The 115,343-nt window shown below is 72.6% G+C and carries 90 protein-coding genes, 5 tRNA genes and 3 pseudogenes (1 of these 98 running past the window's edge); 60 read left to right on the forward strand and 38 right to left on the reverse strand.

Going from position 1 to position 115,343, the window contains the following annotated elements:
- Positions 1-253: 253 nt before the first annotated feature.
- The 3 genes and pseudogenes from ABT118_RS25900 to trpS all read right to left on the reverse strand — a co-directional run bounded on the left by ABT118_RS25900 (position 254) and on the right by trpS (position 3,057).
- The gene (locus tag ABT118_RS25900; RefSeq protein WP_350673468.1) at positions 254-1,015 is read right to left on the reverse strand and encodes a nucleoside/nucleotide kinase family protein; all 762 of its coding nucleotides are present in this window, start codon (positions 1,013-1,015) and stop codon (positions 254-256) included.
- A gap of 10 nt (positions 1,016-1,025) precedes the next feature.
- The gene (locus ABT118_RS25905) at positions 1,026-1,988 is read right to left on the reverse strand and encodes a S66 peptidase family protein (protein ID WP_350673471.1); all 963 of its coding nucleotides are present in this window, start codon (positions 1,986-1,988) and stop codon (positions 1,026-1,028) included.
- A gap of 62 nt (positions 1,989-2,050) precedes the next feature.
- Positions 2,051-3,057, reverse strand: a pseudogene (gene trpS / locus ABT118_RS25910) (tryptophan--tRNA ligase).
- A gap of 274 nt (positions 3,058-3,331) precedes the next feature.
- Here trpS and ABT118_RS25915 point away from each other — a divergent pair.
- A complete protein-coding gene (locus ABT118_RS25915; RefSeq protein WP_350673475.1) occupies positions 3,332-4,429 on the forward strand; it encodes an ABC transporter substrate-binding protein in 1,098 nt (365 codons plus the stop codon).
- A gap of 55 nt (positions 4,430-4,484) precedes the next feature.
- On the opposite strand, the gene ABT118_RS25920 is transcribed toward ABT118_RS25915, so the two are convergent.
- Positions 4,485-4,988 carry an NUDIX hydrolase gene (locus tag ABT118_RS25920; RefSeq protein ID WP_350673480.1) on the reverse strand — a complete coding sequence of 168 codons (504 nt, stop codon included), beginning with the start codon at positions 4,986-4,988 and terminating at the stop codon, positions 4,485-4,487.
- A 77-nt stretch (positions 4,989-5,065) separates the two neighbouring features.
- Between ABT118_RS25920 and ABT118_RS25925 the strand changes: the two genes are divergently transcribed.
- Complete coding sequence (locus tag ABT118_RS25925; RefSeq protein WP_350673893.1) at positions 5,066-5,938, forward strand: ATP-grasp domain-containing protein; 873 nt, start codon at positions 5,066-5,068, stop codon at positions 5,936-5,938.
- On the opposite strand, the gene ABT118_RS25930 is transcribed toward ABT118_RS25925, so the two are convergent.
- On the reverse strand, positions 5,925-7,130 hold the full coding sequence (locus tag ABT118_RS25930) for an MFS transporter (RefSeq protein ID WP_350673483.1): 1,206 nt from the start codon (positions 7,128-7,130) through the stop codon (positions 5,925-5,927). The genes ABT118_RS25925 and ABT118_RS25930 overlap by 14 nt on opposite strands.
- 257 nt (positions 7,131-7,387) lie before the next feature.
- On the opposite strand from ABT118_RS25930, the gene ABT118_RS25935 reads away from it, so the two are divergent.
- On the forward strand, positions 7,388-8,266 hold the full coding sequence (locus ABT118_RS25935) for an alpha/beta fold hydrolase (RefSeq protein WP_350673489.1): 879 nt from the start codon (positions 7,388-7,390) through the stop codon (positions 8,264-8,266).
- Positions 8,267-8,273: 7 nt separating this feature from the next.
- Here ABT118_RS25935 and ABT118_RS25940 read toward each other — a convergent pair whose 3' ends face one another.
- The 3 genes from ABT118_RS25940 to ABT118_RS25950 are packed head-to-tail and all read right to left on the reverse strand — an operon-like array spanning position 8,274 to position 9,968.
- On the reverse strand, positions 8,274-8,729 hold the full coding sequence (locus ABT118_RS25940; RefSeq protein WP_350673494.1) for a hypothetical protein: 456 nt from the start codon (positions 8,727-8,729) through the stop codon (positions 8,274-8,276).
- Positions 8,726-9,277 (reverse strand): RNA polymerase sigma factor, encoded by a 552-nt coding sequence (locus tag ABT118_RS25945; protein WP_350673498.1) that lies wholly within the window; start codon positions 9,275-9,277, stop codon positions 8,726-8,728. Before ABT118_RS25945 ends, ABT118_RS25940 begins: the two co-directional genes overlap by 4 nt.
- Before the next feature lie 28 nt (positions 9,278-9,305).
- Positions 9,306-9,968 (reverse strand): TetR/AcrR family transcriptional regulator, encoded by a 663-nt coding sequence (locus tag ABT118_RS25950; RefSeq protein WP_350673500.1) that lies wholly within the window; start codon positions 9,966-9,968, stop codon positions 9,306-9,308.
- Positions 9,969-10,046: 78 nt separating this feature from the next.
- On the opposite strand from ABT118_RS25950, the gene ABT118_RS25955 reads away from it, so the two are divergent.
- The 4 genes from ABT118_RS25955 (at position 10,047) to ABT118_RS25970 (ending at position 14,119) form a co-directional block, all read left to right on the forward strand.
- Positions 10,047-11,009, forward strand: a complete 963-nt coding sequence (locus tag ABT118_RS25955; RefSeq protein ID WP_350673503.1) for a hypothetical protein — start codon at positions 10,047-10,049, stop codon at positions 11,007-11,009.
- Complete coding sequence (locus tag ABT118_RS25960; protein ID WP_350673505.1) at positions 11,006-12,301, forward strand: methyltransferase family protein; 1,296 nt, start codon at positions 11,006-11,008, stop codon at positions 12,299-12,301. Before ABT118_RS25955 ends, ABT118_RS25960 begins: the two co-directional genes overlap by 4 nt.
- Positions 12,302-12,408: 107 nt before the next feature.
- Entirely contained in the window at positions 12,409-13,410 is a 1,002-nt protein-coding gene (locus ABT118_RS25965; RefSeq protein WP_350673509.1) for a GlxA family transcriptional regulator, read from the forward strand.
- 82 nt (positions 13,411-13,492) lie between these two features.
- On the forward strand, positions 13,493-14,119 hold the full coding sequence (locus ABT118_RS25970; RefSeq protein ID WP_350673512.1) for an isochorismatase family protein: 627 nt from the start codon (positions 13,493-13,495) through the stop codon (positions 14,117-14,119).
- Between the two features lie 48 nt (positions 14,120-14,167).
- Here ABT118_RS25970 and ABT118_RS25975 read toward each other — a convergent pair whose 3' ends face one another.
- The 4 genes from ABT118_RS25975 to ABT118_RS25990 form a co-directional block, all read right to left on the reverse strand.
- The gene (locus ABT118_RS25975; RefSeq protein ID WP_350673515.1) at positions 14,168-17,842 is read right to left on the reverse strand and encodes an ABC transporter ATP-binding protein; all 3,675 of its coding nucleotides are present in this window, start codon (positions 17,840-17,842) and stop codon (positions 14,168-14,170) included.
- A 226-nt stretch (positions 17,843-18,068) separates the two neighbouring features.
- Positions 18,069-19,790 carry a methyltransferase gene (locus ABT118_RS25980; RefSeq protein ID WP_350673519.1) on the reverse strand — a complete coding sequence of 574 codons (1,722 nt, stop codon included), beginning with the start codon at positions 19,788-19,790 and terminating at the stop codon, positions 18,069-18,071.
- 152 nt (positions 19,791-19,942) lie between these two features.
- On the reverse strand, positions 19,943-21,109 hold the full coding sequence (locus tag ABT118_RS25985) for a 4-hydroxybenzoate 3-monooxygenase (protein ID WP_350673521.1): 1,167 nt from the start codon (positions 21,107-21,109) through the stop codon (positions 19,943-19,945).
- A 147-nt stretch (positions 21,110-21,256) separates the two neighbouring features.
- Positions 21,257-21,946, reverse strand: a complete 690-nt coding sequence (locus ABT118_RS25990; RefSeq protein WP_350673523.1) for an SACE_7040 family transcriptional regulator — start codon at positions 21,944-21,946, stop codon at positions 21,257-21,259.
- Positions 21,947-22,089: 143 nt separating this feature from the next.
- On the opposite strand from ABT118_RS25990, the gene ABT118_RS25995 reads away from it, so the two are divergent.
- The 4 genes from ABT118_RS25995 to ABT118_RS26010 all read left to right on the forward strand — a co-directional run bounded on the left by ABT118_RS25995 (position 22,090) and on the right by ABT118_RS26010 (position 28,391).
- Positions 22,090-23,775: a carboxyl transferase domain-containing protein gene (locus ABT118_RS25995; RefSeq protein ID WP_350673527.1), complete on the forward strand. Its 1,686-nt coding sequence runs from the start codon at positions 22,090-22,092 to the stop codon at positions 23,773-23,775.
- A 147-nt stretch (positions 23,776-23,922) separates the two neighbouring features.
- Entirely contained in the window at positions 23,923-26,121 is a 2,199-nt protein-coding gene (locus tag ABT118_RS26000; RefSeq protein WP_350673531.1) for an acetyl/propionyl/methylcrotonyl-CoA carboxylase subunit alpha, read from the forward strand.
- Complete coding sequence (locus ABT118_RS26005; RefSeq protein ID WP_350673535.1) at positions 26,118-27,116, forward strand: hydroxymethylglutaryl-CoA lyase; 999 nt, start codon at positions 26,118-26,120, stop codon at positions 27,114-27,116. Before ABT118_RS26000 ends, ABT118_RS26005 begins: the two co-directional genes overlap by 4 nt.
- An 84-nt stretch (positions 27,117-27,200) precedes the next feature.
- Positions 27,201-28,391 (forward strand): acyl-CoA dehydrogenase family protein, encoded by a 1,191-nt coding sequence (locus ABT118_RS26010; protein ID WP_350673538.1) that lies wholly within the window; start codon positions 27,201-27,203, stop codon positions 28,389-28,391.
- A gap of 70 nt (positions 28,392-28,461) precedes the next feature.
- On the opposite strand, the gene ABT118_RS26015 is transcribed toward ABT118_RS26010, so the two are convergent.
- Together ABT118_RS26015 and ABT118_RS26020 are read right to left on the reverse strand one after the other, a co-directional pair.
- Positions 28,462-29,235, reverse strand: coding sequence for a bestrophin-like domain (locus tag ABT118_RS26015; RefSeq protein ID WP_350673540.1), 774 nt, complete (start codon positions 29,233-29,235; stop codon positions 28,462-28,464).
- Positions 29,236-31,099: 1,864 nt separating this feature from the next.
- A pseudogene (locus ABT118_RS26020) lies at positions 31,100-31,531 on the reverse strand (universal stress protein); the annotation flags it as partial.
- Between the two features lie 835 nt (positions 31,532-32,366).
- On the opposite strand from ABT118_RS26020, the gene ABT118_RS26025 reads away from it, so the two are divergent.
- Complete coding sequence (locus ABT118_RS26025; protein WP_350673544.1) at positions 32,367-33,206, forward strand: HAD family hydrolase; 840 nt, start codon at positions 32,367-32,369, stop codon at positions 33,204-33,206.
- On the opposite strand, the gene ABT118_RS26030 is transcribed toward ABT118_RS26025, so the two are convergent.
- A complete protein-coding gene (locus tag ABT118_RS26030; protein WP_350673548.1) occupies positions 33,187-33,978 on the reverse strand; it encodes a GNAT family N-acetyltransferase in 792 nt (263 codons plus the stop codon). The genes ABT118_RS26025 and ABT118_RS26030 overlap by 20 nt on opposite strands.
- 809 nt (positions 33,979-34,787) lie before the next feature.
- Between ABT118_RS26030 and ABT118_RS26035 the strand changes: the two genes are divergently transcribed.
- The 4 genes from ABT118_RS26035 (at position 34,788) to ABT118_RS26050 (ending at position 37,746) form a co-directional block, all read left to right on the forward strand.
- The gene (locus ABT118_RS26035) at positions 34,788-36,344 is read left to right on the forward strand and encodes a helix-turn-helix domain-containing protein (RefSeq protein ID WP_350673552.1); all 1,557 of its coding nucleotides are present in this window, start codon (positions 34,788-34,790) and stop codon (positions 36,342-36,344) included.
- A 4-nt stretch (positions 36,345-36,348) separates the two neighbouring features.
- Positions 36,349-36,951, forward strand: coding sequence for an oligoribonuclease (orn, locus tag ABT118_RS26040; protein ID WP_350673554.1), 603 nt, complete (start codon positions 36,349-36,351; stop codon positions 36,949-36,951).
- A 127-nt stretch (positions 36,952-37,078) separates the two neighbouring features.
- Positions 37,079-37,154, forward strand: a tRNA-His gene (locus ABT118_RS26045).
- A 145-nt stretch (positions 37,155-37,299) separates the two neighbouring features.
- Entirely contained in the window at positions 37,300-37,746 is a 447-nt protein-coding gene (locus tag ABT118_RS26050) for a DUF4442 domain-containing protein (RefSeq protein WP_350673557.1), read from the forward strand.
- Between the two features lie 123 nt (positions 37,747-37,869).
- Here ABT118_RS26050 and ABT118_RS26055 read toward each other — a convergent pair whose 3' ends face one another.
- Entirely contained in the window at positions 37,870-39,015 is a 1,146-nt protein-coding gene (locus ABT118_RS26055) for a LacI family DNA-binding transcriptional regulator (RefSeq protein ID WP_350673561.1), read from the reverse strand.
- A 343-nt stretch (positions 39,016-39,358) separates the two neighbouring features.
- On the opposite strand from ABT118_RS26055, the gene ABT118_RS26060 reads away from it, so the two are divergent.
- The 5 genes from ABT118_RS26060 to ABT118_RS26080 all read left to right on the forward strand — a co-directional run bounded on the left by ABT118_RS26060 (position 39,359) and on the right by ABT118_RS26080 (position 44,992).
- A complete protein-coding gene (locus ABT118_RS26060) occupies positions 39,359-40,675 on the forward strand; it encodes an ABC transporter substrate-binding protein (protein ID WP_350673566.1) in 1,317 nt (438 codons plus the stop codon).
- A 152-nt stretch (positions 40,676-40,827) separates the two neighbouring features.
- Positions 40,828-41,766: a carbohydrate ABC transporter permease gene (locus tag ABT118_RS26065; protein ID WP_350673570.1), complete on the forward strand. Its 939-nt coding sequence runs from the start codon at positions 40,828-40,830 to the stop codon at positions 41,764-41,766.
- 3 nt (positions 41,767-41,769) lie between these two features.
- The gene (locus tag ABT118_RS26070; RefSeq protein ID WP_350673582.1) at positions 41,770-42,684 is read left to right on the forward strand and encodes a carbohydrate ABC transporter permease; all 915 of its coding nucleotides are present in this window, start codon (positions 41,770-41,772) and stop codon (positions 42,682-42,684) included.
- A 42-nt stretch (positions 42,685-42,726) separates the two neighbouring features.
- Complete coding sequence (locus ABT118_RS26075) at positions 42,727-44,166, forward strand: GH1 family beta-glucosidase (RefSeq protein WP_350673587.1); 1,440 nt, start codon at positions 42,727-42,729, stop codon at positions 44,164-44,166.
- 67 nt (positions 44,167-44,233) lie between these two features.
- A complete protein-coding gene (locus ABT118_RS26080) occupies positions 44,234-44,992 on the forward strand; it encodes a hypothetical protein (protein WP_350673589.1) in 759 nt (252 codons plus the stop codon).
- Positions 44,993-45,048: 56 nt separating this feature from the next.
- On the opposite strand, the gene ABT118_RS26085 is transcribed toward ABT118_RS26080, so the two are convergent.
- Positions 45,049-45,972 (reverse strand): spermidine synthase, encoded by a 924-nt coding sequence (locus ABT118_RS26085; RefSeq protein WP_350673593.1) that lies wholly within the window; start codon positions 45,970-45,972, stop codon positions 45,049-45,051.
- Positions 45,973-46,056: 84 nt separating this feature from the next.
- Positions 46,057-46,542: a hypothetical protein gene (locus tag ABT118_RS26090; RefSeq protein ID WP_350673596.1), complete on the reverse strand. Its 486-nt coding sequence runs from the start codon at positions 46,540-46,542 to the stop codon at positions 46,057-46,059.
- Between the two features lie 329 nt (positions 46,543-46,871).
- Here ABT118_RS26090 and ABT118_RS26095 point away from each other — a divergent pair, with 329 nt between their 5' ends.
- Positions 46,872-48,236, forward strand: coding sequence for an NsdA family TPR-like regulatory protein (locus tag ABT118_RS26095; protein WP_350673599.1), 1,365 nt, complete (start codon positions 46,872-46,874; stop codon positions 48,234-48,236).
- A gap of 60 nt (positions 48,237-48,296) precedes the next feature.
- Here the strand turns inward: ABT118_RS26095 and ABT118_RS26100 are convergent, their stop codons facing one another.
- Positions 48,297-48,932, reverse strand: a complete 636-nt coding sequence (locus tag ABT118_RS26100) for a histidine phosphatase family protein (protein WP_350673602.1) — start codon at positions 48,930-48,932, stop codon at positions 48,297-48,299.
- 160 nt (positions 48,933-49,092) lie between these two features.
- On the opposite strand from ABT118_RS26100, the gene ABT118_RS26105 reads away from it, so the two are divergent.
- From ABT118_RS26105 to ABT118_RS26130, 6 genes are all read left to right on the forward strand, one after another.
- Positions 49,093-50,271: a hypothetical protein gene (locus tag ABT118_RS26105; protein WP_350673606.1), complete on the forward strand. Its 1,179-nt coding sequence runs from the start codon at positions 49,093-49,095 to the stop codon at positions 50,269-50,271.
- A complete protein-coding gene (locus ABT118_RS26110) occupies positions 50,268-51,854 on the forward strand; it encodes a hypothetical protein (protein ID WP_350673609.1) in 1,587 nt (528 codons plus the stop codon). The genes ABT118_RS26105 and ABT118_RS26110 overlap by 4 nt, the downstream gene beginning before the upstream one ends.
- Positions 51,855-51,862: 8 nt before the next feature.
- Positions 51,863-53,227: a DEAD/DEAH box helicase family protein gene (locus ABT118_RS26115; RefSeq protein ID WP_350673612.1), complete on the forward strand. Its 1,365-nt coding sequence runs from the start codon at positions 51,863-51,865 to the stop codon at positions 53,225-53,227.
- A 285-nt stretch (positions 53,228-53,512) separates the two neighbouring features.
- On the forward strand, positions 53,513-53,830 hold the full coding sequence (locus ABT118_RS26120) for a DUF8844 domain-containing protein (protein ID WP_350673896.1): 318 nt from the start codon (positions 53,513-53,515) through the stop codon (positions 53,828-53,830).
- A 147-nt stretch (positions 53,831-53,977) separates the two neighbouring features.
- The gene (locus ABT118_RS26125; RefSeq protein WP_350673615.1) at positions 53,978-54,493 is read left to right on the forward strand and encodes a bifunctional DNA primase/polymerase; all 516 of its coding nucleotides are present in this window, start codon (positions 53,978-53,980) and stop codon (positions 54,491-54,493) included.
- Positions 54,494-54,545: 52 nt separating this feature from the next.
- Positions 54,546-54,619 (forward strand) — tRNA-Lys (locus tag ABT118_RS26130).
- A 100-nt stretch (positions 54,620-54,719) separates the two neighbouring features.
- Here ABT118_RS26130 and pgi read toward each other — a convergent pair.
- Together pgi and ABT118_RS26140 are read right to left on the reverse strand one after the other, a co-directional pair.
- Positions 54,720-56,372 (reverse strand): glucose-6-phosphate isomerase, encoded by a 1,653-nt coding sequence (pgi, locus tag ABT118_RS26135; protein ID WP_350673618.1) that lies wholly within the window; start codon positions 56,370-56,372, stop codon positions 54,720-54,722.
- A gap of 201 nt (positions 56,373-56,573) precedes the next feature.
- Positions 56,574-58,157: a Na+/H+ antiporter gene (locus ABT118_RS26140; protein WP_350673621.1), complete on the reverse strand. Its 1,584-nt coding sequence runs from the start codon at positions 58,155-58,157 to the stop codon at positions 56,574-56,576.
- Between the two features lie 169 nt (positions 58,158-58,326).
- Between ABT118_RS26140 and ABT118_RS26145 the strand changes: the two genes are divergently transcribed.
- Together ABT118_RS26145 and ABT118_RS26150 are read left to right on the forward strand one after the other, a co-directional pair.
- The gene (locus ABT118_RS26145) at positions 58,327-59,244 is read left to right on the forward strand and encodes an NADP-dependent oxidoreductase (RefSeq protein WP_350673625.1); all 918 of its coding nucleotides are present in this window, start codon (positions 58,327-58,329) and stop codon (positions 59,242-59,244) included.
- A 47-nt stretch (positions 59,245-59,291) separates the two neighbouring features.
- A tRNA-Lys gene (locus tag ABT118_RS26150) sits at positions 59,292-59,365 on the forward strand.
- A 54-nt stretch (positions 59,366-59,419) separates the two neighbouring features.
- Here ABT118_RS26150 and ABT118_RS26155 read toward each other — a convergent pair.
- The gene (locus ABT118_RS26155; protein ID WP_350673629.1) at positions 59,420-61,096 is read right to left on the reverse strand and encodes a chitinase; all 1,677 of its coding nucleotides are present in this window, start codon (positions 61,094-61,096) and stop codon (positions 59,420-59,422) included.
- A gap of 201 nt (positions 61,097-61,297) precedes the next feature.
- On the opposite strand from ABT118_RS26155, the gene ABT118_RS26160 reads away from it, so the two are divergent.
- Positions 61,298-64,507 (forward strand): S41 family peptidase, encoded by a 3,210-nt coding sequence (locus tag ABT118_RS26160; protein WP_350673633.1) that lies wholly within the window; start codon positions 61,298-61,300, stop codon positions 64,505-64,507.
- A gap of 61 nt (positions 64,508-64,568) precedes the next feature.
- On the opposite strand, the gene ABT118_RS26165 is transcribed toward ABT118_RS26160, so the two are convergent.
- Entirely contained in the window at positions 64,569-64,766 is a 198-nt protein-coding gene (locus ABT118_RS26165; RefSeq protein ID WP_350673635.1) for a hypothetical protein, read from the reverse strand.
- A gap of 285 nt (positions 64,767-65,051) precedes the next feature.
- Here ABT118_RS26165 and adhE point away from each other — a divergent pair, with 285 nt between their 5' ends.
- From adhE to ABT118_RS26185, 4 genes are all read left to right on the forward strand, one after another.
- Complete coding sequence (gene adhE / locus ABT118_RS26170) at positions 65,052-67,691, forward strand: bifunctional acetaldehyde-CoA/alcohol dehydrogenase (RefSeq protein WP_350673640.1); 2,640 nt, start codon at positions 65,052-65,054, stop codon at positions 67,689-67,691.
- Between the two features lie 109 nt (positions 67,692-67,800).
- Entirely contained in the window at positions 67,801-70,068 is a 2,268-nt protein-coding gene (gene pflB / locus ABT118_RS26175) for a formate C-acetyltransferase (protein ID WP_350673643.1), read from the forward strand.
- An 82-nt stretch (positions 70,069-70,150) separates the two neighbouring features.
- Positions 70,151-71,002 carry a pyruvate formate-lyase-activating protein gene (pflA, locus tag ABT118_RS26180; protein WP_350673646.1) on the forward strand — a complete coding sequence of 284 codons (852 nt, stop codon included), beginning with the start codon at positions 70,151-70,153 and terminating at the stop codon, positions 71,000-71,002.
- Between the two features lie 28 nt (positions 71,003-71,030).
- The gene (locus ABT118_RS26185) at positions 71,031-71,828 is read left to right on the forward strand and encodes a phosphoribosyl-dephospho-CoA transferase MdcG domain-containing protein (RefSeq protein ID WP_350673649.1); all 798 of its coding nucleotides are present in this window, start codon (positions 71,031-71,033) and stop codon (positions 71,826-71,828) included.
- 8 nt (positions 71,829-71,836) lie between these two features.
- Here the strand turns inward: ABT118_RS26185 and ABT118_RS26190 are convergent, their stop codons facing one another.
- From ABT118_RS26190 to ABT118_RS26200, 3 genes are read right to left on the reverse strand one after another with little or no spacing between them, the layout of a single operon-like run.
- Positions 71,837-73,840, reverse strand: coding sequence for an ABC transporter ATP-binding protein (locus ABT118_RS26190; RefSeq protein WP_350673653.1), 2,004 nt, complete (start codon positions 73,838-73,840; stop codon positions 71,837-71,839).
- On the reverse strand, positions 73,837-74,730 hold the full coding sequence (locus ABT118_RS26195; RefSeq protein ID WP_350673657.1) for an ABC transporter permease: 894 nt from the start codon (positions 74,728-74,730) through the stop codon (positions 73,837-73,839). Before ABT118_RS26195 ends, ABT118_RS26190 begins: the two co-directional genes overlap by 4 nt.
- Entirely contained in the window at positions 74,730-75,713 is a 984-nt protein-coding gene (locus ABT118_RS26200) for an ABC transporter permease (RefSeq protein ID WP_350673899.1), read from the reverse strand. Before ABT118_RS26200 ends, ABT118_RS26195 begins: the two co-directional genes overlap by 1 nt.
- A 362-nt stretch (positions 75,714-76,075) precedes the next feature.
- Between ABT118_RS26200 and ABT118_RS26205 the strand changes: the two genes are divergently transcribed.
- From ABT118_RS26205 to ABT118_RS26220, 4 genes are all read left to right on the forward strand, one after another.
- Positions 76,076-77,776, forward strand: a complete 1,701-nt coding sequence (locus ABT118_RS26205; protein WP_350673661.1) for an ABC transporter family substrate-binding protein — start codon at positions 76,076-76,078, stop codon at positions 77,774-77,776.
- A 375-nt stretch (positions 77,777-78,151) separates the two neighbouring features.
- Positions 78,152-79,327, forward strand: coding sequence for a low temperature requirement protein A (locus ABT118_RS26210; RefSeq protein ID WP_350673664.1), 1,176 nt, complete (start codon positions 78,152-78,154; stop codon positions 79,325-79,327).
- A gap of 39 nt (positions 79,328-79,366) precedes the next feature.
- The gene (locus tag ABT118_RS26215) at positions 79,367-80,032 is read left to right on the forward strand and encodes a pentapeptide repeat-containing protein (protein ID WP_350673668.1); all 666 of its coding nucleotides are present in this window, start codon (positions 79,367-79,369) and stop codon (positions 80,030-80,032) included.
- 170 nt (positions 80,033-80,202) lie between these two features.
- On the forward strand, positions 80,203-82,266 hold the full coding sequence (locus tag ABT118_RS26220; RefSeq protein ID WP_350673673.1) for a phosphocholine-specific phospholipase C: 2,064 nt from the start codon (positions 80,203-80,205) through the stop codon (positions 82,264-82,266).
- A gap of 7 nt (positions 82,267-82,273) precedes the next feature.
- Here ABT118_RS26220 and ABT118_RS26225 read toward each other — a convergent pair whose 3' ends face one another.
- The gene (locus ABT118_RS26225) at positions 82,274-83,032 is read right to left on the reverse strand and encodes a sirohydrochlorin chelatase (protein ID WP_350673676.1); all 759 of its coding nucleotides are present in this window, start codon (positions 83,030-83,032) and stop codon (positions 82,274-82,276) included.
- 208 nt (positions 83,033-83,240) lie between these two features.
- On the opposite strand from ABT118_RS26225, the gene nirB reads away from it, so the two are divergent.
- The 3 genes from nirB (at position 83,241) to ABT118_RS26240 (ending at position 86,474) form a co-directional block, all read left to right on the forward strand.
- A complete protein-coding gene (nirB, locus tag ABT118_RS26230; RefSeq protein WP_350673679.1) occupies positions 83,241-85,739 on the forward strand; it encodes a nitrite reductase large subunit NirB in 2,499 nt (832 codons plus the stop codon).
- Positions 85,739-86,077: a nitrite reductase small subunit NirD gene (nirD, locus tag ABT118_RS26235; RefSeq protein WP_350673682.1), complete on the forward strand. Its 339-nt coding sequence runs from the start codon at positions 85,739-85,741 to the stop codon at positions 86,075-86,077. Before nirB ends, nirD begins: the two co-directional genes overlap by 1 nt.
- A 106-nt stretch (positions 86,078-86,183) precedes the next feature.
- Positions 86,184-86,474, forward strand: a complete 291-nt coding sequence (locus ABT118_RS26240) for a hypothetical protein (RefSeq protein ID WP_350673685.1) — start codon at positions 86,184-86,186, stop codon at positions 86,472-86,474.
- An 18-nt stretch (positions 86,475-86,492) separates the two neighbouring features.
- Here the strand turns inward: ABT118_RS26240 and ABT118_RS26245 are convergent, their stop codons facing one another.
- Positions 86,493-87,272 carry a formate/nitrite transporter family protein gene (locus ABT118_RS26245; RefSeq protein WP_350673688.1) on the reverse strand — a complete coding sequence of 260 codons (780 nt, stop codon included), beginning with the start codon at positions 87,270-87,272 and terminating at the stop codon, positions 86,493-86,495.
- 167 nt (positions 87,273-87,439) lie between these two features.
- Between ABT118_RS26245 and ABT118_RS26250 the strand changes: the two genes are divergently transcribed.
- The 8 genes and pseudogenes from ABT118_RS26250 (at position 87,440) to ABT118_RS26285 (ending at position 94,857) form a co-directional block, all read left to right on the forward strand.
- Complete coding sequence (locus ABT118_RS26250) at positions 87,440-88,201, forward strand: bestrophin-like domain (RefSeq protein WP_350673691.1); 762 nt, start codon at positions 87,440-87,442, stop codon at positions 88,199-88,201.
- Between the two features lie 90 nt (positions 88,202-88,291).
- Positions 88,292-89,341, forward strand: coding sequence for an MFS transporter (locus ABT118_RS26255; RefSeq protein WP_350673693.1), 1,050 nt, complete (start codon positions 88,292-88,294; stop codon positions 89,339-89,341).
- The gene (locus ABT118_RS26260) at positions 89,338-91,629 is read left to right on the forward strand and encodes a molybdopterin oxidoreductase family protein (RefSeq protein ID WP_350673696.1); all 2,292 of its coding nucleotides are present in this window, start codon (positions 89,338-89,340) and stop codon (positions 91,627-91,629) included. The genes ABT118_RS26255 and ABT118_RS26260 overlap by 4 nt, the downstream gene beginning before the upstream one ends.
- A 1-nt stretch (position 91,630) precedes the next feature.
- Positions 91,631-92,194: pseudogene (locus ABT118_RS26265) on the forward strand (4Fe-4S dicluster domain-containing protein); the annotation flags it as partial.
- Positions 92,195-92,328: 134 nt separating this feature from the next.
- Positions 92,329-92,925 carry a QcrA and Rieske domain-containing protein gene (locus ABT118_RS26270; protein ID WP_350673698.1) on the forward strand — a complete coding sequence of 199 codons (597 nt, stop codon included), beginning with the start codon at positions 92,329-92,331 and terminating at the stop codon, positions 92,923-92,925.
- Positions 92,922-93,275: a hypothetical protein gene (locus ABT118_RS26275; RefSeq protein WP_350673700.1), complete on the forward strand. Its 354-nt coding sequence runs from the start codon at positions 92,922-92,924 to the stop codon at positions 93,273-93,275. The genes ABT118_RS26270 and ABT118_RS26275 overlap by 4 nt, the downstream gene beginning before the upstream one ends.
- A gap of 22 nt (positions 93,276-93,297) precedes the next feature.
- Complete coding sequence (locus tag ABT118_RS26280) at positions 93,298-94,716, forward strand: MFS transporter (protein ID WP_350673705.1); 1,419 nt, start codon at positions 93,298-93,300, stop codon at positions 94,714-94,716.
- 67 nt (positions 94,717-94,783) lie between these two features.
- Positions 94,784-94,857: transfer RNA gene (locus ABT118_RS26285), tRNA-Lys, on the forward strand.
- Between the two features lie 48 nt (positions 94,858-94,905).
- Here the strand turns inward: ABT118_RS26285 and ABT118_RS26290 are convergent.
- The 6 genes from ABT118_RS26290 to ABT118_RS26315 all read right to left on the reverse strand — a co-directional run bounded on the left by ABT118_RS26290 (position 94,906) and on the right by ABT118_RS26315 (position 101,381).
- Positions 94,906-96,309, reverse strand: a complete 1,404-nt coding sequence (locus tag ABT118_RS26290; RefSeq protein WP_350673708.1) for a cytochrome P450 — start codon at positions 96,307-96,309, stop codon at positions 94,906-94,908.
- Positions 96,310-96,343: 34 nt separating this feature from the next.
- Complete coding sequence (locus tag ABT118_RS26295) at positions 96,344-96,964, reverse strand: GTP-binding protein (RefSeq protein ID WP_350673710.1); 621 nt, start codon at positions 96,962-96,964, stop codon at positions 96,344-96,346.
- On the reverse strand, positions 96,945-97,304 hold the full coding sequence (locus tag ABT118_RS26300; RefSeq protein ID WP_350673715.1) for a DUF742 domain-containing protein: 360 nt from the start codon (positions 97,302-97,304) through the stop codon (positions 96,945-96,947). The genes ABT118_RS26295 and ABT118_RS26300 overlap by 20 nt, the downstream gene beginning before the upstream one ends.
- Entirely contained in the window at positions 97,301-97,708 is a 408-nt protein-coding gene (locus ABT118_RS26305) for a roadblock/LC7 domain-containing protein (RefSeq protein ID WP_057237695.1), read from the reverse strand. The genes ABT118_RS26300 and ABT118_RS26305 overlap by 4 nt, the downstream gene beginning before the upstream one ends.
- Positions 97,705-99,201 (reverse strand): sensor histidine kinase, encoded by a 1,497-nt coding sequence (locus tag ABT118_RS26310; protein ID WP_350673719.1) that lies wholly within the window; start codon positions 99,199-99,201, stop codon positions 97,705-97,707. Before ABT118_RS26310 ends, ABT118_RS26305 begins: the two co-directional genes overlap by 4 nt.
- A gap of 269 nt (positions 99,202-99,470) precedes the next feature.
- On the reverse strand, positions 99,471-101,381 hold the full coding sequence (locus tag ABT118_RS26315; protein WP_350673722.1) for a galactose oxidase early set domain-containing protein: 1,911 nt from the start codon (positions 101,379-101,381) through the stop codon (positions 99,471-99,473).
- A gap of 232 nt (positions 101,382-101,613) precedes the next feature.
- On the opposite strand from ABT118_RS26315, the gene ABT118_RS26320 reads away from it, so the two are divergent.
- The 4 genes from ABT118_RS26320 to ABT118_RS26335 all read left to right on the forward strand — a co-directional run bounded on the left by ABT118_RS26320 (position 101,614) and on the right by ABT118_RS26335 (position 106,552).
- Entirely contained in the window at positions 101,614-103,887 is a 2,274-nt protein-coding gene (locus ABT118_RS26320; protein ID WP_350673727.1) for a Dyp-type peroxidase, read from the forward strand.
- A gap of 132 nt (positions 103,888-104,019) precedes the next feature.
- On the forward strand, positions 104,020-104,901 hold the full coding sequence (locus tag ABT118_RS26325) for a MetQ/NlpA family ABC transporter substrate-binding protein (RefSeq protein WP_350673732.1): 882 nt from the start codon (positions 104,020-104,022) through the stop codon (positions 104,899-104,901).
- Positions 104,898-105,893, forward strand: coding sequence for a methionine ABC transporter ATP-binding protein (locus tag ABT118_RS26330; protein WP_350673737.1), 996 nt, complete (start codon positions 104,898-104,900; stop codon positions 105,891-105,893). Before ABT118_RS26325 ends, ABT118_RS26330 begins: the two co-directional genes overlap by 4 nt.
- A complete protein-coding gene (locus ABT118_RS26335; protein ID WP_350673741.1) occupies positions 105,890-106,552 on the forward strand; it encodes a methionine ABC transporter permease in 663 nt (220 codons plus the stop codon). Before ABT118_RS26330 ends, ABT118_RS26335 begins: the two co-directional genes overlap by 4 nt.
- Before the next feature lies 1 nt (position 106,553).
- On the opposite strand, the gene ABT118_RS26340 is transcribed toward ABT118_RS26335, so the two are convergent.
- Positions 106,554-107,459, reverse strand: a complete 906-nt coding sequence (locus ABT118_RS26340) for an alpha/beta fold hydrolase (protein WP_350673744.1) — start codon at positions 107,457-107,459, stop codon at positions 106,554-106,556.
- Positions 107,456-108,271 carry a DUF998 domain-containing protein gene (locus ABT118_RS26345; RefSeq protein WP_350673748.1) on the reverse strand — a complete coding sequence of 272 codons (816 nt, stop codon included), beginning with the start codon at positions 108,269-108,271 and terminating at the stop codon, positions 107,456-107,458. The genes ABT118_RS26340 and ABT118_RS26345 overlap by 4 nt, the downstream gene beginning before the upstream one ends.
- A gap of 100 nt (positions 108,272-108,371) precedes the next feature.
- On the opposite strand from ABT118_RS26345, the gene ABT118_RS26350 reads away from it, so the two are divergent.
- From ABT118_RS26350 to ABT118_RS26365, 4 genes are all read left to right on the forward strand, one after another.
- Positions 108,372-108,445: transfer RNA gene (locus ABT118_RS26350), tRNA-Lys, on the forward strand.
- 112 nt (positions 108,446-108,557) lie between these two features.
- Complete coding sequence (locus tag ABT118_RS26355) at positions 108,558-108,917, forward strand: DUF427 domain-containing protein (RefSeq protein ID WP_350673750.1); 360 nt, start codon at positions 108,558-108,560, stop codon at positions 108,915-108,917.
- A gap of 259 nt (positions 108,918-109,176) precedes the next feature.
- Positions 109,177-111,372, forward strand: coding sequence for a transglycosylase domain-containing protein (locus ABT118_RS26360; protein ID WP_350673753.1), 2,196 nt, complete (start codon positions 109,177-109,179; stop codon positions 111,370-111,372).
- A 109-nt stretch (positions 111,373-111,481) separates the two neighbouring features.
- Entirely contained in the window at positions 111,482-112,477 is a 996-nt protein-coding gene (locus ABT118_RS26365) for an EamA family transporter (protein WP_350673758.1), read from the forward strand.
- 68 nt (positions 112,478-112,545) lie between these two features.
- Here the strand turns inward: ABT118_RS26365 and lepB are convergent, their stop codons facing one another.
- Both lepB and ABT118_RS26375 read right to left on the reverse strand, forming a co-directional pair.
- Positions 112,546-113,280 carry a signal peptidase I gene (gene lepB / locus ABT118_RS26370; protein WP_350673762.1) on the reverse strand — a complete coding sequence of 245 codons (735 nt, stop codon included), beginning with the start codon at positions 113,278-113,280 and terminating at the stop codon, positions 112,546-112,548.
- Positions 113,281-113,512: 232 nt separating this feature from the next.
- Positions 113,513-113,887 (reverse strand): chorismate mutase, encoded by a 375-nt coding sequence (locus ABT118_RS26375; protein WP_350673765.1) that lies wholly within the window; start codon positions 113,885-113,887, stop codon positions 113,513-113,515.
- A gap of 213 nt (positions 113,888-114,100) precedes the next feature.
- Between ABT118_RS26375 and ABT118_RS26380 the strand changes: the two genes are divergently transcribed.
- Complete coding sequence (locus tag ABT118_RS26380; protein WP_350673770.1) at positions 114,101-114,526, forward strand: OsmC family protein; 426 nt, start codon at positions 114,101-114,103, stop codon at positions 114,524-114,526.
- Between the two features lie 389 nt (positions 114,527-114,915).
- On the forward strand, positions 114,916-115,343 hold the 5' end (the start) of the coding sequence (locus ABT118_RS26385; protein ID WP_350673774.1) for a putative bifunctional diguanylate cyclase/phosphodiesterase. 1,582 nt of this gene lie beyond the right edge of the window; only the first 428 of its 2,010 coding nucleotides appear in the window; it begins with the start codon at positions 114,916-114,918; its stop codon lies beyond the right edge, outside the window.

Consider the following 115,343-nt stretch of genomic DNA (forward strand, 5'->3'; position numbering starts at 1 on the left):
GACCGGCCGTTCCGCGCTTCCGGATCCTCAAGAAGCTTGTGCCGTAACCGACCTGACGGCCTGTCCGACGTTTCAAACTCTAGCCGATCCCCGCTTCACAAAGCGAATCCGACCGCAATCCATATAAACGCACACGACAAATAGACCCACCCCGCGCGAAAGCGCGAACCAGTTCGATCAGAAGGTGTTTCAGAGGATTGGCCACCCCGGGACCGTCCGCGCCGATGCGTGTCCGGTGCTCCCTGCCGAGCGACTAGAGAACACTACCCCCGCTGTCGTCCTGAGGCAAACCGCCAGCTCGGACCACCCGGGTGCAGGCGGTCCGGCCCTGCTTCACGTACACGCCGTTGGGGTCGTCGTTGCCGGTGATCCAGTCCCGGGCCGCCTGCGGGGTCCGGCCGCCGGCCACGTGACGCTGCATCAGCCGCTGGTCCCGGAGGCTGTCCTCCGCCTCGATGTACCAGAGCTCGTGCAGCAGGGCGCGGGCCGAGCTCCAGGGGGAATCGTCGTTGCCGAGGTAGTTCCCCTCGGTCACCACCAGGCGGGTGTGCGGCTGCACGACGTGGCGGCCGGCCACCGGCTCGTCCAGGCTGCGGTCGAAGCCGGGGGCGTAGACGTCGTTGAAGCGTTCCACAGTGACCCGGCGCAGCAGGGCGAGGTAGCCGAGCGAGTCGAAGCTCTCGGGTGAGCCCTTCCGGCTGCGCAGGCCGAGGCGGTCGAGCTGGGCGTTGGCCAGGTGGAAGCCGTCCAGTGGGAGGTAGGCGGCGGTGCCGGGGCCCTCGGTCCGGTTGATCTCGGTGACCAGGTACCGGGCGAGGGTGGTCTTGCCCGCGCCCGGCGGGCCGGTGAGGCCGAGGAGGGAGCGGCCCTTGTGGACCGTGCGCCCGTTCAGCAGGCGGGCGGCCAGTTCGACCAGCGCCGCCGGAGCGGTCGGCCCGGCCGGGACAGCGGAGGCGGAGGCGGAGGCGGTACGGGACGGGTCACTGGTGCGAGCCGCGCGGGCTTCCTCGTGCATGGGGCGCACCCTACTCAGCGAGTCCGCCGCTGAGAACCGGTACGTCATAGGTGAGCGTCCCGGCGTCGGCGTCGAGGGTGGCGGGCAGGCCGAGCGGCACGGTGACGGTGGAGGGGCAGTGGCCGAAGCCGAGTTCCCAGGCGACCGGGACGCCGAGCGGGGCGAGCCGGTCGTGGAGCACCTCGCGGACCCGGTCGAGCGGGCCGCAGTCCTCCCAGGAGCCGAGCGCGATCCCGGCGACGCCGTCGAGTGCGCCGGAGCGGAGCAGCTGGGTGACGATCCGGTCGAGCTGGTAGGGCTGCTCGCCGACGTCCTCCAATAGCAGGAGGGTGCCGGCGAAGGAGGGGCGAGCGGTGGCGGTTCCGCGTTCGGCGGCGAGCAGGCTGGCGCAGCCGCCGGCGGTGATGCCGTGCGCGGTGCCGGGGACGAGCGCACCGGCGGTGGTGCCGCCGACCACCAGCGTCTCGGCGGGGGTGAAGAGGGTCCGGCGCAGGTGTTCGGCGGTGGGGCGGTCGGCGATGAAGGTGGCGCCGGTGCCCATCGGACCGTAGAGGGTGGGGACGCCGAGGCGTTGGGCGACGGCCTCGTGCAGGACGGTGATGTCACTGAAGCCGACCAGGGCCTTCGGCGGGGCGCCCCGCAGGGCGTCCCAGTCGAGCAGGTCGATCATCCGCTGGACGCCGTAGCCGCCGCGGGCGCAGATGACGGCCGCGACGGTGGGGTCGAGCCAGGCGCGCTGGAAGTCGGCGGCCCGCCCGGCGTCGGTGCCGGCCAGGTAGCCGAGGTGGCGGTCGCCCAGGTGCTCGCCGGGGACGACCTCCAGCCCCCAGGAGCGGAGGATCTCCGTGCCCGCGGTGAGCTGCTCGGGATCGATGGCGCCGCTGGTGGCGACCAGCGCCACCCGGTCGCCCGGTACCAGTCGGCGGGCCCGGCGGTCGGTGGTCCAGGGCTGCTGAGAGGGCTGTTGAGGCATCGTCAGCACCTTTCCGGTTCAGGGGGTCGGCGGGCGTACGCGCCGTACGCCCGCCGACATGCCTACCTCATACCCATCGCGGCGCGAACCTCGGCCAGGGTGTCCTCGGCGATCGCGTTGGCCCGCTCGGCGCCGGCGTCCAGGACGGACCGCAGCAGCGCCCGGTCGGTGGCGAGTTCGGCCCGGCGGGCGCGGAGCGGGCGGAGGTACTCGTTGACCGCTTCGGTGACGTGGCGTTTGAGTGCGGCCGCGCCGCCGTCGCCGATCGCGGCGGCGACCTCGGCGGTTCGCGGCCCTGGCAGAGTGCGGCGAGCTGGACCAGGCCGGAGACGCCGGGCCGGTGCTCGGGGTCGTACGTGATGTGCCGGTCGGCGTCGGTGGTGGCGGTGCGGATCAGCCGGGCGGTCTCGTCCGCGCTCGCGCCGAGGGCGATCGCGTTGCCCCGGCTCTTGCTCATCTTGCCGCCGTCGGTGCCGGGGAGCAGGGGTGCCTCGGAGAGCAGGGCCTGCGGTTCGGGGAAGAGCTCGGTGCCGTACCGGTCGTTGAAGCGGCGGGCGATGGTGCGGGTGGTCTCCAGGTGCGGGAGCTGGTCGCGGCCGACCGGGACCAGGTTGGCCTTGCAGAACAGGATGTCGGCGGCCTGGTGGACGGGGTAGGTGAACATCAGCCCGCTGACAGCGGCCTGGCTGGAGTGGGCGATCTCGTCCTTGACGGTGGGGTTGCGGCCGAGTTCGGCGATGCTGACCAGGCTGAGGAAGGGGAGCAGCAGTTGGTTCAGCGCGGGGACGGAGCTGTGGGTGAAGATCGTGGTCCGCTCCGGGTCGACGCCGGCGGCCAGGTAGTCGAGGACCAGGTCCTCGGCGTGCTCGGCGGGGCGCTCGGCCCGGTCCCGGTCGGTGAGGGTCTGGTAGTCGGCCACCACCAGCAGGAGTTCGACGCCGATCCGCTGGAGTTCGACCCGGTTGTGCAGGGTGCCGAAGTAGTGGCCGAGGTGGAGCGGGCCGGTGGGGCGGTCGCCGGTCAGGACGCGGTACCGCTCGGGGTGCTGCTGGACGGTCTCGAACTGCATCAGGTGCTCCTCGGGGTCTGACGGTGTGTCGGACCGGTCCGCCGGGGAGCCCCGCGGGAACGCAACAGGGCCGTCCGGTCGGACGGCCCTGGAGTCGTGCATGGAGGGGTGGCCGCCCTAGGACGGCCACCAGTTCAGGCACGGCTGCTGCTTCATGGCTCCAGCGTAGCGAGCCGGACCGGGCGGCGGCAGGGCCTTTCGGGCCGGTTCAATACCTTTCAATCGATCGGATAGGTTTGCCTTACCTCATCCTGATTCGTACAAGGAGCAGCGCGTGGCCCCCACCTCCGCCGACCGGACCTCCTCCCGTCGCACCTTCCTCGCCGCCGGCCTGACCGGCGGTGCCGTGGTCGGACTCGGCGGGCTGCTCACCGCCTGCGGCAGCTCGGGGAGCGGATCCGGCGGCGGTGCGGCGGCGAGCCCGTCGGCCGGCGCGGGCGTGAACCAGAAGTCGGTCACCCAGGGCGGCGACGACTACGCCACGGTGGTCGAGAAGATGAAGGGCTTCGGCACCGACGCGGCCGCCGGGGTCTTCCCGCGCACCGTCCGGCACGCGATGGGCAGCGCCGTGATCCCGAAGAAGCCGGTCCGGGTGGTGGTGCTGGACACCGGCGAGCTGGACAACGTGGTGGCGCTCGGGATCCAGCCGGTCGGCGTCGCGTACACCGACGGTTCGAAGACCATGCCGGCGTACCTCAAGGCGCAGGCCGGCACCCCGGCCAGTGTCGGCACCATCTCCAGCCTCAACCTGGAGGCGATCGCCGCCCTCAAGCCCGACCTGATCCTGGGCAGCCAGCTGCGCGCGCAGGACCAGTACGCGGCGCTGTCGAAGATCGCCCCGACCGTGTTCTCGATCCGCCCGGGCTACCCGTGGAAGGAGAACTTCGCGCTGAACGCCACGCCGTTCGGCCTGGAGGCGGAGGCCGGGGCCCAGCTGGCGGCGTACCGGGCCGCGGCCAAGGAGATCGGCGCGAAGGTGAGCGCGAGCACCGGCGGCAAGCCGCCGGCCATCACGCCGCTGCGCTTCATGCCGGGCAAGATCCGGCTGTACGCCGAACTCTCCTTCATCGGCACCCTGCTGGCCGACATCCCGCTGCCGCAGCCGAAGATCGAGCAGGTCAAGGAGCTGGCGGTGGAGGTCAGCGCCGAGCAGATCGACAAGGCCGACGCCGACTGGGTCTTCTACGGCGTGTACGGCTCGCCGAGTTCGACCGGTCAGGACGCGGTGCTCGGCGGCGCGCTGTGGAAGACCCTGGGCGCGGTCAAGGCGGGTCAGGCCAGGCCGGTCGCGGACGAGACCTGGTTCCTCGGCCTCGGCGTGATGGCGGCCAACGCGGTGCTGAAGGACCTCCAGGGCTTCGTCGCCCCGTGAGGCCCGGGGGCCCGGTGGGGGTGACGGGCCGTCACCCCCACCGGGTGGGCCGGGGTCAGCGCGGCCGGTTGGGCACGTAGCCGAAGTGGACCGGCGTCACGGTGCCGCGCCCGGCCAGCCAGTCGTCCCGGACGCCGTCCAGCACCCGGGGCAGCTCCGGCGGCCAGAACGGGTCGGCCGCCGGGTCGGCCAGCTGCTCGGGCGTCCACCACCGCCAGTCCAGGATGTGGTCGGCCCGGTGCACCTCGCTGACGTCGCCGACCGGGCCGCGCCGGGGGCCCCGGGCGAGGTAGATGTGCTCGGACTGCCGGACCGGGATGCCGTGCCAGGTGAAGTCGTGCTCCCAGGTGCAGAGCAGCGGGCCCGGCCCGAGGTCCGTCCAGCCGGTCTCCTCCCACAGCTCCCGTCTGGCCCCGGTGGTCGGCGACTCGCCGTCCTCGATGCCGCCGCCCGGCATGTTCCAGTGGACACCGACCTCGCTGTTGTCGGAACGCAGCAGGAAGACCGCACCGCCGGGTTCCAGTACGGCGGTCCTGGCCGCCCGCCTCGGAGTTCGCATCGGGTCACCCTGGCAGAACCCCGTCGCGTCGGACCAGTGGAATTCCGGCGCCCAGGTTCTACCCTGAGCCCGTGATCATGCTGCCTGCCGACCCGTTGACCCCCGGCCGCCCCGACCCGCACTACCTCCGGGAGGCCCGCCGGGTGGAGGAGCTGGGCGGCGGCTGGGTGCTGCTCGACCACGACGCGCTGCTGGCCGGGGACGTCCGGGCGGCGGTGCGGCGGGTGCCCGCGGGCGGCGGGCCGCTCTGGTACCGGGGCTGGATGGTGCCGGTCCCGGCGTACGCGGCGCTGTCGGCGGCGCTCGCCGAGCGCGGGCGGCCGCTGCTGACCTCACCCGCCTCGTACGCGGACGCCCATGAACTGCCCGGCTGGTACCCGGTCTTCGAGGGCAGCACGCCGGAGAGCGTCTGGATGCCCGGCACCAAGGGGCCGACGCCGGAGCAGCTCGCCGAGGCGGCCCGGCAGTTGGGCGGGCGGGGGCCCGCGATCGTCAAGGACTACGTGAAGTCCCGCAAGCACGAGTGGGCCGAGGCCTGCTACGTGCCGGAGCTGGGCGATCCGGCCGGGCTGGCGCGGGTGGTGGAGCGCTTCGTGGAGCTGCAGGAGGAGTTCCTGACCGGGGGTGTGGTGCTGCGGCGGTTCGAGGAGTTCCGCCGGGACGGGGACGGGCGGGCGGTGGAGGCCCGGGTCTGGTGGCTGGACGGCGAGCCGGTCCTGGTCGGGCCGCACCCGGACGGCCCCGATGCGGTGGTGCGGCCGGAGCTCGACGGGGTGCGGCAGCTGGTCCGGGGGCTGGGCTGTCGCTTCGTCACCACCGATCTGGCCCAGGCGGCCGGGGACGGCGCCTGGCGGGTGGTCGAGGTCGGGGACGGCCAGGTCAGCGACCTGCCGCGGGGCGCCGACCTCGGTCGGCTGCTGTCGGCGCTGCTCGCGGTCAGCGCCGGCTGAGGGCCGACGCTCCGACCGCGCCGACCCGCTGGGCCGGGATGAACACCGCCGGTGCCGGCCGGCGGCGGGCGACCAGGACCAGCGGGACCGCGACCGCGGCCAGCAGCCCGCCGAGGGTCAGGCCCATCCCGGGGAACCCGGCCACCGCCGACAGCGCCGTACCGGCCACCGGACCGCAGGCCACGCCGAGCGAGGAGGCCGAACCGGCCAGCACCGCCCAGCGGCCGCCCCGGTCCAGCGCGGCGGCCAGGCCGATCAGGTAGGTGAGCACCAGCGGGTAGCAGGTGTTCCAGAGCACCTCGCCGAGTGCGAACGGGGCGACCGACTCGGCGCTGCCGGTCAGCAGCACGCAGAGCGCGATCACCGCCGTGCCGACGCCGATCGGCAGCGCCCGGCCGAGCCGGGCGCCGACCGCGCCGGCCAGCGTCACCCCGAGCAGTCCGCCGACCAGTGCCAGCGCGAAGACCAGGCCCATCGCCTGCTCGGAGAGCCCGACCCGGGTCAGGCCGATCTGTCCGCTGACGCCCCACAGGGCGTTCTGCGCCATCGACCAGAGCATCATCGCGCCGGCCAGGACGCAGCCGGCGAGCCGCCGGGGCAGCGGCGTCCTGGTCCCGGTCCGGGGCCGGGCCGGTGCCCGGTCGAGGGTCAGCCGACCCGCCGTCAGCAGCGCCGTCGCCGCCCAGCAGGCCAGGGCCGCGAACGGCAGCGGGTGCCCGTCGCCGAGCCGGGGCAGCAGCAGGAAGAGCGCGGCGGCCACGCAGGAGGTGGCCAGCAACCCGAACGCGGAGCTGCGCTGCGGATCCGCCGAGGCGGCTACCGCGACCGCCGCCACCGCCGTCGCGGTGCCCGCGCCGACGCCGGTCAGCAGGCAACCGGCCAGCAGTTGCGGGAGCCCGGTGGCACCGGCCGCGAGCGCACCGCCGGCCACCAGCAGCCCGAGCCCGGCCCTGGCCAGCCGGACCGGCCCGAGGTCCCGGACCCGGCCGGCCAGCAGCAGGCCGGTCCCGGCGGAGGCGAGCAGCAGGGCACTGCCGACCGCTCCGGCCTGAGGGGTGGTCAGGCCGAAGCCGGTGACCAGCCGGCCGACCACGGTCGGCAGCAGGTAGGCGGGCAGGTACCCGGCGGAGAACAGCGTCACCAGGGCGGTGGTGGCAAGGCGCGCAGAGCTGCGCCCCGTCCGCGAAGACATGGGCATGGCCTCTCGACCAGGGTGGACCGGGGAGTCGCTTCCGGACTCCGGGCCGGTCGCCCGGTCTGTCTATCAGGAGCACCCCGGGTGACGTCCCGTCAGAATCGCTTCGCAATCGCCGAGCTGCACAGTTGCGTCCCGCCCGAGATCGCTCCGTGATCGAACGGTCTGCTCCGGGGTGCGCGGAAACCCGAGGGAACCTCTGCCGGGCGGTGCGACTCCTGACCGGACGACCGCAGTCGGAAAAGGGAGTCCTCATGGCCGTCAGCAACCGTCCGATGCCGCAGCTGGAAGGGGCCGAGCACCGGTGGGTGAGCGTGCGCGGCACCCGCCTGCACCTGGCCGAGTTCGGCTGCGGCGAGCCCGTGCTGCTGCTGCACGGCTTCCCGCAGCACTGGTACGCCTGGCGGCGGCTGGTCCCGCTGCTGGCCGCCGACCACCGGTTGATCTGCGTGGACCTGCGCGGCTTCGGCTGGTCCGAGCAGACCCGGCGCGGTTACGACACCGACTCGCTCGGCGCGGACGTGCTGGCGCTGCTGGACGCGCTCGGCCTGGACCGGGTGACGCTGGTCGGGCACAGCTGGGGCGCCGGGGTGGGCTTCCGGATCTGCCAGCGGGCACCGGAGCGGTTCCGCGCCTTCCTGGCGCTGAACATGGCGCACCCCTGGACGCCGCACCGCCAGGTGCTGCCCAACCTGTGGCGGATGTGGTTCACCACCTTCGTCGAGTACCCGGTGGTCGGGCGGCTGGTGCTGCGGCACTGGCCGGCCTTCACCCGCTACCTGCTCCGCCGGGGCGTGGCCGACCGCAGCGGCTGGTCGGCGGCGGAGCTGGCCGAGTTCACCGAGGCGACCCGGGTCTCGGCCCGGGCCGGGCAGTCGCTGTTCTGGCAGTACGTGCTGCGCGACATCCCGGCGGGCGTCCGGGGGACGCACCGGCGGCACCGGCTGGCCGTGCCCACGGTGGTGCTGGGCGGCGAGCACGACCCGGTGATCCCGCCGGCCCTGCTGGGCGGCGAGCCGAACGCCGACGACCTGACCGTGTCGGTGCTGTCCGGGGTCGGCGGCCACCTGCACGAGGAGTGCCCGGCCCAGGTGGCCGGGGCGCTCCGGGAGCTGATCGCCAGGACCGGCTGAGGGGGCGTCAGCGCAGCGCGGCCCGGCGCTCCACCGCGCGGAAGAAGGCCCGGGCCCGGCGCTCGCCGAGCAGCCGCCGGTACCCGCGCTGCACCGGCCCGAGCAGGGCCGGCCGGACGGCACCGCAGACCGCGAGCCGGGTCCCGGTGCCGTCCGGCACCGCCGCCATGCCCATCGTCACCAGCCGGGACTGCATCAGGCACCACCCCGGCGCGAGCCGGACCTCGAACGGCCCCCGGACGCCCAGGGCGTCCACGGCCGTGGCCCGCTTGCGCTCGCTGTCCCCCGCCGGGACCCGGAACTCCCGGACGAAGGGGATCAGGTGCGGCAGCTCCCGCTCCAGGTCGGCGACCACCGCCCAGACCAGGTCGAACGGCAGGTCGAGCCGCCGCTCGGCGTACACCGGGGCGCGCAGCCCCGCCGCGACCACCCGCAGCCGCGCGATCGGGTCAGGTCCGTTCACCGGGTCCACGCCTTCCGGAACGAGGAGCGGGCCCTGCTCAGCCGCGACTTCACGGTGCCCTCGGGGATGTCGAGCAGCTCGGCCATGGTCCGCTCGTCCAGGCCCTCCAGGTCGCGCAGGACCAGCACGGTGCGGTGCCGGACCGGGAGCCGGGCCAGCAGGTCCCGTACCTCCGTGGTCAGTTCGGTCCCGGCTCCGGCCGCTTCCGCCGCGGCGGGCAGCAGGTCGCGCAGCCGGGTGATCTGCTCGGGGTCGGCCGGGGTCTCGCCGGCCGTCCGCCGGGCCACCCGGACCGCCTCCCGGACGGTGACCGCCCGGACCCAGCCGTAGAAGGCCAGCGGATCGCGCAGGCCGCGCAGGCCGCGGAACACGGCGAGCAGCGACTCCTGCACCGCGTCGGCGGTGTCCGCCGGGGCGATCGGCGCGCAGAGCCGGGTGACGTACGGGGTCACCAGTCCGAGCAGGTCGTCCATGGCCAGGGCGTCGCCGCGCTGCGCCGCCCGTACCAGCGGCGCGGCCACGTCCCAGGGCCGTGCGTCGTCGTCCATCGCCCGGAACGCTACCGCTGACCGTCCGTCAGCCTTCGGTCGGTCCCGGGTCCGCCTGGACCGGGGCGGGCGGGCGGCGGCGGCCGGGCAGCCGCATGGTGAGCAGCCTGGCGCGCGGGGCGAGCCGCTTGGCCATCGCGAACAGGGACTCGGTCCGGCTCCGGTCCGCGTCGAGCACGGTGAAGAGGTTGACCCCGAGGTAGAAGGTGATCGCCGCGTTGGCCAGATCCCTGGGCGGGGTGAGCCGGGCCAGCGGGGTGCCGCCGATCACCCGCTCCAGCGTGGACTCCATGAACTGGAGCCACGGCTCGGCCCGTTCGGCGACCGGGGCGCGCAGCTCCGGTCGGGCGACGGCGGCGGTGACCAGCTCGGAGAACATCGTGATGTGGCCGCCGTCGAGGTCGTCGCGGTAGATCTGCTCGGCGGCGGCGGCCAGCTCCTCCAGCGTGCGGACGTCCGCCACGGTCTCCGCGTGCTTGGCCATCCGCACCGCGGAGACCCGATCGAAGGCGGTCAGCAGCAGCGGGTCGACCCCGCCGAAGTGGTAGAAGACCAGGGCCGAGTTGACCCCCGCCTCCTTCGCGATCACCCGGGCGCTGGAGCCCGCGTACCCGTGCGTGGTCAGCACCCTCGTCGCGGCCTCGATCAGCCGCTCCTTGGTCTGGACTCCGCTGTCCGTCGTCGTCGCCATGCTCTTGCCCCCGGTCCCTAGGTTCGTTCATCATACGGTTTAATCGAGTGATTAAACCGAGCGGTTAAGGGGCGGGACATGACTGAGCATCAGGACAGAAGCGACATTCCGGACAGTGCGAGCTATGCCGAACCGGCCGCAGCCGCCCGGTCCTCGGCCCGGCGCAAGCTGGTGGCCGTCCTGGTGGCGCTCTTCCTGGCGATGCTCGGCTACAAGGTGCTGCACGCGGGCGGGCTGGAGCAGACCGCGCTGTTCTACGTCGGCCTGCCGGCCGTGATCGCCATCACCGTGGCCGCGGGAGCCCGGCCGACCAGCGCCACCGGCACCGCGCTGGCCTCCGTCACCATCGGGCTGGCGCTGGCCGGACCGCTGCTCAACGAAGGCATCATCTGCCTGCTGATCGCGGCACCGCTGTTCTACCTGGTGGCGGCCTGCATCGGTGGAGCCGTCGACCGCGGCCGCCGCCGCGGCCCCGACGGCCGGCAGCGCCTGAACGCCGTCGCGCTCGCCCCGCTGCTCGGCCTGGCCGTGCTGACCGGTGTCAACGGCACGACCACCCCCGACAGCACCGTCTCGGTGACCCGGACGCTGTCCGTGACGCCGGATCAGTTCGAGGCCGCGCTGGCCGCCCCGCCCGTCTTCGGCACCCCCCGTCCGGTCTTCCTCAAGGTCCCCTTCCCGAGGCCGCAGCAGGTCACCGGCAGCGGCCTCGCGGTCGGCGACGGACGGCTGATCGCCTTCAACCCGCGCAAGTCGCTGGGCATCGGCGCCACCCCCACCCAGCGCTCCATGACGCTGCGGGTCGCCGAGCACGAGCAGGGCCGGGTGCTGTTCCGGATCGAGCAGGACTCCACCACCGCCCGCTGGCTGAACTTCAAGACCTCCCAGGTCAGCTGGACGCCCACCGCCGACGGCGGCACCCGGGTCACCTGGCAGCTCGGCTACGAGCGGACCTACAACCCGGGCTGGTACTTCGGGCCGATCCAGAGCTACGGCATGGAGCAGGCCGCCAACTACCTCGCCGACACCTTCACGCCATGACCCTTCCCGCCGGGTCCACCGCCGCCGACGCGGTCGTCGCCACCGGTCCGGCCCTGATCCGGGCGGCCTGCCTCTTCGTCCCGCTGCTCGCGGTGGTCGCGGCGGCGGCCGTCCGGCGGCCGACCAGGGCCGGCATCGCGGCCGCCATCGTCGGCGGGGCCTGGCAGCTCGCCCTGCTGCCCGGGGTCAACCTGCTGGCCGAGCGGGCCGGTTGGTGGAGCTTCGGGGCCGACGGCGGCACCGTCGCCGGCCTGCCCGTCGACCTGCTGCTCGGCTGGGTGCTGCTCTGGGGCGTACTGCCCCCGCTCGCCGCCGACCGGCTGCCGTGGCCGCTCACCGCCGCCCTGCTCGGCTGGCTCGACCTCGCCGCGATGCCGCTGCTCAGCCCCGTGGTCCGACTCGGCGAGCACTGGCTGTACGGCGAGTCGGTGGCGATCGCGCTCTGCCTGCTGCCCGGACTGCTGCTGGCCCGCTGGACCGCCCGCGGCGAACGGCTGCGACTGCGGGCCGGCGCCCAGGTCCTGCTGGCCGGCCTGCTGATGATCGTCCTGCCCCTGGCGGCCGCCGGCGCCAGGCTCCCGCACGGCACCGTCCTCAGCACCGGCGTCCAGGTGCTGGCCGTCCCCGCGCTGCTCGGGATCGCCGCCGTCCGCGAGTTCGTGGTGCGCGGCGGCGGCACCCCGCTGCCGTACGACCCGCCGCACCGGCTGGTGACCAGCGGCCCGTACGCGTATGTCCGCAACCCGATCCAACTCTCGCTGGTGCTCTGCCACTTGGTGCTGGCCGCGTTCACCGGCAACGCCTGGATGCTCGCCGCCGCCGGCGTCTGCGTGGCGTACAGCGCCGGGCTGGCCAGCTGGCACGAGGGCGCCGAACTGGACCGGCGGTACGGCCCCGGCTGGAGCGAGTACACCGCCGGGGTGCGGCCCTGGCTCCCCCGGCTGCGCCCGTGGGCCGGCACCGCGCCCGCCAGCATCCACGTCGCCCGGACCTGTGGCGTGTGCAGCGGCGTGGGCCGCTGGATCATCGCCCGCTCGCCCGTCGCCCTCACCGTCCGCGCGGCCGAGGACCACCCGGCCGGACTCAGCCGGATCACCTACGAGTCCGCCGACGGCCGCGACCGGGCCGAGGGCGTGGCCGCACTCGGCCGGGCGCTGCAGCACTTCCACCTCGGCTGGGCCCTGCTCGGCTGGACCCTGCTGATCCCCGGCCTGGCCGCCCTGGCCCAGCTGATCGCCGACGCCACCGCGGGCGGTCCGCGCGAACTCCGGACGCCGGCCGGGCGGGGGTGACGGCGGGCGGGGCTGGCGGCGCGTCACTCCGGCCCCCCGGGGCCGCTGTCCGGATCTGACAGAAGGGCGTCATTGCGGATGCCCGGGCCGCCGACCACGATGGGTGCATGTCCAGTTCCCGCCGAATCGTCATCGCGGTCTTCCCGGACGTCGACCTGCTCGACGTGACCGGTCCGGCCGAGGTGTTCGCGCTGGCCAACCGGGAGACCGGCGGCCGCGCGGGCTACCTGGTCCAACTGGCGGGTCCGTCCTCCGGCGTGGTCACCACCTCGGCCGGGGTGCGGCTGATCGCCGACCTCTCCTTCGACTCCTTCACCGGGCCCGACGGCGGCGGCGTGCTGGACACCGTGCTGGTCCCCGGCGCGGTGGACCTGCACCCGGACGGCCCGGTCGCCCGGATCGACCAGGACGTGGTGGCCTGGGTGAAGACCGTCGCGCCCCAGGCCCGACGGGTGGCATCGGTCTGCGTGGGTGCCCACCTGCTGGCCGCCGCCGGGCTGCTGGACGGGAAGCGGGCCACCACCCACTGGTCGACCGCCGCCCAACTGGCCGCCGACCACCCGGCGGTGACGGTCGACCCGGACCCGATCTTCGTCCGGTCCGGCAAGGTCTGGACCGGGGCCGGCATCAGCGCCTGCATGGACCTGGCGCTGGCCCTGGTGGCCGAGGACCTCGGCGAACAGGTCGCGCTGGCCGTGGCCCGGCAACTGGTGATGTACCTCAAGCGCCAGGGCGGGCAGAGCCAGTTCTCGGTACCGCTGAGCCGCCCCGCCGCCTCCCGGCGGGACATCGAGGAACTGCGGACGTACATCGCGGAGCACCTCGACCACGACCTCTCCGCGGCGGCGCTGGCCGGGCGGATGTCGCTGAGCGCACGCCACTTCGCCCGGGTCTTCCGGCAGGAGACCGGCACCGGCCCGGCCGCCTACGTCGAGGCCGCCCGGGTGGAGGCGGCCCGCCGACTGCTGGAGGGCACCGACCTGCCGTTGGAGCAGGTCGCCGCCGGCAGCGGGTTCGGTTCGGTGGAGACCCTGCACCGGGCGCTGCGCAAGCAGCTCGACACCACCCCGGCGGCCTACCGGCGCCGCTTCCGCACCACCACCAGCTGAAACACCCTCACCCCATCGCGCAGGTCGGGCGGCTTCGCCATGCCCTCATGCCCGCCTGCCCTCACTGAACAGGAAACCTGTGATGACTGCTTCGACCACCGCTCCGACCGCTGCTTCGGCCACCCTGCGCCAGGTGAGCGGCCTGGACGACCGGCTCCCCCGGTTCGCCGACACCGCCCTCGTCCTGATCGACTTCCAGCACACCTACACCACCGGCGTGATGGCGCTGGAGGGCGCGCAGGAGGCGCTCGCGGCCGGTGCCCGCCTGTTGGCGGCCGCCCGCGCCGCCGGTGTCCCGGTGATCCACATCGTGAACGACGGCGGTGCGGGCACCCCCTACGACATCAGCGCGGAGATCGGCGCCATCTGCGCCGAGGTCGCCCCGATCGACGGGGAGCCGGTCGTGGTCAAGCGCGTGCCCAACGGCTTCCACGACACCAAGCTGGAGCAGACCCTGCGCGAGCTGGGGGCGGGGACGGAGCTGGTGCTGGCCGGTTTCATGACCCACATGTGCGTCACCTTCACCGCCGAGGGCGCCTTCTACCGGGGCTACCGGCCCACCGTCGTCGCCGAGGCCACCGCCACCCGCTCGCTGCCCGGCCCGGACGGCGCCGTGCTGCCCGCCGCGGCCCTGCAGACCGCCGCGCTGACCACCATCGCCGACCTGTTCGGCACGGTCGTCGCCACGGTGGACGAGCTGACCGCCTGACGCTCCGCCGTGGGTCGGGCCCGACCCTGGTGAGCCCGACCCACGGTGCTAGACCCGCTGCTCCTGGTGGCTGTCCGCGACGAAGGCCCGCCAGAGCCGGGCGTACGCGCCGTCCTCGGCCAGCAGCCCCTCGTGCGTACCGTCCTCGACCACCCGGCCGTGGTCCAGCACGACGACCCGGTCGGCCCGCTCGGCGGTGGTCAGGCGGTGGGCGATCACCAGCGTGGTGCGGCCGCCGCTGATCCGGTCGGCCGCGCGGTTGACCGCGGCCTCGGTGGCCAGGTCGAGCGCGGCGGTCGCCTCGTCCAGCAACAGCACGTCCGGATCGACCAGTTCGGCCCGGGCCAGCGCGATCAGCTGGCGCTGGCCGGCCGACAGGTTGCGGCCGCGACCTGTGACCCGGTGCGCGTAGCCGCCGCTCAGCCGGACGATCATCTCGTGCGCGCCGACCGCCCGGGCCGCCGCCTCCACCTCGGCGTCGTCCGCCTCCGGCCGCCCGTACGCGATCGCGTCGCGCACCGTGCCCGCGAACAGGTACGCCTCCTGCGGGACCACGCCGAGCCGGTGCCGGTACTCGGCCAGGTCGTACGCGGCGATGTCGGTGCCGTCGATCCGGACGCTGCCGCCGGTCGCGTCGTAGAACCGCGCCACCAGCTTGACCAGCGTCGACTTCCCCGCGCCGGTCTCGCCGACCAGGGCCACGGTCTGCCCGGCCGGGATGTGCAGGTTGATGCCGGTCAGCACGTCCGACTGCCCGTCACCACCGGCGAGATAGGCGAAGCTGACGTCCTCGAAGGTGATCTCGCCGCGCAGCTTCTTCACCGGCACCGGGTGCTCGGCGTCCGGGGTGCTGGTCGGTGTCCGGAGCAGCTCGCGGATCCGCCCGAGGCCGACGGCGGCCTGCTGGTAGCCGTCGAAGATCTGCGAGAGCTGGTTCACCGGCGCGAAGAACAGGTCGATGTAGAGCAGGTAGGCGACCAGCGCACCGATCGTCAGGGTGCCCGCCTCGACCCGGCCCGCACCGGCGATCAGCACCAGCGCGGCGGCGGCGCTGGACAGGAACTGGACGAACGGGAAGTACAGCGAGATGTACCACTGCGCCTTGACCCGGGAGTGCCGGTAGGCCAGGCCGCTGGCCACGAAGCGGTCGGTGTTGACGTTCTGCCGGCGGAACGCCTGGACGATCCGCATGCCCGCGACGTTCTCCTGCAGCTCGGCGTTGACCGTGCTGATCAGGTCCCGGGAGATCTGGTACTGGGTGCTGGACTTGCGGCGGAACACCAGGGTCGCGACCGCCAGCACCGGCAGCACGGCGAACACCATCACGGCCAGGCCCGCGTCGATCACCAGCAGCGCGCCGAAGATGCCGAAGAAGGTGAACAGGCTGACCACGGCGGTGACCACCCCGGTCTGCAGGAAGCTCGACACCGAGTCGACGTCGGTGGTCATCCGGGTCATGATCCGGCCGGAGAGCTCGCGCTCGTAGTAGTCCAGGCCGAGCCGGTTGAGGTGGGCGAAGATCTTCAACCGCAGGGTGTAGAGCACCCGTTCACCGGTCCGGCCGCTGACCCTGGCCTCGGCGGTCTGCACCGCCCAGTCGAGCAGCACGACGGCGAGGGCGAGCAGCGAGGCGGTCGCCACACCGGCCATCGCGGCCTTGCTGACACCGTCGTCGATGCCGTGCCGGATCAGGATCGGCAGGGTCAGCCCGGCGGCCGCGTCCAGCGCGACCAGCAGCAGGGCGACGGCGAGCGGGGCCCGGAACGGGGCGAGCAGGCGGCGCAGGCTGAAGTCCGGGTCACCGGCCTCGGCCCGCTCGACCGGAATGGCCGGGGTGTCGGTGGCGGGCCGCAGGGCGGCGACCGCTGCGAGCAGCTCGGGGTCGACGGTGCTCGCCGCCTCGGGCTCCTGCTCGGGGGTCTGCTCCGGCTCGGCCGGCTCGACCGCCCCGTCCGGGGCGAGCAGCGCGTCCGGGTCGCTGATCAGGGCGCGGTACTGCGGACATCGGGCGTCGAGTTCCTCGTGCGTACCGAGGTCGACCAGTCGGCCCCGGTCCAGCACCGCGATCCGGTCGGCGAGTTGGAGGGTGGAGCGGCGGTGCGCGATCAGCAGGGTGGTCCGGCCGGCCATCACGCCGCGCAGGGCCTGGTGGATCTCGGCCTCGACCTGCGGGTCGACCGCCGAGGTCGCGTCGTCGAGCAGCAGGATCCGCGGGTCGCTCAGGATCGCCCGGGCCAGCGCGATCCGCTGGCGCTGGCCGCCGGAGAGGGTGAGGCCCTGCTCGCCGACCTTGGTGGCGTAGCCGTCCGGGAGTTCGCGGATGAAGCCGTCCGCCTGGGCGGCCCGGGCCGCGGCCTCGATCTCGGCCTCGGTGGCGTCGGGGCGGCCGTAGGCGATGTTGCTGCCGACGGTGTCGGAGAACAGGAAGCTCTCCTCCGGGACGATGCCGACGGTGGCCCGGATCGAATCGAGCGTCAGCTCCCGGACGTCGTGGCCGTAGAGGCGGACCGCGCCGCCGGTGGCGTCGTAGAAGCGCGGGATGAGCTGGGCGACGGTCGACTTGCCCGAACCCGAGCCGCCGACCAGGGCCAGTGTCTCGCCCTCGGCCAGCCGGAAGCCGAGGCCGTGCAGGACCGGGGCCGCCTCGCCGTACGCGAAGTCGACCCGGTCGAACTCGATCGCGGGAGCCTGCCCGATGCTCTGTGCCGCTGTGGTGAGGTCGAGCGCGTCCGAGCGCTCCTGCACCTTCGGGCGCTGGTCGACGAGTTGGAGCACCCGCTCGACCCCGGCCCTGGCCTGCTGGCCGACCGTGATCACCATGGTGAGCATCCGGACCGGGCCGGTGAGCTGGGCCAGGTAGGTGGAGAAGGCGACGAAGGTGCCCAGGGTGACCTCGCCCCGGACGGCCAGCCAGCCGCCGAGGGCCAGCACCGCGACCTGGCCGAGGGCGGGGATGGCCTGCATCGCCGGGTTGTAGACGCTGTTCAGCCGGATCGAGCGGAGCCGGGCCCCGAACAGCTCGCGCGAGGCGCGCTCCAGCTTGGCCCGCTCCTGGGCCTCCTGGCCGAAGCCCTTCACCACCCGGACGCCGCCGACCGCGCCGTCCACCACTCCGGCGACGGCGGCCGCCTCCTGCTGGGCCGCCCAGGTCGCGGGGAACAGCCGCTTCCGGCTGAGGGTGGCGAACCACCAGAGGGCGGGGCCCATCACCAGGGCGACCAGGGTGAGCGGCACCGAGAGCCAGAGCATGACCAGCACGGACATGCCGAACATGAGGACGTTGCCGGTCATCATCGGCAGCATCGACAGCAGGCCGACGATGAGCTGGAGGTCCGAGGTCGCGCGGCCGACCACCTGGCCGGTGTCCAGCCGGTCCTGCCGGTCGCCGTCCAGCCGGGTGAGCGAGCGGAACAGGTCGCTGCGCATGTCGTGCTGGACGTCCACCGCCAGCTGGCCGCCGTAGTAGCGGCGGATCTGGGTGCAGACGAAGACCAGGGCGGCGGCCACCAGCAGCGCGGCCGCCCACGGGGTGAGCGACCGGGTGTGGGTGGTGATCACGTCGTCGATGATCACCTTGGTGATCAGCGGGACGGCGGCGGTGACCGCCATGCCGACCAGTGAGGCGCCGAAGGCGAGCAGCACGTTGCGCCGGTGCCGCCAGCTGTAGCCGACCAGCCGGCGGAGCCAACCCTGCTCGACTGTGGTTCCGTGAGTCTCAGGCATATTTAGGGATACTAACCATTTCATCGTCCGCCCCCGTCGCTTTTCGGCGGGCACGCATCGGACCGAACAGCGCTCCGGCCGTGCTGCTTCCCGCCCGACCAGGATGGACCGTCGACCCGCTCGACCGGACCGGGCGAACGAACCCGGTCGGACCCGCCGTTGGTCCTAGGGCTGCGGCGGTGCTCGGCTTGGTCTCGGCGAGCACCGCCGCAGTGCGTCCTAGGTCCTAGGCGCCGCCGGTGCGGCTGGCCTGGCCGGGGACGGCGGCTCCGGCCTTGCGGGCGTGCAGGACGGCGGCCTCCAGCGGGAGCCGGGCGGTGTCCACCAGGACCAGGCCCGCGTCGGCGAGGAGCCGGGCGTAGTGGTCGCCCCGGCGTTCGCGGCCGCCGACGTTGCAGCGCATGTGCAGGTCCCAGGCGACGGCGAGGGAGGGCGAGTCGTCGTCGGGGAGGACCCGCTCCAGCACCAGCAGGTCGGCGTGGTCGGGCATCGCGCGGGCGCAGTGCCGCAGGATCTCCCGGCACCGGTCGTCGTCCCAGTCGTGCAGGATCCGGGAGAGCAGGTAGACGTCCCCGCCCGCCGGGACGTCGGCGAAGTCACCCGCCACGTACGTGCACCGGTCGCCGTGGCCTGCCGCATCCAGGGCCCGGCGGGCGGCCTCGACGGCCTGCGGGCGTTCGAGCAGCACCCCCTTCAGTCCGGCGTGAGCGCCGAGCAGGCGGCGCAGGAGCTCCCCGTTCCCGCCCGCGATGTCGACCACCGTGCCGGGGGTGGACGCGCGGGCCGCCGCCGTGACGACGGGGTGGGCGGCGAGCGGGTCGAACATCTGCGAGCTCGCGGCCATCGAGTCGTCGAAGAGCGCCGCGAGTTCGGGGTCGCGGGCGAAGTGGTCGAAGTGGTTCTCGCCGTGCAGGTGGTCGAAGGCGACCTCGCCCGTCCGGACCGTGTGCCCGAGGGCGGCGAACGACCGGTAGAACGGACCGCCGTACATCAGGGCGAGCGAGCGCATCGAAGCCGGGACGCCGGTGCGCAGCAGCGCGCCGATCTCGGTCAGCCGGTAGCCGTTCCCGTCGGCCGCCACCACGTCGAGCATCGCGAGGTAGCGCAGCAGTGAGCCCAGGGTGTCCGGGTCGGCGCCGACCGTCCGGGCCAGGGCCGGTACGCCGGACCCGGCCCGGGTGTCGAGGGCGTCGGGCAGCCGGAGTTCGGCGAAGACGGCCAGGGCCTGGGTGGTCCACGCCCCGGTCAGCAGGCGCAGGAGCGTTTCCGCAGGTCGACCGGCCCGGTACCGGGCCAGATGGGCGGCGAGGACGTCGGGGTGCTCGCCGGGGACGTAGAGCTCCAGCCTCCGGTACCCGGTCTTGGAGCCGGCCGGCGCCGTGTAGTAGAGGACGGTGCCGTCCTCGTGCGGGTTGTAACCGCCCCCGTCGGCGGCCGCGCCGTGCCGGGTCAGCAGCGCGCACAGGCCGCGCAGCAGCAGGGGATCGGGCTGGGCGACCTCCAGTGCGAGATGGGCCTCGTGGTCGTGGAGGCGCTCGTGCCCGGCCAGCGCGGTGAGGTCCGAACCGGGCGGGACGGGCAGCGCGAACACCTCGACCGTACGGCCCGTCCCGGCCACCCGGGGGCGGAGGATCCGCACGTCCAGCTCCGCCGGGTCGCGCCCGTGACGGGCCGCCAGGCGGTCCCGGACCACCACGCTGGGGCACGTCGTGGTGTCGGGGGGCAGTCCGGCGTCGGCCAGGAGCGCGCGCTGTGCCTCCGGGGAGGACGGGAAGACCAGCAGTGCCGCGTGGGAGAAGCGGCAGCCGTCCACCAGCGCGGCCAGTTCGAGCGGGTCGAGCCCGGGGAGCAGGAGCGGCAGCAGGGTGGCGGTGTCCTGCTGCCGGACGAAGTCGACCGTCTCGGTCAACCGGTCCAGGTCGGTCGGACAGGTGGTGGTGGCGGTCATGCTGACGTGTCCTCGATTTCTTGGGCGGGGCACCACTTCTGCGGTGGGCGCCGTGACCGGGGCGAGCTGCCGGATCCGGGCATGGGGGTGCCACGGGACCGGCATTGCGGGGTGAAACGGTTCTCCGGAAGGGTTCAGACGCCTAAGGCGCCTCAGACACCGACGTAGTGCTCGGCGAACCAGTCCTGGTGGCTGCGCGAGCTGCGCAACGAGTCCAGGCGCGAGCGGCGCAGGGCATCGTGGAACGGCGCTCCGGCCTCGTCGCCGGGCGCGGCGTGCAGGAGGCGGACCATCCAGTGCGAGAACTCCTGCGCACGCCAGATGTACCGCAGGCACCGCTCCGAGTAGGTGGCGAGCCCCCCGGCCTCGCCGTGCAGCAGGTCCGCGACCAGGGCCTCGGCCAGCAGCTCCGCCTCCAGGACGGCGAGGTTGGCCCCCTTGGCCGCGGCCGGGCAGAGCAGGCTCGCGGCGTCGCCGGCGAGGAAGAGCGAGCCGTGGCGCAGTGGTTCGATCACGTCGGACTCGAAGTCGACCAGGGTGCGCTGGACGATCGGGCCGTGGTGCAGCGGACCGTGCTCGGCGGCCCGCATCCGCAGCTCCAACTCGCGCCAGATCCGGGCTTCGGACCAGTCCTCGGGCGAACCGCCGCGCCCGGTCTGGAGGTAGTAGCGGGTGACCGAGGAGGTCCGCGCCATGTGCCCGGCGAAGCCGTTGGGGTGGACGGCGTAGCCGACCGCGTCCAGGCTCGGCGGCGCCTCGGCGAGCAGACCGAGCCAGGAGACGCCGTGGTCGTACCGGTGGTGCCGGAAGGCACCCGGCGGGAGCGAGCGGCGGGCCGCACCGTGTCGTCCGTCGCAGCCGGCCACGTACCGGGCCTGCCAGGTCTCCGGCGGCCCGTCGGCCCGACGGGCGGTGACCCGGGGGCGGCTGGTCCGGGTGTCGAGGACGGCCAGCGCTTCGACGCCGAAACGTACCTGCCCGCCGTTCTGCTGGAAGTGCGCCAGCAGGTCGCCCACCAGTAAGTGCTGCGGGTAGACCGTGTGCCGCTCGCCCCGGCCGCGAGCACCGTAGTCGAGGCGGAAGCTCCCGTCCTCGGTCCGGAACTCGCAGGCCGCGTGCTCCCGGCCGTGGCGGTGCAGGCCCTCGGCGAGGCGGTGCCGGTCCAGCACCCGCACGGTGTTGGGCGCCAGGAAGCCGGCACGGGGACGGGCGGCCAACCGGGCCCGGTCGGCGCGCTCCAGGATCACGCAGTCCACGCCTGCCGCGAGCAGTACGTTGCCCAGCACCAGTCCGGCGGGCCCGGCTCCGAGGATGACCACGTCAGCTTGGTGACCGACGGCTCGTAAGCTCTGACTCTCTGTCATGAAAGTGGATCATAGGCAGTCCCCGGGGCGGCGAGCGGAGAAGTTCACCCGTATGCCGGATCAAGCTGCGGCCCGGGGTCTCGGACACCCCGTGAGCACGGCCTATTCGCCGTCGGCCTGCTGTGCGACGACCTGCTCGACGCCGCCCGCTTCAGTGCCGATCGCCTCGGCAGCGACCTGCTCGGCGACGGCCTGCTCGGCGGCCACGAAGGCACCCTGGGCGAGCCCGCGCAGCAGGGCGGCCATCGCACCCCGGGACAGGCCGGTGCGGTCGGCACTGTGCGGGGTGGAGTTGAGCAGGCCGAAGACGGCGTGCACGGCGGTACGAGCGGTCGACTCGGCGGTCGGCTCGGCCAGACCCGGGTAGGTCTGCCGGACCACCTCGACCCAGAGTTCGAGGTAGGACCGCTGGAGCCGGCGGACCCGGCGCCGGTCCTCCTCCTTGAGGTGCAGCAGCTCGCGGTCGTGCAGGGTGATCAAGTCCCGGTCGTCCAGCGCGAAGTCGACATGCCCGACGATCAGGGCGTCCAGCGCGCCGTTCGGGGCGGTCGCCTCACCCGCTCGGCGGCGGCCCTCCTCCAGGAGTCGCTCGCTGATGCCGATGAGCAGATCGGCGAGCATCGCGTCCTTGCCGGGGAAGTGGCGGTAGAGCGCCGGGCCGCTGATTCCGACGGCCTTGCCGATCTCGTCCACGCCCACGCCGAGGAAGCCGCGCGCGGCGAACAGCCGGGCCGCCTCCTTGCGGATCTGGTCGCGGCGCGGGACTGCGGGGGCTGCGGGGACGTTCGGCATGCCACCCATCGTAGACAGTGGGGTTATCGATGGTTAACCTGAGTCCACGAGTTAACGCTCATTAACCTTGGGCGGATTCGGGTCTCGGGCTACCCGCTCGACGCCCGGCCCGTCCGCTCTCCGAGGGCAAGGGAGCTCTTGGGATGGCCATCTCCACCGTCGGCCCGTTCACCGGTCCGACTGCTGTTCCGCTGTCGGTCGACCCCGCTGCGGCGCCCGCGCCCCGGTTGGAGAGCGCGGCCGACCCCGGCTCGGAGGCGTACCGGGCGAACACCGCCGCGCACCGTGCCCTGGTCGCCGAACTCCGCGAGAAGCTCGCGGCAGCCGCCCTCGGCGGCGGTGCCAAGGCCCGGGCCCGGCACACCGCCCGCGGGAAGCTGCTGCCGCGCGACCGGGTGGACACCCTGCTCGATCCCGGCTCCCCCTTCCTGGAGCTCAGCCCGCTCGCGGCGGACGGCCTCTACGACGGGGCGGCCCCGGCGGCCGGTGTGATCGCCGGGATCGGCCGGGTGGCCGGCCGCGAGGTGGTGGTGGTCGCCAACGACGCCACCGTCAAGGGCGGCACCTACTACCCGATGACGGTCAAGAAGCACCTCCGGGCGCAGGAGGTGGCACTGGAGAACCAGCTGCCCTGCGTCTACCTGGTCGACTCCGGCGGCGCCTTCCTGCCGATGCAGGACGAGGTCTTCCCCGACCGCGACCACTTCGGCCGGATCTTCTACAACCAGGCCAGGCTCTCCGCCGCGGGCATCCCGCAGATCGCGGCCGTGCTCGGCTCCTGCACGGCCGGCGGCGCGTACGTCCCGGCCATGAGCGACCAGGCGGTGATCGTCCGGAACCAGGGCACCATCTTCCTGGGCGGGCCCCCGCTGGTGAAGGCCGCGACCGGTGAGGTGGTCACCGCCGAGGAGCTGGGCGGCGGCGAACTCCACTCCCGCACCTCGGGCGTGACGGACCATCTGGCCGAGGACGACGCGCACGCCCTCGCCATCGTCCGGACCATCGTGTCCGGGCTCGGCGCCCGTCCCGCCAAGCCGTGGCCGCTGGCGCCGGTCGAGCCCCCCGCGGTGGACCCGGCCGGGCTGTACGGCGCGGTGCCGGTGGATCCGCGGACGCCCTACGACGTCCGCGAGGTGATCGCCCGGCTGGTCGACGGCAGCCGGTTCGCCGAGTTCAAGGCCGAGTACGGCACCACCCTGGTCACCGGCTTCGCCCGGATCCACGGCCACCCGGTCGGGATCGTGGCCAACAACGGCGTGCTGTTCGCCGAGTCGGCCATGAAGGGCGCGCACTTCATCGAGCTGTGCGACCAGCGCGGTATCCCCCTCCTCTTCCTGCAGAACATCACCGGCTTCATGGTCGGGCGCCAGTACGAGGCCGGCGGCATCGCCAAGCACGGCGCCAAGATGGTCACCGCGGTGGCCTGCACCCGGGTGCCCAAGCTGACGGTGGTGATCGGCGGCTCGTACGGCGCCGGGAACTACTCGATGTGCGGCCGGGCGTACTCACCCCGATTCCTGTGGATGTGGCCGGGCGCCAAGATCTCGGTGATGGGCGGCGAGCAGGCCGCCTCGGTGCTCGCCACCGTCCGCCGGGACCAGTTCGACGCCCGGGGCGAGGACTGGCCGACGGAGGCCGAGGAGGAGTTCAAGCGGCCCGTCCGGGAGCAGTACGAGCGGCAGGGCAACGCCTACTACGCGACCGCCCGGCTCTGGGACGACGGCGTGATCGACCCGCTGGACACCCGCACCGCGGTCGGCCTCGCGCTCACCGCCTGCGCCAACGCCCCCCTGGCACCGGCCCGGCCGTACGGGGTCTTCCGGATGTGACGTCCCGACGCCCGGCTCCCGGCTCCAGACGTCCGACGTGGCTCTCCGTGCGTCGGGTCCGGCACCGGGACTGACGCCCCGTCCGCTGATCACCGATCAGCCCGCCCTGCTGTTCTCCTGATCTTCCGACTCGGAGGAACACCTCCCATGTTCGACACAGTTCTGGTCGCCAACCGAGGCGAGATCGCGGTCCGGGTGATCAACACCCTCCGCCGTCTCGGCGTGCGCTCGGTCGCGGTGTTCAGCGATGCGGACGCCGACGCGCCGCACACCCGGGCGGCCGACCTGGCCGTCCGGCTCGGCCCGCCCGGGCGCAGCGACAGCTCGGCGGCGGAGACCTACCTCCGCACTGACCTGCTGCTGGACGCCGCCCGCCGCAGCGGGGCCCAGGCCGTCCACCCCGGGTACGGCTTCCTCGCCGAGAACCCGGCCTTCGCCCGGGCCTGCGCCGAGGCCGGCCTGGTCTTCATCGGCCCGCCGCCGGGTGCGGTGGAGCTGATGGGCGACAAGATCAACGCCAAACAGGCGGTCCGGGCGGCCGGGGTGCCGGTGGTCCCCGGCAGTCAGGGCGGATCCCCGACCGATGCCGAACTCACCGCCGCCGCGGCCGAGATCGGCTACCCCGTGCTGCTCAAGCCCTCGGCCGGTGGCGGCGGCAAGGGCATGCGGCTGGTGCACGACCCGGCCGAGCTGGCCGGCGAGCTGGCCGCTGCCCGCCGGGTCGCCCGGACGGCCTTCGGCGACGACACCCTGCTGCTGGAGCGCTGGGTCGACCGCCCCCGGCACATCGAGGTACAGGTCCTGGCCGACGCCCACGGCCGGACGGTGCACCTCGGCGAGCGCGAGTGCAGCCTGCAGCGGCGGCACCAGAAGCTGATCGAAGAGGCACCCTCCGTCCTGCTGAACCCGGAGACCCGGGCGGCGATGGGGCTGGCGGCCGTCCGTGCGGCCGAGGCCTGCGGCTACACCGGAGCCGGGACGGTGGAGTTCATCGTGCCCGGCATCGACCCGGCCGGGCCGACCCCGGCCGGGGTCCTGGACTTCTTCTTCATGGAGATGAACACCCGCCTCCAGGTGGAGCACCCCGTCACCGAGCTCGCCGTCGCCGTCGCCGCGCCCACAGGGACCGACGGCCCGGCCGCCGAGCGGCTCGACCTGGTGGAGTGGCAGCTACGGGTCGCCGCCGGTGAGCAGTTGACGTTCGATCAGTCGGACATCTCCTTCCTGGGCCACGCGATCGAGGCCCGGATCTGCGCCGAGGACCCGGAGCGCGACTTCCTGCCCACCGGTGGACGGATCCTGCTGCTGGACGAGCCGACCGGCGAGGGCATCCGGGTCGACTCCGGCATCCAGGCGGGCTCCGAGGTCGGCAGCCTCTACGACCCGATGCTGGCCAAGGTGATCGCGTACGGGCCGGACCGCCCGACGGCGCTCCGCCGTCTGCGGGCCGCCCTGGCGGAGACCCGGGTGCTCGGTGTCACCACCAACGCCGGCTTCCTCCGGCGGCTGCTCGCCCACCCCGACGTGGTGGCCGGCCGGCTCGACACCGGGTTGGTCGAGCGCACCGTCGAGCACACGCCCGAGGTGCTGGCCTCCCCCCTGCTGCGCGACCGGTCGGAGACCGGCGGCGCAGCCCCGGCCGAGAGCCTGTACTACGCGGCGGCGCTGGCGCGGCAGTTGGGCCTGGCCCCGGCCGCCGCCTCCGACGGCTGGACCGACCCGTTCTCGGTGCCGTCCGGCTGGCGGCTGGGCGGCGGCACCGCCTGGACCACCCACCGGCTGCGGCTCCCGGGGCACGACCCGGTCACCGTCCTGGTCCGACCCGCAGCCGTCGACACCCCGTCGGACAGCGGGCCCGCGTTCGAGATCCAGATCGGCGAGGCCGGCCAACCCCGGCTCGCCCGGGCCGCCCTGACTCCGGGACGGCTGCACCTCACCGTCGACGGCCTGCGGACGACCTTTGCACACACCACTGACAACGGAGCCGGCGGCGGCCTCGGCCCGACCCAGTGGCTCGGTCAGGACGGCGACGCCTGGGCCGTCCACCCGTACGACCCGGTCGTCGACCGGGCCGGTGCGGCGGGCGCCCACAGCGGCGGCCTGACCGCACCGATGCCCGGCACCGTGACCGTCATCAAGGCCGCGCTCGGCGAGCAGGTCCGCCGCGGCCAGGCCCTGTTGGTTCTGGAGGCGATGAAGATGGAGCACGTGATCACCGCCCCGCACGACGGCACCGTCAGCGAGCTGCGGGCCGCCGCCGGGGCGACCGTCGCGATGGACGAACTGCTGGTCGTGGTGGAGCCCGCCGAAGGCACCGACGAGGAGTCCACCGGAGCTGCGTCATGACCGAGTCCGCCGGAACGCCCGCCACCCACGAGCCCGACGCGCTCGAACTGGGCCTGCCCGTCCCCGTACCGGACCCCGGTCTTCCCAGCCGGGTCAGTATCCACGAGGTCGGGCCGCGTGACGGTCTCCAGAACGAGAGTTCACTCGTTCCGGTGACCGTGAAGGCCGAGTTCATCGCCCGGCTCGCCGCCACCGGACTGCGCACGGTGGAGGCCACCAGCTTCGTCCACCCCAAGTGGGTCCCGCAGTTGGCGGACGCCGAGGAGCTGATGCCCCGGCTGACCGAGCTGCCCGGCCGGCACCCGGGGCTGCGGCTACCGGTGCTGGTGCCGAACGAGCGCGGCCTGGACCGCGCGCTCGCCCACCACGCCACCGACATCGCGGTCTTCGCCAGCGCGACCGAGACCTTCGCGCGCCGGAACCTCAACCGCACGGCGGGCGAGGCCCTGGAGATGTTCAAGCCGGTGGTCGAACGGGCCGAGGAGGCCGGCGTGCCGACCCGCGGCTACCTGTCGATGTGCTTCGGCGACCCCTGGGAGGGGCCGGTCCCGATCCCCCAGGTGGTCGGCTTCGGGGTACGGCTGCTGGAGCTCGGCTGCACCGAACTCAGCCTCGGCGACACCATCGGCGTGGCCACTCCCGGCCAGGTCACCGCGCTGCTCCAGGCCTTCGCCCGGGCCGGCGTCCCGATGTCGCGGCTCGCCGTCCACTTCCACGACACCTACGGCCAGGCACTCGCCAACACCCTGGCCGCACTGCGCTCCGGCGTCACCACGGTCGACGCCTCGGCCGGCGGACTGGGCGGCTGTCCCTACGCCAAGAGCGCCACCGGCAACCTGGCCACCGAGGACCTGGTCTGGATGCTGCACGGCCTCGGCATCGAGACCGGCGTCGACCTGCGCGCGCTGGTCACCACCAGTGCCTGGATGGCCGGACAGCTCGGCCGCCCCAGCCCGTCCCGGGCCGTCCAGGCGCTGGCCGGCCGCCCGGCCTGAACCGTCTTCGCCGGGCCACGGGCCCGGCGTCCGCACCACCCTCATCCAGCGGCTCCGCCGCCGCCCCGATCCAGGAGGATCACCATGCTCGATCACCGCTTGGACAGTGAGTACGAGGAACTTCGGCGCACCGTCGAGCAGTTCGCCAACGACGTGGTCGCCCCGAAGATCGGTGACTACTACGAGCAGAACGAGTTCCCGTACGAGATCGTCCGTGAGATGGGGCAGATGGGCCTGTTCGGCCTGCCCTTCCCCGAGGAGTACGGCGGCATGGGCGGCGACTACTTCGCGCTCGGCCTGGCCCTGGAGGAGCTGGCCCGGGTCGACTCCTCGGTCGCGATCACCCTGGAGGCCGCGGTCTCGCTGGGCGCGATGCCGATCTACCGGTTCGGGACGGAGGAGCAGAAGCGGGAGTGGCTGCCGCGGCTGACCTCGGGCGAACTGCTCGGCGCCTTCGGTCTGACCGAGCCGGAGGGCGGTTCGGACGCGGGCGCGACCAGGACCACGGCCCGGTACGACGAGGCCACCGACGAGTGGGTGATCAACGGCACCAAGTGCTTCATCACCAACTCCGGGACCGAGATGACCGGTCTGGTGACGGTGACCGCACTGACCGAACCGATCGCTCGTTCGAGTGAAGACGGCTCCAGTCCCTCGCCAAGCCGGGAAATCTCCTCCATCATCGTGCCCACTGGTACCACTGGTTTCACGGTCTCGAAGAAATACTCCAAGGTCGGGTGGAACGCCTCCGACACCCGAGAGCTCTCCTTCACCGATTGCCGAGTCCCCGCGGCCAACCTGCTCGGCACCCAGGGCCGCGGCTACGCCCAGTTCCTGCGCATCCTCGACGAGGGTCGCATCGCCATCGCAGCCCTGGCCACCGGCCTGGCCCAGGGATGTGTCGACCAGTCAGTCAGCTACGCCGGCACCCGCCGCGCCTTCGGGCGGACGATCGGCGCCAACCAGGTCATCCAGTTCAAGCTCGCCGACATGGAGATGCGCGCACACACCTCCCGCCTGGCCTGGCGGGACGCCGCCTCCCGGCTGCTGCATGCCGAGCCCTTCAAGAAGGAGGCCGCGATCGCCAAGCTGTTCTCCTCCGAGGCCGCCGTCGACAACGCCCGCGAGGCCACCCAGATCCACGGCGGCTACGGCTTCATGAACGAGTTCCCGGTCGCCCGGTTCTGGCGCGACTGCAAGATCCTGGAGATCGGAGAGGGCACCTCCGAGGTCCAGCGGATGCTCATCGCCCGCGAGTTGGGCGTCAACGTCTGACGCCGGGTCGTCGGTCCGGGCGGTGCGCACCGCCCGGACCTGACCATCGGGGAAGCCCCCGGAGTGACCGTCAGCTGCTGCTCACCCCGGTGTCGATCTGGTCGTAGCGGACCTGGGCCAGTTCGAACGCCGTCGGCTGCAGCCGCACCAACCCCGTGTACGGACCGCTCAGTTCCACCACCAGGCTCACGCCGAACGCCACGCACGCTCCCAGGAAGCCCATCAGCACCAGGTTCCGCGCATTGGCGGTGAGCCCGATCACCGGCGGTGTCGCCACCACGAAGACCGCCCCTACGAACAACCCGCCCAGCACGACCTCCGGTACCACCGCCCTGACGTCGGCCAGGCGGGTGTTGCGCCTGGCGTAGGCGTCGGTCAGGTTCCGCATCACGTCGTTCTTGACCGTGACCTCCGCCGACGTACCCACCCGTGCCTCGTCCACCGCCACCCGGACCTGGTCCAGTGCCTGCCAGGCCGCCGTGCTGCCGTGCCCCTTCTCCATCTGTGCCCACTCGTCACCGACCACGTCCTGGGTGTACTCCCGGACCTTCAGCCGCACCACGGCACGGTCCGAGTCCGGGAGCCCCTTGGCCCCCCAGTACACCTCCGTCAGCGCCCGGCTCTCCGCATACGTCTGCTGCCGGGCGGAGTTGAGCTGCTGCCATGCCCCGGCCACGCTGAAGCCCGTGAAGAGGGCGAAGAACCCGAGCACCGTCGCGCCCGCGAAGGCCAGCGCCTGCGGAGAGGTGCTCCCCTCCCGGGAGCGCTGGGTGCGCCCGAAGAGCACCCCGAAGAGCAGCGCCAGCACGGCGCCCATCAGACAGAAAAAGCCGATCGTCCACATCCGCTGCCAGTCTTCCTCCGAACCACCCGTCTCCGGTCGGCGCGGCCGCTCGCCCTGCTCGGTGTCCTGCTCCGCCTGCCTGCCCCGCCCGCCTGCCCCGCCCTCGCCCCCGCCCTCAGGTGACTCAGCCCGACCTGCCCCGTCCCCGGCTGGCGAAAGCCGCCGCCAGCGCACACAGCACCGGGAGCAGCATGGCGAGCAGAAGCACCATCACTTCGTCCAACTCCCACGGAGCGCTGTCGTCCGGGGCCGGCTCGGCGTCCGCGCCCTGCACGTCGGCGGCCAAGGGCTGGCCCGGATCCGCTCCTGCTCCTGCTCCTGCTCCTGACCCCAGGGGCCCGCCCGGCCCCGCAACGCCGCTCCCGGCCCCCGCCCCAGCCCCGGCTCCGCCCGCAGCCGCCACTCCGCCGAGTGCATCGGCGCCCGGGCGGCCGACACCGGATGGTCCCTGCTCACCCACCAACGCTCGGAAAGGACTGCCCAGCCCAGGCGCAGGTCCGACACCGGGGCGGTACGGAACGACCAACCCGCCGACAACCTGAGTTGCCGTCAGACTGTCCGCACTCACAGCGGCCTGACCGCCACCCGCCTGACTACTGCCCGCACCTACACCTGCTCCTGCTCCTGCTCCTGTTCCTGCGCTCGCGCCACCACTGCCGGTTCCCGCCGATGCGCCACCCGCCCCGGCTCCACCGCCCGCTGCCCCGCCCGCCGATCCACCGCCGCCGGAGCCCGTTCCCCCCTGCCCGGCTCCACCACTGCTGCCGCTACTACCACTGCCGCTGTCGCCGCCCTGGCCTCCGCTCTGACCTCCCGACACCCCGTCATATCCACCGGGCGCCTCCGCCGTCAGTCGGCGAGCGGCCAGTTGCCGGCCGTCCTCGCCGACCGCACCGTCGTCCGCGTATCCCTCACCCCGCACAACCCCCGCCTGCGGCCCGGGGAGAGCCGATCCGCTGAGGAGGCACTCGGCCGGCTGTCCCGGCACCAGCTGCCCCTGTGCGGAGAGACCCGTACAGGAGACCGAGCCGACCCCCGGCAGCCCGGACAGCACCTTCATCCCGCCGACCGGAACATCACCCAACGCCTCGACCTGGTAACGGAGTTCGACGGCTCCCACTGCCCGGGCCGCCATCCCCCGCCTGCCCCCGCCCGCCACGCCGGCCCCGGAAGGCCGTCCGACCGCCCGCAGCGCCATCCCCGACGCCACTCCGCGGTATCCGGCCCGGGCCGTCGCCACCGCCTTGGGGAGGCCGTCCGGCGCCGCACCCTCCACCGTCACCAGCGCATCCTGCTGGCCCACTGCCGCCACGAACCTGACGCTGCACTCCACCGTGCCCAACGGCGGCACCACGACCTGTCCGCCCCGACCGCACTGGCCCGACCCACCCGGCACCTGCTGATCGGCGATCACGGCACTCAGTCCGTACTCGGCCCGATTGACGATCCGGTAGCTCCGCATCACCTCTTCGCCCGCCCGCACCCGGACCGCAGTGCCCTCCGTGGCATTGGTACGGACACTCAGGCGCAGCGCGTCCCGCGCCTCCCCGCCGCGCTGGGCCCCGGCAGCCCAGGCGGCCCCACCCGCACCTCCACCTACTCCGACTACGAGCACCACGCACCCGACCACGAGACGGCCGCACCAGCGCCGGAGCGCAGCACGGCCGCAGGGGTCGCCGGTTTCGGCCCGCAGTCGAATGATCACCTTGTCATGCTTGCCCGATTCACCCGTTCATCGAGCACCCTGACGTCCCATCAGCTACCAAGATGACTCGAACAGCCCACCGGGTTTCGACCGGCCCGGCCCGACCGGCCGACCGTGCGAACACGCACCAACGTCCGCCCGATGCCGCCACGGCATCGGTCAGGGAATGACGATGACCGGCCGGTTCGCGCGGCGGGCCAGGCGGCCGGAGACCGAGCCGAAGAGCTTGCCGAGCAGTCCGTGCGTACTGCCGACCACGATCGCGTCGGCGGCGTACTCGCGGCCGACCTCCTCGATCTCGTGGCAGATGTCCCCACCCCGCTCGACCAGGATCCACGGCACGCCGGCGAGGTAGTCCGCACAGGCCAGCTCCAGGCCGAGGAGCTCGGTCCGGTGGTCGGGCATGTCGACGAACACCGGCGGCTCGCAGCCGGCCCAGACCGTGGCGGGCAGCCGGTTCGCCACGTGCACGATGACCAGTCCGCAGTGCGAGCGGCGGGCCATGCCCACCGCGTAGGCGAGCGCCCGCTCGCTGGAGAGGGAGCCGTCGAAGCCGACCACCACACCGTGCTGGAACACCGGGTCGCAGGCGCGTGCGGCCTGCTCCTGGAGTGCGGGTTCGCCGCTCCGCCCCGCTCGGGCGCCGGCGGCTCCCGAGCCCGCCCCCGAGCCGTCCGCGATCATTCCGTCCGTCATCAGGCCCTCCCCCGTCCCCTCACCCCGATGCCCGGCCCGCCGCTGGCGCGGTCGGGGCCAGCCACGACCGACGACCTCGCGGACGAAGACGGCCACCGAACGCCGGGGGCCGGGGAGACCGGGCGACAACTCATCCACCGTCCTGGTGCCGACTGCATCGTCGTCGGCAGCGGATCGGGGAGGCTCAAAACCGACCATGGCTCAAAGCTCTTCGAGTGAGATGGGCCGACAGGAAGGGGCACGGATGCCCGGGCAACAGGCCCACCCCCGACACCGAGTCGGTCTCTGCCGAGCACCACCGAATGTGACCTGTTCCTCTCAGAGTACGACGGGCTCAGGGTCCCGCCCAGCTGCGGAGCCCCGAAACGGCAACGATCCCGCCTAACGGAGGATGCGCGCGCCGGGGCTTTCGCGCCCCTCTGCTGAGGCCGTGCGCCGCCCGACGAGAAGGTTCCCTGGAGCTTCGCCGAGGAAGCCCCCCGACGCAACAGTGCCGCCACACAACGTGACCCGACTGTCATCGTCCGGTTGCCCTGCGAACCGGGCGGTCTGTCGGTTCCTGTCCCCTATATATGCGCGCCCGTCTGCACGCCCCGGTCCGCACCAGTCCGCCGCCGTTCCAAACCCCGGTGTTCGACCGAGCATTCGCTTCCGGCCATTTCGGTCCGCTACGGAACGCGACCGGGCAATTGCCTGCTGCATACGCCGGACCACTGGCAGCATGCATCGCATGCCGCTGCTCCTGTTCGACCTCGACAACACCCTGCTGCCCAGAGACGCAGCGTTCCGCGCCTGGGCGCTGGACTTCCTGGCCGAACACCACCTACCGGCCGGGGACCTCGGGTGGTTCACCACCATCGACGGCGGCGGCTACGTCCCGCGCAGCACCGTACTCGGGGCGGCCAAGCGCCGCTACGGGCTCGACCGGTCGATGGACTTCCTGCTCGCCCACTACCGGCGCGGCATCAACTCCCACATCCACTGCCCCAGCTCGCACGTCAAGGCACTCAACACCGCCCGCTCGGCCGGCTGGTCCCTGGGCATCGTCAGCAACGGCGGCACCCGGCCCCAGTTGGAGAAGATCCGTCGGGCCGGGCTCAGTTCCCTGGTCGACGGCTGGGTGATCTCCGAAGAGGCCCGATGTCTCAAGCCCGATCCACAGATCTTCGAGATCGCCGCCCAGCGCTGTGGAGTCCCGCCGGTCGGTGACTGGGCCGCCCACACCTGGATGGTCGGCGACCACGCCCCGGCCGACATCGCCGGCGCCGAGCTGACCGGACTGCGCAGCGTCTGGCTGCACCACGACCGCCCCTGGGCCGAGCACGGCTACCGGCCCACCCTCAGTGCGGCCGGAATCCCGGAGGCCGTCGGCCTGATCCTCTCCGCCCGTTCCGCCCCGAGCCCCCGCCGCCCCGTGAGCAGTACCGCCACCACAGCCGCCGGCAGCGCTGCCGCGCCGAAGCGCGTCTCCCCCTTCGCCCGGCTCACCGCCGTCTCGTCGGGCACCGCCACGGGGCCCGGCATCACCGCCGCAGGCGCCGGCGTCGCCGCTACCTCCACCAGCGCGTGACGCCCCGCTCCACGAAACCCAGCCGCCGGTAGAGCGGTTCGCCGAGCAGGGTGGCCACCAGCGTGGTCACCCTGCCGGGCTGCGCCGCCAAGGCCGCCGTGACCACGGCCCGGCCAAGCCCGTTCGACCGGTACTCGGGCAGCACTGCCACCCAGTAGACGCCCACCGTCTCCACGTTGTCGTACGTCATGCACGCGGCTGCCGGTTCGCCGTCGACCCGGCCCAGCCAGGCCCGGTAGCCGGGCTCCGCGAGCAGGCCGGCCGGGAGCAGCGCGCCCTGCTGCCGCGTCTGGTCGGCGGTGACCGGAAAGCCGTCCACCACCACCCTTTCCAGGAGCACCAGTTCACTCACGTCGCGCACCTCGTGCACCTCGACGCCCCGGTCCCCCAGCGAGCGCACTCGCGCACCCGACCACGACCCCGCGCCCGCCGTCAGCGGTGCGTCGGGCTCGCGCACCATCACCGCCATGCCCAGGGTCGACTCACGGCCCTCGCCCGCGAGCTCGATCCCGCCGTACGGGTCCTCCAGGACGAACTGCTGGGTGGCCCACTCCTCCCGCAGCCGGGCCAGCTCGGCCAGCAGCGACCCCGCGCCCTCCGGCCCGTACGGGCGGGTCACCACGATCCGGTGGGCGTCCGCAGCGTCCCGCGCGCACCGGACCGCGGTGAACCCCGGGCGGCGGACGGACTCCCAGCCGTGCACCCGGGCCTGGGCGGACCAGAAGGCCGCCGCGTTGTCGTTGGCCTGTTCGAGCCGACCGGGGTTCGTCATGCCCCGACCCTAACCAGCCGCCGTCTCCGGAGGGCGCACGGCGGCGCGCACTTTTACCGCGAGCGCCCCTTGCGCGGACCGGCTGTTTTCGGTCAATCTCACTACCGGCCCGTCCGGTTCGGCAAAGTCGCAGCCCAGGGCGTTCGGCACACCGCGTTCTCCCGTGCGACCGGCAGGTGGGTCGTGCGGCAACCAGCCATCGATCCTCCGGCCCTCTTCACAGGGGGGTCGACGGCTGCCACGCTTCGTGATCGAATGCATCACGCCAAATTGCCATGTCGACATAGCGTCGGATGGTGAACTTGTCACAACGGCGACGGTCCACCCAGTAGATTCGATCTTGGCGCACAAGGGCGATCTGCCGGGCGATTCGGCGAGTACGGCGAGCAGTTCGGCACACGGCACCACGGCACCACCACACACACCACCGAGGGGGCTGGAGCGCCTTGAGCAGGGTGAGCAGGAGCGACACGGGTCCTGACGGCGGCCAGTCGTCGGCCGGCTTCACGAACCGCGCCCCGAGAGACAACGCGCCCCATCAGCCACACCAGCACCAGAGCCACCCCTCCGCCCCACAGCTCGGTTACCCGACCGGCCCTCAGTCCGGACACCAGCCCGGACTCTCCGGCGGAGCCCAGGGCGCAGTCTCCGGTGGCCATCAGCCGGCCAACTCCGCACCCAGGCGCCAGATTTCCGTCGCCACCGGGCTGGCGGCCAGTCAGAACGGCAGCGGTGGAAGCCATCTGACCCAGAGCCAGTTCGGCGGCACGGCCACGGCGACCCTCCCCGCCCAGACCGGCACCGTCCCGGTGAACTCCGCCCAGACCGGCCACGCCGCCGCGCCGCGCAAGCTCTCCGGCCGGCGCCGCCGCGAGACGGTGGCCGTGCTGATCTTCGGCGGCGCCCCCATCTTCGAGAGCTCGATCCCGCTCTCGGTCTTCGGCGTCGACCGCCAGGACGCCGGCGTGCCCCGCTACCGCCTGCTGGTCTGTGCGGGCGAGGACGGCCCGCTGGCCACCACCGGCGGGCTCACCCTCACCGCGCCGTACGGCCTGGAGGCGCTCTCCCGGGCCGGCACCATCGTCGTCCCGGCCTGGCGCTCGATCTCGCAGCCGCCCCCGCCGGAGGCGATCGCCGCCCTCCGCAAGGCGCACCACGAGGGGGCCCGGATCATCGGGCTCTGCACCGGGGCCTTCGTCCTCGCCGCCGCCGGCCTGCTGGACGGCCGCCCGGCCACCACGCACTGGATGTACGCGCCGACCCTGGCCAAGCGGTACCCCAAGGTCCACGTGGACCCGCGCGAGCTCTTCGTCGACGACGGCGACGTACTCACCTCCGCCGGGACCGCCGCGGGCATCGACCTCTGCCTGCACGTGGTCCGCAGCGACCACGGCGCCGAGGCGGCCAACGCGCTCGCCCGCCGGCTCGTGGTGCCCAGCCGCCGCAGCGGCGGCGGGCAGGCCCAGTACATCGATCAGTCTTTACCGGAGGAGATCGGCAACGACCCGCTCGCCGAGGTCGTGACCTGGGCCCTGGAGAACCTCAACCAGCAGTTCGACGTCGAGGTCCTGGCCGCCCGCGCCTACATGAGCCGCCGCACCTTCGACCGGCGGTTCCGCACCCTCACCGGCAGTGCTCCGCTGCAGTGGCTGATCACCCAACGGGTGCTCCAGGCCCAGCGGTTGCTGGAGGCGTCCGAGCTCTCGGTGGACGATGTCGCGCGCCGCTGCGGCTTCCGCTCCCCGGTCGCGCTGCGCGGCCACTTCCGCCGCCAGCTCGGGGTGTCCCCCGCCGCGTACCGGACCGGCTACCGTTCGCGGCGCCCGGCACCGCAGCCGACCCCCGGCCCGGCGCTGCCCATCGGGGCGAACCCGACCGTGCCCGCCCAGGCGCACCCCGCCGACCGGCCGACCGGCACTCCCGGTGGCGCGACGCATCTGACGGCCGGTCCGGGCCGCCCGCTGGTGCCCGCCCAGTCCGGTGCCGCACCCCGCCAGGCGGTGCGCGGCGCCCACCCCGGGCACCCGGGCCACACCGGCGGCCACGGCAGCGGCCCCATCCCGGGCAGCGGCAACCACGGCAGCAGTGCCGAGCGCGCCGTCGAGCACGCCCACGCCGCCGCCACCGAGGAGGGCTACGGCCAACCGACGGCCCGTGAGCCGGGCCAGGGCCACCGTCCGGACGGGGCACCGGTGTCCGCGTCCCGCCCCGGCCAGTCCAGCGCCGGCGCAACCACCGATGCGGCAGGCGGTGGCGAACCCACGGCCGCCGGTTCCGCCCCCGGTTCAGCCTCCGGCTCCGGCGACACAGCGGGCGGGCCTTCGGGCCGACAACTGTCCGGCTCTCGTGATCGCGCCGTAGGGTGAGGGCGTGAATGACCGCCTGGTATGGATCGACTGTGAAATGACGGGGCTCGACCTCGGCCGGGATGCCCTGGTCGAGGTCGCCGCTCTGGTGACCGACTCCGAACTGAACATCCTCGGGGAGGGCGTGGACGTCATCATCCGGCCGCCCGCCGCATCCCTGGAAACCATGCCGGACGTGGTGCGCCAGATGCACACCTCCTCCGGCCTGCTCGACGAGCTGGAGAGCGGCGTCACGCTGGCCGAGGCCGAGGCGCGGGTGCTCGCCTACATCCGCGAGCACGCCGCCGAGCCCGGCAAGACGCCGCTCTGCGGCAACTCGGTGGCCACCGACCGCGGCTTCCTCTCCCGGGACATGCCCGCGCTCGAGAGCCACCTGCACTACCGGATCGTGGACGTCTCCTCGATCAAGGAGCTGGCCCGCCGCTGGTTCCCGCGCGCCTACTACAACAGCCCGCAGAAGGGCGGCAGCCACCGCGCCCTGGCCGACATCCGGGAGAGTATCGCCGAACTCCGCTACTACCGCGAGGCGGTGTTCGTCGCCCAGCCCGGGCCGGACACCGAAACGGCCCGCACCATCGCGGCCAAGCACCAGCTGCCGACCGGCTGACCGAACCGCACCTCGCCGCACCGCCCGACCAGCTGTCCCTTCCCTCCGGTCATCGAAACCCTGGCGCGAGCACCCGCTCCCATCCTGTAGAGTTCTTCCTGTCGGAGCGGGAACGCACCGACAGATGGTGGGTATAGCTCAGTTGGTAGAGCACCTGGTTGTGGTCCAGGTGGCCGCGGGTTCGAGTCCCGTTACTCACCCCAACAGCCTTGAGGGCCTGATCTCTTGAAGATCAGGCCCTCAAGGCGTTTCTGCGTTCCCGCCCCGATCCGCCCCGTCCACGACACCGCGGACACCGCGGCGGCCAGGCACTACCCCTGCAAACTACCCACTAGTAACATCGCTGCCATGACCACACCTTCGATTGGCCAGCTGCTCGACTCCACGGTGCCGATGGCACACACCCTCAACCTCGAGTACCTGGAGACCAGTCCCGAGCGCGCCGTCCTCCGCCTGCCGGACCAGCCCGCCTACCACAACCACGTCGGCGGCCCGCACGCCGGAGCGATGTTCACCCTGGCCGAGTCGGCCAGCGGCTGCATCGTGATCGCCGCGTTCGGCGACCAGATGCACCGCGCCGTGCCGCTCGCCGTGAAGGCGGAGATCGAGTACAAGAAGCTGGCCAAGGGCGTGGTCACCGCGACCGCGACCCTGGGGCGCCCCGCCGCCGACGTGGTCGCCGAGCTGGACAAGGGCGAGCGCCCGGAGTTCACCGTCACGGTCGACATCACCCGCGCCGACGGCGACGTCACGGGCGTGATGACCATCACCTGGACCCTGCGCCCCAACTCCTGACGCCCGGCCACCGGGTGGGGAGCCGACCGAACGCCTCCCCACCCGCCACCGGCCCGGCCGGACGACACCCACCCCGGTCGGCCACCCGCTTCAGGCCACCCGCCCGCCTCAGGTCGACCCGCCTCAGGCCGAGTCCCGCACCACCAGCTCGGTGGCCAGCACCACCTGCCGCCGCGCCCGCCCCTGCTCGGCGATCTCCTCCAGCAGCAACCGGGCCATCGTCCGCCCCATCTCCTCGATCGGCTGCCGGACGCTGGTCATGGCCGGCTCGGTGTGCCGGGCCACGATCGAGTCGTCGAAGCCGATCACGGCCACGTCGTCCGGCACCCGCCGCCCGGCGGCCCTGAGCACCTGCATCGCCCCCGCCGCCATCACGTCCGAGGCGCAGAACACCGCGTCCACCGCGGGCCGGCGCTCCAGCAGTTCGCGCATCGCCAGCTTCCCGCCCTCCTCGGTGAAGTCGGCCGGCCCCACCAGGTCCTCCAGGTACGGCATCCCGGCCTCCTCCAGCGCCTGCCGGTACCCGGCCAGCCGCGCCCGGGCGCCCTCCATGTCGAGCGGCCCGGTGATGGTCGCGACCTGGCGGCAGCCGCGCCGCAGCAGGTGCCGGACGGCCATCCGGGCACCGCCCGCGTTGTCCGCGTGGACGTAGCTCAGCGGCTCCAGGTCCCCCCGCCGCCCCGCCAGTACCGAGGGGATCTCCAGGCTCTCCAGCAGGCTCGGCAGCGGGTCGTCCTGATGCACCGACACCAGCAGTACGCCGTCCACCCGCTGGGCGGTCAGATAGGCCGAAAGTCGCTCCCGCTCACGCTGGTTCCGCACCAGGATCAGCAGCAGCTGCATGTCGGTCTCGGCCAGCTCGGCGGAGACGCCGCTGATGATGTCGGAGAAGTACGGCTCGGAGAACAGCCGGGTCTCCGCCTCGGGGACGACCAGGGCGATCGAGTCGGTGCGCGAGGTGACCAGGGTGCGGGCGGCCCGGTTGGGGACGTAGCCCAACTCGGCGATCGCGGCGTTCACCGCCTCGCGTGCCTTCTCGCTCACCCGGGGCGAGCCGTTCACCACCCGGGAGACCGTCCCGCGCCCGACGCCCGCGAGTGCGGCCACCTCCTCCAGGGTCGGCCGGGCCGACGCCGAGGCCGGCCGGGCCGACCCGGGGCCCGACCCCGGTCCCGGCCCGGAGCCCGAGCCCGGCCGGGCGGTGGCCTGCCCCCGGCCGCTGCCGGGTTCGCCCTGGGGCCCCGTCGGGCGCTGTGCGGTCTGGCTCATCGCTCACCTCATGGGACTACTGGTCATGGTCGTCGCTGCTCATTGTGGCCGGTTCCGGCGCGGACCGGCCGCTCCGGTGCCGAGCTCCCCGAACGGACCTCCACCGGGCCCGGTACGGACGCCGGTACGGACGCCGCTCCGGCCCCGGCTCCAGCCCCGGCTCCGGCGTTCGGGACCGACCGGCCAGGACACACTCCGGCAACGGTTCCGACTTCTGCTCTTGACACTCACCCCCGCGAACCAGCAACCTTCCGGCATGCCTTCGTGGGAGCGCTCCCACACTCTACTGGCCAATCACCGCGCACACAGCACCCCTGCCCCACCCTGGACCGAGGAGATCGCCATGCGCCGCAGCACCACCCGCCCCCGCAGAGCAGCCGCCGTCGCCACCGCCACGGCTGCCGCCACCGCGCTCCTGCTGACCGGTTGCTCCAGCAGCGGCGGCACCGCCGCCCCCAAGAGCGACGAGAAGATCACCCTGACCGTCGGCGACTTCGGCACCTTCGGCTACCAGGAGGCCGGGCTCTACACGGAGTACATGGCGGCCCACCCGAACATCACCGTCAAGGCCGAGACCGCCCAGGACGGCCAGAAGTACTGGGACGCGCTGACCACCCACCTGGCGGCGGGCAGCGGCCTGACCGACATCCAGGCGGTCGAGGTGGGCTACATCGCCCAGGCCACCAGCAAGTTGGGCGACAAGTTCGTCGACCTCGGCAAGACCGACGGGATCAGCGCGGGCGCCTGGCTGCCCTGGAAGTCCGAGCAGGCCACCACCGCCAAGGGCGAACTGATCGGCCTCGGCACGGACATCGGCCCGATGGCCGTCTGCTACCGCAAGGACCTGTTCCAGCAGGCCGGCCTGCCGACCGACCGGGAGGCGGTCGGCGCGCTCTGGGCCGGCGACTGGAACAAGTTCGTCGAGACCGGCAAGGCCTACCAGGCCAAGGCCCCGGCCGACACCTTCTTCACCGACTCGGCCAGCGGTCTGTTCAACGCCGTGATCTCCAGCGACACCCAGCAGTACTCCGACGCCTCGGGCAAGCTCAACGTCAAGGACAGCCCGACCGTCAAGAAGGCCTGGGACCTCTCGGTCGCCGCCGCACAGGCCAAGGTCAGCGCCGGTCTGCGGCAGTTCCAGAAGCCGTGGGAGGCCGCCTTCGCCAACGCGAAGTTCGCCACCGTGGTCTGCCCGTCCTGGATGACCGGCATCGTCAGCAAGCAGTCCGGCGAGGCCGGCAAGGGCAAGTGGGACATCGCCAAGCCGCCGGTCGCGGCCAACTGGGGCGGCGCCTTCCTGACCGTCCCGAAGGCCGGCAAGCACACCAAGGAGGCCGCCGCACTGGCCGCCTGGCTGACCGCGCCGGAGCAGCAGGCCAAGGTCTTCACCAAGGTCGGCAACCTGCCCTCGACCTCGGCCGGCCTCCAGCTGCCCGCGGTGCAGTCGGCCAAGCTGGACTACTTCGGTGACACCCCGACCGGCCAGATCTACGCGGCCGCGGCCGGTTCGATCAAGCCCGCGAAGATCGGCCCGAACGACGGCACGGCCAAGACCATCATCACCGACAACGGCATCCTCGACATCGAGGAGCACGGCACCGACCCGGCCAAGGCCTGGGAGAACGTGCTCAAGGGCATCGACGACAAGGTCAACGGCTGACGCCACCCACCGGGCCGGGCGGCCGCAGCGCCGCCCGGCCACCGCCCCGCCCCGCTCACCCCAGAACCGCCCGCCCCAGCACCGCCGCCCGGCCGGGGTCCGACGCCCATCGGCCGGGCGGCACCATCAGCAGCTACCCGGGAGGACACCCCGTGGCCACCCCAGCCCCGCCCGCCAGTTGGCGTTCGCGCCTGTACCGCCTCGACCTGAAGGCCTCGCCCTACGTCTACATCGCCCCCTTCTTCCTCTGCTTCGCCGCCTTCGGGCTGATCCCGCTGGTGTGGACGGGCTGGCTGTCCCTGCACCGGGTCGACCTGCTCACCCCGGACGTCATGGAGTGGCGCGGGCTGGGCAACTACACCCGGCTCTGGGGGAGCGAGCAGTTCTGGACCGCACTGCGGAACACCTTCACCATCGGGGTGATCTCCACCGTCCCGCAGCTGCTGATGGCCCTCGGCCTGGCCCATCTGCTCAACTACCGCCTGCGCGCCCGGGGTTTCTTCCGGGTGGCGGTGCTCGCCCCGTACGCGACCTCGATCGCCGCGGCCACCCTGGTGTTCGTCCAGCTCTACAACCCGGACTACGGGATGATCAACTGGGCGCTCTCCGCGGTGGGCGTCGAGCGGACCGACTGGTTCGCCGACACCTGGCCCTCCCAGATCGCCATCTCCTCGATCGTGACCTGGCGTTGGACCGGCTACAACGCGCTGATCTACCTGGCCGCGATGCAGGCCGTGCCGAAGGACCTGTACGAGGCGGCCAGTCTGGACGGTGCCTCGCGCTGGCAGCAGTTCACCCGGATCACCATCCCGTCGATCCGGCCGACCATCCTGTTCACCATCATCGTCTCGACCATCGGCGCCACCCAGCTGTTCGGCGAGCCGATGCTGTTCGGCGGCGGGGTCGGGGTGAGCGGCGGCTCCGCGCACCAGTACCAGACCCTGAGCCTCTACCTGTACGAACTCGGCTGGCCCAGCGGCCAGTTGGGCCGTGCCTCGGCAGTGGCGTGGACGATGCTGCTGCTCCTGCTCCTGATCGGTGCGATCAACCTGCTGATCGCCCGCCGCAACAACGCCAAGCTGGGAGCCTGAGCCATGAGCACCCTGACGACGCCCCGTCCGGCCGAGGCCCCGGGCAGCACCGCTCCCCCGGTCGCCCGACGGCGGTTCCGGGCCGGGGCCGGCGACCACGACAAGGCCGGCCCGGTCACCTACCTGCTGCTCGGCCTGGCCGCGGTGGTCTCGCTCTTCCCGCTCTACTGGACCTTCGTGGCGGCCAGTCACACCGGTGACCGGGTGGCCCAGTCACCGCCGCCGCTGCTGCCCGGCGGGGAGCTGTGGACCAACATCTCCACCGTCTGGAACCAGGCCGCGATGGGGCAGGCGCTGCTCAACTCGACCATCGTGGCCGGGCTGGTGGCGGTCTCCACCGTGATGTTCTCCACCCTGGCCGGCTTCGCCTTCGCCAAACTCCCGTTCCGGGGGCGGAACATCCTGCTCACCCTGGTGGTGGCGACCATGACCATCCCGCCCCAGCTGAGCGTCATCCCGCTGTACCAGATCATCACCGACCTGGAGTGGGGCAACCAGCTCCAGTCGGTCATCCTGCCCTCGCTGGTGGCGGCCTTCGGGGTGTTCTTCATGCGGCAGTTCCTGGCCGAGGCACTGCCGGTGGAGCTGATCGAGGCCGCCCGGGTGGACGGTGCGCACAGCCTGCGGATCGTCTGGCACGTGGTGTTCCCGATCGCCCGCCCCGCCATGGCGGTACTGGGCATGCTGGTCTTCGTGCAGTCCTGGAACGACTTCTTCTGGCCCTTCGTGGTGCTCACCCAGCAGAACCCGACCGTGCAGGTCGCACTCTCCGCGATCGGCGGCGGCAGCGCGTACGACATCAACCAGGCGGTCATCATGACCGGCGCACTGGTCGGCACCCTGCCGCTGCTGCTGATCTTCGCCGTGCTCGGCAAGCACATCGTCGGCGGCATCACCGCCGGTGCCGTCAAGAGCTGATCCGACGTCAGCGTCCACACTTATCATGGGAGCGCTCCCGCAATGACCGTGACCGAACCGAGCACCATCAGCACCGGCCCGGCCTTCCCGCCCGGCTTCGCCTGGGGCGCCGCCACCGCCGCGTACCAGATCGAGGGCGCCGCCACGGTCGGTGGCCGCACCCCCTCGATCTGGGACACCTTCAGCCACACCCCGGGCAAGGTGGTCGGCGGCGACACCGGGGACATCGCCGTCGACCACTACCACCGGTTCCGCGAGGACGTCCGGCTGATGGCCGAGCTCGGGCTGACCTCCTACCGGTTCTCGCTCTCCTGGCCGCGGATCCAGCCCACCGGGCGCGGCCCGGCGGTCGAGCGCGGCCTGGACTTCTACCGGGCCCTCACCGACGAGCTGCTGGCCCACGGCATCACCCCGGTCGCCACCCTCTACCACTGGGACCTGCCCCAGCACCTGGAGGAGCTCGGCGGCTGGCCGGCCCGCGACACGGCCCACCGGTTCGCCGACTACGCCGCCCTGGCCGCCGAGGCGCTCGGCGACCGGATCGGCACCTGGACCACCCTCAACGAGCCCTGGTGCAGCGCCTTCCTCGGCTACGGCTCCGGCGTGCACGCCCCGGGGCGGACCAACCCGGCCGACGCGCTCAAGGCCGCCCACCACCTCAACCTCGGCCACGGCCTGGCCATCGGCGCACTCCGCGCCGCCCTGCCGGGCACCGCCCAGCTCGCCGTCTCGCTGAACCTGCACCAGATCCGGCCGCTGACCGGGGACCCGGCCGACCTGGAGGCCGCCCGCCGGATCGACGCCGTCGGCAACCGGGTCTTCACCGGCCCGATGCTGAACGGCAGTTACCCCGCTGACCTGCTCGCCGACACCGAGCGGCTGGTCGACTGGGACGCCCTGGTCCAGCCCGGCGACCTGGCCGAGATCAGTCGGCCGATCGACCTGCTCGGGATCAACTACTACACCCCGACCGTGGTTTCGAGCACCGAGAACGCCAAGGACCTCCCCCGCCACGACGGCCACGGCGGCGGCAGCCAGACCCCCTGGCCGGGCGCGGAGGACGTCGCGTTCCACCTCGCCCCCGGCGAACGCACCGCGATGGACTGGCCGATCGACCCGACCGGCCTGACCGACCTGCTGCTCGACGTGCACCGGGCCCACCCCGGCCTGCCGATGCTGGTCACCGAGAACGGCGCGGCCTTCGAGGACACCGTCGGCCCCGACGGCACGGTGGACGACCAGGACCGGATCGCCTACCTGCACGGCCACCTGGCCGCCGTGGCCCGCGCCGTCGAGGCCGGGGCCGACGTGCGCGGGTACTACCTCTGGTCGCTGCTGGACAACTTCGAGTGGGCGTACGGCTACGGCAAGCGCTTCGGTGCGGTGCACGTCGACTACACCACACTGGCCCGCACCCCCAAGGCCAGCGCCCATTGGTACGCCGAGGTGATCCGTACCGGAACCCTGCCCGCGCAGCCGTGACGACGGGTGCGCGACCCGAACGCCGATGCGCGTGACCTGACTGCCGGGCCGGTCGTTCTCTGTTGTCGTGCGAGCAAATCACGCGGCCCAGCCGCGAGTCGAGGGCCCGGGCGGCGACGAGCAGTGCCGCGAACGTCCGGCACCGGCCAGGGGGCGACTGCCCCGGCCCCGGGCCCGGACGCTCGCGGCCGGCGGCGCGGTGCTCGCCCACGTCTGGGGCCTCGGCCTCGGCGTGACCAACGCGTACGCCAGTGAGGGCCCGGCCGTCACCGACCTGGTCAACCAGGCGGACGCGCCCGCCCTGTTGGGGCAGCTCACCGGGGCGGCGGTCCCGGTGCTGGAGCAGCAGACCGCCTCGGTGGCGCGGGCCCTGCAGGACCGGATCAAGAGTGACGGACTGCCGCTCCCCGGGCAGGCCACCACGGTGCCGGACGCCTTCGCGATCGCGGCCGTCCTGCTGCCCGCCGTACCGCCGCAGCCCCGGGGGGACGGCGCGCCCCGGGCCTCGCGCTCCGGCCCGGGGCCGGAGACGCCGGAGGGCGGGGCCCCCGTGGTCGCCACCACCGCGCGGCACCCGGCGGTGGTCGAGCGGGCGGCGGCGGTCACCACCGCCGAGCCGGACCTGGCCCGGGCCGCTGCAGCGCCCACCGAGATCCGGCTGGTGGAGGGCAGTTGGGAGGAGGCCCAGGAGGGGCTGGCGCTGACCGCCGCCGCACCGGTGGAGACCGAGGGCAAGCTCACCGCCGTCCTGGTGCCGATCGCCGCCGGACTGCTGCTCACCGGTGCGGCCATGTACAAGCACCGGGGCCTTCCCAGCGGGCACTGACCCCGGGCGGGCGCGGAAGCGGAAGCGGGTGCGTGCGCCGGTTGCCTGAGGGTGTGTCAGCGGAAGACGCCCGGCGGGGGCGCCGGGGACGGCGCCGCCGTGGCGTCGGTGGCCGGGAGGGCGCCGGCGGTGAAGTCGGCCAGCGCCCGGCCGTGCTCGATCCGGCCCAGGTAGGAGTCGGAGGCCACCCGGCGGCCCAACTCCTCCAGCGGGAGCGGCTGGTGGGCGGCGGCCAGGATCAGATTGCCGAACCGCTTGCCGCGCAGCACCGCCGGGTCGGCGGTCAGGCAGACCTCGGGGAAGACCGCCTGCAGGGTGGCGACCTGGGAGCGGGCGAAGGCCAACGCCCCGCCGTCGGCGATGTTGGCGGCGTACCGGCCGCCGGGGGCGAGTGCCCGGGCCGCCAGTGCGGCGAACTCGACCGTGGCGCAGTGGGCGGGGGTGCGGGCCCCGGAGAAGATGTCGGCGATCACCAGGTCCACCGTGCCCTCGGGGGTCTTCTCCAGCACCGCACGGGCGTCGGCACCCCTGACCTTGATCTGCCAGCCGCGCTCCAACGGCAGCTCGGCGCGGACGAGTTCGGTCAGTTCGGGGTCGATCTCGGCCACCTGCTGGCGGGATCTCGGCCGGGTCGAGGCGGTGTAGCGGGCCAGCGTCAGGGCGCCACCGCCGAGGTGCAGCACGGTGATCGGGCGGCCGGGCGCAGCCGCGAGGTCGATCAGGTGGCCGAGGCGGCGCTGGTACTCGAAGCCGAGGTGGCCCGGATCGGCCAGGTCGACCAGGGACTGCGGCGCTCCGTCCAGCAGCAGGGTCCAGGCCTGCGGGCGGTCCCGGTCGGGGACCAGCTCGGCCGTGCCGGAGGCGACCGGACGGGCCAGCGGCCCCTGTGCGTGCGTACGTCCGCCGGGTGACCCGGCGGGGGTCGTGCCGACCGGCTCGGTCTCGGTGCGAGCCCGACCGGCCCGGTTGCTGCGTCCCATGCCGACCATTATCGCCGGGCGGGCGGCCCGGCGGCGCCGGGCCGTGGGGCCGCAGTGCAGGTCGGAGCGGGCCGAGGGCGCAGGTCAGAGCGGGCCGAGCCCACCGGCCGTCAGGGTGCAGGCCGCCTCGCAGAGGGCCGAGCGGAGCACCCACGGGTCGGTCGCCCGGACCGAGGCGGTCGGGCCCGCGGGCGGCATCACCCAGCGGGGGTCGGTCGGCGGGAGCTGCTTGGCGCCCGGCGTACAGCTGGTGCCGGGCAGGTGCCACTGACCGGCCACCCCGGCGGGGACCAGGAACGCGATCGCCGATCCCCCGCCGGTCTGGTGCACGGTGCCGCAGGCCCGGCGGAGCCGGAGGATGTCCACCGTCTCCAGGCCGTGCCGGACCGGGACGGTCACGGTGTCGAAGGCCGGGACGGCGGCCCGGCCCACCCCGGGGCCACCGCCGCCGACGGCGAAGCCGGGCGGCTCGCTGCCGGCCCCGTCCGGGACCAGCGCCGGGGCGAGGCCGGGCAGAACCCGTCCCGCTCCGGCCGTGATGCGTCGGTACTGCGGAAGTCCGGCGGCCATGGGGCCCTCCTGTCACCTCGTCAGGTCGGAAGCCGGGGGTCGCTCGATCGGAGGAACGGATCGGTGGGGGCGCGGCGGTGGGCTTCCACGTATCAGGACAACGCCGACCGGCCCGGAAAGGCCACGGGGCGATGTACAGCAAGCCATGGCATTTCATGGCAGAACTCGGCAACAGCGCCCGATTTAGTGCCAATTGACCAGAGATCAGCCCACAACCGGACGTGCTCGGTCCGTGACAGCCGGTACTGTCTGCGCTGGATCGAGGCCCCCCTCACGGGGCCGCCCCGACCCACCCGCACCACCCGACGCACCAGCTCGGAGCGCAGCTGATGGCAGCCATGAGGCCCCTCTCCCCCAACGCCGCCATGCGAGCCCTGCGCGGCGACCTCTCCCCCGGCGAGTTCGCCGTCGCGATCCGCCGGGCCGCCCGGGAGATCGGCGAGCACGTCTCCTGCGACGCCCGCTACATCGGGCGGGTGGAGGCCGGGGAGATCCGTTGTCCCAACTACGCCTACGAGCGCGTGTTCCGGCACATGTGGCCGGACCGCTCCCTGTCCGAGCTGGGGTTCACCCCGCGTACGGCGGTCCGCCGCCGCGCGGTCGACCCGCCGTCAGCCCCGCCCACCAGGCTCGGGCCGGGCGGGCTGCCCCGGCTCGACGACTCGTACCATCCCGACGAGGAGAACGACGACGTGCGTCGCCGTACATTCCTGAACGGCGGTTCGACCGCCCTGGTGGCAGCCCTCGGCCTCGACCAGCCCGCCCTGGCCGCCGTGCCCGCGATCCCGTCCCAGCGCCGGGTCGGCACCGCCGAGGTGCTCGGCGTCGAGCAGGCCGTCCGCGACATCCGCCTGCTGGACGACGTGCACGGCGCGGACGCGCTGTTCGAGCTGGCGGGCCAGTCCCTGCGCAGCGCCTACGTGATGCTCAACGACGGCGACTACAGCGCCGGCACGGAGCGCCGGCTCCAGTCCGGCGCCGGTGAACTGGCGATCTCGGTCGGCTGGTTGGCCCACGACTCGGACCGGCTGGCGGACGCCCGCTCGTTCTACTCCGAGGCACTGGCCACCGCCCGGATGGCCGACGACGCGGCGCTGGAGGCGCACGTCTTCTCCAACAGCGCGTTCCTGGCCCGGGACGCCGGCCGGGCCCGCGAAGCCCTCCGGGCCGCCCAGGCCGGGCAGTCCGCCGCCCGCCAGCTGGACTCCGACCGGCTGCTGTCGCTGCTGGTGATGCGGGAGGCCGGGGCCTGGGCCCTGCTCCGGGACCGGGCCGCCTGCGAGCGGGCGCTCTCCCGGGCGCACACCCTCTTCGACCGGGGTGAGTCGGAGGCCGACCCCGAGTGGATGTCCTTCTTCGGCGAGGCGGAGATCGCCGGGCTGGAGGCCCAGTGCTGGTCCGCCCTCGGCGACTTCGGCCGGGCCACCGAACGGGTCAGCCTGGCGATCGCGCTCCAGGAGCCGCACTTCGTCCGCAACCGGGTCCTCTACACCGCCGAGCTCGCCCACGACCGCCTCGGCCTCGGCGACCTGGCGGGCGCCGCCACCCACGGCGCGGCCGCCGCCGCCCTCCTGGGCCGGGTCCGCTCGGCCCGCATCCGCACCATGCTCGCCACCACCGCGGACCGGCTCCGCCCGCACCGCGCCGTCCCCGAGGTGGCGGCCTTCCTCACGGCCTATCAGGCAGCTGCCTGACCGAAGCTCGGGGACCGACGAGAACATCGCCGTTCCCCGAACCCCGGCTCGGCAGAGTGCCTAGACGTGGCTGTGGTCGTTCCAGATCTCCACGGCCGGGGCCCCGTACTCCCACGACAGGACCGAGAGCGCCGCCGTCCCGAGCTTGAACCGCTGCGCGAACTCCGGCGGCAGCCCGAGCCAACGCGCCGTCAGGATCCGCAGCAGGTGCCCGTGCGCGAACAGCACCACGTCCCGGTCGGCGCAGTGCATGGTGGTGGTGTCCGGATGCGGCGTCCCGTGCTCGGAGTTGAGCTCCGCGAGGAAGCCGTCCACCCGGGCCGCCACCTCGGCGAGCTTCTCGCCGCCCGGCACCCCGTCCCGCCAGATCAGCCAGCCGGGGTGGTCGGCGGCCCGGATGTCGGGGCCGGTGCGGCCCTCGTACTGGCCGTAGTCCCACTCCAGCAGTTCGTCCCGCTCGATCGCCCGGTCGCCGAACCCGGCCAGCTCGCAGGTCTCCTTCGCCCGGGACAGCGGGCTGGTGTAGACGACGGCGTCCGGGAGCCCGTTCCACGGCGCCTTGGCCAGCCGGGCCCCGAGCGCCAGGGCCATCGCCCGGCCCTCCTCGGTCAGCGGGACATCGGTACGACCGGTGTGCTGGCCACTGGCCGACCACGCGGTCTCGCCGTGCCGGACGAGCACGATACGGGCGGGCATGAGCGGGCTCCTTGCAGAAGTGGGCTGCTTCGACCCCTCCATGATCCCCCAACCCGCGGCCGGCCAGCGGCGACCGTCCAGCGTCCGGATGGCCCCGGAAGGTCCGGGGAGCGCGTTCCAGGGTGGTTTGTCGGTGCCGGATGCGAGACTTGGCCGCACCATGAACGTCTTGACCTTCGGGCAGGCGGAGCCGGTCGCGCGGCGGCTCCGTGAACTGCGCGGCCAGGCGCCGCAGCGCAGCCTCGACGCCCGGGCGCTGGCCGCGCTCGCGGCCAATCCGGGGTGCCGCCGCCGCGCGGTGCTGGACGCGGCGGGGGTGGACAAGGGCGCGGTCGCGGACCGCCTCGGCCACCCGGCACCGTTCGGCCAGTCCCCGTTCGCGATCACCCGGGGGAACGTCTTCGAGGCCCGGCTGAAGGACGACGGCTACGCGGCCCTGCTGGAGCCGCTGCGCCGGCTGCGCGGTGCCCCGCCCGAGGGCGGCGAGCTCGCCGTGCCGGACCTGCTGCCGCGCTCGGCCCCCGCCACCCGGGCCGAGCGGACGGCCCAGGCCCTGGCCGAGGCCGCCGCCGACCCCGGGCGCTGGACCCTGCTCGACCACCCGATGCTCCGGCTCACCGTCGCCGGCAGCCCCGCCTACCTGGAGCCGGACGCGGTGGTGGTGCACGGCGGCCGCTGCACGGTGGTGGAGATCAAGTCCTTCCCGATCATCGACGGTTCGGCCGACCCGGCGAAGGTCGGGGCGGCGGCCCGGCAGGCGGCGGTGTACGTGCTGGCGCTCCAGGAGACGGCGGCCGCGCTGGCCGGGTCGACGGCCGATCAGTCCCCGTACGCCGCCGACGACTTCCCCGGCAGCCCGGAGCTCGGGGTGCTGCTGGTCTGCCCGCGGGACTTCTCCAACCGGCCGACGGCCACCGTCGTCGACGTCCGCCGCGAGCTGGCCACCACCCGCCGCCAGCTGGCCCGGCTGACCGGGATCGAGCAGCTGCTGGACGCGCTCCCGCCCGGCACCAGCTTCGACCTGGCGCCGGATCAGGCGGGTGTCCCGACGCGTCCGGCGGCCGAGCTGGCCGTCGCGGTCGAGGCGGTCCCGGCCGCGTACAGCCCGGACTGCCTCTCCACCTGCGAGCTCGGCTTCCACTGCCGGGCGCAGGCCCGCTGCGAGGACGCGGTCGAGCAGCTCGGCCGGGGCGTCCGGGGCGAGCTGGGCAGCCTGCGCACCGTCACGGCCGCGCTCGCCGCCGCCGAACACGCCGCGGACAGCGCCGACGACGAGGCGGCCGCCCGCCTGTCCCACGCCGCCGCCCTGCGCGCCGAGGCGCTGGGGGCGGCACGGTGAGCCTGCTCGCCACCCTGGCCCGGCTGGAGGCGGTCCGCAGCGGCCGGGCCGAGCCGCTGGCCACCGTCCGGCACCGGCACCTCTCCGACCGTCCGCTGGTGCTGGTCCCGCTGGCCGCCGCCGGTGAGGCCGGCGCCCCGCTGGCGGTGCTGCTCGGCACCGACCGGGAGGCCCCCCGGCTGCACATCGTGCCGCAGCCGCTGAACCGCACCCAGCGGTTCGAGTTCCTGGCCCGGTTCGCCGCCGAGCTGGTGCCCTACCTGGAGTCGTTCGGCTCCGAGGTCGAGCAGATCGAGCGCGCCGAGAAGGACCCGGAGACCGGCGAGAAGACCCAGACCTTCCGCGAACTCTGCTCCGACGCACCCCAGTTGATCGTCCCGAACGGCGGGGCGGTCCAGCACCTGGCGCTGCTCGGCCGGTCCACCCGGTTCCGCCGCACCGCCGAGGACCCGGACCCGGGGCCGTACCCCGCACCGACCCGGGTACCGCTGCTGGGGCGCTGGTTGACGCATCTGACCGAGCGCGCCCAGGTGCCCGGCTCCAGCCTGCTGCTCCCGATGACCGGGCTGCTGTCCCGGCACTGGGCGACCGGCCAGAGCCACCTGGAGGACCAGCACCTCGGCGCCCAGCTCGCCTGGCACACCGGGGCGTCCGGTGCCGAGCGGGCCACCCTGGTGGAGACCGCCCGGGACGCGGCCGGCCAGCTGCTGCACCCGCCCGCCGGGCCCGCCACCGACCCGGCCTTCGACGCCAAGGTGCTGGCCCCCGCGATCACCCGGCACGACGGCGCGCTCGCCGCACTCGCCGCCGCCGAGCAGCAGGAGCAGGGCCAGGACCAGGACCGGGCCCGGCTCCGGGTCAAGGAGTCCGCCGAGGAGCTGCACGCCGCACTGCTCCGGGTGCTGCTCCCGACCTGGGAGGACGTCTGGCGCGGCCTCGACCTGCTGCGCACGCTGCCGCCGGCCGCCCACCTGGCCGAGCGCTGGGAGGGCGACCGCTGGTCCTACACCAACCACCGCGACCGGCTGGCGGCCGGCGAGCCGCCGCAGCCCAAGCAGGACGACGCGGTCACCGCCGCCCGCAAGCTGGCCCAGCGCGAGCGCGAGCAGGCCAGGCTGGACGTGCACGAGGCGCTGGACGACCCGCTCGCGATGGCCGGGCACCGGCTGTCCGGCGAGGCGTTCGCGGGCGTGGTCACCGAGGTGGTCCCGGAGTACGACACCTCGGGCCGCTCGCCCAAGCCCCGCCCGCTGCTGGTGGTCCGCACCACCGACCACCCGCACGCCGACCAGGGCCGGAAGGTGTACCGGGCCAACCACAGCACGGCCCAGGAGGCGCTGATCGTCGCGGACGACCGGGCCGCGGGCACCGTCACCGTCCGGGTGCTGAACGGGATGGGCCGGAAGAAGGAGCCGGAGCCCGGCAGCCTGCCCGAGCCGGGCGAGCGGGTCGTCTTCACCCTGTTCGAGTTGACGCCGCGTCAGTCCGCCCCGCTCCCCGAGCCCGACGACACCCCGTGGACACACGGTGGACCGCCCGGTGGCACCGATCGTTCGCCTACCGCCACCGAAGAGTGGGAATGACCACAGGTATGACCATCAGTCCGAGCACCGACCGTCCCGGTGCGGCGGCCGACGCCGCCGTGGCCGCGATCCTGGCCGCCACCGTCCACCCCGTCCCCGGCGGCCCGCGCGGGGTGGTGGTCGACTCGCCGCCCGGCGCCGGGAAGTCGACCCTGGTGGTGAAGGCCGCCCGGGAGCTGGTGGCAGGCGGCGAGAAGCTGATGATCGTGGCCCAGACGAACAGTCAGGTGGACGACCTGGTCGGCCGGCTGGCCGAGAAGGGCCCGGACCTGACCATCGGCCGGCTGCACGCCGCCGACGCGAAGCCGGCCGCCGAGCTGGCCCGGTACGCCAACGTCACCCCCGCCGCCAAGGTCGGCGAGCTGCTGGAGCACGACGTGGTGATCTCCACCGCCGCCAAGTGGCAGTGGGTGAAGACCGAGGCGCCCTGGCGGCACGCGATCGTGGACGAGGCGTACCAGATGCGCTCGGACGCGCTGCTGGCCGTCGCCGGGCTGTTCGAGCGGGCCCTGTTCGTCGGCGACCCCGGCCAGTTGGACCCGTTCACGGTGGTCGGCACCGACCAGTGGGCCGGGCTCTCCTACGACCCGTCCAGCAGCGCGGTGGTCACCCTGCTCGCGCACAACCCGGAGATCCGGCCGCACCGGCTGCCGGTCTCCTGGCGGCTGCCGTACTCCGCCGCGCCGCTGATCTCGGCCGCCTTCTACCCGTACACCCCGTTCCGCTCCGGCACCGGCCCGGACGACCGGCTGCTGACCCCGAGCACCGCCCCGGACGGCTCGGCGCTGGACGCCGCGATCGACGAGGCGGCCGAGCACGGCTGGGCGCTGCTGGAGCTCCCCGCCCGGCACACCGTGCGGACCGACCCGCAGGCGGTGGCCGCCACCGCCGCCACCGTGCACCGGCTGCTCGCCCGGGGGCTGACCGCCCACTCCGAGCAGGGCAGCACCCCGCTCACCGCCGACCGGATCGCGGTCGGCACCGCCCACCGGGACCAGGCCGCCGCCGTCCGGGCCGCGCTGCTGGGGCTCGGCGTCCCGGTGGACGGCTCGGCCGGCCCGGCCGTCACCGTCGACACCGCGAACCGGCTGCAGGGCCGCGAGTACGACGTCACCGTGGTGCTGCACCCGCTCTCCGGGCGGCCGGACGCGACCGCCTTCCACCTGGAGACCGGCCGGCTCTGCGTGCTCGCCTCCCGGCACCGGCACGCCTGCATCGTGGTGGCCAGGGCCGGCATCCCGGAGCTGCTGGACGAGCACCCGGCGACCGAGCCGGTCCAGCTCGGGGTGACGATGAAGTTCCCGGACGGCTGGGAGGCCAACCACGCGGTGCTGGCCCAGCTGAACGAGCACCGGGTACCGCTCGGCCGGTGAGCGGGGGGCGCGCGGGTGGGGAATAGCGCCCGCACGCGCACCGTTCCGCTACCGGCCGTTCCCGCGCGACAATGGACGGCAGCCCCCTCACCCGCCACCTCGGAGGTGTCCCCCATGCCCGACCGCCACTCACCGGTGTCCGCCCAGCCGGTCGGCCGCGCTGCCGAACCGCAGCTCCCGGCGCAGTCCGGTCCCGCCGGAGGCGAGCCGAGCACCACCGGAGCGGGCAGCAGCGGAGCCGGCAGCACCGGAGCGAGCAGCACCCAACCCGCTCCGCCCCGCCGCCTGCGCCCGGCCCAGCTGCTGTTCGAGCCGCCGGCCGAGGAGCCGGAGGAGGAGCGCTTCTTCGACCTGGAGTCGATCGACGACCCGGCCGAACTGCTCCGCCGCGCGACCGAGTTGACCCTGGCCTTCCGGGTGGCCGCCGAGCGCGCCGCCGACTTCCAGGCGATCGCCGCCGCCCAGCTCGCCGACACCCGCCGGTTCGACGCCCTGACGCCGGCCGAGATCGCCGCCCGGATCGACTGGACGCCGGACTACGCGACCAGGATGGTCGAGTACGGCCACACCCTGATCCGGCAGCAGCACAGCGGCGAGCACTGACCGGGGCGCTCCGGCACGCCTCTGGCATATGCAGTCGGGAAGGGTACGCCCCTCCCCCGCCCGCTGTCCGCCGAACCGGACTTTCCCGGCGCACCGCGCCCCGGTCGGGCCAGGCTGCTGCCCGTGGACATCTGGACGTATCAATCCGTGGAGTACGTCACCGTGGCCGGGGAGTCCTGGCTGGCCTCCGCGAGTGAGTACCCGCGCAGCATGCGCGCCCTCTGGGAGTCACGCCCGTGGGCGCCGACGGTCCTGCCCTGCGGGCGGGTCTTCGACGTGATCAGCATGCCGGCCGTGTTCGGCCGGCAGGTGCTGGACGAACTCTGGGCCTCCGGCCCCGGCTGCGGCCCGGTCGCCTCGTTCCGGGGGCGCACCCTGCTGTTCGTGCAGCCCGGCGCGGCCCCCCGGCTGCGCACCCTGCTGGCCTGGGAGGAGTGGGCCCGCGAGGTGCCGCCGCTGCTCTGCCACGGGCAGGGCGACGCGGTGACGGTGCCGCCGATCCAGCGGATGGTGGACGCCCCGGTCTCGCCGGGCCAGGGCGCCGGACGCTGGATCGTCGCGCCGGACTCCCGGGAGCCCTGGTTGCCGGGCGCCGCCACGGTGCTCTGGGCCTGTGTCCGGGCCTCCCGGATCCGGCAGCACACCCAGTCGGCCGGGGCGTGAACCGGATTTTGGTTCCGCCCGAACACGCTGCTAAAGTCTTCCACGTCAGCAGGCGCCGCTAGCTCAGTTGGTTAGAGCAGCTGACTCTTAATCAGCGGGTCCGGGGTTCGAGTCCCTGGCGGCGCACAGACGGTCGAAAGGCTCCCACCTCACGGTGGGAGCCTTTCTTCGTTCCCCGGGGCGTGCGGCCGAGCCGGCCCCCGCCGAGGCGGGGGCCGGCGTCGGGTCAGCGCCCGCGCAGCGAGCGGTAGTTGTCCACCAGCGCGGCGGTCGAGCTGTCCAGCGCGTCGATGCCCTCACCGGTCAGCAGCACCGGCTCGATCCGCTTGGCGAGCACCTTGCCGAGCTCGACGCCCCACTGGTCGAAGGAGTCGATGTTCCACACCGCGCCCTGGACGAACACCTTGTGCTCGTACAGCGCGACCAGCTGGCCGAGCACCGACGGGGTGAGCTCGGCTGCCAGCACGGTGGTGGTCGGGTGGTTGCCCTTGAAGGTCTTGTGCGGGACCAGCTCGGCCGGCACGCCCTCGGCGGCGACCTCCTCGGCGGTCTTGCCGAAGGCCAGCGCCTGGGTCTGGGCGAAGAAGTTGGCCATCAGCAGGTCGTGCTGGGCGGCCAGCGACGGGCTCAGCTCGGCGACCGGGCGGGCGAAGCCGATGAAGTCGGCCGGGATCACCTTGGTGCCCTGGTGCAGCAGCTGGTAGTAGGCGTGCTGGCCGTTGGTGCCGGGGGTGCCCCAGACCACCGGGCCGGTCTGCCAGTCCACCGGGTTGCCCTCGCGGTCCACCGACTTGCCGTTGGACTCCATGTCGAGCTGCTGGAGGTAGGCGGTGAAGCGGGCCAGGTAGTGCGAGTACGGCAGCACCGCGTGCGCCTGGGCGTCGAAGAACGCGCCGTACCAGACGCCCAGCAGGCCGAGCAGCAGCGGGACGTTCTCCTCCGCGGGCGCGGTGCGGAAGTGCTCGTCGACCAGGTGGAAGCCGTCCAGCATCTCGCGGAAGGCGTCCGGGCCGATCGCGATCATCAGCGAGAGGCCGATCGCCGAGTCGTACGAGTAGCGGCCGCCGACCCAGTCCCAGAACTCGAACATGTTGGCCACGTCGATGCCGAAGTCGGCCACGCCGGTCGCGTTGGTGGAGAGCGCCACGAAGTGCTTGGCCACCGCCTCCTGGCCCGCGCCGAGCTCGCCGAGCAGCCACTCCCGCGCCGAGGTGGCGTTGGTGATGGTCTCGATCGTGGTGAAGGTCTTCGAGGCGACGATGAACAGCGTCTCGGCGGCGTCCAGGTCGCGGACCGCCTCGTGCAGGTCGGCGCCGTCCACGTTGGAGACGAAACGCACCGTCAGATCACGCCGGGCGAAGGAGCGGAGCACCTCGTACGCCATCGCGGGGCCGAGGTCGGAGCCGCCGATGCCGATGTTGACGACGTTCTTGATCGGCCGGCCGGTCTGCCCGGTCCACTCGCCGGAGCGGACCCGGTCGGCGAAGGCCGCCATCCGGTCGAGCACCGCGTGCACCGCGGGCACCACGTTCTCGCCGTCCACCTCGACCACGGCGCCGCGCGGGGCGCGCAGGGCGGTGTGCAGGACCGCGCGGTCCTCGGTGATGTTGATCTTCTCGCCGCGGAACATCGCGTCGCGCAGCTCGGCAACGCCGGTGGCGGCCGCCAACTCCCGCAGCAGGCCCAGGGTCTGCCCGGTCACCAGCTGCTTGGAGTAGTCCACCAGCAGGTCGCCGACCCGCAGGGTGAGGTCCGCACCGCGGCCCGGGTCGGCCGCGAACAGCTCGCGCAGGTGGGTGTCACCGAACTCCTCCCGGTGCTTGGCCAGTGCCGTCCACTGCGGCAGCCGGTCCAGGGGGGTGCGGTTGAGCGCCGTCATCGGTTGCTCCTCGAAGTCATCCGGTCGTGTTACCGGCAGGGCCCAGCGGGAGGGTGACGCGAGGTCCGACGGTAGTACAGGTTGTGGTGCGCCGACTCCGTTGACGGCCTGCCCGGGCCAGCCTAACCGCCCTGGCGGACCGTCACCCGCGCCGCGACCTGCGGTCACGGACACTTCGTCGGTTCCACCCCGCGACGTCACCTACTTGCGGCGTGAGCGCAGGTCGAGCCTGCGCATCACCTGGTCGGCGATCTCCGGGTCGCCGCCGAGCTCGCCCCGGGCGGCCAGCACCTCGCGGCGGGAGGCGGCGATCATCTCCTGCTCGATGTCGGCGGCGGCCTGCCACTGGACGAACCGCTCCCTGGCCTCCTGCGCCTCCTCCTCCGCGTACTTCTCCGGGCAGAGCCTGGCCAGCCGGTCGTGCTGGCGTTCGCGCAGCCGCTCGACCACCTCGGGCTGCAGGTCGCGCTCGTCCTCCAGCTCGCCGAGCCGGGTCAGGCCGGCCTTGGCCGCCCGCCACCACATCCGCTTGACCGCCTCCTCGTGCACGTCCACCGCGCCGCCGCCGAGACCGAGCAGCCGGACCACCAGAGGGAGCGTCAGGCCCTGGACCAGCAGGGTGAAGAGCACCACCGCGAAGGCGACCACCATGATCTCGTCCCGCCCGGGGAAGCCCGCGCCGCCGTCGATGGTGAGCGGGATGCCGAGCGCCAGCGCGACGGTGGCCACCCCGCGCATCCCGGACCACCAGAGCACCACCGTCTCGCGCCAGCTGATCGGGGTGTCCTCGTCGGCCTTGCTGACCCGCTTGGAGATCCAGGCGGCCGGCAGCAGCCAGAGCAGCCGGATCAGCAGCAGCGCGCCGATCACGCAGGCCGCGTCGCCGACCATGCCGTGCCAGCTGTCCTTGACCTCCTCCATCAGCGGGGCCAGCTCCAGGCCGATCAGCCCGAAGGCGACGCCGGTGATCAGGATCTCGACGATCTCCCAGAAGGCGTTGCCGACCAGCCGGTACGCGACGTCGTCGGCGTCGGCGGCCCGGTCGGCGAGGTAGAGCGCGCAGACCACCACGGCCAGCACGCCGGAGCCGTGGATCTCCTCGGCCAGCACATAGGCGGCGAACGGCACCAGCAGGTTGAGCGCGACCTGCTGGGTCGGGTCGTCCAGCAGCCCGGCCAGCTTGGCGTTCAGCCAGCCCAGCCCGATCCCGACCACCACCGCGAGCACCGCCGAGAGCACGAACCGCAGGGCCGCGCCGCCCGCCGAGAAGTCCCCGGTCACCACCGCCTGGACGGCCACCGAGTAGATGACGATCGCGGTGACGTCGTTGAACAGGCCCTCGCTCTCCAGCACCGCGACCAGTCGCCGGGGCAGTCCGACGCTGCCCGCCACGGCGACCGCGGCCACCGGGTCGGGCGGCGAGACCAGCGCGCCGAGGGCGACCGCGGCGGCCACCGGCAGGGCGGGCATCAGTCCGTGGAAGACCGCGGCCACCACCGTGGTGGTGACGATCACCAGGCCGACCGCGAGCAGCAGGATCGAGCGGATGTTGGCCCGGAAGTAGCGGACCGAGGAGCGCCGGGCCACCGCGAAGATCAGCGGCGGCAGCACCAGCGGCAGGATCAGCTCGGGGTTGACGGTGATGTCCGGCACCTGCGGGATCCAGGCCAGCAGCAGACCGATCCCGGTCATCAGCACCGGCTGCGGCACCCGGGTGAGCCGGGCCACCGGGATGGTCACCACCGAGGCGAGCAGCACCATGAAGAGCAGTGACAGCTGGCCCACGGAGTGCCGTCCTCTCGGTTTTCTGATCGGTTCTGACGCCCCCTCGGACCAGGATAAATCTGACAATGCGCCAACTCCGGCTCCGGCGCGCCGCCAGGGGCTTGACCTCAACCGCACTTCAACATCGAGAGTGGCGGCAGAAGCCGACGAACCCAAGAGGAGCGGTCCCATGCTGGCGTCGATGTTCAACGAGCCCGGTGGCCCCGAGGTGCTGTACGTGGCGGAGCTCCCGGTGCCCGCGCCGGGCCCGGGCGAGGTGCTGGTCCGGGTGCTGGCCGCCGGCATCCAGCCGGCCGACACCGCCGTCCGCTCCGGCTGGTCCCCGCCGGGCGCGGACATCACGTACCCCGCGATCCCGGGCAACGAGTTCGCCGGGGTGGTGGAGCAGCTCGGCGCCGGCAGCTTCGGCTGGGAGGTGGGGGACGAGGTGCTCGGCTTCCGGCTGCTGAACTCGCACGCCCAGCACCTCGTGGTGGACGGCGCCCAGCTGGTGGCCAAGCCCGCCGGGATGAGCTGGGAGGAGGCCGGCTCGTTCTCCGCCTCGGCCCAGACCGCGCACGTCGCGCTGACCGAGCTCAAGGTCGGCCGGGGCGACACGGTGCTGGTCCACGGCGCCTCGGGCGGGGTCGGCACCGTCGCCGTCCAGCTGGCCCGGGCCTGGGGCGCCACCGTGATCGGCACCGCGAGCGAGCCCAACCACGCCTACCTGCGCGAGCTCGGCGCGATCCCGGTCGCGTACGGCCCCGGCCTGGCCGACCGGGTCAGGGCCGTCGCCCCCGACGGGGTGGACGCCGCCCTCGACGGCGCCGGGCGCGGTGCCCTGGAGGCCTCGGTCGAGCTGGTGGCGGACCGCGACCGGATCGGCACCATCGTCGACTACGCCGGCGCCCAGCGGCTCGGCCTGCGCAGCCTGCGGGGCCCGCGCACCGCCGCCCGGCTGGCCGAGCTGACCGGGCTCTGGGAGACCGGCGCGCTCCGGCTGGAGATCGCCGCCGCCTTCCCGCTGGCGCGGGCGGCCGAGGCCCACCGGCTGGTGGAGGACGGGCACGTCCGGGGCAAGGCGGTGATCACCCCCTGGGCCGAGTGAATTTCGGGTTTCCGCTGCTGACCAGGTAATGTTCTCTTCGTCAGCAGGCGCCGCTAGCTCAGTTGGTTAGAGCAGCTGACTCTTAATCAGCGGGTCCGGGGTTCGAGTCCCTGGCGGCGCACAGACGGTCGGAAGGCCCCCACCTCACGGTGGGGGCCTTCCTTCGTTCAGCGGATCACGGCCAGTAGCTGTCGAAGTTCTTCGAGAACTCCCGCACGCCGTTGAACTGGTCCCAGTTGATCGACCAGGTCATCAGGCCGCGCAGGTTGGGCTGGGCCCCGCTGCGCGGGACGTAGGTGCCGCAGTTGGTGAGCTTGGTCAGGCAGTCCAGGGCCTTGTTGACCTCGGTCGGGCTGACGTAGCCGTTGCCGGCGTTGGTGGTGGCCGGCATGCCGATGGCGAGCTGCGAGGCGGCCAGCGGGGGGAACACGTTGGCGGTGTTGCCCGCCACCGGGAAGCCCTTGAGCAGCAGGTCGGTCATGGCGACGTGGAAGTCGGCGCCGCCCATCGAGTGGTACTGGTTGTCCAGGCCCATGATCGAGCCGGAGTTGTAGTCCTGGACGTGCAGCAGGGTGAGGTCGTTGCGCAGCGCGTGGATCACCGGCAGGTACGCCCCCGCGCGCGGGTCCTGTCCGCCCCAGGGGCCGGAACCGTAGTACTGGTAGCCGAGTTGGACGAAGAAGGTCTCCGGGGCCATGGTCAGCACGAACTTCGAGCCGTACTTGGCCTTGAGGGTCTTCAGCGCCGAGATCAGGTTGACCACCACCGGGGTGGTGGGGTTCTTGAAGTCGGTGTCACCGGTGTTCAGCGAGAGCGAGTGGCCCTCGAAGTCGATGTCGAGGCCGTTCAGACCCCACTTGTCGATGATCGCGGAGACCGAGCTGACGAAGGTGTCCCGGGCGGCCGTGGTGCTGAGCTGGACCTGGCCGTTCTGGCCGCCGATCGAGATCAGCACCTTCTTGCCCTTGGCCTGCTTGGCCGCGATGGCCGCCTTGAAGTCGGCGTCCGACTCCACCCCGGCGCACTCGGTGGCCGGGCAGCGGTTGAACCGGATGTCGCCGGAGGTCACCGAGGTCGGCTCGCCGAAGGACAGGTTGATGACGTCCCAGGAGTCGGGGATGTCGGCGACCTTGGTGTAGCCGGCGCCGTTGGCGAAGCTCGCGTGCAGGTAGCCGACCAGCGCGTGCGGCGGCAGGTCGGTCGGCGGCGCGGTCGGGCTGGGCGAGGTGGGCGGCGGCGAGCTCGGCGGCACCGAGGGCCCCGAGGTCGACGGCGGCGGGGAGGTGGGCGGCTGGGTGGGGGGCTGCGTGGACGGCTGGGTGGTCGGCGACGGGCTGGGCGCACCGGGGCCGTCCAGCGACAGGTCGTCCGCGTAGTAGGTGCCCTGGCCGTACCAGCCGTGGGTGTACACGGTGGCGCTGGTCTGCGCGGCGCCGGTGGTGAAGCTGACGGAGAGCTTCTGGAAGGCGCCGCCGGTGCTCGGGGTCCAGGTGCTGGCGGCGGTGCCGCCCTCCACGCCCAGGTAGACGTAGGCGCCCTTGACCCAGCCGGTCAGCTGGTAGGTGGTGCCGGGCTGGACCGTGACGGTCTGGCTGCACTTGGCCGAGTCGCTCGCACTGGCCGCTGCCGCCAGTGCGTAACTGCCGGTCCTGGACTGGCTGGTGGTGCTGCCGAGACTGCCGGTGCAGCTCCAGGGGGCGACGCTGCCGGTCTCGAAGCCGCCGTTGGTCAGGAACTCGCCGGCGCTGGCGGTCGGGGCCAGCGCGAAGCTGACCGCGACGGCCCCGGCGGCGGCCGTGGTCCAGGCGGTGCCGGCTGCGATCAGCCGTCTGGTGGTTCGGGGAGTTCGCATGTGGGGATGCTCCTGCCTCGATCTGTGGGGGTGGTCCAACTCGCCTCTGGGGAAGGCTTGGTGCGATGGGCACGGATTGGACTGGACCACTGAACCGGCTCCGGCCGCCAGGTGTCAATGGTCTCGACCAATAGGCGGACTGACGGCCCGTGAGGAGCAACACCGGTTGCGACCCGCCCGGGGCCCCCGAAGCATGAGGGGGTGACCGAGCCCGGCTATCTCAGGTACCCGCACCTGCGCGGCGGCCTGCTCGCCTTCACCGCCGAGGACGACGTCTGGTGCGCCCCGCTGGCCGGGGACGGCAGCGTCGGCCGGGCCTGGCGGGTGAGCTGCGACCGCACCCGGGTCAGCCACCCCCGGCTCTCCCCCGACGGCGCCACCGTCGCCTGGACCAGCTGGCTCACCCTCACCCCCGAGGTGTGGACCGCCCCTTCGGACGGTGGACGGGCCACCCGGCTCACCCACTGGGGCAGCCAGGACACCCGGGTCCGCGGCTGGCTGGCGGACGGCGAGCTGCTCGCGCTGACCTCGTACCACGAGCCGTTCGCCCACTACACCTGGGCCTGGGCGCTGCCCCCGGACGGCTCCCCCGGCCGCCGGATGCCCTGGGGGCCGGTCAGCGACGCCCAGCAGGACGCCCGCCACACCGTGCTGCTCACCGCCGCCGCCCCGCACGAGCCCGCCGCCTGGAAGCGCTACCGGGGCGGCGCCACCGGCCGGCTCTGGCTCGGCACCACCCAGCTGCTCCCCGACCACACCGGCCACCTCTCCTCCCCGATGCCGGTCGGCGACCGGATCGCCTTCCTCTCCGACCACGAGGGCGTCGCCAACCTCTACTCCTGCCGCCCCGACGGCACCGGCCTGCGCCGGCACACCGACCACGCCTCGTACTACGCCCGCGAGGCCGCCACCGACGGCACCCGGATCGTCTACCAGCACGCGGGCGACCTCTGGCTGCTGGACAGCCTGGACCACCCGCACCCGCGCCGGCTGGACGTCCCGCTCGGCGGCTCCCGGGCCGGCCGCCGCCCGTACCAGGTGCCGACGGCCAGTCAGGTCAAGGACCTGGCCTGCGACTCCACCGGCCGGGCCAGCGCGGTCACGGTGCGCGGCAGCCTGTACTGGCTGGCCCACCGGGACGGCCCGGCCCGGGTGCTGGCCGACACCCCCGGGGTCAGGACCAGGCTGCCGGTCCTGCTCGGCCACAGCGGACAGCTGGCCTGGGTCACCGACGCCGAGGGCGCCGACGCGATCGAGATCGCCCCCGCCCCGAGCCGGGGCGGTCCGGAGACCCCGCCGCGCCGGATCGCGGCCGGCCGGCTCGGCCGGGTGCTGGAGCTGGCCGCCGCCCCCGACGGCCGGACCCTGGCGGCGGTCGCCTCGGACGGGCGGCTGCTGCTGGTGGCGACCGCCGACGGGGCGGTCACCGAGGCGGCCGTCTCCCGGTACGGGCCGATCGGCAGCCCCGCCTTCTCCCCGGACTCGCAGTGGCTGGCCTGGTCCCAGCCGGTGGCGGGCCGCTCGCTGCGCTCGATCCAGCTGGCCCGGGTGGCCGAACCGGCCCGGACCGTCGACGTGACCGGCGGCCGGTTCGAGGACGAGCACCCGGTCTTCACCCGGGACGGCCGCTTCCTGGTCTTCCTCTCCTGGCGCGGCTTCGACCCGGTGCACGACGTGCACACCGGCGACCTGTCCTTCCCGCTCGGCTGCCGCCCCTACCTGGTCCCGCTGGCCGCCGACACCCCGTCGCCGTTCGCCGACCCGGCCGAGGGGCGGCCCCCGGTCGGCCTGGACCCGGAGCAGACCGGCGGCGACGGCACCGTGACGGTGGACCCGCTGGGCCTGTCCAGCCGCCTGGTCCCGTTCCCGGTGATCGCCTCCAAGTACTCGGCCACCGCTGCCGCCCGGGGCGGCCTGCTCTGGCTCCGCTGGCCGATCGCCGGCGCGCTCGGCCAGACCTTCGCCAACCCGGCCGACACCTCGGGCCGCCCCGCACTGGAGTACTTCGACCTGGCCCACGGCACCCGCACCACGGTCGCCGAACAGCTCGACGGCTACTCGGTCTCCGGTGACGGCCGCTCGGTGCTGGTGTTCTCGGCCGGCACCCTGCGCCTGCTCCAACTCCCGTCGGGCAGCCAGCCGTTGACCGTTGACCTGCGCCGGATCACGCACACCGTGCACCCGGCGCAGGAGTGGCGGCAGGCGTACCACGAGGCGGCCCGGATCGTCCGGGACCAGTTCTGGGACACCGGCATGTGCGGCCTGGACTGGCCCCGGCTGGTGGAGCAGTACGCCCCGCTGGTCGACCGGGTGGCCACCCCGGACGACTTCGCCGACCTGCTCCGCGAGCTGCTCGGCGAGCTCGGCACCTCGCACGCCTACGTCTCCCCGTCCCGGCGCGGTGAGGGCCCGGCCCCGGCCACCCAGCCGCTCGGCCTGCTCGGCGCCAACATCCACCGCGCCCCGGACGGCCGCTGGCTGGTCGACCGGATCCTGCCCGGCGAGTCCTCCGACCCGCGCGCCCGCGCCCCGCTGGCGGGGTACGGGCTGCGCGACGGCGACGAGGTGGTGGCAGTCTCCGGCCGACCGCCGGACCCGCTCCGCGGCCCGGCCGCGCAGCTCGTCGGCACCGGTGGCACCACCGTCGAACTCACCTTCCGCACCGCCGCCGACGGCGCCCTGCGCCGGATCGCGGTCACCCCGCTGACCGACGAACGGCCGATCCGCTACCAGGACTGGGTGACCCGACGGCGTAGCCTGGTAAGGGAGTTGAGCCAGGGCCGGTGCGGCTACCTGCACATCCCCGACCTCGGCGGCTCCGGCTGGGCCCAGTTCAACCGCGACCTGCGGCGCGAGCTCGACCACCCCGCCGTGGTGCTGGACGTCCGGGGCAACGCCGGCGGCAACGTCTCCGAGCTGGTGCTGGAGAAGCTCAGCCGCCGGGTGCTGGCCTGGGACCACAGCCGGGACCGCCACCCGGTCCGCTACCCGAAGGACGCACCGCGCGGCCCGGTGGTGGCCCTGGCCGACCACGCGACCAGCTCGGACGGCGACGTGATCATCACCGCCATCAAACTGCTCGGCCTCGGCCCGGTGGTGGGCAGCCGGACCTGGGGCGGCGTGGTCGGCATGACCGGCCGTCACACCCTGGGCGACGGCACCCAGATCTCGGTGCCGAAGAACGCCTCCTGGTTCATCGGCGGCATCGGCTGGTCGGTGGAGAACCACGGTGTGGCACCGGACGTCGAGGTGGTGCGCGGGCCGCACGAGTGGGCCGCCTCGCTGCACACCGAGCTGGAGGCGGCCGTCCGGCTGGCGCTGGAGCTGCTGGCCGACCACCCGGCGGCCACGCCCCCGCCGCCGGACGCCCCCCGGCCCGACCTGCGCCGTCCGCCGCTGCCACCGCGCTGAACCCGGGCACGGCGAAGGGGCACATCCGTCGGCGGATGTGCCCCTTCCCGATGCGCGGCCCTCAGTCCCAGGGATCGCCCTCGGCGGTCATCTCCTCGGCCGCCCGGCGGTCCTCCTCGGTGGGCTCGGCCCGGTGCATCGCGCTGCGCTCGGCGCTGTCCGGGAAGGCGTCGGCCGCCTCGTCGTGGGCGAGCCGCTGCCGCTCGGCCGGGTCCGCGGTGTCGTGGGCCTTGTGGCGGAGTCGGTCCAGAATGCCCATGTCTCCTCCTCCGATCGGTCGGATGACGGGCTGCCACCAATCTTTCACCGGCCGCGCCGCTCCGCACCCCGGGACGGGTGGCTCACCCGGACGGCGGAGTGCACCCGGCTTCGGCCGTACTCGTCTCGGCCCTTACGGCTCCCGGCCGTTGGGGCTTTGGTCCCCCTCGACTCCGATCGTAGGCCCATAGCCGACTCATCCGCTCCCGACGGAGGGTGGAGCTGTCAGCCGCTTCCGGCAGCGCCGCCGGAGCGCCACGCAGCACCGTTCTCCGAGGTGAGCGAGATGGCCCGCCAGCAAGCCGCAGCAACCGACACCCCTGCCCCCTCCGACGCCGCGATAGCCGTCGACATCCTGGTCGGCAACGGCCAGAAGGCCCTGCGGGAGTACGCCGGGTTCACCCAGGAGAAGGTCGACCACATCGTCAAGAAGGCCTCGCTGGCCGCACTGGCGGCGCACACCCGGCTGGCCGTGATGGCGGTCGAGGAGACCGGGCGGGGGGTGTTCGAGGACAAGGCCGTCAAGAACATCTTCGCCTGCGAGCACGTCACCCACTCGATGGCCGACATGAAGACGGTCGGGGTGATCCGCCGGGACGACATCGACGGCATCGTGGAGATCGCCGAGCCGGTCGGTGTGGTCGCGGGCGTCACCCCGGTGACCAACCCGACCTCCACCACCATCTTCAAGGCGCTGGTGGCGCTGAAGACCCGCAACCCGATCGTCTTCGGCTTCCACCCGGCCGCCCAGCGCTGCTCGGCCGAGGCGGCCCGGATCGTCCGGGACGCGGCGGTCGCGGCCGGTGCCCCGGCGCACTGCGTGCAGTGGATCGAGACGCCCTCGATGGAGGCCACCGGGGCACTGATGAACCACCCGGGCGTGGCCACCATCCTGGCCACCGGCGGCAACGCGATGGTCAAGGCGGCGTACAGCTGCGGCAAGCCGGCCCTGGGTGTGGGTGCGGGCAACGTGCCCGCGTACATCGAGAAGAGCGCGAACCTCAAGCGCGCGGTGAACGACGTGGTGGTCTCCAAGTCCTTCGACAACGGGATGATCTGCGCCTCCGAGCAGGCCGTGATCCTGGACCGGGAGATCCACGGCCCGGCGCTGGCCGAGTTCGGCCGGCTCAAGGCGCACCTGGCCACCAAGGCCGAGAAGGCACTGCTGGAGCAGTACATCTTCGGTGTCGGCGAGGACCGCAACTGTGCGGGCGCCAAGCTGAACGCGGCCGTGGTCGGGCAGTCCCCGGTGGCGATCGCCGAGGCGGCCGGCTTCGAGGTCCCGGCGGACACCTCGATCATCCTGGCCGAGGTCGACTTCGTCGGCCCGGACGAGCCGCTGACCCGGGAGAAGCTCTGCCCGGTGCTGGCCGTGCTGACGGCGGAGACCCGCAAGCAGGGGCTGAAGCTGGCCACCGAGATGGTGGAGTTCCACGGCCTGGGGCACTCGGCCGCCGTGCACACCGAGGACGAGGCGTTCGCCGAGGAGTTCGGCCACGCGGTGAAGGCCTGCCGGATCATCTGGAACGCGCCCAGCTCGCAGGGCGGCATCGGCGACGTCTACAACGCCTTCATGCCCTCGCTGACGCTCGGCTGCGGCTCCTACGGCGCCAACTCGGTCTCCGGGAACGTCACCGCGCTCAACCTGGTCAACATCAAGCGGATCGGGCGGCGCAACACCAACATGCAGTGGTTCAAGATCCCGCCGAAGGTCTTCTTCGAGCGCAACTCGATCAAGTACCTGGCGGACATGCGCGGTGCCCGCAAGGTGGTCATCGTGACCGACCGCACCATGGTGGAGATCGGGCACCTGGAGCGGGTCAGGTCGATCCTGAACCGGCGCACCGAACCGGTCGAGATCCGGGTGATCGACTTCGTCGAGCCGAACCCGAGCATCGACACCGTGGACAAGGGCGCCGAGCTGATGCGCGGCTTCCAGCCGGACACCATCATCGCGCTCGGCGGCGGTTCGCCGATGGACGCGGCCAAGGTGATGTGGCTGATGTACGAGCACCCGGAGACCGTGTTCGCGGACCTGAAGGAGAAGTTCTTCGACATCCGCAAGCGCGCCTTCACCTTCCCGGACCTGGGCGAGAAGGCCAAGCTGGTCTGCATCCCGACCACCTCGGGCACCGGCTCCGAGGTCACCCCGTTCGCGGTGATCACCGACTCGGAGACCGGCCAGAAGTACCCGCTGGCCGACTACGCGCTCACCCCGAGCGTGGCGATCTGCGACCCGGCGCTGACCACCGACCTGCCGAAGGCCGTCACCGCCGACTCCGGCTTCGACGCCCTGACGCACTGCATCGAGACCTATGTGTCGGTCTACGCCAACGACTTCACCGACGGCCTCGCCCTGCAGGGCATCCGGCTGATCTTCGAGAACCTCGAAGAGGCCGTCGTGAACGGGCCGAACAACCCGGTGGCCCGGGAGAAGATGCACAACGCCGGGACGATCGCCGGCATGGCCTTCGGCTCCGCCTTCCTGGGCGTGGTGCACGCGATGGCGCACACCCTGGGCGCCACCTTCCACGTCGCGCACGGCCGGACCAACGCGATCCTGCTGCCGCACGTGATCCGCTACAACGGCGCGGCGCCGTCCAAGGTGACCAGCTGGCCCAAGTACCAGAGCTACGTGGCCCCGGAGCGGTTCCAGCAGATCGCCAAGATGCTCGGCCTGGCCGCCAAGACCCCCGAGCAGGGCGTCGAGTCGCTGGCCAAGGCGGTCGAGGAGCTGCGCGACAAGGTCGGCATCCCGCAGTCCTTCAAGAACGCGGGTGTGGACGAGACCTCGTTCCTGGCGGCCCTCCCGGAGCAGGCGATGTTCGCCTACGAGGACCAGTGCGCCCCGGCCAACCCGCGGATGCCGATGCTGGCCGACATGCAGCAGCTGATGCGGCAGGCCTACTACGGGGACCACATCTGAGTCGGGACGAAAGTCCCTCCGAGACAGGACTTTTCGAGCCCATGTGACTTTGTGAACAGATTCACAATATAGGTACAGGGCATCGATCCGAAGCGGGAGCAGGCAGACCATGAGCACCCAGCACATCGAGAAGACGCAGAGCGGAGCCTGGGACGGGTTCAAGGGCGGGTTGTGGCGCGATGCCATCGACGTCCGGGACTTCATCCAGCAGAACTACACCCCGTACCTCGGCGACAGCTCCTTCCTGGCCGGCCCGACCGAGCGCACCACGGCGGTCTGGAAGGAGATCACCGACCGGTTCCCGGAGGAGCGCGCCAAGGGCGTCTACGACGTCGCGTACGACATCCCCTCGACCATCACCGCGCACGCGCCGGGCTGGATCGACCGGGACAAGGACCTGATCGTCGGCCTGCAGACCGACGCCCCGCTGAAGCGGGCGATCATGCCCTACGGCGGCTGGCGGATGGTGGCCGGTGCGCTGGAGACGTACGGCTACCCGGTCAGCCCGGAGCTGGAGAAGGTCTTCACCGAGTACCGCAAGACCCACAACGCGGGTGTCTTCGACGCCTACACCCCGGAGATCCGGGCCGCCCGCAAGGCCGGCATCGTCACCGGCCTGCCGGACGCCTACGGGCGCGGCCGGATCATCGGCGACTACCGCCGGGTCGCGCTGTACGGGGTGGACCGGCTGATCGAGGCCAAGCTGGCCGAGAAAGCCGAGCTGGACCGGATGCCCTCCGACCCGGCGCAGCTCGAAGAGGTGATCCGGGAGCGCGAGGAACTCGCCGAGCAGATCCGCTCGTTGGGCGAGCTCAAGCAGATGGCGGCCTCCTACGGCTACGACATCTCGGGGCCGGCCGGCACCGGCCGGGAGGCGATCCAGTGGCTGTACTTCGCCTACCTGGCGGCGGTGAAGGAGCAGAACGGCGCGGCGATGTCGCTCGGCCGCACCTCCACCTTCGTCGACGTCTACCTCCAACGGGACCTCGACAGCGGGCTGTTGACCGAGGAGCAGGCCCAGGAGCTGGTGGACGACTTCATCGTCAAGCTGCGGATCGTCCGCTTCCTGCGCACCCCCGAGTACGACGAGCTGTTCTCCGGCGACCCGACCTGGGTGACCGAGTCGATCGGCGGCATCGGCGAGGACGGCCGCCCGCTGGTGACCCGCAGCTCGTTCCGCTACCTGCAGACCCTGTACAACCTCGGCCCGGCCCCCGAGCCGAACATGACGGTCTTCTGGTCCCCGCAACTCCCTCAGGGCTTCAAGGAGTTCTGCGCCCAGGTGTCGATCGACACCTCCAGCGTGCAGTACGAGTCGGACGAGCTGATGCGCCCGCGCTTCGGTGACGACACCGCGATCGCCTGCTGCGTCTCGGCGATGGCGGTCGGCAAGCAGATGCAGTTCTTCGGGGCCCGGGTGAACCTCGCCAAGACCCTGCTCTACGCGATCAACGGCGGCCGGGACGAGAAGTCCGGCGCCCAGGTCGGCCCGGAGTCCGGTCCGATCACCGCCGAGGTGCTGGACTACGACGAGGTGATGGCCCGCTTCGACCAGCAGATGGAGTGGCTGGCCGAGACCTACGTGCACGCGCTGAACGTCATCCACTTCATGCACGACAAGTACGCCTACGAGCGGATCGAGATGGCGCTGCACGACCGCGCCGTCCGCCGCACCATGGCCTGCGGCATCGCCGGCCTCTCGGTCGCCGCCGACTCGCTCTCCGCGATCAAGTACGCCAAGGTCACCCCGGTGCGGGACGAGACCGGCCTGGCCACCGACTACCTGATCGAGGGCGAGTACCCGGCCTACGGCAACAACGACGACCGGGCCGACGAGCTGGCGGTCTGGCTGGTCGAGGAGTTCATGCGGAAGATCCGCAAGCACCCGACCTACCGGGGTGCCGAGCACACCCAGTCGGTGCTGACCATCACCTCGAACGTGGTCTACGGCAAGAAGACCGGCAACACCCCCGACGGCCGCCGGGCCGGCGAGCCGTTCTCCCCGGGCGCCAACCCGATGAACGGCCGGGACACCCACGGCTACGTGGCCAGCTCGCTCTCGGTCGCCAAGCTGCCGTACGCGTCCGCCGAGGACGGCATCTCGCTCACCAACACCGTCACGCCGGACGCGCTCGGCCGGACCCCCGCCGAGCGGGTCAAGAACCTCGCGGGTGTGCTGGACGGCTACACCGCCTCCAACGGCTTCCACATGAACGTCAACGTGCTGAACCGCGACACCCTGCTGGACGCCATGGAACACCCGGAGAACTACCCCCAGTTGACCATCCGGGTCAGCGGCTACGCGGTCAACTTCGTCCGGCTGACCCGCGAGCAGCAGCTCGACGTGCTCAACCGCACCTTCCACGGCTCGCTGTAGCCGCCACCACTTGGAGGACGGCGCCGGTCCCCGACCGTTCCGGCGCCGCCCTCCGGGAGATCCAGCGCCAGGAGGTCCAGTCATGACCGTTCTGCTCGGTACCGCGATCCCGGTCGGCCCGCCCGCCGACCCGACGGCGGAGGAGCCGCTCACGCTCACCGAGAGCTGCGCCACCACCCCGGCCGGCGCGGCCAGCCGGCGGCCGATCGCCGGCTCGGTGCACTCCTGGGACCTCTCCACCGGGGTGGACGGGCCCGGCACCCGCTTCGTCACCTTCCTCGCCGGGTGCCCGCTCACCTGCCTCTACTGCCACAACCCCGACACCATGAAGATGCGCAACGGCAAGCGCACCCGCGCCGACGAGGTGGTGGCCGAGGCCGCGAAGTACACCACCTTCATCCAGGCCTCCGGCGGCGGCGCCACCATCAGCGGCGGCGAACCGCTGCTCCAGCCGGTCTTCGCCGGGGAGCTGTTCCACCGCTTCAAGCACGAACTCGGCCTGCACACCGCCCTGGACACCTCCGGCTTCCTCGGCGCCCGGGCCACCGACTCACTGCTCGCCGACGTGGACCTGGTCCTGCTGGACATCAAGTCCTGGGACCGCGAGCTCTACCGCAAGGTCACCGGGCGGCAGTTGGACCCGACGCTGGACTTCGCCCGCCGGCTCGCCGACCTCGGCAAGGAGGTCTGGGTCCGGTTCGTGCTGGTTCCCGGCCTGACCGACCCGGTGGAGAACGTCGAGGGAGTCGCCGCGTTCGCCGCCTCGCTCGGCAACGTCTCCCGGGTCGACGTACTGCCGTTCCACAAGCTGGGGGCCGCCAAGTACGAGGCCCTGGGCCAGGACTTCGCGCTCGCCGACACCCCCTCGCCGACCCCGGAGCAGGTGGCCGCCGCGCGCGCCGTCTTCACCGGGCACGGCCTGAACGCGATCTGACCACCACTCACCCAGGAGCACGGTAACCATGACCACCGCAGCACCCCGCCGCCGCAGCCGGTCCTACGAGCAGGACGAGCACCCCGGCCGCCCCCGGCGGGTCACCGGCCCGGTCCCCGCGATGGACGGCCGGACGCCGACCGCGCACGACCTGCTGCTGCTGCACTGCCCCAGCTCGCTGCGGCGGACGGTCTCCGGCGCCGAACCCATGCCGGACTGGGCCCGTACCGTGCTGCGCGGCAACCCCTGGGTCACCGTCCGCCGCGCCCCGGTGCTGGCGGGCTTCCCCGCCGCCCGGATCCGCTGCACCCGGGACGAGTCGGCCGCCGCCGAGAGCTGGATCCCGGTCTCCCTGCGCGGCCCCCGGCTGGAGCAGCGGGCGGTCGGCTACGCCCCCCGCTCGGCCGTCGCAGTCGCCCTCAAGCCCGAGCAACTGCCGGGCCGCCTGGAGCAGTTGGACCCGGACCGGCTACTGCTGCCCGCCCTCGCCGCAGTGCCGGCGGCCGGCGCGGTGGTCGAGAGCTACGGCCTGAGCTGGGGCCCGATCGGCGCCGTCGGCTGCGAACTCGCCACCGGCGTCCCCGCCACCGCCCCGGACAGTCCGCTCCGGCTGCTGCTGCGCAGCCCGCTGCCGTTCAGCCGCCGGGACGCGCTGCTGCTGCGGCGCAGGCTCCGCAAGCTCCCGGTCTGGGTCGAGGCCGAACTGGAGACCCGCCACGGCGCGGTCTCGCTGGCCGAGTACTCCACCTCCCCCCAGAGCCTCACCCTGCACACCCCGGACGGCCCGCTGCTGGTCGGCGACCCCTGGTTCCCGCGCGCCGCCTGAGGCAGCCGTCAGGCGTGGTGGCAGGCGACGCCGTCCGCCAGAGCCGGCGCCTCGCCCTCGCAGCGGGCCTGCCGGCCCGGGTCGAGGGTGGTGTAGAGGGCGCAGCGGGTGCGGAACGCGCAGCCGGTGCGACGCTCGGTGGGCGACGGCGGGTCGCCGGGGAGCAGGACCCGGGTGCGGGCCCGTTCGGCGGCGGGGTCGGGCAGCGGGACGGCCGAGAGCAGGGCCTGGGTGTACGGGTGCCGGGGTCGGGCGAAGACCTCGGCCGCGTCGCCGGTCTCGACCGTGCGGCCGAGGTACATCACGCTGACCCGGTCGCTCAGGTGGCGGATCACCGAGAGGTCGTGCGAGACGAAGAGGTAGGACAGGCCGAGTTCGGCCTTGAGCTGCTGCAGCAGGTTGAGCACGCCTGCCTGTACCGAGACGTCGAGTGCCGACACCGGCTCGTCCAGCACCAGCAGCCGGGGTTCGACCGCGAGCGCCCGGGCGATCGAGATCCGCTGCCGCTGCCCGCCGGAGAACTGGTGCGGGTAGCGCTCGGCGTACGCGGGGTCCAGGCCCACCTGCCGGAGCAGCTCCGGGACCCGACGGTTGATCAGCTCCCGGGCGGCGCCCTGGGCGAGCAGCGGTTCGGCGATCACGTCGCCGATCGGCAGCCGGGGGTCGAGGCTGGCCATCGGGTCCTGGAAGACGATCTGCACCTCGCCGCGCAGCCGGTGCGCCCCGGCCCGGTCGAGCCCGGCGGTGTCCTGGCCGAGCAGCTCGATGCTGCCGCCCTCCGGTCGGCCCAGGTCGAGCAGCTCGAACAGGGTGGTCGACTTGCCCGAGCCGGACTCGCCCACCAGGCCGAGCGTCTCGCCCCGGCGGATGTCGAGCTCGACGCCGTCCACGGCGTACACCGAGCCGACCCGGCGCTTGAAGACGGTGCCCTTGAGCACCGGGAAGGTCTTGGTCAGACCGGTCACCTTGAGCACCTGGTCCCGCTCCGCGCGCGGGGTCGGGTCGGCGGCGGGCAGCGGCGGGACGGGGTAGACGTCCTGCGGGCGGGGCCGGCTCTCGGCGAGTTCCTCCGCGCGGACGCAGGCGGCCAGGTGGTCGCCGGTGCCGGCGAGCGGCGGCTCTGCGGTACGGCAGCGGTCCTGCACCAGCGGGCAGCGGTCGGCGAACGGGCACCCGGTGCCGAGCGCCCCGGGGGCGGGCGGCTGGCCGGGGATCGGGACCAGCGGGCCGCCGTCCGCGTCCAGCCGGGGCACGGCGCCGATCAGGCCGAGGGTGTACGGGTGCCTGGGGTGGGCGAAGAGCGCGTCCACGGGGGCGGTCTCCACCACCCGGCCCGCGTACATCACCGCGACCCGGTCGGCCATCCCGGCGATCACCCCGAGGTCGTGGCTGACCAGCACCAGCGCCGCGCCGGTCTCGCGCTGCGCGGTGCGCAGCACGTCCAGCACCTGGGCCTGGATGGTGACGTCCAGTGCGGTGGTGGGCTCGTCGGCGAGCAGGATGTCGGGGTCGTTGGCGATCGCCATCGCGATCATCGCGCGCTGCCGCATGCCGCCGGAGAACTCGTGCGGGAAGGCGGCCAGGGCCCGGACCGGGTCCGGGATGCCGACCAGGTCGAGCAGTTCGGCCGCGCGCCTGCGGGCGGCCGCCTTGTCCAGCCGCTGGTGGATCCGGATCGCCTCGACGATCTGGTCGCCGATCCGGTAGACCGGGGTGAAGGCGGAGAGCGGGTCCTGGAAGACCATCGCGACCTTGCGGCCGCGCAGCCCGGCGAGGTCCTTGCCGGGCAGGCCGACCAGCTCGCGGCCCTCCAGCTTCACCGAGCCGCGGACCTTCGCGGTGCCGGGCAGCAGGCCGAGCACGGCCAGCGCGGTGACCGACTTGCCGGAGCCGGACTCGCCGACGATGCCCAGCGTCTCGCCGCGCCGGAGCGCCAGGTCGACCCCTCGGACAGCCGGCTGGGAACCGAAGTCCACGGCCAGGTCGGAGACTTCGAGCAGCGGGGTGGTCACGGACGACTCCCGGAGGTGGGGTCGAGGGCGTCCCGCAGGCCGTCCCCGATCAGGTTGACGGCGAGCACGAAGAGCACCAGCAGGGCGGCCGCGAAGTAGAACAGCCAGGGGAAGACCGGTGCCTGGTCCGTCCCGGCGGCGAGCAGGGTGCCGAGCGAGACGTCGGGGGCGCGGACGCCGAAGCCGAAGTAGGAGAGCGCGGCCTCGCTCATCACGGCGCCGCCGACCGCGACGGTGGCGTCGGTGATCAGGAAGGAGGCGACGTTGGGCAGGATGTGCCGCAGGATGATCCGCAGCGGGTGGACGCCCATGAACCGGGCGGCGCGGACGAATTCGCGCTCGCGCAGCGAGCGGGTCATCGAGCGGACCACCCGGGCGGTGATCATCCAGTTGAAGGCGGCCAGCAGCACCACGAAGGCGATCCAGCCGGAGCCCTTGAGCCGGGGCGAGATGATGGTGATGATCAGGAAGCTCGGGAACACCAGCAGCAGGTCGACCAGGAAGGTCAGCCCCCGGTCGGCCCAGCCGCCGAAGTACCCGGCGCAGGCGCCGACCAGCCCGGCCAGCACGGTGGAGAACAGCGCCACCAGCAGCCCGATCACCAGCGACTTCTGCAGCCCCCGGACGGTCTGGGCGAAGACGTCCTGCCCCAGCCCGTTGGTGCCGAACCAGTGCGTGCCGGACGGCGGTTGGCGCAGCGCCAGGTAGTCCGGGGTGGCGTAGTCCCAGGGGGTCAGGAACGGGCCGACGAAGGCCAGCAGGAAGAGCAGCAGCACCACCACGGCGCCGACCAGCACGCCCTTGGCGGCCAGCAGCCGACCGGTGACCAGGCGCAGCCGTCCGGCGGGGGCGGGGAGTTCGGCTGCGGGCAGCGGGAGTACGGCAGTCATCAGGACCTGACCCGGGGATCGAGGGCGGCGGTCAGCAGGTCGGCCAGGAAGCCGGACGCCAGCACCACCACCGCGGCGAACAGGTTGACCGCGACCACCGAGTTGATGTCCTGCTCGTTGATCGCCTGGATGAACCACTCCCCCATGCCGTGCCAGCCGAAGATGGTCTCGGTGAAGGCCGCGCCGGTGAAGATGCCCAGGAAGCTGTAGGCGAACATGGTGGCCATCGGGATCACGGCGGTCCGCAGACCGTGCTTGAGCAGGGCCCGGTTCCTGGTCAAGCCCTTGGCCTCGGCGGTGCGCAGGTAGTCGGAGCCGAGCACGTCGAGCATGGTGGCGCGCTGGTAACGGCTGTAGACCGCGATCCCGCCGAGCGCCAACGACAGGGTGGGCAGCAGCAGGTGGAGCCCCCAGTCGGCCAGCTGGGCGCCGATCCCGCCGGTCAGCCCGGGGGTCTCGTAGCCGGTGAACGGGATCACCTCGTGGCCGGCCGCGTCCTTGGCGGCGATCGCGCCGTTCTTGAGCAGCAGGGCGAGCAGGAAGACCGGGGTGGAGAGCAGCACGAACGAGACCAGCGTGGAGGCCCGGTCGGAGAAGCGGTACTGCTTCACCGCGCCCCAGGCGCCGACCGCCACCCCGAGCACCATGCCGAGCACGCTGCCGACCAGCAGCAGCCGGAGCGAGACCCAGATCCGGCGGCCGAAGTCCTCGTTCACCGAGGTGTCGTGGATGGTCCGGCCGAGGTCGGCGTGGAGCAGCAGGCCCTCGGCCCAGGTGCCGAACCGCTCCACCACGGGGGTGCGGTCGTTGATGTTCAGCGCGGTCAACTGCCGCTCCACCGAGGCGGCGGAGGGCCTGGGCTGCTTGGCCTCGAAGTAGCTCCGAGGGCCGAGCGCGGTGCTGGAGAGCGCGTACGCCAGGAAGACCGCGACGATCAGCAGGGCGACGTAGTAGCCGAGGCGTTTGACCAGGTACCGGATCACCCCGCACCGCCGGTTCGGAGGTTCGTACACCTGGTCAGCATGACGAATTGCCTTCGCTCTAGGGGTGTTTGGCGCAGCTCTGCGCGCAGCAGTTCTACGGCACGGCCGGTCGGCCGTCCAGAGCTCCAGCGCAATCCGCTCCAGCCGGTCGGCGAAGCAGCAGGTCAGAGTCTTGCAGCGGGTTACTGACGGCGTATTGCCGCAGTATTGCGGCCTGTTTCGATTCGATCAGATGTGAACAGGACCCCCTGGTACGTGAACTGATCCGCTGTTACGTTCTGCTCGGCCGGACACGACTTGGCTGCCCACGCTCAAGCGTCGCCACACCTGGCGGCCACCGACTCTTCCCGGGGGACCCCCTGATGGACACCTTCACCACCGCCCGCGGCCTGCGCCGTGCCGCTGTTCTCGCCATCGCACTGACGCTGGCCGTGACCGGGTGCAGCTCGGCCGGCTCGGGCTCGGGTGACGTGGCCAAGAACGTGGTGCCGACCCAGGACGCCGAGGACAACAACCCGCAGCCGCTGGACAGAATCAAGGACGGCGGCGAGTTCCGGCCGCCGCTCCAGCAGTGGATCACCCAGTGGAACCCGTACCAGGTGGACGGCCGGTACGGCGACGCGGTCGAGATCATGACCTACACCCAGGCGAAGCTGTTCCGCACCGACGCCAAGGGCGTCTTCAAGCCGGTGCCGGAGTACCTGGTCTCGGCCGAGGTGACCTCCAAGTCGCCCCAGGTGATCACCTACAAGGTCAACCCGAAGGCCAAGTGGTCGGACGGCAAGCAGATCGGCGCGGCGGACTTCAAGGCGGTCTGGGAGGCCACCAACGGGAAGAACCCGGCGTACAACATCGCCGACTCCTCCGGCTACGAGCAGATCTCCGCGGTCGAGCAGGGCGCCGACGCGCAGGAGGTGAAGGTCACCTTCGACAAGCCGTACGCGGACTGGCAGAACCTGTTCAACCCGCTGATCCCGGCGGCCGGGATCGCCACCCCGGAGGCGTTCAACCAGGGCTGGATCGAGCAGGTGCCGATCTTCGGCGGCCCCTTCAAGATCGGCACCATCGACAAGACCGCGCAGACCATCACCCTGGTGCCGAACCCGGACTGGTGGGGCCCGAAGCCCAAGCTCGACAAGATCACCTACCGGGTGCTGGCCATCCCGGCGATCACCCAGGCGTTCCTCAACAACGAGGTGGACTACGCCTCGGCCGGCAGCGCGACCACCTACGGCCAGCTCAAGGACGCCAAGGACGGCGTGATCAGGACCGGGACGCCCTGGGACGAGGTGCACATCTCGTTCGGCAGCAACGGTCCGCTGGCGGACCAGGCCCTGCGGCAGGGGCTCGGCCGCGCGCTGGACCGGTCCGCACTGATCAAGATCGTGAACCAGGGCGTGCCGGTGGAGTTCAAGCCGCTCGGCAACCACCTCTTCATGACCAACCAGAGCGGCTACCAGGACAACTCCGGCGACTGGGCCAAGTTCGACCTGGCGGCCGCCAAGGGCCTGCTGGACAAGGCGGGTTGGAAGGAGACGGCGGCCGGTCAGCCGCGCACCAAGGACGGGCAGCCGCTGGAGCTGCACTACGTGCTCAGCGACGGCTCCGCCCAGGCGCAGATCGACATGGCCACCGCCGTGCAGAACATGCTCCAGGCGGTCGGCGTGAAGCTCACCGTCGACAAGGTGCCGAGCAAGGAGTACTTCGGCAAGTACATCAACCAGGGCAAGTTCGACCTGGCCAGCTGGCGCAACACCGGGTCCTTCCCGCTCTCCGCCGGGGTGCCCAACTACCGTGCCCCGCAGGGCGACAACGTGTTCGGCAACTACTCCAAGCTGGCCACTCCGGAGATCGACGAGCTGCTCCGCACCGCCGCCGCCACGCTGGACCCGGCCGAGGCGGCCAAGCTCTACAACAAGGCGGACGCGCAGATCTGGGAGCTGGGCCACACCGTCGAGCTGTACCAGCGGCCGAGCATCGTGGCGGTCCGCAAGGGACTGGCCAACTTCGGTGCGGGCAGCCTGGCGGACACCGACATCACCAAGGTCGGTTGGGAGAAGTGACCCCCTCGGGCAGCCTCAGGGCCTGCTGAGCCGACGGACGACGGACGGCTCTGACGAGCAGTGCGGTGATCACGAGTCCGGCGACACGGGGGCGCGGCAAGACCGCCCCCCGTGTACTGCCACCGGCCTTGACCTTCCGCATTGCTCGCAGACCGCCCACGTCGTCGTTTCACACTGCAGGGGAATCTATCCGGCCGGACCGGACTAGCCGGACACCTCGGCCGGGGCACGCCCGGGGACCCGGCCGCTGTCACCCGGTTCGCGCACTGCGTCGTCAACTCTCGCTGACGGACGGACAGAAGGGCCGCACGCCGGAGACACGGCGGACGGCAGCGGTACGTGCGCCGCGGGTGACGGGCTGTCAGGATCGGCCCCATGAGCAGCATCGAGCCCCCGTCCGAACCGGCGCCGTTCCGCCGGATGACCTCCAGGGACCGGACGGAGGCGCACCGCGCCGCCACACCCCTGGAGCTCTTCTTCGACCTCTGCTTCGTGGTGGCGGTGGCCCAGGCCGGCGGCCAGCTCGCGCACGACCTGGCGGCGGGCCACCTCGGCCACGGGCTCTACAGCTACGCGTTCGCGTTCTTCGCGATCTGGTGGGCCTGGATGAACTTCAGCTGGTTCGCCTCCGCCTACGACGTGGACGACGTGCCGTACCGGGTGACCACCCTGGTGCAGATCACCGGTGTGCTGATCCTGGCCGCCGGGGTGCCCCGGCTGTTCACCGAGCAGGACCTCACCCTCTCGGTGATCGGGTACGTGGTGATGCGCCTGGCCCTGGTCACCCAGTGGCTGCGCGCGGCCGCCTCCGAGAGCGGCGGCGCCCGCACCATGGCGCTGCGCTACGCGGCCGGCATCACCGCCTGCCAGGTCGGCTGGGGGCTGGTGCTGCTGGTCCCGGAGAGCGCCCGGGTCTGGGTGCTGCCGCTCGGCATCGTGGCCGAGCTCTCGGTGCCCGCGCTGGCCGAGCTGCACACCCAGAGCCACTGGCACCCGCACCACATCGCCGAGCGGTACGGCCTGTTCACCCTGATCGTGCTCGGCGAGACCGTCTCCGCCGCCACCCTGGCGATGCAGGCCGCCCTGGACGAGCACGAGGCGCTCGGCGACCTGATCCCGCTCGCGGCCGGCGGCATCCTGACCTGCTTCGCCGCCTGGTGGATCTACTTCGCCCGGCCGGTGCACCACATCCTCACCTCCAACCGGCGCTCCTTCCTCTGGGGGTACGGCCACTACCTGGTGCTCGGCTCGGCCGCCGCGATCGGCGCCGGGATGGAGGTCGCGATCGAGTACGCGGTCGGCAAGGCGCACATCGGCGCGGTCGCCGCCGCAGCGGCCGTCACGGTGCCGACCGCGCTCTACCTGTTCACCGTCTGGCTGCTGCACGCGCGCCACTCCAAGCGGGGCCCGGCCCAGGTGCTGCTGCTCCCGGTCACCGCGGTGGCCGTGCTGGCGTGCACCCTGTTCGGCGAGTCCGGCGTCCTGGCGACCGGGCTGGTCTGCGCCCTGGCGGTGGCCGCGGGCGTCACGCTGCACGCCCGTCAGTCCTGAGTGTGAGGATGGTCGGACCCGCTATCCCAGGAGTCCCGCATGCCCTCCGTCCCGGACCAGCTCGCCGAGCTGCCGTACGCGCACCTGCTCATCCCGCACACCGGGCCGCTCCGGCGGGACGAGCGGTACGACACCGTGCACTTCGACGGCTCGGCACCGGCGGGCCCGGAGCTGGCCGGCCCGGCGAACGGCGCGACCTTCCTGGAGTGCGCCTTCACCGGCGTGGAGCTGAGCGGCACCAAGTTCCGCCAGGCCCGGTTCAACGAGGTCTGGGTGCAGGGCAGCCGCTGGATCGCGGTGGACTGCGCCGAGACCGAGTGGCAGGACGCCGGCTTCGTCGGCACCGTGCTGGCCGGGCTGACCTGCTACGGCTCGGCGGTGCGCCGGGTGGTGTTCCGCCAGTGCAAGCTGGAGGCGGTCAACCTGCGCGGCGCCACCCTGCGCGACGTGGTGTTCGAGGACTGCCTGCTGCGCGACGTGGACTTCGGTGACGCGAAGCTGACCGAGGTGTCCTTCCCCGGCTCCACCCTGGAGGAGGTCCGGCTGGCCGGGGCCACCCTGCGCCAGGTCGACCTGCGCGGGGCCGCCCGGCTCGGCCTGGCCGACGGTCCGAACGGGCTCCGCGGCGCCGTCCTGAGCACCGTGCAACTCTTCGAGCTGGCGCCGCAGTTCGCCCAGGCACTGGGGATCACTGTGAAGGACTGAGCCCCGGCCGTTCATCCGTCCTTCGCTGCGCGACGCCGCGTTGAACAGTCCAACAAGCCTTGCTGCAAAGTCATGGACCAACGCTCCGACCTGCAGCAGGATGCCGCCTGAACGATGGCGTGGACACAACGTGTGTGCACAACATCGCTACCGAAGGGACGGGCAGGCGGATGTCCGAGCTGAGTCGTAGAAAGTTCATGGCACTGTCGGCGAGCGCGGCGGCCGGGGCGGCGGTGGCCGGTTCGGCCGCCGTGGCCGGAGGCACGGCCGAGGCGGCCGCGCTCGGCCTGGAGGCCACCGGGACGATCACCGACGCGAAGCACATCGTGGTGCTGATGCAGGAGAACCGCAGCTTCGACCACTACTTCGGCATGCTCAAGGGCGTCCGCGGCTTCGCCGACCGGGCCGCGATCCAGATCCCCGGCGGGCACAGCGTCTTCAACCAGCCGAACGGCACCGGCCGCCAGTACCCGTGGCTGTTCAGCGCCACCAACCCGGCGGGCGGCCAGACCCCGGACCGGCTGGCCCAGTGCAACGGCGACCTCGCGCACTCCTGGAACGACCAGCACAGCGCCTGGAACACCGGGAAGATGGACAACTGGGTGGCCGCCAAGGCCAGCGTCCGGGCGCTCGGCTACCTGAACCGCAAGGACATCCCGTTCCACTACGCGCTGGCCGACAACTGGACGGTCTGCGACGCCTACTTCAGCTCCACCCTGAGCGCCACCGGCCCGAACCGCACCTTCCACTGGAGCGGCCAGATCGACCCGGACGGCAAGGCGGGCGGCCCGGCCTACAACGGCGGCGACGAGTCCGGCCTGCGCTGGCAGACCTACGCCGAGGCGCTGGAGAACGCCGGGGTGAGCTGGAAGCTCTACCAGAACGCCGCCGACAACTACGGCGACAACGCGCTGGCCTACTTCAAGCAGTTCACCGACGCCCCGGCCGGCAGCCCGCTCAAGGTCAAGGGCATGGGCTCGGTCCCGAAGGTGACCGGGAAGACCCCGGAGGACATCGCCGCCGCGATCCGCGCCGACGTGCTCAACGGCACCCTGCCGCAGGTGAGCTGGGTGGTCGCGGACGAAGCCTCGTCCGAGCACCCGTACGCGCCGCCGAACGACGGCGCGCACTTCGTGCACCTGGTGATGGACGCGCTCAACGCCGACCCGGCGGTCTTCAACTCCACCGTGCTGTTCCTCAACTACGACGAGAACGACGGCTTCTTCGACCACGTGCCGCCGCCCGTCCCGGTGGCCGGCACCGCCGGGGAGTTCTACAACGGCCAGCCGATCGGCCTCGGCTTCCGGGTCCCGATGATCGCCATCTCCCCCTGGACCCGCGGCGGTTGGGTCAACTCCGAGGTGTTCGACCACACCTCGGTGCTGCGCTTCCTGGAGCGCTGGACGGCCGCCCTCGGCAAGCCCGCCAGCTGTCCCAACATCAGCGCCTGGCGGCGCAAGGTGACCGGTGACCTGACCGGCGTCTTCGACTTCGCCCACCCGGTGTACGGGATGCCCGCGCTGCCCGACACCTCCTTCGTGATCGGCCAGTCCAGCTGCGGCCCGCTGCCCAACCCGGCCCCGACCAACAACGCGCTGCCGCTGCAGGAGGCCGGCACCCGCCCGGCCCGCGCGCTGCCGTACCAGCCCGCCGCCAACCTGGACCACCTGGAGTTCGGCGCCAACGGCGTGATGAAGGTCTGGATCAAGATGGCCAACGAGGGGGCGGTCGCGACCAGCGCCGCGCACTTCTCGGCCTACGCCAACGCCTACCGCAGCGGCGGTCCGTGGCAGTACACCATCGACCCCGGCGGCTCCACCAGCGACTTCTTCAACTGCGGCACCAACTTCGGCAACGGCCCGTACGACCTGAGCGTCACCGGCCCGAACCGCTTCCTGCGCCGCTTCAAGGGCGACGCCACCAAGCCCGGCAAGACGGTCACCGTGACCGCGAGCTACGCCGACGCCCCCGACACCGGCAAGGCCGCGCTCTGGTTCCGGCTGGCCAACGCGGGCACCGCCGCGGTGACCTTCACCATCACGCCGAACAACTACCGCACCGACGGCCCCTGGACGTACACCGTGCAGCCCGGCGGCAACACCAGCGACTACTTCAACGCCGTGGCGTACCAGAACGGCTGGTACGACTTCACCGTCACGGTCAGCTCCGACCCGAGCTGGTCGCAGCGCTTCACCGGCCACATCGAGACCGGCGCGCCGAGCATCAGCGGCTGACCCCGGATCAGCTCCGGGCCGACTCCAACTGGCCCAGCGCGTAACGGCGGAGCACGATCCGGGCCACCAAGGGGTGGTCGGCGAGCGGGGCGGACACGGTCCAGGCGGCCGTGTCCGCCAGCGCGGCGGTGAACCGGCCGGGCGCGAGCAGGTGGGTGGCGACCGCGACCCGGCGGTACCCCCGGCTCCGCAGCCCGGCCAGCGCCGCCGGGACGGTCGGCCCGGTGGCCGAGCAGTACGCGGACACCACCGGGACACCTCCCAGCAGTTCACGCAGCCGGGCGGCCGCGGCCAGCGCGCCGTCGTTGCCGCCGGGGCGGCTGGAGCCCGCGGCGGCCAGCACCACCGCGTCGGCCCGGCCGCCGGCCCGCTCCTCCGCCTCGCGCAGCCGCCCGTACAGCGCCAGCCCGAGCGAGGCGGCAGCGCCGCTCAACCCCGGGGTGACCACCGCCCGGGGACCGGCCGCCCCGGCCACCACCGCGGGGAGGTCGACCGCGCGGTGGTAGCCGTCGCCGAGCAGCAGCGGGACCACCACGGCCTGTTCCCCCACCGCCGCCAGCGCCTCGGCCAGCGAGGGCGCCTGCAGATCGAGATGGCCCACCAACGGCTCGGCGCCGACCAGCGCGGCCAGCCGGGCCCGTAGCCGGTCGACGGTGCGGGCCGCCTCGGGCAGCGCGCTGCCGTGCACGGCGAGCACCAGCGGCGGTGCGGGCCGGCCGGCCCTGGGCAGTGGTCCTGGTTCCAGTACGGGGGCGAACGTGGTCATCGGCTCCTCCCTTGTCACCCTCCACGCTAGGCACCGCGACGGCGGGTCGGACCAGCCCGAGGGCACCGGCGCACGGGTCGAACATCCATCCGGCACCAGGGACCAAAGTCCCTGCTGCTGGGGCCCTTTACTCGTTCATGACCGACCCGCGCCGCACTAGCGTCGACGGTGGGCGGCACCGGCCGCGCGGTCGTACGAGGAGATCGTCATGGCTCAGACCCTGGTCGTCGTCGGACACGGCATGGTGGCGCAGCGCCTGCTGGAGGCACTGGCCGAACGCGGCGCCTTCACCGGCGCCTGGCGCGCCGTGGTGCTCGCCGAGGAGCGGCGCCCCGCCTACGACCGGGTGCACCTCTCGGCCCGCTTCACCGGCACCTCCCCCGAGCAACTCACGCTCGCCGAGGACGACTTCCTCGAACGGCACGGCATCGAGCTGCACCTCGGCGACCCGGTCGCCGCACTGGACACCGCCCACCGCACCGTCACCACCGCCGGCGGCCGCACCGTGGCGTACGACGCCCTGGTGCTGGCCACCGGCTCCTACCCGTTCGTGCCGCCGGTCCCCGGCGCCGACAGCCCCGGCTGCTTCACCTACCGCACCCTGGACGACGTGGACGCGATCACCGCGTACGCCGGAGCGGCCCGCAGCGGCGTGGTGGTCGGCGGCGGACTGCTCGGCCTGGAGGCGGCCGGCGCGCTGCGCAGCCTCGGACTGCGCACCTCCGTGGTCGAGTTCGCGCCCCGGCTGATGCCGCTCCAACTGGACGAGGGCGGCGCGGCCGCCCTGCGCGGCGCGGTGGAGGGCATGGGCATCGGCGTGTACACCGGCGTCGGCGCCAACCGGGTCGAGACCGACGCGGACGGCACCGCCCGGCGGCTGCGGCTCAGCGACGGCCGGCAGGTCGACGCCGACCTGGTGGTCTTCTCGGCCGGGGTCCGCCCGCGCGACCGGCTGGCCCGCGAGGCCGGGCTGCTGGTCGGCGACCGCGGCGGGGTCGCGGTGGACCGCTGGTGCCGGACCACCGACCCGGCCGTGTACGCGGTCGGCGAGTGCGCCCAGACCTGCGACGGCCAGGTCTACGGGCTGGTCGCACCCGGCTACCGGATGGCCGAGGTGGTGGCCGACCGGCTCTGCGGCACCGGCGGGTCGAGCTTCGAGGGCTCCGACACCGACACCAAGCTCAAGCTGCTCGGCGCGGACGTGGCCAGCTTCGGCGACCCGTTCGCGGCCGGTGCCCGGACGGTCGAGGTGCAGTTCTCCGACTCCGGCTCCGGCGTCTACAAGAAGCTGGTGCTGGGCGCCGACGGCCGGCTGCTCGGCGGCATCCTGGTCGGCGACGCCGCCGCGTACGGGCTGCTCAAGCCGCACGCGGGCGCCGACCGCCCGCTGCCCGCCGCCCCGGAGTCGTTCCTGCTCCCGGCCGGGGCCGAGGCCCCGCCCGGCGCGGACCTGCTGCCGGACGAGGCCGTGGTGTGCAGCTGCCACAACGTCACCAAGGGCGCCGTCCGGGCGGCGGTCGCCGAGCACGGGCTGACCGACCTGGCCGGGGTCAAGCGCTGCACCAAGGCCGGTACCGGCTGCGGCGGTTGCGCGGGCGCCCTGCAGTCGCTGCTGGACGCGGCCGGGGTCGAGCCCCGGCGCGGCCTGTGCGAGCACTTCGAACTGTCCCGGGCCGAGCTCTACCAGGCCGTCCGGGCCGGACGGCTGACCTCCTTCGCGGCCGTGCTGGCCGCCCACGGCACCGGCGGCGAGGACGGCTGCACGGTCTGCAAGCCGGTGGTCGGATCGCTCCTGGCCACCCTGGGGCCGGAGTTGGGGCTCACCCACATCCTGGACCCGGGGCAGCGCGGCCTGCAGGACAGCAACGACCGCTACCTGGCCAACCTGCAGAAGGACGGCACCTACTCGGTGGTGCCGCGCATCCCCGGCGGCGAGCTGACGCCGGAACAGCTGATCGTGATCGGCGAGGTGGCCCGGGACTTCGGGCTCTACACGAAGATCACCGGCGGCCAGCGGATCGACCTCTTCGGCGCCCGGGCCGAGCAACTCCCGGCCGTCTGGCGGCGGTTGGTCGACGCCGGGTTCGAGTCCGGACACGCCTACGGCAAGTCGCTGCGTACCGTGAAGTCCTGCGTGGGCAGCCGCTGGTGCCGGTTCGGCCAGGGCGACTCGGTGCAGCTGGCGATCGACCTGGAGCTGCGCTACCGGGGGCTGCGCACCCCGCACAAGGTCAAGGGCGGGGTCTCCGGCTGCCTGCGCGAGTGCGCCGAGGCCCGGGGCAAGGACATCGGCGTGATCGCCACCGCCAACGGCTGGAACCTCTACGTCGGCGGCAACGGCGGCACCACGCCCCGGCACGCCGAGCTGCTGGCCGCCGACCTCTCCACCGAGCGGCTGCTCCGGCTGACCGACCGCTTCCTGATGTACTACGCCCGCACCGGGGAACGGCTGGAGCGCACCGCCGCCTGGCTGGAGCGGCTCGGCACCGACCACGTCCGCCGGGTCGTGGTCGACGACGCCGAGGGGCTGGCCGCCGAGCTGGAGGCGCAGGCCGACCGGCACGCGGCCGGCTACCGGGACGAGTGGGAGGCCGTGCTGGCCGACCCGGCCAAGCTGCGCCACTTCGCCCCGTTCGTGAACGCTCCCGCCGAGTCGGTCGCCTTCCTCAACTCCCCCGCCCCCACCCCCGCCCTCCAGGAGCACTGATGCACCGCACCGAGCAGGTCCAGGTCCGCACCACCGCCGGCGAGTGGGTCACCGTCTGCTCGTACGAGGAGCTCGAACCCGCCTGCGGGGTGGCCGCGCTGCTCCCCGAGGGCGAGCAGGCCGCGGTCTTCCGCACCCCCGGCGGCCAGGTCCACGCGGTCGGCAACCGGGACCCGTTCTCCGGCGCCGACGTGATCGCCGACGGCATCACCGGCAGCGTGGACGGCGTCCCGACGGTGGCCTCGCCGATGCACAAGCAGACCTTCGACCTGCGCACCGGCATCTGCCTGGACGACCCGGAGGTGGCCCTGCCGGTGCTGCCGGTACGGCTGCTCTGACCACCCCCGCACGGCCCGGATGAGCAGGCGGCGGGCGATCGGCGCAGGCTGGAGGTATCCAGCCGGCCGGTCGCCCGCCGCCCGGCTCTTCCCGGAGGTGAGTGGGATGGCGATGCAACCCGGAGCGGAGTTCGGCCCGGACCGGTACGCCCCGCCGCGCAAGGTGGGTGGTCCGCGCGGCGCCTGGCAGCTGCTGGAGCAGGTCAGTTCGATGACCATCGTGCTGCTGCTGTCGCTCTCGGTCGGCCTGGTCCTGGTGGCCGTGCAGACCGACAACGCGATCGCGATGGGGCTGTTCAGCCTGGTCTGGCTGGTCACGATGTTCGCCCTGATGGGCTGGCTGGGTCGGCGGCACGAGGCGCAGCAGCAGGCGGGCCGGCATCGCCGGCCCGCCTGAGCGGAGAGGGAGCGGGGGTCAGCCGCGCGATTCCGCGGGCCGGGTGAACCAGTACGCCCCGGCCACCAGGACCGCGCCGCCGACCACGTTCCCCGGGACCACCCAGAGCAGGTTGTGGGCCAGGTCGGCCCAGCCGGCCCGGCCCTCGGTGACGGCCAGCGAGTAGAGCGCCATATTGGCCACGCAGTGCTCGAAGCCGGCTGCCACGAAGGCGAACACCGGCCACCAGAGGGCCGCCATCTTCGCCCCGTCGCCCCGGACCCGGGCGACCATCCAGAGCGCCAGGCAGACCAGCAGGTTGCACAGGACCGCCCGGGTGAACAGCTCGCCCCCGCTCAGCGCGTTCTTGGCCTGGATCAGCTCGCCGAGCATCTGGCCGGCGGGCGCCGTCCCGAGCAGGCCGGTGGCGTGCATCAGCAGGCCCAGACCGACCGCACCGGCCAGGTTGCCGACCAGGGCCAGCCCCCAGACCCGGCCCAGGTCGCCCCATCCGGTCCGCCGGCCCAGCCGCCCGAACGCCATCACCATCGCGGCACTGGTGAACAGCTCGGCGCCGGCCAGCACCACCAGGATCAGCGCGACTCCGAAGACCGCGCCCTCCAGCAGCCTGACCGCCGGCGAGTGGGCCAGCTCGAACGGGGCGGCCACCGACAGCAGCAGCACCTCGCCGAGGCCGATGTACACGCCGGCCTGCACGGCGGAGACCAGGTAGCGGCCCGGCCGTCGACGGGCCAGCTCCGCCTTCTTCCCTGCCTGGGCCAGCATGTCGTCGAGGGCGAGCGCGGGTGAGTGCGGCATAAGGCCAGCGTGCGCCGGGGCGGCGGCAACCCTCCCCGGTCGAAAGTCACCGGACGGGGTGCACTTCGTCCCGGGCGGCCCAGTCCACCGCGCGGGGCCGGTGCCATCCGTGCACAGAATGACCGCATGTACAGCTCCCCTGACACCCTGTCACCCAGGAGGCCCGGGTGAGCGGGATCGACCTGACCCTGCTGATCCTGCCGATGGTGCTGGTGGCCATCGGCCTCTACCTGACCCACCGACTGGTCCCGAACGGGCGGCGGGCGCCGTTCAACGAGGTCGGCGGTGTGCTGTTCTCGATGGTCGGCGTGCTGTACGCGGTGCTGCTGGCGTTCGTGGTGATCGTGGTCTGGGAGAACACCGAGGCGGCCAAGGCCACCACCTTCAAGGAGGCGGACGCGCTGGCCGGGGTGTACTGGCTGTCCCGCCAGATGCCGCTGCCCCAGGGCGGCGAGCTGGAGCGGCTCACGCTCGACTACGCGCACGAGGTGATCGACGTGGAGTGGCCGATGATGGCCAAGCACCACACCGACCCCGCGGCCACCATGCTGATCTACCGGATCAGGGAGACCGCGCTGAGCTTCCAGCCCGGCGAGGACACCCGGCTGCAGGGCGTCTACCAGCAACTGGTGTCCAACGTCGAGCAGTTGGCGAGCGAGCGGCGGGCCCGGCTGAACCAGACCGACGACGTGGTGCCCACGCTGCTCTGGGTCGCCCTGATCATCGGCGCGGTGGTGACGGTCGGCTTCACCTTCTTCTTCGGCCTGCCGAGCCTGAGCGTCCAGATCGTCATGGTGGCCACCATGACCGGCCTGATGGCGCTGCTGCTGATCACCATCAAGGAGATGGACTACCCCTTCGACGGCCTCTACGGCATCGCCCCCGAGTCCTTCCGGGTCTTCCTCACCCGGCTGCCGCCGGTGCGCTGAGCCGCCCCGTCACCCGCTCGGCTTTCCCCGCGCGCGGATCCGACGGACCGTCAGTAGTTTGCGAAACAGTCGAGCGAACGGAGCACAGGGGTGGCACAGCGACAGTCGACGGCGGTCCGGGCGTCCTTGGTGGCCACCGGGGCGTCGGTGCTCCTGGTCCTCGCCATCGTGCTCGGCAGCCGCGGCCTGAAGGACTTCGACTCGGCCCTGGTCCCGTACGCGGTGGCCACCGTGTTCCTCACCTTCGGGGTGGTCTACCGCTACATGGTCTGGATCTCCGCGCCGGCCGCCCGGCGGCTGTTCCGGCAGGGCTGGCGGTCCGCGCTGTCCTGGCAGAACCTGCGCACCGCGCCGACCGCGCTGCCCCGGATGATCGTCACCTACCTGGGCTTCCAGAAGTTCCTCGGCGCCCGCTCGCACGCCCGCTGGGCCGCGCACCAGCTGATGTTCTGGGGCTGCCTGCTGGCCGCCGCGATCACCTTCCCGCTGACCTGGGGCTGGTTCACCTTCACCGCCTCCAGCGCGGCCGGGCCCGGGTACGAGATGCGGATCTGGGGCTTCAAGGTGCTCGGCTTCGCCTCCGACAGCCTGTTCGGCTGGGCCATGTACCACGGGCTCGACCTGGCCGCCGTGCTGGTGATCGCCGGGGCCGGGTACTTCCTCTGGCGCCGGATGCGGGACCGCGCGGCCACCACCGGCCAGCGCTTCGGCTACGACTTCGTGCCGCTGCTCGCGCTGATCACCATCTCGGTCACCGGCCTGCTGCTGACCTTCTCCTCGGTCTTCCTGCACGGCGGCGGCTACGAGTTCCTGGCCCTGCTGCACATGGCCTCGGTGGTGCTGACCCTGGTCTACCTGCCGTTCGGCAAGTTCTTCCACATCGTCCAGCGCCCGGCCGCGGTCGGCATGCAGCTGTTCAAGTACACGACCAAGATCAAGGGCCCCGAGGCCGCCGAGGACCTGTTCGCCTGCCGCAAGTGCGGCGAGGCGATCGACACCCCGGAGTACGTGGAGAACCTGCGCGGCACCATGCAGGACCTGAAGCTCGGCTTCGACCAGTGGGCGGAGTACTGCCCGCGCTGCAAGCGGGTGTTGCGCGGCAGCGCCTATCTCTCCCAGGTGAAGAAGGGCTTCAAGTGAGCGAGCGCGTGGACCCGACGGTCGCCCCGCCCGGCACCCGCAACTTCCGGGACGCGGGCGGGCTGCCGGCGGCGGGCTGGCGGGCCGACCAGACCGAGCAGACCCTGGTGCCGACGCACTGCTGCTTCTGCGGCGTGCAGTGCGGGATGTACCTGCGGGTGAACAGCGCGGGCAAGGTGTTCGGCGTCGAGCCGCGCAACCACGACATCAACCGGATGCGGCTCTGCCCCAAGGGCATCAACGCCTACCAGCAGGTCAACCACCCGGATCGGCTGACCGCACCGCTGCTGCGGCATTCCCGGGACGAGCCGTTCCGCGAGGTGAGCTGGGAGGAGGCGCTCTCCCACACGGTGGCCGAGATCCGGCGGATCCAGGGCGAGCACGGGGCGGACGCCTTCGGGCTGCTCGGCGGGGCCAGCCTGTTCTCCGAGAAGACCTACCTGGTGGGCAAGTTCGGCCGGGTCGCGCTGAAGACCCGGCACGTGGACTACAACGGCCGGCTCTGCATGGTGAGCGCCGCCGGGGCCAACAAGCTGGCGTTCGGGATCGACCGGGCGGGCAACCCGTTCTCCGACATCCTGCAGACCGACTGCCTGCTGATCGCCGGCTCGAACGTCGGCGAGTGCTTCCCGGTGATGACCCAGTACGTCTGGGGCGCCCGCGACCGGGGCGCGAAGCTGATCGTGATCGACCCCCGGGAGACCGCGATCGCCCGCACCGCCGACGTGCACGTGGCGCTCAAGTCCGGTACCGACGCGGCGTTCTTCAACGCGGTGCTGAACGTGGTGATCGAGGAGGGCCTGACCGACGAGGAGTTCGTCGCCGCGCACACCACCGGCTGGGAGGAGCTGAAGCGCACCGTCAAGGCCTACCCGCCGAGCCGGGCCGCCGAGATCTGCGGCATCCCGGCCGAGCAGGTGGTCGAGGTGGCCCGGATGTTCGGCACCGCCGGGCGGGCGATGGCCTGGCACGCGCGCGGTATCGAGCACCACACCCAGGGCGTGGAGAACTGCCTGACCGTCATCAACCTCTGTGCCGCGACCGGGAACCTGGGCAAGCCGGGCGCGGGCTACGGCACCATCACCGGCCAGGGCAACGGGCAGGGCGGCCGGGAGCACGGCCAGAAGTCCGACCTGCTGCCCGGCGGCCGCTCCATCAACGACCCGGAGCACCGGCGGCAGATCGCCGAGATCTGGGGCATCGACGAGGCCGAGCTCCCGCTCGCCGGAACGTCGATGATGGAGATGGTCTGGCAGATGCAGCGGCAGGAGATCCGCGGCCTGATCGGGATCTGCAACAACCCCTTCGTCTCACTGCCCAACTACGCGGTGGTGAAGGACGGTTACGACACCCTGGAGTTCCACGCCCAGTTCGACTTCTTCCTCTCCGAGACCGCGGCCAACGCGCACGTGGTCTTCCCGGTCACCACCTGGGCCGAGGACGAGGGCGTGATGGCCAACGCCGAGGCCCGGGTGGTCAAGCACAACAAGGCCCAGGAGCCGCCGGCCGGCGTCCGCACCGACACCTGGGTGATGTGCGAGCTGGCCCGCCGGCTCGGCGTCGGGGAGAAGTTCGACTTCCCCGGCTCGCGCGAGGTCTTCGACGAGCTGCGCCGGGCCTCCCGGGGCACCGTGATCGACTACTACGGCATCACGTACGAGCGGCTGGAGTCCACCGGCGGCATCGCCTGGCCCTGCCCGGACCTCGAACACCCGGGCACGCCAAGGCTGTTCGAGGGCGGCAAGACGTACCACGCCGACGGCAGGGTGCACCTCCAGGTGGTCGAGTGGCACCCGCCGGCCGACCCGTACAGCGACGAGTACCCGATGACGCTGACCACCGGCCGGACGGTGGCGCACTTCCTGTCGGGCAATCAGACCCGGCGGCTCGGCGCCCTGGTGGAGCAGACCCCGCGCCCCTGGGTGGAGGTGCACCCCTCGCACGGCTTCCGGACCGGCGACCCGGTCCGGGTGGTCACCCGGCGCGGGGTGTCCGTACTGCCCGCGCTGGTGACCGAGGCGATCCGGGCCGACCACGTCTTCGTGCCGTACCACTGGCCCTCGCCGGTGGCCGCCAACGCGCTCACCATCGATGCGCTGGACCCGCGCTCGAAGATCCCCGAGTACAAGGTCTGCGCCGTCCGGATCGAGCGCGCCACCGCGCTGGACGAGGTGCCCGCACCGCCCACCCCGCCGGGCCGGGAGGCGTATCCGGAGGCCCAGGTGTCCCGGACCGACCCGCTGCCGCCGACCTCCCCGCAGGGGCGCGGCACCGCCGAGAGGGGCTGACATGCTGGGTAGGACGATCTTCATCGACCCGGGCCGCTGCATCGGCTGCCAGGCCTGTGTCTCGGCCTGCCGGGAGTGCGACTCGCACCGCGGCAAGTCGATGATCCACCTGGACTACCCGGACGAGGGGCACTCGGTCGCCTCGCTGCCGACGGTCTGCATGCACTGCGAGGACCCGGTCGCCCCGTGCGCCGAGGTCTGCCCGGCGGACGCCATCCTGATCACCGCCGACGGCGTGGTGCAGGAGGCCGACCCGACCCGGTGCATCGGCTGCGCCAACTGCGTCAACGCCTGCCCGTTCGGGGTACCGAAGATCGACCTGGACGCCAAGCTCCAGATGAAGTGCAACCTCTGCTACGACCGCACCAGTTACGGCCTGGCGCCGATGTGCGCGACGGTCTGCCCGACCGGGGCGCTGTTCTACGGCACCTTGGAGGAGCTCCAGGCCGAGCGGCCGAACGTGGACGTCTCGACCATGTTCGCCTTCGGCGACGTGACGGTCTCCACCGGTGTCGCGATGGTGGTGCCCGCCGAGCAGCGGGCCGCCGTCCCGGGCGGACTGCCGCCGGGCGGACTGCTGGTCGGGGACGTGCTGGCCGAGGCCGGCTCCCCGGCCCGGTCGGACGGGCTGGCGGCGGGCGGCCTGCTCAGAGTGATCGAGGTCAACGGGCGCCCCACGCCCGGGAACGGAGCACCCGCATGACCAGCCCCTCGCCGGAGACCTCGGAGCACGCGGCCCTGGTCGACCGGATCAGCGCCGACAGCCTGACCACCCGCCGGGACTACCTGCGGATCGTGGCCACCGTCTCGGGCGGCCTGGTGGTCGGCTCGACCGTGGTCTCGGCCGGGGTGCTGCACCGGCACGGCGACGGCACCGCTCCCCCGCTCAAGGTGGCCGACCACCTCCCCAAGGGGCAGGCGGTCACCTTCAACTACCCGGGCGAGGACGACCGGGCGATGGCGATCCGGCTCACCGACGGCTCGGTGGTCGGCTACTCCACCGTCTGCACCCACCTGGCCTGCGGGGTGCTCTGGCGGAAGGAGCACGGGGCCGAGGGCGAGCTCTACTGCCCGTGCCACGAAGGGGTGTTCAGCGCCAGGACCGGCGAGGTGACGGCCGGGCCGCCGCCCCGCCCGCTGCCCCGGGTGGTGATGGTCGAGGACGACCGGGGTGCGGTCTGGGCGATCGGCACCACCCGCTCCGGCGAGACCGAGGAGGCCGGGCTCTGCCGGGGCCTGACGGAGTCCCACCCGGTGATCGCCGAGCGGGCCGGCTGCGGGAGGACGGACGGATGAACTACCCCGAGGACTACCACCCGGGCAGTGACGAGCCCCGGCTCAACCGCCCCGTCCAGGAGCGCTATCCGCAGATCCGCTCGACCAGCGGCTACGCCGACCCCCGGGTCAGCCGGACCGGGCCCGGGCCCGGGGCCGGCACCGAGCAGGAACCGGAGCGCTCGGCGATCCTGACCGCCCGGCTGGTGCTGGCGATCACCGTGGTGGTCGGCCAGCTCTGGGCCCTCTCGGTCGCCACCGACGCCTGGATGCGCGGTGAGACCACCACCGCCTGGTGGTGCACCGGCTTCTCGGCGGCCTCCTTCCTGGTCGTCCTCCTGGCGTGGCGGATCTCGCCGCGCGACCACTGAACAGCTAACGAGGCAGGCAGAGTTGAGCACTCTCGACGAGAAGGCCCCCGGACACCGCAGGGAGAGCTACCGGCCCGGGGCGACCATCTCCACCTGGGAGCCGGAGGACCCGTCGTTCTGGTCCGCCACCGGCAAGAAGGTGGCCGACCGCAACCTCTGGGTCTCCGTCCCCGCGCTGCTGCTGGCCTTCGTGGTCTGGCAGGTCTGGTCGGTGACGGTGGTCCAGCTGAACAAGGTGGGCTTCACCTTCAGCGACTCGCAGAAGTTCTGGCTGACCGCCATCCCCGGCCTGACCGGCGGCACCTTCCGGCTGGTGTACACCTTCGTCGGCCCGGTGGTCGGTGAGCGGAAGTGGACCGCCTTCTCGACCTTCATCCTGATCGGGCCGCTGCTCTGGCTCGGCTTCGCGGTGCAGGACACCTCGACCCCGTACGGGGTGATGGTGGCGATCGCGGCGCTCTGCGGCATCGGCGGCGCCAACTTCGCCTCCTCGATGGTGAACATCGGCTTCTTCTACCCCAAGGCGAAGAAGGGCAACGCCAACGGCATCAACGGCGGGCTCGGCAACCTCGGGGTCAGCGTGGTGCAGTTGGTCGCACCGATCGTGATCACGGCCGGCATCCTCGGCCCGCCGGCCGGCGACCCGCAGAAGCAGAAGGACGGCACCGAGGTCTGGCTGCAGAACGGCGCGTTCCTCTGGGTGCCGCTGCTGGTGGTCATGGCGCTGGCCGCGTGGTTCCTGATGAACGACCTCAAGGTCGCGGCGGCGCCGTTCAGCAAGCAGAAGATCATCTTCAAGCGCAAGCACAACTGGCTGATGACGGTCCTCTACGTCGGCACCTTCGGCTCCTTCATCGGCTTCGCCTCCGCCCTGCCGAACCTGATCAACACCACCTTCACCCCGATCGACTCGGCCTACTCCGCCACCAAGTACGCCTGGGTCGGCCCGTTCATCGGCGCCCTGACCCGCTGGCTGGGCGGCTGGATCGCCGACAAGACCGGCGGCGCCTGGTGCACCATCATCTCCTTCGTCGGGATGGGCGCGTCGGTCATCGTGGTGATCAACGCCCTCCCGGCCGGCGGGGACCAGGGCAACTTCTGGGTCTTCTACGTCGGCTTCCTGTCCGCCTTCTTCTTCTCCGGCATCGGCAACGGCTCGACCTTCCGGCAGATCCCGGTGATCTTCCTCAACCAGCACCAGGCCGCCGCCGGGCCCGACCCGGAGGCCCAGGAGGAGGCCCGCCACCAGGCCGAGATGGAGGCCGGCGCGGTCACCGGCTTCTCCGCCTCGATCGCCGCCTTCGGCTTCTTCTTCATCCCGGCGATGTTCGCGCTCTTCCCGGTCACCAGCTCGCTCTGGGTCTTCGTCGGCTTCTACGCCGTCTGCCTGGTGGTCTGCTGGTGGTTCTACGCCCGCAAGGGCGCCGAGGCCCCGAGCTGACCGTGACCGGCCGGTCACGATTTCGGACTTCCCGCTGATGTCGCGTACAGTCTTCGACGTCAGACAGGCGCCGCTAGCTCAGTTGGTTAGAGCAGCTGACTCTTAATCAGCGGGTCCGGGGTTCGAGTCCCTGGCGGCGCACAGACAGAAGGAAGGCCCCCACCTCACGGTGGGGGCCTTCCTTCGTTCTCAGGCCCGGCGGCCGAAGATCCGGCGCCACCAGCTGCGGCGCGGGGCCTCGGCGGCGGGGACGGCGGCCGGAGCCGGGGCAGCCGGGGCGGCGGCCTGGGCCGGGACGCTCGGGGCGACCGGCGCGGGGGCCGGGGCGGCGGGCTTGGGGCGGCCCGGGGTGAAGCGGACCGGCAGGCCGGTCAGGTGGCGGGCCAGCCACGCGCCGCTCCAGTGCAGCTCCTCCTCCGCCACCGCGAGCTGGAGGTCGGGCAGCCGGGTGAGCAGGATGTCGATGCCGGTCTCGGCGATCGCCCGGCCGACGTCCTGGCCGGGGCACTCGTGCGGGCCGCCGCTGAACGCCAGGTGCGAGCGGTTGCCGTAGAGCGGGGTGTCCAGGTCGGGGCGGACCTCGGGGTCGACGTTGCCGGCCGCCAGGCCGAGCAGCAGCATGTCGCCGGCCTTGATCTGCTGACCGCCCAGCTCGGTGTCGATGGTGGCCCAGCGGCCGGGGATCATCGAGAGCGGCGGGCTGTCCCAGAGCACCTGGTCCAGCGCGTCCGGCAGGGTCATGTGGCCGCCGGAGAGGTTGGCCCGGAAGCGGCTGTCGGTGAGCACCATCCGCAGGGTGTCCGCGATCAGGTTCACGGTCGACTCGTTGGCCATCAGCAGCACCAGGCGCAGGTGCTCCATCAGCTCGTCGTCGGAGAGCTCGGCCTCGTGCTGGATCAGCCAGCTGGCCAGGTCGCTGCCCGGCTCCGTCCGCTTCCGGGCGACCAGCTGCCGGAGCGTGGTGGCCACGTACTCGTTGCTGGCGATCGCGGTCTCGGTGCCGAGCATCATGTCCCGGGCGGCGACCACGAGTTGGGGGCCGTACTCGTCCGGCATGCCGATCAGCTGGGTCATCACCAGCATCGGCAGGTGCTCGGCGAACTCGCCCACCAGGTCGACCGAGCCGCGGCCGGTGAAGCCGTCGATCAGCTGGTCGGCGAAACGGGTGACGTACCGCCGCATGCCCCGGCGGTCGAACCGGTTCAGCGCGTCGGTGACCGCGCCGCGCAGGCGGCGGTGCTCGGCGCCGTCCGCGAACAGGCAGAGCGGCTGCCAGGCCAGCACCGGCATCAGCGGCGAGTCCATCGCCACCTGGTTCTGCTGGAACGCCGTCCAGCGCCGGGAGTCCCGGGAGAAGCGGGACGGGTTGCGCATCACGGTCAGGTTGGCCGAGTGCCCGACCACCAGCCAGGCCGGCAGGTCGCCGTGCAGCAGCACCGGCGCCACCGAGCCGTGCTCGGCGCGCAGCTTCTCGTACAGGCCGCTCGGGTCGGCCTCGGCCTCCGGGCCGTACAGCCGCCGGGTTGCGTCGGCGCCGAGGCCGTGGGCCGGGCAGCCGGGCGGCGGGGTGAGCGAGCCGTCGGTGGTGGTCACGGGTTGTCTCCGGGAGTGAAGGGGCGGGGAAGCGTCAGGAAGAGAGCGAGTACAGGTAGCGCATCAGGGCGAGCAGCACGTCGCGGCTGGCCGCCCGGCTGCGGGCGTCGCAGGCCACGATCGGCACCTCGTCGGGGAGGTCGAGCGCCGCCCGCAGGTCCTCGATCGGGTAACTCGGCGACTCCGGGAAGGTGTTGACGGCCACCACGAAGGGCACGCCGCGCTCCTCCAGCCGTCCGATCACGTCGAAGCTGACTTCGAGGCGGCGGGTGTCGACCAGCACCACCGCGCCCAGCGCGCCCTCGAACAGGCCGTTCCAGAGGAACCAGAACCGCTGCTGGCCCGGGGTGCCGAAGAGGTAGAGGACCAGCTCGTCGGAGATGCTGATCCGGCCGAAGTCCATCGCCACCGTGGTCGAGGTCTTCCGCTCCACCCCGGTCACGTCGTCGACCTCGACCCCGGCCCGGGTCATGGTCTCCTCGGTGGTCAGCGGACGGATCTCGCTGACCGCGCCGACCAGGGTGGTCTTGCCCACCCCGAAGCCGCCGACGATCACCACCTTGACGGCGGTGGCGGCGGTGTCCGGCAGCAGATCGGTCCCGGCCGGGCCGCCCGACCCGCTCGCGCCGCCCGGCTCAGAGCTTCTGAAGTCCATTCATCACCGCTTCGATCAGGGCACGGTCGGGGAGTTCGGCCTTGGGGACGGGGGCGCGGGCCTCGACCCGGTCCTCCGTCAGCAGGTCGGCGATCAGCACGGTGACCACGCTCATCGGCAGGTTGAGGTGGGCGGAGACCTCCGCCACCGAGAGCGGCGACTCGCAGATCCGCAGGATCGCCGCCTGCTCCGGCTGCATGGCCGGCTGCGGGCGGGACTTGGCGACGATCAGGGTGACCAGGTCGAGTACGACCCGCTCGGTCAGCCCGCTGCGTCCACGCGTGATCACGTACAGCCGCTCGGGATTACCCGCCTCCCAGTCCGCGCCGGGGTCGGTCATGCGACCTGCTCACCATGGCGCGGGGCTGTGCTCAAGTGCTCACCGATCCGGGCCACCAGGTCGCGCATCCGCTGGCCCATCAGTCCGGCGTCCACGCCCTGGTCGGCCAGCACCGCGAGGTAGGCCCGGGCGCCGGCCGCCATCAGGTAGAAGAAACCGCCACTGGTCTCGATCACCACCAGCCGCATCCGGCCGTCCCCGTGCGGGAATTCGGAGCCGATCGCGGTGGCCAGGCTCTGCAGTCCGGCGCAGGCGGCGGAGAGCCGGTCCGCGGTGTCGGTGTCCGTGCCGTACTGCGCCATCCGCAGCCCGTCCGAGGACAGCACCACCACGTGCCGGGTCTGCGGTACGCCCTCGGCCAGTTCCTTGAGCATCCAGTCCATGTTGGCCCGCTGCTGAATCACTGCTCACCCTTACCTGAGGACTCGTCACTGTGGTGGCCCGGCTGGCCGTTCACTCCGTCGGAGAAGGCCGCCAGCCACATCCCGGGCTGGGCCGGCTCCGCCACGGGGGCGGCCTGCGGGGTCAGCACCGGCCGGGTCGCCGCGGCGGCGTGCCGACGGCGCTGGGGCAGGCCGTTGGCGGCCCGCTCGGTGACCGCCGGGGCCTGTTCGGCGGCCCAGGGCTGCGGCCCGGACGACGGCCGGACGGCCGCCGGGGCGGCCGCGTGCCGGGCCGCCAGGGCCGGGCGGGCCGCCGCCGGTACTGCCCGACGCGGCCCGGAGGCCACGCCGATGCCGTGCGCCCGCTCAGTGGTCGCCGGGGTGGCGGTGAGCAGGTCCTGCGGGACGATCAGCACCGCGCGCACGCCGCCGTAGGCGGACGGGCGGAGCGAGACCTGGAAGCCGTACGCCTGGGCCAGCCGGCCCACCACCGCGAGACCGAGGCGGGGCGTCTCGCCGAGGTCGTTGAGGTCGATGCCCTCCTGCGCCTCGCGGAGCATCCGCTCGGCCCGGGCCCGGCCCTCCTCGCTCAGGCTGAGGCCGCCGTCCTCGATCTCGATCGCGATGCCGGTCTGCACCTCGACCGCGGTCAGGTGCACGTCGGTGTGCGGCGGCGAGTAGCGGGTGGCGTTGTCCAGCAGCTCGGCCAGCGCATGGATCAGCGGCTCGACCGCGGTGCCGATCACGGCCACCTCGGAGACCGGGTGCAGCTCGACCCGCTGGTAGTCCAGGATCCGGGAGATCGCACCGCGCAGCACGCTGTACAGCGGAACGCCCTTGCTCCACTGGCGGCCGGGGCGGGCGCCGCCGAGCACCGCGATCGAGTCGGCCAGCCGGCCCACCAGGGCGTTGCCGTGGTCGAGTCGGAGCAGGTCGTCGAAGACGGCCGGGTCGGTGCCGTGCCGGTCCTCCATCTCGCGCAGGTCCTGCGCCTGGCGGTGCACGATCGCCTGCACCCGGCGGGCGATGTTCACGAACGCCCGCTGGGCCGACTCGCGCAGCCCCTCCTCGGCGTCGACCGCCTCCAGGACGGTCCGCAGCACCGCCTGCCTGGCCTGCTGGAAGCCGGGCGAACTGTCGCCGGGGGACGCCTCGCGCAGCACGTCCTCCAGGAACTCACCGGCCTGCAGCCGGGCCACCGCCTTCGGCAGCTCCTCGGCGAGCTGGGCGGTCTCCGCCTCCTGGGCGGCCAACTGCCGCCTGAGCTCGGCCTCCTGGCGGTCCGCCCGCTCGCGCAGGTCGTCCAGCGCCCGGCCCCGGCGGGCCGCCTCGGCCGCCACCAGCCCGACCATCAGGGTGGCCACCGCACCGCACCAGGCGACCGCCGCCCTGGCTTCCTCGGCGATCAGGAAGGTGGCTATCGCGGCCGCTGCCGCGGTCAGCACCGTGGGCAGGAGCCATCCCAGGGCGCGCGCGGGGCGCCGATCTCCGGGCGTCTCTCCAGCACCAAGCATCAGCGTCCTCAACTGTCGGAAGGTGTACGGACCATAATGAGCCGCGTACCGGCCTGGGAGGGGCCTTTCCGGTCCTCGCCCACCCTGACTTGTCATGGGTTGGGCGGGCTGGGCGGGAGTAGCATAGCCGGTTTTTCCGATCACCCTGACGGAGTCTCAACACGCTGATCCGCTACCATATTTGGGCCTTTCACGTGGCCTTTTGGGTGCAGATCACATTGCTGCGGCCCGCCGTCGTGGACGGCGGGCCGCAGCGGTGGAAGGGCGGGTCAGGGGGTCTGGCCGCCGGAGGCGGGCTTCAGCTGGACCCAGCCGGCGTTGCTGGGCGCGCCCTCCTCGTTGAGCAGGAAGAGCATGTAGTAGCCGGGCGGAGCGGCCGCCGCCGAGGGCGGGGCCTGGAACTCCAGGAAGCCGCTCGACCGGCTCTTGATCCTCAGTTCCAGGTGCCGCTGGCTGGTGTTGACCGAGTGGGTCGAGGTGGTCGGGGCGAGCAGCACGGCCCGGGTGACGTCGTTCGCGGTGGTGCTGCTGACGGTGATCCGCTCGTTGTAGCCGACCGAGGGGTTGAACACCGTACCGAGGACGGGGCGGCTGCCCTGGTGCAGGTAGGCCGGCTCGTAGATCTCGATGCTGCCGTTCATGTCGTCGTTGATGTCCGGGTCGTTGGCGAGCTGCTGGAGCTCGTCGCCGGTCACCATCACCCGGCCGTCGGGGAGCACCAGGGCGTTGGAGTGGTAGCCGCGCGGCAGCCGCTGGGCCGGGCCGAGCTTCCAGTTGCCGTTCTCGTCCCGGAGTTCGGTCTGCCGGTACTTCAGGTCCGCGTTGGGGTTGTAGCCGCCGTTGCCGTAGTCGCGGATGTCGAAGGCGCCGTTCACGGTGAGCAGGGTGGCGTCCGGGAGCAGCAGGGTGTCGTCCTGGGTGCGGCCGAAGGCGCGTGGCTGCTGCTTGCTCCACTGGCCGCCGACCAGCTGGTAGGTGTTCGGGTCGTCCCGGTCGCCGCCGAGCACCAGCACCGAGTCCGGACCGCGGAAGCCGGCCGGGAGCGGGACGGCGGAGCCGTAGTTGCGGCCGAAGCCCTGCGGCGGGGTCATCGCGCCGGGGGCGGGCGGGTTGTCCGGGCGGGCCGGAAGGCTGCTCCTGGTCTCGGAGTTGAGGTCGAAGGTCCACTGCTGGTCGGGGCCGCGGCCGAGGCCGTAGATCTTGCCGTCGCGGAGCGAGAACAGGTGCGGGTAGTCCCGCTTGAACGGTGCGTCCGCCTTGAACCTCCCGACCGACCAGCCCTCCGGCCGGTCGGTCTTCGCCACCGGGACGCTCCGGTCCAGCGCCGGGAAGCGCTCGACGATCGCGGTCGGCGTGCCCCAACCCAGCTCGGACTGGCCGGACATGATGAGCTGCCGGCCGTCCATACCGGTCACCACGCTCGGGTACCAGCGGCCGACCGCCATGTCCTTGTTCTGGTACCAGACCTCCTGCCAGGGGTCGAAGACCAGCGAGAGCTTGGCGCCGCTGCCGCCGTTGCCGCCCAGGTTGCCGCCGAAGACGCCGACCATGCCGTTGGGCAGGAAGGAGTGCCCGGCGCAGAAGAACGGTGCGGGGCGCGGCTGGTTCAGCCCGTCCGGCATGTTCACCACCGGCGGGGTGACCTTGGTGAAGGCGCTGGTGCCGGTGCCCTTGGCCGGATCCCAGAGGTAGGCCCGGCCGGCGTTCTCCTTGCCGATGGTGCCCGTCGGGGCGGGCTCCTTCTCCGGGTTCTTCTCGATCCGCTCGAACGAGAACAGCAGCACCTTGCCGGTCGGCAGCAGGGCGACGTGCGCGGCGAAGTCCGGCGACGGGAAGTACTCCCGGAACCGGCCGAACTGGCTCGGGTCGAAGCCCTGGTTGGCCGCGGCCTGGGACTCGCCCAGCGCCTTGAGCCGCTCGGTCCTGGTGGTCTGCGGGTAGTCGCCGATCGCCGCCAGCATCCGCCTGGCCTCGGCGTGCTCCTGGGCGTGCTCGTCGCCGAGCACCGCGGCCTCGCCCGGATCGGACTGCGCCGGCGCCCGGGCGGGTGTGTCGGCGGACCGGTCGTGGTCGTGGGCGGCGCTCGGTCCGGCCGCTCCGACGGCGAGTGCGGAGGCGGCGCAGACCGCCAGGGCGGCCGTGAGCAGCCGCCGGGGGACGGGCGGATTCCTGCGGGACATGGGTCTCCTAGCGAAGCCGGGACTGGGGGCGGAGGCCGGAGGACGGACCGACGCGCCGTCACTCAGTGTTGGTGCCGCTGCGACTGACTGTCATTCCGGGGCGGGCAGCCGGGTGAGCCGGTCCGACGATTCGTCCGGTCGGGTCAATCCGACCGCAGGCCCTATTGCCGTTCGCGTACATACCGTAGCGTCGCCGGTGCGCTGTGCAACCACACCACCACCGGGAGGCAGCATGCCGAGTGAGCTGAGACTGCGTGAGAGCGAAGACATCCAGGGCGACGTGATCGCGGGTTTCAAGAAGGACCAGATGACCCTGCTGTTCCTCAAGTTCGAGGACGCGGCGAGGGCGAGGACATGGGTGCGGCAGCTGGAGCCGCAGATCTCCACCACCCGACAGGTCGCGAGCTTCAACGCGGCGTTCCGAAAGGCCAGGCAGGCCTCGGGCGGCGACGATCCGCAGCGGCTCAGGGCGACCTGGATGAACGTCAGCTTCACCTACGCGGGCATCAGGGAGCTGACCGGGAAGGACCCGCTGCCCACGGTGCGGCAGGGCGGCACGCTGGAGGCCTTCAAACAGGGCTCGGACAACCGGGCGCTGGGCGACGTCGGCGACAGCGCCCCGGCCAACTGGCTGTTCGGGGACAGCAAGGGCGGCCAGGCCGTGCACGCCGTGCTGACCATCGCGTCAGACACCCTGGGGGACCTGCAGGCCGCCGTCACCGCGCAGCGCGAGGCGACCGCCCAGGCCAGGATCGTGATCGTGTTCCAGCAGAACGGCGCGACCCTGACCGGCACCCGCCGGGGCAAGGAGCACTTCGGCTTCAAGGACGGGGTGAGCGAGCCCGCCGTGCAGGGCTTCGACGAGCCCGATCCGGTGCGGCCGGAGTACGAGAAGGGCAAGCCCGGCACCCGGCTGATCCCGGCCGGCGAGTTCGTGGTCGGGCAGCCGAGGATCGGCGGCCTCGGCTACGACGAGATGCCGGAGTGGGCGGAGAACGGCAGCTTCCACGTGGTCCGCCGGCTGGCCCAGGACGTGCCCGGCTGGTGGGCGCAGATCTCCACCCAGCTCAAGGTGCTGAAGAAGGCCAAGGTGGTACCGGACGAGGCCACCCCCGAGTGGCTGGCCGCCCGGGTGGTCGGCCGCTGGCGCTCCGGCACCCCGGTGGCCAAGTGCCCGAACGCGGACCGCCCGTTCAACGCGCTGTCCGGCGAGGACAACGACATCAGCTTCCGGAGCGACCCGGAGGGCTTCACCACCCCGCTCTTCTCCCACCTGCGCAAGACCAACCCCCGGGACGGCCTGCAGGAGAGCCCGGGCACCGAGCCCTTCCCGGAGAACCCGGTGATGGACCGTCGGCGGATCATGCGCCGGGGCTCGCCGTACGGCGCTCCGTTCGACCCGGCCTCGGAGGGGCCCGGCGGCCCCGACGACCCGCGCGGGCTGCTCTTCGTCAGCTACCAGTCCGACCTGGTGGAGCAGTTCGAGTTCATCCAGAAGTCCTGGATCAACAACGCGGACTTCCCGCCCAACCGGGCCAACAAGCCCGGCCCGGACCCGGACGTGGGCCCGACCGGCACGGTGACCTGGGAGTCCCCCGGCGCCTCCACCGAGCTGACGTTCCACCAGTTCGTCAGCACCGAGGGCTCGGTGTACGGCTTCGCGCCGTCGCTGACCACGCTGCGGCTGCTCGGCGAGGGGCGGCTGACCGACAAGCTGCCCAGCACCGTCCGGCCGACCGACGCCTTCCTCGCCGTCCCCGACCTCTACCGGCAGGGCGGCAAGAGCTGGTACTGGGCCTACGGGACGGGCAGTTCGGGCCCGGTCGCCCGGACTGTCTCGATCGCGGACGGCAACGAGCACCACGACCGGCTGGAGCGCGCCGACCGGCCGCTCTCCACCTGGCCGCAGCTCTACACCGGGGTCGACCGGGTGGACGCGGTGCTCCCGGTGCCGGACGAGCAGCGGGTGAACGGGCGCAGCCGGTTCTGGCTGTTCCACACCACCGAGGGCCGCCAGGTCTACCGGCTGGTCTCGATCGCCGACCGGGCCGAGTCCGGTCTGCCGCCGGACCAGGCCGGCACCGTCGACCGGGGCGACCGGGCGATCACGGCCTGGGCCTCGTTCAACGGCATCCAGCAGGTGGACGCCTTCCTGCCGGTGCCGGACCAGCAGCGGCAGAACGGCAAGAGCTGGTACTGGGTCTTCCACACCTTCATGGGCCAGCAGGTCTACCGGTTGATCTCGATCGCCGACGGCAGCGCGCACAACGACGTGATCGAGCGCGGCGACCGCTCGCTGTCGCTCTGGCAGTCGCTGGCCGGGATCAGCCGGGTGGACGAGTTCCTGGCCGTGCCCGACCTCCAACTGGTCAACGGCTTCAGCCTGTTCTGGGTGTTCCACCAGGACAGGTACCGGATCATCTCGATCCGGAGCGGTGCCGGGCACCCGGACCAGGAGTCGGTCGCGGACCGGCCGCTGACGCTCTGGACCTCGCTGACCGGCTGACGGCCGCTGCTCCCGTACGGGCCTGCGGGCGGTGGGGGCGGACCCGTACGGGATGTTTCAATCTCTTGAACTGATGTGAAATATACCTTCGATTTGAAGGTCATCCGGTTTTCCCACGCTTGGATTCAAGGCATGGAACACCCCTCCTTCCCTGTCCGGCTCGCGGCCACCGCCGCTGCCATCGCCGTCTCCACCACCCTGCTCACCGCCTGCTCCACCGACAGCGCGGGCTCGGGGAAGGTCCGGATCGGCATCTCGGGGGCCAGCTCCGACTGGGACGTGCTCAAGCAGAAGGCCGAGGCCGAGGGCATACACATCGAGCTGGTCACCTTCGACGACTACGCGCTGCCCAACAAGGCCCTGGCCGCCGGCGACATCGAGCTCAACGCCTTCCAGCACCTGGCCTTCCTCAGCCAGTTCAACGCCAACAACGGCACCGCGATCGTGCCGCTCGGCGCCACCTCGGTCTCCCCGCTCGGCCTCTACTCGCTCAAGCACAAGAGCGTCGACCAGATCCCGGACGGCGGGAAGATCGCCGTCCCCAACGACCCGTCCAACCAGGGCCGGGCGCTGCGGGTGCTGGAACAGGCCAAGCTGATCGAACTCAAGCCGGACACCGGCCTGTACGGCACCCCGGAGTCGATCTCGGCCAACCCGAAGCACCTGACCATCGTGCCGGTGGACGCCCAGCAGACCCCGCGCAGCCTGCAGGACACCGCCGCCGCCGTGATCAACTCCGGGGTGGCCGGCCAGGCCGGGTACGAGGTCAAGCAGGCGATCTTCCGGGACGACCCGAAGAACCCGTCCACCCGCCCGTACGTCAACGTGATCGCGGCCCGCGCCACCGACCGGGACAACGCCACCTACCTGCGGATCGCCGAGCTCTACCACTCCCCCGAGGTGCAGGCCGCCGCGGCCGAGGAGTCCAAGGGCGCCAGCGTCCCCAGCGACCTCGACCGGGCCGCCCTGCAGGCCGAGTTGGACCGACTGGCCAAGCAGGTGAAGGGGAGGTGATCGAGTTCGCCGAGGTGACCAAGGAGTACGGGGACTTCCGCGCCCTGGACCGGGTCAGCCTCACCGTCCCGGACGGCGGGATCTTCGGCGTGATCGGCCACAGCGGCGCCGGCAAGAGCACCCTGCTCCGGCTGGTCAACCAGTTGGAGCGCCCGACCTCCGGCTCGGTCCGGCTGAACGGGGTCGAGCTGACCGGGCTGAGCGAGCGCCGGCTGCGGGCGCACCGGCGCGAGATCGGCATGGTCTTCCAGCAGTTCAACCTGTTCAAGTCCCGTACCGTGCTCGGAAACGTGGCCTACCCGCTGAAGCTGGCCGGGCTCTCCCGGGCCACCGTCCGGCAACGGGCGCTGGAGGCGCTGGAGTTCGTCGGCCTGGCCGAGTACGCCACCCGCCACCCCGAGCAGCTCTCCGGCGGGCAGCGCCAACGGGTCGGCATCGCCCGGGCGCTGGCCACCTCGCCGAAGCTGCTGCTGAGCGACGAGGCCACCTCGGCGCTCGACCCGGAGACCACCCTGGAGGTGCTCGACCTGTTCCGGCGGATCAACGCCGAACTGGGCGTCACCATCGTGCTGATCACGCACGAGATGGACGTGCTGCGGCGGATCTGCGACCGGGTCGCGGTGCTGGACGGCGGCCGGCTGGTGGAGACCGGCGAGGCCTACCAGGTCTTCGCCCGGCCCCAACACCCCACCACCGCCTCGTTCGTGCACTCCGTCCTGCCGGACCGCCCGGCCGGCGCCGCGCTGGAGCGGCTGCGCGGGCGGCACACCGGGCGGCTGCTCACCGTGCCGTTCACCCACGACGGCGACCTCGGGCGCGGTCTCTCCCGGCTGCTCCGCGAGCACCGGCTGGACTTCGCCCTGGTGCACGGCGGGATCAGCGAGGTCGGGCAGCTGCCGCTGGGCAGCATCACGCTCGAACTACACGGCGAGGAACGGGATCTGACCGCCTTCCTGGCTGTCTGGGAGGGCACGGAGGTGATGGCGGCATGAAGGTCGACTGGAACGTCTTCTGGCCCAAACTGGCCGACGCGACCGGGCAGACGGTCTACATGGTGCTGGTCACCCTGCTGCTCTCCTCGGCGCTCGGGCTGGTGCTCGGCCTGCTGCTGTACGCCACCCGGAAGGGGAACCTGCTGCAGAACCGGGCGGTGTTCTCGCTGCTCAACCTGCTGATCAACCTGGTCCGGCCGGTGCCGTTCATCATCGCGATCGTCGCGATGGCCCCGCTCACCCGGGCCGTCACCGGCTCGATGATCGGGACCGAGGCGGCGATCTTCCCGATGGTGGTGGTCGCCACCTTCGGGGTGGCCCGGATCGTCGAGAACAACCTGGTCGCGGTCGAGCCCGGGGTGATCGAGGCCGCGCGCGCGATGGGCGCGGGACCGGTCCGGATCATCCTCACCGTGCTGGTGCCCGAGGCGCTCGGCCCGCTGATCCTCGGGCTGACCTTCATCCTGGTCGCGCTGATCGACTTCTCGGCGGTCGCCGGGACGGTGGGTGGCGGCGGGGTGGGCAACCTGGCCATGACGTACGGCTACCTCCGGTTCGACACCTCCGTGATGGTGGTGACGGTGGCGGTGCTGATCGGGCTGGTCCAGATCGCCCAGCTGACGGGCAACCTGCTGGCGCGCAAGGTGCTGCGGCGCTGACTCAGCCCGCCGCGTCCAGGATCGCCGCCGCCACCTCGGCCGGGCGGTCGTACATCAGCAGGTGACCGGCCGGGGCGGCGATCCGGAACTCCGCGCCGAGGCGGGCAGCCAGCTCCCGCTGCCGCTCCAGCCAGGCGCGGTCGCTCCGGCCGGAGCGGCTGGTCCGGCCGTCCTGGTCGGCCTGATCGCTCCGGCCGGTCCGGCTGGTTGAGGCGGCCAGCACGATCGCCGGGGTGCCGCCGAGCGGGGCGGTCCGGCGCAGCGCGTTCAACTCGGCTGCCACGTCCGGGTAGTAGGTGTTCTCGGCGAGCGCGGCCCGGAGCGAGCGGCTGGTGCGGTAGCAGCGCCGGACCGCATCGGCCGGGGCCGGGTCCCGGTGCCCGAGCGTGGTCGCGGCCCCGACCAGCCGGCGGGCGGCCGGGCCGAACAGGTACGGCACGGCGGTGGCGGTGGCCAGCGCGCCGAGCGAACGGACCGTCAGTCCGCGCAGGGCCGGGGCCCGGGCGGGACGGGCGGCCGGTTCGGTGCTGCCGTCCAGCAGCACCAGCCCGGCCGTCCTGGCCGGGTAGAGCCGGGCGAACGCCTCCACGTGGAACGCGGCGATCGAGTGGCCCACCACCGTGGCGGCTCCGTCCGCCGCGCCGGCGGTCGGCACCCCGTCCAGGACGGCGGCGATCCGGGCCGCCTCGCCCCGGGCGGTGGGCGCACCGGGGACGGCCTCGCTCAGGCCGAAGCCGGGGCGGTCGAAGCGGATCACCGTCCGGTGCGGTTCGAGCAGCGGGACCACCGGGTCCCAGTCGAACCAGCAGCAGCCGAGGCCACCGCTGAGCACCGCCACCGGACCTCGGCCGGAGACCCGGACGTGCACGGCCCGGCCGTCGACCCGGACGAAGCGCGGGGCGGTCACCGGGGGCGCTCCGGCTCGGCGACGGCCGTGGGCTCTGCCGTCTTTCTGGGCTCCGTGGCCACGCTCCTGGACAGCACCGCCAGCCAGACCGCGATCAGCAGGATCTGCGAGCGCTGCCCCGCGCCCATCGTCCAGGTGCCGTGCCCGGCCTCGAAGGCGGCGATCGCCCCCAGGCTCCAGACCGTCGCGAGCAGCTCGGCCGCCACCAGCCAGGGCCCGTACCGGGCCAGCGGCGGCCACCAGCCGTACCGCCGGGCCGCCACGGTCAGCAGGACGACGGCGCCGATCGCACCGACCATGGCCAGGCTGCTGCTGACCGCGTGCGCGGTGTGGGTGGCCGGGACCAGGCCGGCCGTCTCCCGGGCCGCGCACTCCGGGTCCGCGGTCGGCGTACAGCTCAGCGGCAGTCGGGAGTCCACCGCCGTGGCGGCACCGAACAGCGCCAGGGCCGACCAGCCCGCCACCGCCCAGGGCCGCCGTCCCGCCCGGTACGGACCGGGCCGCCACAGCGCGGTACCCGCCGCCGCCAGCACGGCCAGCCCGGCGACCAGGTCGGTGGCCCGGAACAGGCCGCCGAGTGGTTGGTCCTCGGCCGCCAGTTCACTGACGTAGGTCTGCACCGGGTCCAGCCCGGTGCTGAGCACCACCTCCAGCACCCACGCCGTGTAGGCGAGGGCGCTCAGGAGCAACAGGACGGCGGTCGCCTTGGTCGCCCTCGCCGCCGGGCCGGTCGCCCGGCCCTGCTCACGGCCCTGTTCACCGCCCTGCTCACGAGCTGCGGAACCGGGGCGGCGGGCTGCGGGGCTGGGCATCCGGCCAGCCTAGTCACCGGGGTGGGCCGTCCCCGGCAGGCGCAGGGAAACCGATTCGGAGCTTCCCCTCGGAACGTGTATTGTTCTCGGCGTCAGACAGGCGCCGCTAGCTCAGTTGGTTAGAGCAGCTGACTCTTAATCAGCGGGTCCGGGGTTCGAGTCCCTGGCGGCGCACAGACAGACGGAAGGCTCTCCACTCAGGTGGGGGGCCTTCGGTCGTTTCGGCCCCGCGACGGGCGGGCTGGCTGTCCAATGGAGACAGAGAGCACCCGACAGAGGAGCACCCATGCCGAACCCCGCACCGGGCCACCGGATCGAACTGGTCCGCCCCGAGCAGACCGTCACCGTGGAGATCGACGGCGCCCAGGTCGCCAAGTCGGCCCGTCCGCTGGCACTGTTCGAGACCGGGCTGCCGGTCCGCTACTACCTGCCGCCGGAGGACGTCGACCTGACGCTGTTCCAGCCGAGCGCGACGCACACCACCTGCCCGTTCAAGGGCGAGGCCGCGTACTGGTCGTACCACGACCGGCACGACGTGGCCTGGTACTACCCGGAGCCGATCGACGCGGTGGCGGAGATCGCCGGGTACGTCTGCTTCTACGACAGCGTTGCCCGGGTGCACATCGAGGGCGAGCTCCCGCGCTAGAGCGACGGCTGTGGCCGTCGCCGTAAACCCGGGGTAAGAGAAAACGGGACAAAGGTCCCTAACATCCGACATACCGTTCGGGGCAGGCTGGGTGGGATCGTCTCCAATCCCGACCGCGTGAGCAACCGTCACAGGTCTCGCAGGAAAGGCCTCCCCGTTGCCCCGCAGTGCCCCGAACGGTCCCCACCCGCGCCCCCGCAAACCCGGCAAGCGCCGCCCCCGCCGGTCCGGCTGGCGCCGGCTGATACCCACCTGGCGGGTGACCCTGGCCGGTTCGCTGGTCTGCGGAGTGCTCGGGGTCGGCCTGTTCGCGGTCGGCCTGGCCGTGGTGAAGGTGCCGGACGCGCACGCGCTGGCCACCGCGCAGAGCAACACCTGGCTCTACCAGGACGGCAGCCTGCTGGCCCGGACCGGGCAGACCAACCGCCAGAACGTCAGCCTGGACAAGATCTCCGAGGACGCCCGGCACGCCGCGATGGCCGCCGAGGACCGGAACTTCTACCAGGAGGGCGCGGTCAACGTGAAGGGCCTGGTCCGGGCCGCGTTCAACAGCGCCAAGGGCGGGTCCACCCAGGGCGGCTCGACGATCACCCAGCAGTACGTCAAGAACACCTACCTGAGCCAGAAGCAGACCGTCAGCCGCAAGGTGAAGGAGCTGTTCATCGCGCTCAAGGTGGACGCCACCGAGACCAAGGACGACGTCCTGGCCGGCTACCTCAACACCTCCTACTACGGGCGCGGCGCCTACGGCATCCAGGCCGCCTCGCAGGCCTACTACGGGATCGACGCCTCCCAGCTCAACGCCGCGCAGGGCGCCTACCTGGCCGCGCTGCTCAACGCGCCGAGCGCGTACGACGTCGCGACGGCCACCCCGACCGGCAAGCAGAACGCGACCAACCGCTGGAACTACGTGCTCGACGGGATGGTCCAGGAGAAGTGGCTCTCCGCCGCCGAGCGGGCCGCGATCACCTTCCCCGAGGTGAAGGAGCCCAAGAGCGCCCCCGGGGTGTCCGGCCAGGCCGGCTACCTGGTGAACGCCGCCACCGAGTACCTCATCGCGCACAACGTGCTCACCGACGCCCAGCTGGCCGAGGGCGGGTACACCATCAAGCTGACCGTGGACCCCAAGCGGCAGCAGGCTATGGGCGCAGCCGTCCAGCAGCAGTTCACCGACAAGCTCAGGCCGGACACCCGGGCGGTGGACGCCGCCGCACAGGCCGGGGCGGTCTCGCTCGACCCGAAGACCGGGGCGGTGGTCGCCCTGTACGGCGGGCAGGACGCCACCAAGCACTGGATCGACAACGCCACCCGGCAGGACTACCAGGCGGGGTCGACCTTCAAGGCGATCGCGCTGGCCGCCGCGCTGGAGAACAGCGCGAAGACCCAGTCCGGACAGACCATCACCCCGCAGAGCGTGTACGACGGCCGGAGCAACCGGCCGGTGGAGGGCGGGCGCGGCAAGGCGTACGCACCGCCGAACGAGGGCAACAAGAGCTACGGGCAGATCACCCTGCAGCAGGCCACCGACTGGTCGGTCAACTCGGCCTTCGCCCAACTCGCCCAGGACACCGGCCTGGAGAAGGTCCGGGAGACCGCCGTCGCGCTCGGCCTGCCCGCCGCCACCCCCGGACTGGAGGCGAACGCCTCGATCTCGCTCGGCACCTCCACCCCGAGCGTGCTGGACATGGCCGGGGTGTACGCCACCCTGGACAACGGCGGCAAGCAGACCACCCCGTGGCTGGTGCAGTCGCTGGAGCACGAGGGCGAGAACGTCGCCCTGCCGGCCCCGAAGACCACCCAGGTGATCAGCGCGGAGACCGCCCAGACGGTCACCTCGATGCTCCAGGGCGTGGTGAGCGACCCGGGCGGCACCGGATGGCGGGCCCAGGAGCTCGACCGGCCGGCCGCCGGGAAGACCGGCACCACCGACGGCCTGAGGTCGGTCTGGTTCGCCGGCTACACCCCGGAACTGGTCACCACCGTCGCCCTGTTCGGCCAGGATCCGGCCAGTGGCAAGCAGGTCTCGCTGGACGGGACCGGCGGGGCCTCCGGCGCGGCCGGCGGCAACTTCCCGGCCCGGATCTGGACCGCCTACATGAAGGCGGCGCTGGACGGGAAGCCCGTCACGGACTTCCCGGGTGGGGCCTCCGACCGCACCCGCTCCACCGGCCCCTCGTCCACTCCGTCCTCGACGCCGTCCGGCTCGACCGACCCGGCGACCACCCCGGCGGGGACCCCGTCCGACACCCCGTCAGCACCGCAGACCCCGGCCACCCCGGACCGGTCCACCCCGACGCCCACGCCCACGCCGAAGCCGAAGCCCACTCCGACGCCGACCCCCAAGCCCACGCCCACCCCGACACCGACCCCGACGGCGCCGAACCCGACCGAGGAGCCGAACGGGAACGGAGCTGACGCCGGCACGGCCCAGCGACAGTCGGCCCTGACCGGCTGACCCGGCCGGCCGGCGGGCTGACGGGGTCGGTCCCCGCGCTCGCAGCGGCAGGACCGTCCGGCGTGGACACCCCTTACCGGAAAGCCGTTCGGGCTGGCACAATGCGTCGGTGCACAGCTCATCGCCGCTCCCCCGGCCCTCCTGGCTCTCCCTCCGGACGCTCGGCCTCTCGCTGGCCCTGGTCTCGGCCCTCGCCTTCGGCGGCTCCGGCACGACGGCCAAGCCGCTGATCGAGGCCGGGCTCTCGCCCCTGCACGTGGTCTGGCTCCGGGTCACCGGCGCCGCGGTCGTCCTGCTCCCGCTGGCGTACCGCCACCGGGCGGCGTTCCGGCGGCGGCCGCGCCTGATGATCGGCTTCGGGCTGCTCGCCGTGGCCGGGGTCCAGGCCTGCTACTTCGCCTCGATCTCCCGGATCCCGGTCGGGGTGGCGCTGCTGATCGAGTACCTCGGGCCGCTGCTGCTGCTCGGCTACCTCAAGTTCGTCCAGCGCAAGCCGGTCTCCCGCGCCGCCACGATCGGCGCCGGGGTCGCGGTGACCGGTCTGGCCTGTGTGGTCGAGGTCTGGCACGGCCTGGCCTTCGACACCCTCGGGGTGCTGTTCGGGCTCGGCGCCGCCTGCTGCCAGGTCGGCTACTTCCTGCTCGCCGACGCCGGGCGGCAGGGTGACAAGCCGGTGGACCCGATGGCGATCAGCGCGTACGGGCTGCTGATCGGCGCCGTCGCCCTGACCGCGTTCACCCAGCCGTGGACGGCGGACTGGAGCGTGCTCGGCGGCGACGTGGTGATGAACGGCCGGGTGCTGCCCGCCGCGCTGCCCGCCGCCTGGATGGTGCTGGTCGCCACCGTGCTGGCCTATCTGACCGGCGTGGTCTCGGTGCAGTTCCTCTCACCGGCCGTCGCCGCGGTGGTGGCCAACCTGGAGGCCGTGGTCGCCACCGTCGCCGCGTGGTTCCTGCTCGGCGAACGGCTCGGCGGCTGGCAGCTGATCGGCGGTCTGCTGGTCCTGATCGGTGCGTTCGCCGCCCAGACCAGCCGGCCCGCCGAGCTCGCCCCGGAGACGGCCCGGCCCGCCACCGAGCAGAGCATGGCGGGCCGACAGCACTGAACCGGGGTCAGCCGACTCGGCCCCACTCGCACAACCGGCTCGGCCTCACTTGCCCAGTCGGCTCGGCCTCACTTGCCTGCCCAGCCGAACCAGTCCAGGTGGCCGAGCGGCCAGACCACGGCGGCGGCCGGGCCGACCACGTCCGCCACCGGGACGGCACCGGCGCCCGGTCCGCCCTGGTGGTAACGGGAGTCGGCGGAGTCGCTGCGGTGGTCGCCCTCCACCCAGACGTACCCCTGCGGGACGGTGACCGGGCCGAAGTCCAGCCCCGCGCAGGAGTCGTCGCCCGGGTGCAGGTACGGCTCGGCGATCGTCTTCCCGTTCACCGTGAGGTTCTTGCCGGCGCACTGGACGGTCTCGCCGCCGGTCGCGATCACGCGCTTGACCAGGTAGTTGTCGTCCTTCGGCGGCAGCAGGCCGACAAAGCTGAGCGTGCTGCCCACCACGTCCCCGAGCGTGCCGCTGCTGGTCGGCTGCACCGGCAGCCAACCGCCCGGGTCCTTGAAGACCACCGGCTCGCCCCGAGCGGGCTCCCAGCCGAACAGCGGCGCCAGCTTGTTGACGGCCACCCGGTCACCGATCCGCAGGGTGTTCTCCATCGAGCCGGACGGGATGCTGAACACCTGGAACAGGCAGGTCTTGATGGCCAGTGCGATCACCAGGCCGAGCACGATCATCGCCGGGAACTCGGCCCACCAGGGCAGTCGACGGCGCCGACCGGGGGCGGTGGACCGGGGTTGTGCATGGGACTCGGCCTGCTGGTCCGGGATCTCGACCGCCGGGCCGGTTTGGGGAAGGGTCACGGATCAGGCCGCCTGCATGCTGGGAGCCTGCGGGTGGAGGGCCCGCTTCGCGGCGTCCTGCCTGGACCGGTACTGCCTGGCCATCGCTGTCCTGCCTTTCCGGGGAGATCCGGGGAGAACAGCACGCTAACGCCGCATTGGAACTGTCGCGAAATCAGGCATTTGGCCGCCGCCGCCGAAACGGGGGCGGAACAGGGGCCGGGCGGGAGGTGTCGCGGGCGTCCGACCCGCTTCAGGACTGGGCGATCGCCTCGTGGTGCCTGATCACCTCGGCGATGATGAAGTTCAGAAACTTCTCCGCGAACACCGGGTCGAGGTGCGCCCCTGCGGCGAGCTCACGCAGTCGGGTGATCTGGGCCCGCTCCCTGGCCGGATCGGCGGGCGGCAGCTTGTGCTCGGCCTTGAGCCGGCCGACCCGCTGGGTCGCCTTGAACCGCTCGGCCAGCATGTGGACCACGGCGGCGTCGATGTTGTCGATGCTCTCCCGCAGGCTGACCAGCTCGGACCGGACCGCCTCGGCGATCTCGCCGTTCCCGTCCGCTGCGTCGCCGGTGGCGGCCGTGGAACCGGCGGGGGTGGCGGAGGAGTTCGTGGGCTGATCAGTCATCGGGGTGGCTCCGGAGCTAGCTGACTGGGCCCTGGCAATCTAACAGGGCAACCACCGCGCCATCCTTCAGTCCGTCACCTCGTCCGGCATCTGGACACCCCGGTGGACCGGTAGCCGGTTCCGGGACTTCACGCCCCACCCGGCACGTAGGCTGAACGCGGCATGACCTGACCTGACGGACCACCAGTCCATCACCACAGGAGGTACCTGATCGTGGCAACCACCCGTACCGCGCACACCGCTTGGAAGGGCAACCTGCTCGAAGGCCAGGGCGAGGTCACCTTCGACTCCTCCGGCATCGGCCAGTTCCCGGTCTCGTGGCCCGCCCGTGCGGAGGCGGCGAACGGGAAGACCAGCCCCGAGGAGCTCATCGCGGCCGCGCACTCGGCCTGCTTCTCGATGGCCCTCTCGCACGGCCTGGCCGGCGCGGGCACCCCGCCCACCGCCCTGGACACCAAGGCCGACGTCACCTTCCAGCCGGGCACCGGGATCACCGGTATCCACCTGACCGTCGTCGGCCAGGTCCCCGGTCTGGACGAGGCGGACTTCGTGAAGGCCGCCGAGGACGCCAAGGCCAACTGCCCGGTGAGCCAGGCCCTGACCGGCACCACCATCACGCTGACCGCGACGCTCGGCTGACCCTCCGGAGCCGGCCTCGCCGCCTCCGTCCCCGCCCCGGACTCCGCCGACTCCGCGTCAGAACGGCACTACTACCGGTAGTTCTGTCTGATGAGCAGCACGGCAGGGGGCGCGTGCGCCCCTGGTACGCATCTCACGATGCGTACCAGGGGCGCCGTCACGTACCGGCACGGTTGCTGTGAAACCCGACGAATCACCCTGGCGGCGGTCGCCGCCTCAACGACGCGCGTCCTATGATCACCGCAAAGCCCTGGTTCCTTGCCGAACGCTTTCCACCCAGCGATCCGCGCACCGAACGCCGACCGAACGTCGAGGGCCCGACAGAGCGGTGAGCCGGCCACTGCGGTGCGGTCGGCCGGAGCAGCGTCAGCAGCGGACGGGAGCATGCCGTGCCGGGTCGGAACGAGGGGGCCGACCGTCTCTGCCCGGTCTGCTCCGCACCGCTGGGCCTGCGCGACAGCGGCAGCGACCCCGACCACGGCACCGACCACGGCCCGGACGCGCTGGTCGACGCACTCCAGGCCAGCGAGTCCCGCTTCCGCGCCGCGTTCGCCGATGCCGGCATCGGCATGGCGCTGATCGGCTCGGACGACCGGATCATCGAGGCCAACCCGGCCTTCGCCGCCATGATCGGCCATGAGGCGCCGAACCTGGTGCGGACACACATCCACGAGATCATCGACCCCGAGGACACCCCTCGACGGCTCTACCTGGAGCTGGTCCGCGGCGAACGCGACCGCCTGCGGGTGGAGAAGCAGCTGAAGCACCGCGAAGGCCGCGTGGTGTGGAGCAATGTGACGATCTCTCTGATCCGGGA

Origin of the sequence: Kitasatospora sp. NPDC002040, from assembly GCF_040296785.1 — a bacterium.
Taxonomy (GTDB): domain Bacteria; phylum Actinomycetota; class Actinomycetes; order Streptomycetales; family Streptomycetaceae; genus Kitasatospora.

Coding starts and splice junctions, on each gene's coding strand:
- ABT118_RS25900 (WP_350673468.1), bottom strand. CDS start 1,015: ATGCACGAGGAAGCCCGCGCGGCTCGCACCAGTGACCCGTCCCGTACC.
- ABT118_RS25905 (WP_350673471.1), bottom strand. CDS start 1,988: ATGCCTCAACAGCCCTCTCAGCAGCCCTGGACCACCGACCGCCGGGCC.
- ABT118_RS25920 (WP_350673480.1), bottom strand. CDS start 4,988: ATGCGAACTCCGAGGCGGGCGGCCAGGACCGCCGTACTGGAACCCGGC.
- ABT118_RS25925 (WP_350673893.1), top strand. CDS start 5,066: ATGCTGCCTGCCGACCCGTTGACCCCCGGCCGCCCCGACCCGCACTAC.
- ABT118_RS25930 (WP_350673483.1), bottom strand. CDS start 7,130: ATGTCTTCGCGGACGGGGCGCAGCTCTGCGCGCCTTGCCACCACCGCC.
- ABT118_RS25935 (WP_350673489.1), top strand. CDS start 7,388: ATGGCCGTCAGCAACCGTCCGATGCCGCAGCTGGAAGGGGCCGAGCAC.
- ABT118_RS25945 (WP_350673498.1), bottom strand. CDS start 9,277: ATGGACGACGACGCACGGCCCTGGGACGTGGCCGCGCCGCTGGTACGG.
- ABT118_RS25950 (WP_350673500.1), bottom strand. CDS start 9,968: ATGGCGACGACGACGGACAGCGGAGTCCAGACCAAGGAGCGGCTGATC.
- ABT118_RS25955 (WP_350673503.1), top strand. CDS start 10,047: ATGACTGAGCATCAGGACAGAAGCGACATTCCGGACAGTGCGAGCTAT.
- ABT118_RS25960 (WP_350673505.1), top strand. CDS start 11,006: ATGACCCTTCCCGCCGGGTCCACCGCCGCCGACGCGGTCGTCGCCACC.
- ABT118_RS25965 (WP_350673509.1), top strand. CDS start 12,409: ATGTCCAGTTCCCGCCGAATCGTCATCGCGGTCTTCCCGGACGTCGAC.
- ABT118_RS25970 (WP_350673512.1), top strand. CDS start 13,493: ATGACTGCTTCGACCACCGCTCCGACCGCTGCTTCGGCCACCCTGCGC.
- ABT118_RS25975 (WP_350673515.1), bottom strand. CDS start 17,842: ATGCCTGAGACTCACGGAACCACAGTCGAGCAGGGTTGGCTCCGCCGG.
- ABT118_RS25980 (WP_350673519.1), bottom strand. CDS start 19,790: ATGACCGCCACCACCACCTGTCCGACCGACCTGGACCGGTTGACCGAG.
- ABT118_RS25990 (WP_350673523.1), bottom strand. CDS start 21,946: ATGCCGAACGTCCCCGCAGCCCCCGCAGTCCCGCGCCGCGACCAGATC.
- ABT118_RS25995 (WP_350673527.1), top strand. CDS start 22,090: ATGGCCATCTCCACCGTCGGCCCGTTCACCGGTCCGACTGCTGTTCCG.
- ABT118_RS26000 (WP_350673531.1), top strand. CDS start 23,923: ATGTTCGACACAGTTCTGGTCGCCAACCGAGGCGAGATCGCGGTCCGG.
- ABT118_RS26005 (WP_350673535.1), top strand. CDS start 26,118: ATGACCGAGTCCGCCGGAACGCCCGCCACCCACGAGCCCGACGCGCTC.
- ABT118_RS26010 (WP_350673538.1), top strand. CDS start 27,201: ATGCTCGATCACCGCTTGGACAGTGAGTACGAGGAACTTCGGCGCACC.
- ABT118_RS26015 (WP_350673540.1), bottom strand. CDS start 29,235: ATGTGGACGATCGGCTTTTTCTGTCTGATGGGCGCCGTGCTGGCGCTG.
- ABT118_RS26025 (WP_350673544.1), top strand. CDS start 32,367: ATGCCGCTGCTCCTGTTCGACCTCGACAACACCCTGCTGCCCAGAGAC.
- ABT118_RS26030 (WP_350673548.1), bottom strand. CDS start 33,978: ATGACGAACCCCGGTCGGCTCGAACAGGCCAACGACAACGCGGCGGCC.
- ABT118_RS26050 (WP_350673557.1), top strand. CDS start 37,300: ATGACCACACCTTCGATTGGCCAGCTGCTCGACTCCACGGTGCCGATG.
- ABT118_RS26055 (WP_350673561.1), bottom strand. CDS start 39,015: ATGAGCCAGACCGCACAGCGCCCGACGGGGCCCCAGGGCGAACCCGGC.
- ABT118_RS26060 (WP_350673566.1), top strand. CDS start 39,359: ATGCGCCGCAGCACCACCCGCCCCCGCAGAGCAGCCGCCGTCGCCACC.
- ABT118_RS26070 (WP_350673582.1), top strand. CDS start 41,770: ATGAGCACCCTGACGACGCCCCGTCCGGCCGAGGCCCCGGGCAGCACC.
- ABT118_RS26075 (WP_350673587.1), top strand. CDS start 42,727: ATGACCGTGACCGAACCGAGCACCATCAGCACCGGCCCGGCCTTCCCG.
- ABT118_RS26085 (WP_350673593.1), bottom strand. CDS start 45,972: ATGGGACGCAGCAACCGGGCCGGTCGGGCTCGCACCGAGACCGAGCCG.
- ABT118_RS26090 (WP_350673596.1), bottom strand. CDS start 46,542: ATGGCCGCCGGACTTCCGCAGTACCGACGCATCACGGCCGGAGCGGGA.
- ABT118_RS26095 (WP_350673599.1), top strand. CDS start 46,872: ATGGCAGCCATGAGGCCCCTCTCCCCCAACGCCGCCATGCGAGCCCTG.
- ABT118_RS26100 (WP_350673602.1), bottom strand. CDS start 48,932: ATGCCCGCCCGTATCGTGCTCGTCCGGCACGGCGAGACCGCGTGGTCG.
- ABT118_RS26105 (WP_350673606.1), top strand. CDS start 49,093: ATGAACGTCTTGACCTTCGGGCAGGCGGAGCCGGTCGCGCGGCGGCTC.
- ABT118_RS26115 (WP_350673612.1), top strand. CDS start 51,863: ATGACCATCAGTCCGAGCACCGACCGTCCCGGTGCGGCGGCCGACGCC.
- pgi (WP_350673618.1), bottom strand. CDS start 56,372: ATGACGGCGCTCAACCGCACCCCCCTGGACCGGCTGCCGCAGTGGACG.
- ABT118_RS26145 (WP_350673625.1), top strand. CDS start 58,327: ATGCTGGCGTCGATGTTCAACGAGCCCGGTGGCCCCGAGGTGCTGTAC.
- ABT118_RS26155 (WP_350673629.1), bottom strand. CDS start 61,096: ATGCGAACTCCCCGAACCACCAGACGGCTGATCGCAGCCGGCACCGCC.
- ABT118_RS26165 (WP_350673635.1), bottom strand. CDS start 64,766: ATGGGCATTCTGGACCGACTCCGCCACAAGGCCCACGACACCGCGGAC.
- adhE (WP_350673640.1), top strand. CDS start 65,052: ATGGCCCGCCAGCAAGCCGCAGCAACCGACACCCCTGCCCCCTCCGAC.
- pflB (WP_350673643.1), top strand. CDS start 67,801: ATGAGCACCCAGCACATCGAGAAGACGCAGAGCGGAGCCTGGGACGGG.
- pflA (WP_350673646.1), top strand. CDS start 70,151: ATGACCGTTCTGCTCGGTACCGCGATCCCGGTCGGCCCGCCCGCCGAC.
- ABT118_RS26185 (WP_350673649.1), top strand. CDS start 71,031: ATGACCACCGCAGCACCCCGCCGCCGCAGCCGGTCCTACGAGCAGGAC.
- ABT118_RS26195 (WP_350673657.1), bottom strand. CDS start 74,730: ATGACTGCCGTACTCCCGCTGCCCGCAGCCGAACTCCCCGCCCCCGCC.
- ABT118_RS26205 (WP_350673661.1), top strand. CDS start 76,076: ATGGACACCTTCACCACCGCCCGCGGCCTGCGCCGTGCCGCTGTTCTC.
- ABT118_RS26210 (WP_350673664.1), top strand. CDS start 78,152: ATGAGCAGCATCGAGCCCCCGTCCGAACCGGCGCCGTTCCGCCGGATG.
- ABT118_RS26215 (WP_350673668.1), top strand. CDS start 79,367: ATGCCCTCCGTCCCGGACCAGCTCGCCGAGCTGCCGTACGCGCACCTG.
- ABT118_RS26220 (WP_350673673.1), top strand. CDS start 80,203: ATGTCCGAGCTGAGTCGTAGAAAGTTCATGGCACTGTCGGCGAGCGCG.
- ABT118_RS26225 (WP_350673676.1), bottom strand. CDS start 83,032: ATGACCACGTTCGCCCCCGTACTGGAACCAGGACCACTGCCCAGGGCC.
- nirB (WP_350673679.1), top strand. CDS start 83,241: ATGGCTCAGACCCTGGTCGTCGTCGGACACGGCATGGTGGCGCAGCGC.
- nirD (WP_350673682.1), top strand. CDS start 85,739: ATGCACCGCACCGAGCAGGTCCAGGTCCGCACCACCGCCGGCGAGTGG.
- ABT118_RS26240 (WP_350673685.1), top strand. CDS start 86,184: ATGGCGATGCAACCCGGAGCGGAGTTCGGCCCGGACCGGTACGCCCCG.
- ABT118_RS26245 (WP_350673688.1), bottom strand. CDS start 87,272: ATGCCGCACTCACCCGCGCTCGCCCTCGACGACATGCTGGCCCAGGCA.
- ABT118_RS26270 (WP_350673698.1), top strand. CDS start 92,329: ATGACCAGCCCCTCGCCGGAGACCTCGGAGCACGCGGCCCTGGTCGAC.
- ABT118_RS26275 (WP_350673700.1), top strand. CDS start 92,922: ATGAACTACCCCGAGGACTACCACCCGGGCAGTGACGAGCCCCGGCTC.
- ABT118_RS26295 (WP_350673710.1), bottom strand. CDS start 96,964: ATGGACTTCAGAAGCTCTGAGCCGGGCGGCGCGAGCGGGTCGGGCGGC.
- ABT118_RS26300 (WP_350673715.1), bottom strand. CDS start 97,304: ATGACCGACCCCGGCGCGGACTGGGAGGCGGGTAATCCCGAGCGGCTG.
- ABT118_RS26310 (WP_350673719.1), bottom strand. CDS start 99,201: ATGCTTGGTGCTGGAGAGACGCCCGGAGATCGGCGCCCCGCGCGCGCC.
- ABT118_RS26315 (WP_350673722.1), bottom strand. CDS start 101,381: ATGTCCCGCAGGAATCCGCCCGTCCCCCGGCGGCTGCTCACGGCCGCC.
- ABT118_RS26320 (WP_350673727.1), top strand. CDS start 101,614: ATGCCGAGTGAGCTGAGACTGCGTGAGAGCGAAGACATCCAGGGCGAC.
- ABT118_RS26325 (WP_350673732.1), top strand. CDS start 104,020: ATGGAACACCCCTCCTTCCCTGTCCGGCTCGCGGCCACCGCCGCTGCC.
- ABT118_RS26335 (WP_350673741.1), top strand. CDS start 105,890: ATGAAGGTCGACTGGAACGTCTTCTGGCCCAAACTGGCCGACGCGACC.
- ABT118_RS26345 (WP_350673748.1), bottom strand. CDS start 108,271: ATGCCCAGCCCCGCAGCCCGCCGCCCCGGTTCCGCAGCTCGTGAGCAG.
- ABT118_RS26355 (WP_350673750.1), top strand. CDS start 108,558: ATGCCGAACCCCGCACCGGGCCACCGGATCGAACTGGTCCGCCCCGAG.
- ABT118_RS26375 (WP_350673765.1), bottom strand. CDS start 113,887: ATGACTGATCAGCCCACGAACTCCTCCGCCACCCCCGCCGGTTCCACG.